The sequence below is a fragment of the Pimelobacter simplex genome (assembly GCF_900114845.1).
Lineage (GTDB): Bacteria > Actinomycetota > Actinomycetes > Propionibacteriales > Nocardioidaceae > Nocardioides > Nocardioides simplex.
Genome location: NZ_FOUK01000005.1, coordinates 66,339 through 178,902, shown reverse-complemented (window position 1 = coordinate 178,902; position 112,564 = coordinate 66,339). Strand labels below are relative to the sequence as shown.

The following is a 112,564-nucleotide window of genomic DNA, read 5'->3' as shown; positions in this document are numbered from 1 at the left end:
CGGCTGCTCAGCCGGCCAGCGCCTGGGTGCACCACGCGACGTTGGCCTGCAGCCGCTCGTCGTCCGGTCGTACGGCGAGGGCGCGGCGCGCGGCGGCCAGCCCCTCGTCGTACCGGCCGGTCCAGTAGGCGCTGACGGCGACCTCGTCCCAGGCCCGCCAGGTGTAGGTCGACGTCTGCACGAACAGCGCCTCGCCCCCGGGCATCGGCAGCGCGGCGGCCGCGCGGGCGTAGAGCAGCGCGACCTCGTGGCGCTGGCGGGAGCGCTCCAGCCGGGCCGCCTCGACGAGGGGCTCGGCGCGCCACGGGCAGGCCTGGTAGGCCGCCAGGTAGGCGTCGACGACCTGGTCGACCGGCTCGCCGAGCCGCTCGCGCAGGCGTGCGGACTGGAACCGCGCCTGCCAGCGCTCCTGGTCCCAGCCCGCCGGGTTGGCGATCCGCACGGCGTACGCCGCGAGGGCCCGGGCGGGCTCGCCCGCGTCGCGCCAGGACTGGGCGAGGTAGAACTGCAGCCGCGGGTCGTCGGGGCGCTCGCGCAGCGCCTGCTCGATGAGGGCGGCGTCCTTGCGGTAGGTGTCCGGGTCACCGGCCCGGGCGCCGTCGTGGCGGACCAGGACGCCGGGAGCGTCGAGCGAGTCGAGGGTGGCGCCCGGCAGGTCGAGGTGCTCGTGGATGGGGCCGGACCAGCGCCACGGGTCGGCGAGCCGGACCAGGCAGAGCCGGGCGTAGCGGGCGTCGCCGTAGGAGACCGGCAGGTGGTAGCCCGACGCGGTGAGGTCGGGGCGGCGGGGCGGGAGGTCGCGCAGCTGCTCGTCGGCGTCGATCCAGAGCGCGTAGTCGCCGGCGCCGCGGTGGGGGCTGGCCCGGGCGAGGTCGAGGACCTCCTGGCGGTTGTGGCCGAAGTCGACCCACGGCCGCTCGACCAGCTCACCGGGCACACCGGCCAGGGCCGCGCGCACGAGGTCCTGGGTGCCGTCGGACGACCCGGTGTCGGCGATCACCCACCAGTCCACGAAGGGACGCACGCTGTCCAGGCAGCGCCGGATCACGTGCGCCTCGTCCTTGACGATCATCATCAGGCCGATGCCGGGCACGCGTGCTCCCTCCGTGGACTCAGGTGGACGTCGGTCGACCGGTCGGGTCAGCCGACCTTGACGATCGACAGGCTCGCGCCGGTGCCGTTGTCCAGGACGAGCGCACCGAGCAGGCCGTACGCGTCGAGCGAGAGGACGTCGCCCGCGTTGAGCGAGATCACGGCGGAGCCCTGCCAGGTGTTGGTCGACGTCGTCGTCGCGTCGTTGAGCGACCCCACACCCGCGCCGTTGAGCCGCACCTCGACGCTCGCCAGCAGCGCCGCGGTGCTCTGCATCCGGAACGACACCTGGTAGTCACCCGCGGTCGTCACCGTGAACTGGGTGTTCGTGCCGTCGGCCACCACGCCGTTCGCCGCGGTGGTGCTCGGGAACGGGATCGGCGTGCCGCCGAGGACGACCGCGATGACGCTGGACGTGTTGTTCGCGTACGAGCCGTACGACGGCGCGATCCCCGCCCCGTCGAGTCCGTCGGCGCCCGCGGGCCCGGTCGCACCCGTGGGACCGGTCGCGCCCGTCGCACCCGTGGCACCCGTCGCGCCGTCGAAGCCGTCGGTGCCGGCCGCCCCCGTGGCGCCGTCGAGACCGTCGAGACCGTCGAGACCGTCGGCACCGGTCGCCCCGGTGGCGCCCGTCGGGCCGACCGGGCCGGCCGGGCCGATCGCACCGGTCGCGCCCTGCACGCCGTCGACGCCGTCGACGCCGTCGACGCCGTCCTTCCCGGCCACGCCCTGCGGACCCTGGGCGCCGGGCTTGCCGATCCGCCACTGGATCTTCCGCTCACCGGGCTGGCAGCGGCGCTCGGTGCCCTTGACCAGCCAGCGGCCGTTCTTCTGGACCAACCGCAGCTCGCCGGTCTGGCGGTCGTAGCAGCCGACGACCTTCTTCACCGCGGGTGCGGCCGCCGTCGCGTCGGCCGAGGCCGGGACGTGCGGGAGCAGCGTGGCCGCGGTGGTGGCCATGACGGAGACGGAGTAGAGGCCTACCTGGCGCCATTTCTTGTTCATCAGCATGAATTCCTCGGCGAAACGGACCCGGAAGCCTGGCCCTGGGGGGAGAGAACAGCAGGCAGCACCGTCGCTGCCCGAGCGCCCCATCGGCGCCGGCCCGGCCGATCCGAGAACTTTTGGAGAACCCTTCTCAGGCAGGACCCGGTCCCGCCGATGGGGACGACGTGCCCGCTCTCGCCGCTCTCGCGCCCCGTCCGTCCCGTGCCCGCGCCGCGCTGGTCGCCCTCGCGCTCGCCGGCCTCGTCCTGCTCGCCGGCTGCGGCGGCGGGGACGACGACGGCGACCGCGCCGAGCGCCCCGCCGCGAGCGCCGACGCCGCGTCCGCGGACTCGCTGGTCGCGGCCGGCCTCCAGCAGCTCACCGACGGGGACACCGAGGCCGCCCGCCGCTCCTTCACCGCGGCGATCGCCCTCGACCCCGAGCACGCCCGGGCGCACTACAACCTGGGCTACCTCGCCCACACCCAGGACGACGACGTCGCCACCGCGATCGACGAGTACCAGCAGGCCATCGCCGCCGACCCCGAGCTCGCCCCCGCGCTCTACAACCTCGCGATCCTCACCGAGAACGCCGACCTCGAGGCCTCCGTCGACCTCTACCGCCGGGTCCTCGCCGTCAAGCCGGACGACGCCCCGGCCTACGTCCGGCTCGGCTACGCGCTGCGTCACCTCGGCCACGAGGAGGCGGCCGAGGAGGCGCTCGCCAAGGGGATCGAGCTCGATCCGGCGATGAAGGACGTGCCCGCGCCGTCGTACGGCAGCTGAGCCCCGCCAGCGCCGGCGCCCGGCGACAGCGAGGTCCCCCTCCCCTAGGGTGGTCGCGACGAGTCGGCTGGGGGCCAGATCTCAGGGAGAGTTCCATGTCGCTGCACGTGCAGGAACGCAGGTCCCGGGTACCGGTCGAGCACCGGTTCCTCGGCCTGGACAAGAGATCGTTCCCCGTCGCGTTCTTCGTGATCGCGGTGTTCCTCCTCCTCACGGTCGCGATCCCGCTCGTCGACAAGGCCATCGACTGGGACGACCCGGCCCGACCCGGCGACGAGCTGGCGCTCTCCGACGCGATCACCTTCACGCCCACCACCGGCTGGGAGGTCACGACGGGCTTCCGCGCCCCCGCGAGCGGCGCCCCCGACCGGAGCGGGCCGGCCACCGTCACCAGCGGCGGGGTGACGGTCAGCGTCGTGCCCGGCAAGTTCGACGGCACGCCCGCCGCGCTCCTCGAGCAGGTCCAGAAGGTCACCAGCGCGACCGACGACCCGACCTTCCGGATCGCCGACGACCCCACCACGCTGACGACGGCCTCGGGCGAGGTCGGTGTCCTGCAGACCTACCGCAGCGTCCGGGGCGACGGCCTGGTCGCCGCCTTCGTCATCGGCGAGACCGGTGTCGAGATCACCGCCTACGGGCCACCCGAGGCGATGACGACCCTCGCTCCCGACGTCCGCGCCATGATCACCAGCATCCGCTCCACCGGCACCGAGGGGAGCGGCTCATGAGCAGCGACGCCACCGTCCGCCAGTCCGAGGCCCTCGAGGTCTCCGCCTGGGGCGAGCGGTTCACGTTCGTCCAGCCCCAGAACCTCTGCTTCTGGGTCTACCTCGTCCTCACCGGCATCGGCGCCGTCCACGCCTGGTCGTACTTCAGCCCCAAGGCGGGCTTCTACTCCGAGGCCTTCGTCGTCGCTGCGCTCCTGTGCGGTCTGTGCGGGGCCGTGTGGGCCTGGTGGTTCCACCACATCGACCGCTGGGAGCGCCAGCCGCGCGGGCTCGTCGTCGCGGCCCTGCTGTGGGGCGCGGTCCCCGCGACCTTCGGCTTCGCGATGACCGTCAACAACGCCATGCTCAGCATCTACGCCAAGCTCTTCGGGCAGCCCTGGAGCGCCGACTGGGCCGCCGGACTCACGGCGCCCTTCACCGAGGAGGCCGCCAAGCTGTGCGGCTTCCTGCTCATCCTGGGCCTCGCTCCCCGTCTGGTCCGGACGGCCAACGACGGACTCATCATCGGCGCCTTCGTCGGGCTCGGGTTCGCCGCGTTCGAGAACTTCCTCTACGCGGTCAACGGCACTGCCGGCGCCTTCGGCACCGACCCGGTCGGCAACGCGGTCCAGGTCTCCTTCACCCGGATCGGCGTCAGCTTCGTGTCGCACCCGCTCTTCAGCGCCCTGGTCTGCAGCGGCGCGATCTACCTGCTGGGCACCGCGGCCCAGCCGCGTCGGGTCGGTCGCGGCATCGCCCTCGTCGTCGCCGGGATGTTCCTGCACTTCACCTGGGACGACGCCTCGGGTCTCGGCAACGGCAACGGGCTGCAGGTGATCGCCGTCATGGCGGCCTCGATCATCCTGGCCATGGTGCTGCTGCGCTGGGCCTTCCGCGCCGCCGCACCGCGCGAGCACCAGCTGATCCGCGACATCCTCGCCCCCGAGGTCGCCTCCGGCGTGGTCAGCGACGAGGAGGTCGAGGCCGTCGTCGACCGGCGCCGGCGCAAGGCCTACCTCAAGGCTGCGCCGGACCACCGCTCCCGCCGGGCGCGCAAGCACCTGCGCCACACCCTCCTCGACCTCACCCACGACATCGCCGCCGCCCAGCGCACCACGGGCGACACCGACACCGTGGCGCAGACCCGCGCCGACGTCGCCCGGCTGCGGGCGCTCGCGGAGCCGGGAGCGTGAGGCACAATCCGGTGCTGTGCTGCTCCGTGAGGTGACCGGGTCGATCGCCGACTTCCATGCCCGTCCGGTCCCCGACGACCTGGCCGAGGCCGAGGTCTGGTCGTTCCGGCCCGACCACCCGGCGCTCGTGCTCGGCAGCGCGCAGGACCACACCGTCGCCGACGCCGCGGCGACGGCGGCGGCCGGCATCGACGTCGTACGACGGCGCAGCGGTGGCGGCGCCGTCCACGTCGACCCCGCCCGGTCCGTGTGGCTCGACGTGGTGGTGCCGCGCGGCGACCCGCGGTGGAGCGACGACGTGCGCGCGTCGGCGTACTGGCTCGGCGAGGTGTGGCAGCGCGCCCTGGTCACGCTGGGCCTGGACGCCGAGCTCTACCGCGGCGGCCTCGAGCAGACGCCATGGGGGCGGCTGGTGTGCTTCGCGGCACTCGGTCCCGGCGAGGTGCTCGTCGGGGGGCGCAAGGCCGTCGGCATCTCGCAGCGCCGGACCCGCGCCGGCGCGCGCTTCCAGTGCATCGCCTACGACCGCTGGGACCCGTACGACGTCCTCGACCTCGTGACGATGACCGACGACGACCGGCGCCGCGCGGGCGCCGACCTCGTCGACCGCGCCACCGGGGTCGGCCCGCGCCTGGGCGAGCTCCGTGCTGCCGTCGAGAGCGCCCTGCGGGCTGCCTGATCCATACACTGAGAACATGGGCTCATGGAGCTCGACACGATCCGTGCATTCCTCGCGGTGGCCGACGGCAGCACGGTCACCGAGACCGCCGAGCGCGTCCACCGCACCCAGCCGGCCGTCTCGCGGGCCCTCGCCCGGCTCGAGCGCGACGTCGGCACCGCGCTCTTCCAGCGCGTCGGCCGCGGGCTGACGCTCACCCCGGCCGGGCGCGAGCTCGCCCGGCACGCCCGGGAGGCGGTCGACGCCTACGAGCGCGGGGTCCGGTCGGTGCGCGACCTCACCGGGCCGGACGCCGGCCTGGTCCCGGTCGCCTTCCTGCACACCCTCGGCACCTGGCTCGTGCCCGAGCTGATCCGCAGCTTCCACGTCGAGCGCCCGCAGGTGCGCTTCGACCTGCGCCAGCACGGTGACGCCGGACTCGTCGACGACCTGCTCGGCGGCCTCGTCGACCTCGCGGTCACCGGCGACCGGCCGCAGCACCCGCAGCTCGACAGCCGGCGGCTCTTCCTCGAGCCGCTGCGCCTGGTCGTCCCGCCCGACCACCGGCTCGCCGGACGCCGTACCGCCCGGCTCTCCGAGGTCGCCGACGAGCAGTTCATCGTGCTGCGGCAGGGCTTCAGCCTCCGGGCGGTCACCGAGGACCTCTGCGCGCGGGCGGGCTTCGCACCCCGGATCGGGTTCGAGGGCGAGGAGGTCGAGACCCTGCGCGGGCTCGTCTCGGCCGGTCTCGGCGTCGCCCTGCTGCCCGAGCCGCGGAGCACGGCGGCGCCCACCGCGCCGTACCTGCGGGTCAGCGACGTCAGCGCCGCGCGCGAGATCGGCCTCGCCTGGGTCAAGGGCCGCAGCCTCCCCGAGGCGTCGGCCGACTTCCGCAGCCACACGTTGCGGACGAGCCGGAGGATCCATGCCTCCTAGGCATCGTTCAGTGCTGATCTAGGCATTGGACGCATGAAGGATCCCGGCTGAGGATGGTGCCTCCAGCACCGTCGACCGACAGGACCCGGGATGACCGACATCGACCCCGCCGAGACGCAGGAGTGGCGCGACGCGCTCGCGGCCGTCCTCGAGTTCGAGGGCGAGGCACGGACGAAGTACCTGCTCGACCAGGTCCTGGAGGAGGCGCAGCGGCTCGGCACGCGCGTGCCCTTCGTCGCCACCACCCCCTACGTCAACACCGTCGCCCCTGCCGACGAGCCGCAGCATCCCGGCGACCGCGAGATCGAGCACCGGATCCGCTCCGCGATCCGCTGGAACGCCCTCGCCATGGTGCTGCGCGCCAACAAGGAGTCCAGCGAGCTCGGCGGCCACCTCGCGAGCTTCCAGTCCGCGGCGACTCTCTACGACGTGGGCTTCCAGCACTTCTGGCACGCGCCCACCGACGAGCACGGCGGCGACCTGGTCTACGTCCAGGGTCACCTCTCCCCCGGCATCTACGCGCGCGCCTTCCTCGAGGGCCGGCTCACCGAGGCCCAGCTCGACAGCTTCCGCCAGGAGACCGGCGGCAACGGGCTGTCGTCGTACCCGCACCCGTGGCTGATGCCCGACTTCTGGCAGTTCCCGACGGTCTCGATGGGCCTGGGACCGCTGATGTCGATCTACCAGGCGCGCTTCCTCAAGTACCTCCACGCGCGCGGTCTCGCCGACACGGCCGGCCGCAAGGTGTGGGTGTTCGTGGGCGACGGCGAGACCGACGAGCCCGAGACGCTCGGCGCGATCTCGATGGCGGCCCGCGAGAAGCTCGACAACCTCGTCTTCGTCATCAACTGCAACCTGCAGCGCCTCGACGGACCCGTGCGCGGCAACGGCAAGATCATCCAGGAGCTCGAGGGCGTCTTCCGCGGCGCCGGCTGGAACGTCATCAAGCTCGTCTGGGGCTCCGGCTGGGACCAGCTCCTCGCCCAGGACGCCAGCGGCGCCCTCAAGCGCCGGATGATGGAGTGCGTCGACGGCGAGTACCAGACGTTCAAGTCCAAGGACGGCGCCTACGTCCGCGAGCACTTCTTCGGCGTCGACCCCGAGCTCGCCGCGATGGTCGCGGACTGGAGCGACGACGACATCTGGCGGCTCACCCGCGGCGGGCACGACCCCCAGAAGGTCTACGCCGCCTACGCGGCCGCCGCCGCCCACACCGGGCGCCCGAGCGTCATCCTCGCCAAGACGGTCAAGGGCTACGGCCTCGGCGCCGCGGGCGAGGCGATGAACATCAGCCACCAGGCCAAGAAGGTCGCCGAGCCGGCGCTGCGCGCGTTCCGCGACCGGTTCGCGATCCCGATCGACGACGAGCACCTCACCGACCTCCCCTACCTCTCGTTCGCCGAGGGCTCGCCCGAGCACACTTACCTGCACGCGCGGCGCAAGGAGCTGGGCGGCTACCTGCCCGCCCGCCGTCGTACGTCGGCCGCGCTCGCGGTGCCCGGTGTCGAGGCCTTCGCCGGACAGGTCGCGGGCTCCAACGGCCGCGCGATCTCGACGACCATGGCGTTCGTCCAGATCCTCACGAAGCTCCTGCGCGACAAGGAGATCGGCAACCGGGTCGTCCCGATCGTCCCCGACGAGGCCCGCACCTTCGGCATGGAGGGGCTGTTCCGCCAGATCGGCATCTTCTCGCAGAGCGGCCAGCTCTACACGCCCGAGGACGCCGAGCAGCTCATGTTCTACAAGGAGGACGCCAGCGGGCAGATCCTCCAGGAGGGCATCAACGAGCCCGGCGCGATCTCGTCGTGGATCGCCGCCGCCACGTCGTACTCGAGCAGCGACACCCCGATGATCCCGTTCTACGTCTACTACTCGATGTTCGGCTTCCAGCGGGTCGGCGACCTCGCCTGGGCCGCCGGCGACATCCGGGCCCGCGGCTTCCTCGTCGGCGGCACCGCCGGCCGGACGACGCTCAACGGCGAGGGCCTCCAGCACGAGGACGGCCAGAGCCACCTGCACGCCGCGATGATCCCCAACTGCGTGTCCTACGACCCGACGTACGCCTACGAGCTGGCGGTCATCATCGCCGACGGCCTGCGCCGGATGTACGCCGAGCAGGAGGACGTCTTCTACTACCTCACGCTCATGAACGAGAACTACGAGCACCCGCCGATGCCCGAGGGCGTCACCGACGGCATCCTCAAGGGCCTCTACGAGCTGCGCCCCGCCGAGGGAGCCGCGCAGGTGCAGCTGATCGGCTCCGGCACGATCCTGCGCGAGGTGCTCGCCGCCGCCGACCTGCTCGCCGCGGACTTCGGCATCCAGGCCGACGTCTGGAGCGCCCCCAGCCTCACCGAGCTGCGCCGCGACGGCCTCGCCACCGAGCGCTGGAACACGCTGCACCCGCTCGAGGAGCCGCGCACGTCGTACGTCGCCGCGTGCCTGGCGGACCGTCAGGGCCCGGTCGTCGCCGCCACCGACTACATGAAGGCGTACGCCGACCAGATCCGCGCCTTCGTGCCCGGCAGCTACACCGCGCTCGGCACCGACGGCTTCGGCCGCTCGGACTACCGCCGCAACCTGCGCCGCCACTTCGAGGTGGACCGCCACTTCATCGCCGTCACCGCCCTGCGTCGCCTCGCCGACGAGGGCACCGTCACCCCTGCCGTGGTCGCCCAGGCGATCGAGAAGTACGGCATCGACCCCGACCGGGCCGACCCGGCCCACGCGTGAGGACTGCAACGATGGAGATCAAGGTCCCGGACATCGGCGACTTCACCGACGTACCCGTCATCGAGCTGCTCGTCAGCCCCGGCACCGTCGTCCGGGCGGAGGACCCGCTCGTCACGCTGGAGACCGACAAGGCCACGATGGAGGTGCCCTCGCCCGTCGACGGGACCATCGTGTCGCTGTCGGTGGCGGTGGGCGACACGGTCAGCCAGGGCAGCGTGATCGCGATCGCCGAGGTGGCCGAGGCCGCCGAGGAGACACCGGCCGCCGCGGCACCGCCGGCCCCCGAGCCTGCGGCGCCCGCCGCCGAGCCGGTACCGGCGCCCGTCGTACCCGAGGCGGTCGAGCCGGACGGCGGTCTCCGCGCCACCCCCCTCGTCCGCCGCCTCGCCCGCGAGCTCGAGGTCGACCTCGCCGCCGTCACCGGCAGCGGCGCCAAGGGCCGGGTCACCAAGCAGGACCTGCTCGCCCACTACGAGCGCTCGGTCGCACCCGCAGCCGACACCTCCGCGACCGGCGGCGCCGGCATCCCCGCCGTCCCCGAGGTCGACTTCAGCAGGTTCGGCCCGGTCCGCACGGTGCCGCTGTCCCGGATCAAGAAGCTCTCCGGCCCCCACCTGCACCGCTCCTGGCTCAACGTCCCCCACGTCACGCACGCCGACGAGGCCGACATCACCGACCTCGACGCCTACCGCCGCGAGCTCGACGACGCCGCCCGCCCCGACGGCTACCGCGTGACCCTCCTGAGCTTCCTCCTCAAGGCCACCGCCGCCGCCCTCCGCCAGTACCCGGAGGTCAACAGCTCCCTGGCCGGCGAGAGCCTCGTCCTCAAGGACTACGTCCACATCGGCGTCGCCGTCGACACCCCCGACGGACTCGTCGTGCCCGTCGTCCGCGACGTCGACCGCAAGGGCATCCTCGAGCTCAGTCACGACCTCGCCGACCTCTCCGCCCGCGCCCGCGACGGCAAGCTCACCGCCACCGACATGCAGGGCGCCACCTTCACCATCAGCAGCCTCGGCGGCATCGGCGGCACCCACTTCACCCCCATCGTCAACGCCCCCGAGGTCGCCATCCTCGGCGTCGTCCGCTCGAAGATGGCACCGGTCTGGGACGGCGAGACCTTCGTCCCCCGCCTGATGCTCCCGCTCTGCCTGTCCTACGACCACCGGGTCGTCGACGGGGCGCTCGCGGCGCGGTTCACGGCGCACGTCGCGCACCTGGTGGGGGATGTGCGGCGGCTGGTGCTCTGAGAATCGTCGTACCGGACAATTCGGCTGCGGATCGCTCCGAAACACAGCAGAAATGTCCGGTACGACGGACAACCCCTCGCCGGTCAGGCCGAGCTCGTCGCTGGCGCACCACGTCCGCTGTCCCTCAGCCGATCGCACCCACCGACGCCGCGCTGGTCTCGTCCAGCACGCGGAGGACGTTGCCGCCCATCAGCTTCGCCAGGTCGGGTGCCGACCAGCCCCGCGTCGCCAGCTCGTCGAGCAGCGGAGCGAAGCCGACCACGTCGGCCATGTCGACCGGGAAGTCGTCGCACCCGTCGTAGTCGGAGCCAAACCCGATGTGCTCCAGTCCCGCGACCTCGCGCGCGTGGTCGACGTGGTCGGCGACGTGCTGGACGGTGACCCGCGGCTTGGTCCCGACGCCGCCGCCGTCGAACCAGGCGTGGTAGTCGGCATCGACGAACTGGGGCACGAATGCGACCATGACGACGCCGCCGTTGCCGGACAGCGACGCGAGTACGTCGTCTGGGACGTTCCGCGGGTGCGCGCAGACGCTGAAGCACGAGGAGTGGCTGAAGATGACCGGCTCCTGGGAGACGCTGATGGCGTCGCGCATGGTGTCGGCGGAGACGTGCGAGAGGTCGACGAGGACGCCGAGCCGGTTCATCTCCCGGACGACGTCGCGCCCGAAGTCGCTCAACCCGTGGTGGACGGGCTCGTCGGTCGCCGAGTCGGCCCAGTCCACGTTGTAGTTGCGGGTGAGGGTCATGTAGCGGAGGCCGAGCCGGGCGAGGACGCGGAGGACCGCGAGGGAGCCGCCGATGCTGTTGCCGCCCTCGGCGCCGATGAGGGAGGCGACCTTGCCGTCGTCCCAGCTGCGTCGTACGTCGTCACCGGTGCGGGCGAACCGGAACGTCTCCGGGTAGCGCGCGATGAGCCGGTAGACGAAGTCGATCTGCTCGAGCGTGTACTGGACCGTGTCGACGGGCGGCAGCTCGCTCGGCGCGAACACCGACCAGAACTGCCCCCCGACGCCGCCCTGGCGGAGTCGATCGATGTCGGTCTGCAGCGGGGATCCACGGTCGAGGCCCTCGACGGAGTACCCCAGACGCTCCCGCGCGGCGAAGGCGAGGTCGTTGGGGGGCATGGGTCGTTGAACGACTTGAACTGCTCTGCGGGCCCCTCCACGATCAAGTACTTGAGGTGCACACAGGCAAGACCACCTCGACCCTATGCGCGGACCACTCGCATCCAAGGGCGCCACGATCACGGAACCCTTGGCTGGCCTCTCGATGGGGCAGCGGCTGGCCTGGTACCCAAAGGTCGTAGCCATCGCTGATCGGACCGGTGCGCACTCGGCCACGAGCACTGGCCACACCTCCACACACGAGTTCTGTCGCCTGCTCACTGATGCCGAGAACTCGGTCCCAGCCTCTGAGTTCGTCTCCCCGGGGACCCGACGGACTGAGGACGCCAGGGTTGTACAGCTGGTGGGTCGATGACGTCGGCGTCGCCGACCTGTCCCTCGGACTGCGCATCCCGATACGTGCGGCATGGTAGGCAGGACTCGCCGGCGCCACCCGATGGCCGAGCGGACGACGTTCTACGAACACTCGGTGGTCCCGCATCACCGGGATGCACCTAGGCGGACGGCACGAGTTCTCTACATTCCGCCGATCATTGGGGTCCGCCTTGGCCGCTGCACGCGGCGAACCACAGATCGACCAAGGCGCACTCAGTACATGGATGCACACCCACCTCAGTGTGATCGGCGTGGCCGGTTGACGATGCCGACACTCTCGGGCACCTCGAAGGCGACGTGCTGGGTCGACTTGACCCGCGGTTGAATCTGCAGGGTATGACCCCTACTCCAACGCGACGCCGACTGAAGGAACTCAGACGTCCGCATGCGCGTAAGACCAAGTCCCCAACATAACGTACGGACCCGGAGCAGCCCTGAGGCCACGAGTATCAATCCGCGACCCTCCGAGGAGACGCCGCGAGGCGCGACCGTAACGGTGGAATGGGACGGGTGTGTCGCACTGATCTCGCGCACAATTGGCGAGTAGTCCCCGCTGTTCCACGGCGTGGGATCCTGTGTTCTTTAGATGGAGAGGTTTTTGCGCTCATGGCAACCGCACCCGAACGCGCCGCGTTGCGCGAGGTCCTGCTCAGCAGCGGCTTTGACCTAGTCGAGAAGACGCGCGACCGCGGCGATGGAAGTTATTCTGAAACCTTCCAGAACGGCACCAACGAGGTTGAAATCCGGTGGGGACCCAGGACCGATGACCGCTTGGAGTTCTTCCAAGCCTCAGAAACGCTGCGTCACAAGAAGTGCGGCGACTGTGGACAGCAGACAGGCTCTATTCACAGCGAAGGGTGCTTCCGCCAAGGTGAATGGGTGGGCGCGGGACTGATCTCGCATCTCCTTCTCTAGGCTCCCTAAACGGGACCCAGCGCCTGCTCCGAGACTCGGAGAATCAGAGAGGTGGGCACAACTGGTCGCGCGAAAGTGGTAGCTGGCATGCGGCGGGCAGACGCATACAGATCTCATGGCCCGAGCGTCCGCCTTCCTGGAGGCTTCGGTCTGCGCCGGACTGAACATCCTCGTCGCCGGCGGGACCCAAAACGGCATGGGTCAGGTGCTTTTCCGGGCGCGTGACGCGGGCCACCATCGGCGCCAAGATGCCGGAGTGTCGGTGCTCGGTGACATACCTTATTGCCATGGCGGACGGCAGCAGCATCGAGTGGACGGAAGCCACGTGGAACCCCACGACCGGCTGTGACCGGATCAGCCCAGGCTGCGACAACTGCTACGCGCTGACGCTGGCCAAGCGGTTGAAGGCGATGGGCAACCCGAAGTATCAGGAGGACGGCGACCCGCGTACGAGCGGGCCGGGCTTCGCGATCACAGAACATCCCTCTGCGCTGGACATCCCGCGCCGGTGGTCGTCGCCCCGCGTCATTTTCGTTAACAGCATGTCCGACCTGTTCCATGCGCGGGTGTCTTCGGACTACATCCGGGACGTCTTCCAGGTGATGGAAGAGACGCCCCGGCACACCTATCAGTTGCTGACCAAGCGGCCACGGCGTGCGGCTCGTATGGCGGAGGAACTGCCGTGGCCCAGCAACGTGTGGCTCGGCGTGAGCGTGGAGACGCAAGACCAGTTGTGGCGGCTGGACGAGTTGCGGAAGGTCCCGGCCGCGACCCGCTTCGTCTCCGCCGAGCCGCTGCTCGGGTCGCTCGCCGGACTCGATTTGGCTGGGTTGCACTGGCTGATAGCTGGAGGCGAGAGCGGGCCGAACCACCGTCCTCTCGACCCCGAGTGGGTGCGCGAACTCCGGGACGAGTGCCGCGAGCAGAAGGTGGCGTTCTTCTTCAAGCAGTGGGGCGGACGCACGCCGAAGAGCAACGGGCGCGAACTGGACGGTCGGCTGTGGGACGAGATGCCGGAGCCGGTCGCTACGCGGGCATGAGCGTCAGCTGAAGCAGGTTGTTCTCGCCCACGGGGCTAGTGGTAGTCAGGCCCGCTGCGAGCACCTTCTTCATCGCTGCCCGTAGGTGCATACCTCGGGCGACCCCCGCCAGGTCACCGAAGACTTCGCCGTAGCGGTCGAGTACGCGGAACGGCTGACCCGTCACCAATTCTGTCTCCAGGTTCTCGGCCAGGGTGTCGATCCACTCCTGTTTGAGTTTCGCCTCGCTGGCCTTGAACTCGTCCTCCCAGGAGTCGTCGTCCCCGAACAGGGTGCCCTCGGCCTCCTGCTGGGCCGAGTACCGGCGCCACTTCTCCAGGCCGAGGGAGGACGCCTCGCCGAAGTACTCGAGCCCTGCGATGTGGCGGGAAGCGAACACCAGGTAATACAGCGGCTTAAGCCCTACACGGGGCCGGACGTCAATCACCCAGTGGCCCGCGTGTCCGGCCCCCTTCGACAGACGCTCGGCGTACCCGTTGACGACGGCCTGCTCGGCGGCGTCCTTGTCCGGCAGTGCGTTGAGCCAGGCGTCCCGCCACCATTCGCCGCCGCAGACCTCGTCCATCCGCGCCAGCGTCGCCTCGGTGGGTGTTGGACTCGTCAGGTGCCCGGCGATGCGCCGGAGGCTGACGGCGGAAAAGTTGATCAGGACCTCGGTCGCCGGTGCACCGAGGCCTCCTGGGCGCTCGAAGATCGCGACGACCTCGTCGAACGGGATCACCAGACCGCACGGGTCAAGGTAAACGAACAGCGGAATCCCGTCGCACTGCTCCAGCAGGTCGGGCAGGTGGGTCGAGATGTCGCCGTCGCTGACCGTGACGGTGACGCCTTCGCCCTCCTCCTCGACTACCTCGCGCAACTTCTCGACGGTCTCGGGGTCCTCCTCCACGAAGTGGCACTCAACTTTACGGGGGAGGGGCGCGTACTGCTTGGCATGCCGGAGCAGCATCGCTCCGGAACCTTCCTCGTCGGTGCCGTACCGGCCCGGTCCGGCGTATCCGTCGATGAAGGCCACTCGGTTGTCGAGGGAGCGGCTGCCCGTCTTGCCGATGAACGGTGGGGCGTACGAGTCGATGATGCCGTGCTTCAGTACCGCCGCCGACTTCTTGGTCTTGTGGAACTTGTGCACGTCGTGCCCCCGAAGCGATTGGTCAGGACGCTCAGGCTATGCGAGGCCGGGGCCAACTCGGTGCACATCTGCAGGAAGCCCTCTCCCACCAGGTTAGGGATGCCCGGCAAGGGAGTCCGTAGACACTGGTCATGTGCCGTGTCGTCGCAGGCCTTGCAGTCCAGCCGAAGGTGGTTGTGGCCAGCCACGAGGCACGGGAGGTCGTGTCTCAGCGGCCCGGCTACGAAAGTAGGTGCCCGGCTTCACCAGGACGGCGTCGATGGGTCGGCGAGAGTCTGGTAGCTGGCGGACCCAAACGGTCGTCTGGTCTTTCCGTCGGCGAGGTGCGGCTCCTTCAAGCACCACCCCGGCGCGATTGATCGAGGCACCGACAGTCAAGCCTGCCGATCGCGGTCGCCCTAATCTCGACGATGTCGCGAGCAGTCTTCACTTGCGGGCCGCCTGCGTACCGGTAAGGGTCCTTAGCCATCTGAACTGCGGAAACAGGCCGATTCAGTAGTACCAGGGGTACGGCGACCAGTCCGGCTCCCGCTTCTCCAGGAACTGGTCGCGCCCCTCCTGCGCCTCGTCGGTCATGTACGCCAGCCGCGTCGTCTCCCCCGCGAACAGCTGCTGCCCCACGAGCCCGTCGTCGAGCAGGTTGAACGAGTACTTCAGCATCCGCTGCGCGGTGGGGCTCTTGCCGTTGATCAGCCGGCCCCACTCGAGCGCGGTGGCCTCGAGCTCGGCGTGGGGGACGGCGCGGTTGGCGGCGCCCATGCGGACGGCGTCCTCGGCGGAGTACTCCTGGCCGAGGAAGAAGATCTCGCGGGCGAACTTCTGGCCCACCTGGCGGGCGAGGTAGGCCGAGCCGTAGCCGCCGTCGAAGGAGCCCACGTCGGCGTCGGTCTGCTTGAACTGCGCGTGCTCGAGGGAGGCGAGGGCGAGGTCGCAGGTGACGAAGAGGCTGTGGCCGCCGCCGGCCGCCCAGCCGGGGACGACGCAGATGACGACCTTCGGCATGAACCGGATGAGGCGCTGGCACTCGAGGATGTGCAGGCGGGCGAGCTTGGCCTTGTCGATGGCGCTGGGCTCCTCGGCGCCGGTGTCGGTGGCGCCGGCGGCGACGTCCTCGTACTGGTAGCCGGCGCGGCCGCGGATGCGCTGGTCGCCGCCGGTGCAGAAGGAGCGCTTGCCGTTCTTGGCGCTCGGGCCGTTGCCGGTGAGCAGGACGCAGCCGACGTCGGCCGACTGGCGGGCGTGCTCGAGGGTGCGGAGCAGCTCGTCGACGGTGTGCGGCCGGAAGGCGTTGAGGACGTCGGGGCGGTCGAAGGCGATCCGGACGGTGCCGTGCGCCTTGGCGCGGTGGTAGGTCAGGTCGGTCAGGTCCTCGAACCCGGGGACGACGTCCCACTGGCTCGCGTCGAACGTCTCGCTCACGCCCTCGATCGCACTCATGGGCGGAACGCTAGTCCCTGGCGCCGGCGCCCCGGCACACGCCTCAGCCGAGCTGGCGGCGGACCTCGGCGGCGACGGCGGCACCGTCGGCGCGGCCCTTGACCTGCGGCTGCACGATGCCCATCACCTGGCCCATCGCCTTGGGGCCGGCGCCGGCGGCGCCGAGCTTCTCGACGGCGGCGCTGACGATGGCGGCGATCTCGTCGGGGCCGAGCTGCTCGGGGAGGTAGTCCTGGAGGACCGCCGTCTCGGCGCGCTCCTTGGCGGCCATCTCGGGGCGGTCGCCCTCCTCGAAGGCGACGGCGGCCTCGCGGCGCTTCTTGGCCTCGCTGGCGAGGACGGTGAGCACCTCGTCGTCGGTGAGCTCCTTGGCGACCTTGCCGGCGACCTCGGCGTTGGTGACGGCGGTGAGGACCATCCGCAGCGTGGACGAGCGGACGTCGTCCCGCGCCTTGATGGCGGTGGTGAGGTCGGCGCGGAGGCGGTCCTTGAGGGTGCTCATGCCTAGATTCTGCCTGCCGTGTGTGAGGCTTGCCGAATGGGATTCGCGCGAGGCCTGCTGCGCGCCGCCGGCCTCGGCGGGGCGCTCGGCACCGCGGTGACGTCGTACGCCCTCTGGGAGGCGCGCCAGTACACCCTGCGGCGGTACGACCTCCGCGTGCTCCCCGCCGGGATGCGGCCCCTGCGCGTCCTGCACCTGAGCGACATCCACATGACGCCGGGACAGGCCCGCAAGCAGGAGTGGATCCGCTCGCTCGCGGCGCTCGAGCCCGACCTGGTCGTCGACACCGGCGACAACCTGGCCCACCGGCGCGCCGTCCCGTCGGTCCTCGACAGCCTCGGCAGGCTGCTCGACCGGCCGGGCGTGTTCGTGCACGGGTCCAACGACTACTTCGAGCCGCGGCTGCGCAACCCGCTGGCCTACCTGCTACCGGACAACGGCAAGCGGCACACCCACGTCCCCCAGCTGCCCTGGCGCGACCTGTCGGCCGGGCTGACGAACGCCGGCTGGCTCGACCTGACCAACCGCCGCTCGACGCTCACCGTGGGCGAGACGGTCCTCGCGTTCGCGGGGGTCGACGACCCGCACCTGGAGTACGACGACCTGGCGGCCGTCGCCGGAGCCGCCGACCCCGGCGCCGACGTCCGGCTGGGGATCGCGCACGCGCCGTACCTGCGGGTGCTGGACCAGTTCGCCGCCGACGGCTACGACGCGATCATCGCCGGGCACACCCACGGCGGCCAGATCTGCCTGCCGTGGCCCGGCGGTCCGCGCACGCTGGCGACCAACTGCGACCTGGACGCCGCGCGCGCCCGCGGCCTGCACCGTCATCCCGCGGACTCCCGGCCGGGCGACCCCGGCTCGTCGTGGCTGCACGTGTCGGCCGGGATCGGCAGCAACCCCTACCTGCGCATCCGCATCGCGTGCCGTCCCGAGGCGACGCTGCTGACGCTCCTGCCCCGCGGCTGAGGGTCCCCGATTGCAGGTCGGGCCGCGCGCTCCGCTATGCTCCCAGGCTTGTGAGACGACCCGGCAACGGGACGGACTCATGGCGGGCTGTGGCGCAGCTTGGTAGCGCGCCTCGTTCGGGACGAGGAGGCCGCAGGTTCAAATCCTGTCAGCCCGACCGCCACCGGTGGACCCACGTTCGCGTGGGTCCATCGGTCGTTTTGGGGCCGCTAGACCGCCGCGCCCTGGTCGGCGTAGTACGCGCGCTGCGCCGGGAAGTAGTCGCCGAAGTCCGGCAGGTCCGCGCCGGTCAGCGCGGCGAGGAGCTGGTCGAGGTAGTACTCCCAGCCGGGGCCGACCTCCCCCACCGCCGCCGGGTCGACGCGGTGCATGACGAAGCGCAGCTCGGTGCGGTCGGGGCCCTTCTCGCTGGGCGCGAGGTCGATCGCGAGGTCCCAGGAGCCCGCGTCGTCCACGGTGACGACGCGGAGCCGGTGCGGGGCCGCGCACTCGGCGATCTGCGCCTCGGTCCAGGGCGTGCCCTCCTCGAAGTCGAGCTGGATCCGGATCGTCTCGCCGACCGCGCCCACCCCCTCCCACCGGCCGAACCAGCGCGCGGTGCGGTCGGGCTCGGTGACGCTGGCCCAGGCATCCGCCAGGGAGCCGGGCAGGGTCCGGGTCAGGACGAGGTCGTAGGCCGGGCCGTCGTGGTTGTGGTTGTGGTTGTCGTCGGCGTCCGGGGCGGGCACGAGGCGGCCGGTGGGCTCGGGAGGCGAGGTGGTGGTCATGCGGTCTTCTCCTTGACGTCGGGGGTGGTGGCACGCCGCTCGCGGCGGGTCCGCGCGACCTCGGTGGCCAGCGCGTCGAGCCGGTCGGGGAGCGCCGGCGCCAGCAGGCGCTCGAGGTAGCCGGCGAGCTCGGCGAGCGGCTCGCGGCGCAGGGCGTAGATCCGCTGCCGGCCGACCACCATCACCTCGATCACGCCGCACTCGGCGAGGACCCGCAGGTGCTTGCTCACCGCGGGACGGCTGATCGAGAAGTGCTCGGCGATCCGCCCGGCGGGCAGCGGCGCGGCGTGCAGCAGCTCGAGGATCTCCCGGCGGACCGGGTCCGCGACGGCTCGGGCTCCCTGCATGCCTGAAAACGTAACCGATTGGTTACGCAATGACCAGAGCGACCACGGGATTTCGCCCATCGGCCTCCCGGTCGTGGGAGGTACGTTCGTGACACACTGCATGCCATGTCTGACGAGCAGGACAAGCTGAAGCTCAGCTTGGAGCCGCCCAAGCTGTTCGGGCGGAAGAAGAAGCCGGCCGACGAGCCGGTCGCGGAGGCGCCCGCGCGCCCCGCTGCTCGTCCGACCCCGGAGCCGGAGCCGGAGCCGACGCCTGAGCCGGAGCCGATTCCTGAGCCGGAGCCTGAGGTCGAGCCCGAGCCCGAGGTCGAGGTCGAGGAGACCGCGGTCCTCGAGGAGGTCACGCCCGAGCCGGAGCCCGAGCCGCAGCCGGAGCCCGAGCCGGTCGCCGCCGCCCCGGCACCCCAGCCGAAGCCCAAGCCCAAGCCCAAGCCGCAGCCCAAGCCGCAGCCCGTCCCCGCCGTCACCCCCGACATCGAGCCCGAGCCGGTCGCCCAGCTCGAGACCGAGCGCGAGGACGCCGAGATCGCCGCGCTGGCGACGTCCGGCCCCCTGCTGAGCATCTACCGCGCGGCGGCCCTGACCGGGCTCGTGGTGGGCGCGGCGATGGTGGTCCTGACCTGGCTGTCACTGCGCGGCTGCGAGGCGATCCGCGGGACGGCGTCCTGTGGTGGCGGACCGGGCTTCCTGCTGCTGGTCGCAACGTTCGCGCTGTGCGTCCTGCTGGGCGCGCAGCTGCTCAAGGCGTTCGCGATCCCGGACCCGGGCAGCAGCAGCTTCCTGGCGGTCGGCCTGGTCGCGGTGGTGGCGCTGCTGTTCCTGATCGACTTCCTCGACCACTGGTCGACGCTGATCCTGGTCCCGCTGCTGAGCATCGTGGCCCACCTGGCGTCGGTGTGGGTCACCAAGACGTTCGTCGATCCCGACGGCACCTGACGACTGACGCCTGAGGCCCGCGGTTCAGCGGGTACTGGGCCGACGAAACTGGACGTGGGCACAGGGAGTTCCCTGCGCCCACGTCCGGATTCACCGCCTAGGCGGTGAAACTGCCTCAGCCGCGCGCAGCGGCGATGAGCTCCGCGATCTGCACCGTGTTGAGCGCGGCACCCTTGCGGAGGTTGTCGTTCGAGACGAACAGCGCGAGGCCGCGGTCGCCGTCGACGCCCGGGTCCTGGCGGATCCGGCCGACGTACGACGGGTCCTTGCCCGCCGCGGCGAGCGGGTTCGGGATGTCGGCGACCTCGACGCCGGGCGCGGTCGCGAGCAGCTCCAGCGCCCGGGCCGCGGTCAGCGGCGAGGCGAACTCGGCGTTGATCGCCAGCGAGTGACCCGTGAAGACGGGCACCCGCACGCACAGGCCCGAGACGCGCAGGTCCGGGATGCCGAGGATCTTGCGCGACTCGTTGCGGAGCTTCTGCTCCTCGTCGGTCTCGTTGAGGCCGTCGTCGACGAGGTTGCCGGCGAACGGCAGCACGTTGTAGGCGATCGTCTTCTTGTAGACGCCCGGCTCGGGGAAGGCGACGGCCTCGCCGTCGTAGGCCAGCTCGCGCGCCTTGTCGCCGGCCGCGGCGACGCCGGTGGCGAGCTCCTCGACGCCGGCGATGCCGGAGCCCGACACGGCCTGGTACGTCGACGCGATGAGCCGGACCAGGCCGGCCTCCTCGTGCAGCGGCTTGAGCACCGGCATGGCGGCCATGGTGGTGCAGTTGGGGTTGGCGATGATGCCGCGCCCCGCCTCGATCACCGCGGCCGCGGCCTCCGGGTTGACCTCGGAGACGACGAGCGGGATGTCGGGGTCCTTGCGGAAGGCCGACGAGTTGTCGACGACGATCACGCCGGCCTCGACGAACCGGGGCACCAGCGCGCGCGAGGCGGTGGCACCGGCCGAGAAGAGCGCGATGTCGAGCCCGGTCGGGTCGGCGGTCTCGGCGTCCTCGACGGTGACCTCGCGGTCACCGAACTGGAGGATCTTGCCGGCCGAGCGGGCCGAGGAGAAGAAGCGGATCTGGTCGACCGGGAAGTCCCGCTCGAGCAGGATCTGGCGCATGGCGACGCCGACCTGGCCGGTCGCGCCGACGACTCCGATGTTGACGCCCATGGGTCAGCGCCCCGTTCCGCCGTACACGACGGCCTCGATCTCGTCCGAACCCAGGTCGAAGGCGGCGTGCGCGGCGTTGACCGCGTCCTGCACCTGCGACTCGGCGACGACCACCGACACCCGGATCTCCGAGGTCGAGATCATCTCGATGTTGACGCCGGCCTCGGAGAGCGCCTCGAAGAAGCGCGCGGAGATGCCCGGCGAGGAGCTCATCCCGGCACCGACGATGGAGACCTTGCCGATGCTGTCGTCGTACTGCAGGCCGTCGAAGCCGACCTCGGCCTTGAGCCGGTCGAGCGCCGTCATCGCGGTCTGGCCCTCGCCGCTGGGCAGCGTGAAGGAGATGTCGGTCAGGCTCGTCGCAGCGGCCGAGACGTTCTGCACGATCATGTCGATGTTGATCTGCGCGTCGGCGACGGCGCGGAAGATCGCGGCCGCCTCGCCCGGCTTGTCGGGGACGCCGACGACGGTGATCTTGGCCTGGCTGCGGTCATGGGCGACGCCGGTGATGATCGCGGCTTCCATGGATTCCTCCTGAGCAACATCCTCGGCCTTGACGACCCAGGTGCCCTCCTTCTCGGAGAAGGACGAGCGGACGTGGATGGGCATGTCGTAGCGGCGGGCGTACTCGACGCACCGCAGGTGCAGGATCTTGGCGCCCTGCGCGGCCATCTCGAGGGTCTCCTCGTAGGAGATCCGCGGGACCTTGCGGGCGTGCGGCTCGATCCGCGGGTCGGCGGTGAAGATGCCGTCGACGTCGGAGTAGATCTCGCAGACGTCGGCCCGCAGCGCGACGGCGAGCGCGACCGCGGTCGTGTCGGAGCCGCCGCGGCCGAGCGTGGTGATGTCCTTGGTCGTCTGGGAGACGCCCTGGAAGCCGGCGACGATGGCGATCGCGCCCTCGTCGATCGCGGTCTGGATCCGGCCCGGCGTGACGTCGATGATCTTCGCCTTGCCGTGCTCGGCGTCGGTGATGACGCCGGCCTGGGAGCCGGTGAACGAGCGCGCCTCGTGGCCGAGGTCGTGGATCGCCATGGCCAGCACCGCCATCGACATCCGCTCACCCGCGGTGAGCAGCATGTCGAGCTCGCGGGCCGGCGGCAGCGGCGAGACCTCGTTGGCGAGGTCGATCAGCTCGTCCGTCGTGTCCCCCATCGCCGAGACGACGACGACGACCTGGTGGCCGGCCTTCTTGGTGTTGACGATGCGCTGCGCGACGCGCTTGATGCCGGCGGCATCGGCGACCGACGAGCCGCCGTACTTCTGCACGACAATGCCCACTCGGGACTCACTCCTGGCGATTGGGGAAGGAACGAGCCCGATTCTACGAGAGGCCGCTAGCCCTTTTCGCCGCTGTCCAGCGCGGCGGCCGCGACCTGGACCAGCTCGAGCTCCTGGGTGGTGTCGAGGTCGACGTCGAGACGGTCGTGGGCGACCACCGAGAGCAGCGCCTTCATCGCCGAGCCGGCCAGCGCGCCCCACGACGAGACGTAGGAGAACTGCCACCACCACAGCGCCTCCTCGACGTCACCGGCGTCGTGGTGGCGGACGCCGACGGCGAGGTCGGCCGCGATGCTGGTCAGGTCGTCGGAGAGCAGGCCCTCGACGATCTCGGGGTCGTAGGGGTCGAAGACGTAGCTGTAGGTGTCGAGGTCGCCCAGCAGCGTGGCCAGCTGCAGGCGCAGGCCGTCGAGGTCCGGGTCGGGACCGTCGTCGGGCTGGTACTCGTCGCGCGGCGCGAAGTCGCGGTGCACGCCCAGCCGGGCGCCCGTCATCGCGATCTGGCCGATCTGGAGGAGCAGGAGGGACACCGCCTGGCCGCCCGTCGCCTCGGCGGCCACGACCCGCAGCCCGTCGAGGAAGGAGCGCACCGACGCGGAGATCTCGTCGGCCAGGCGCACGGTCTCGGTCTCGAGCGCGATGAGCGCCTCGAGCGCGGCCAGGCCCGGCGGGAGCTGGCCTCCCTGCGGTGTCGTCGTCTCGCTCATGTCGCTGCCTGCCTTCCTACGAATGCCCGGCCCAGGGTGACCTCGTCGGCGTACTCCAGGTCACCTCCCACCGGAAGTCCACTTGCCAAACGTGTCACGCGCAACCCCAGCGGTCCCAGCATCCGGGTGAGGTACGTCGCCGTCGCCTCGCCCTCGAGGTTGGGATCGGTGGCGAGGATGACCTCGGTGACCGCGCCGTCGCCCAGCCGGGTGAGCAGCTCGCGGATGTGGAGCTGCTCGGGCCCGATGCCGTCGATCGGCGAGATCGCCCCGCCCAGGACGTGGTAGCGGCCGCGGAACTCACGGGTCCGCTCGATCGCCACGACGTCCTTGTACTCCTCGACCACGCACAGCACCGACGGGTCGCGGCGCGGGTCGCGGCAGATCCGGCACTGGTCGTCCTCGGCGACGTTGAAGCAGATCGAGCAGAACTTCACCTTGTCCTTGACCTCGATCAGGACGTCGGCGAGGCGTCGTACGTCGACCGGGTCGGCCTGGAGGAGGTGGAACGCGATCCGCTGGGCGCTCTTCGGACCGACCCCGGGAAGTCGCCCGAGCTCGTCGATGAGGTCCTGGACGACGCCTTCGTACATCGCGCGGACGCCGTACTAGAAGCCGAGCTGGCCGGGCTGACCCGGCTGGCCCGGCAGACCCGGCATGCCGCCGAGGTCCGGCATCCCGCCGGCCAGGGGGCCGAGGAGCTGCTCGGCGAGCTCGTCGACCTTGGCCCGGGCGTCGCGGAAGGCCGCGACGACGAGGTCGCCGAGGTCGGCGAGCGCCTCGGCGTCGGTGCCGTCGAGGGCCTCGGGGGTGATGGTGACCGCGGTCAGCTCACCGGAGCCGGTGACGGTGACCGTGACGGCGCCACCGGCGACGGTGCCGTCGACGGTCGCCTCGGCGAGGCGCTGCTGCGCCTCCTGGAGCTGGTCCTGCATCTGCTGGGCCTGCTGGAGCAGCGCGCCCAGGTCGAGGCCGCCGGGGCCGCCGGCCCCGCCGAGTCCACCGGCGAGGGCGTCGAACGGGTTCTGGCTCATGGGATTCGTCTCTTCTCTGGGTGCGGTGCGTGCGGTGCGTGCGGTGCGGTGGCGTGGTGCGAGCGATGGGGCCGGGGGACGGCGGGCTCAGCCGCCGCGGGGGATCTCCTCGATCACCTGGGCGCCGAGCTCGCGGGCGAGGAGCTCGGCACTGGACTCGGCGTCGACCTCGGTGTCGGCGTCGAGGTCGACGTGGGCGTCGGGATCCTCGGGCGGGGCCTCGGCGTGGGCCTCGGCCTGGGCCTGGTAGTCGGCCAGGCGGGCCCGCCGCGAGCTCTGCTCCGGCGCGGGCCCGGACCCGGCCTCGGGAGCCGGCCCGGGCTCGTAGCCGTCGTCGGGGGGCGGCTCGGTGGCCCACGGCGGCGGGTCGCTGTCGGGGCCCGGCGCGGGGCGCTGCTGGGACGGCGCGGAGGTGGGCGCGGCTGCGGCGGCGGGCGCGGCCGACGTGGCGGGACCGGTGGCGGCGACCTCGGGCCAGCCGGCGCCGGGCTCCGGGGCGGCCGGGGCGGCGGGCGCTGCCGGAGCAGCCGCGGGCGGCGGCGGCCCGGCGGACGGGTCGGCGCCGGGGTCGATGATCGCCTCGATCCGGACGTTGGCGCCGATCTCGTCGATCACCGCCTGCTGGACGATGTCGGCGTGCCCGCCGGTCTCGAACGAGCGCCGCGGACCGTCGTTCTGGAAGCCCAGGCTCAGCACGGCTCCGTTGAAGCCGACCACCTGGGCGTTCTGGGTGAGGTGGATCCAGGTGACCCGCTTGACCGTCTTGACCCGGTCGATCACCGACGGCCACAGCCGGCGGACGTCGACCAGGGTCAGGCCGCTGCTCGGGGCCGCGGGGGCGGCGGGGGCTGCGGCGACCGGCGCGGGCTCGGGCGTCGGCTCAGGGACCGGCGTCGGCGCGGGCGCCGGGGTCGGCTCCGCGGCAGGCGCGGGCACAGGCGCGGGAGCGGGAGCGGGGTCCTCGGCGAGCTCCGGCGCGGCCCGCTCGGAGCGGGAGGGTGCCGGCCGGTCCTGGGCCGGGAGGGCGACGGGGGCCGGCGCGGGCGCCGCCTCGGCGGACGTCGTCCCGCTGATCGCGGCGCGGCGCTCGAGCCGGTCGAGGCGGGCGAGGACGCCCTCGGTGGTGTGGTCGGCGGCGGGGAGCAGGATCCGGGCGCAGATCAGCTCGAGCAGCAGCCGCGGCGCGGTCGCGCCGCGCATGTCGGTGAGCCCGGTGGCGACGAGGTCGGCGGCCCGGGTCAGCTCGGCGCGGCCGAAGGCGTTGACCTGGGCGACGAGGCGGTCGGCCTGGTCGCCGGAGACGTCGAGCAGACCGGAGGCGGCCGCGTCGGGCACCGCGGAGATGATCACCAGGTCGCGCAGCCGGCGCAGGAGGTCCTCGGTGAACCGGCGCGGGTCCTGGCCGGTCTCGATCACCTTGTCGACCACGCCGAACACCGCGGAGCCGTCGCCGGCCGCGAACGCCGAGACGACGTCGTCGAGGAGGGTGTCGGGGGTGTAGCCGAGCAGGCCGCTGGCGAGGTCGTAGGTCACGCCCTGCGCGCCCGCGCCGCCGAGCAGCTGGTCGAGCACCGACAGCGTGTCACGGGCCGACCCCGCGCCCGCCCGGACGACGAGCGGCAGCGCCGCCGGCTCGATGGCGACGCCCTCGCGGTCGCACAGCTCGGTCAGGTACGACGTGAGGAGCCGCGGCGGGATCAGCCGGAACGGGTAGTGGTGGGTGCGCGAGCGGATGGTCGGGATGACCTTCTCGGGCTCGGTCGTGGCGAAGATGAACCGCAGGTGCGGCGGCGGCTCCTCGACGAGCTTGAGCAGGGCGTTGAAGCCCTGCGTGGTGACCATGTGGGCCTCGTCGATGATGTAGACCTTGTAGCGGCTCTTGACCGGCGCGAAGAACGCCTTCTCGCGCAGGTCGCGCGCGTCGTCGACACCACCGTGGGACGCCGCGTCGATCTCGATCACGTCGATCGACCCCGGCCCGTTGCGGGCCAGGTCGCGGCAGCTCTCGCACTCGCCGCACGGGTCGGCGATGGGGGCCCGCTCGCAGTTGAGGGCGCGCGCCAGGATGCGCGCGCTCGTGGTCTTGCCGCAGCCACGGGGACCGGAGAAGAGGTAGGCGTGGTTGACCCGGTTGCCGGCGAGGGCGGCGCGCAGCGGCTCGGTGACGTGCTCCTGCCCGATCACCTCGGCGAAGGTCTCGGGCCGGTAGCGGCGGTAGAGCGCGAGCGGGGAGTCCACGTCAGAACACTAACCACCCGGTCCGACACGGGACAGGCAGCGGTCCCCGGAAACGCGAAGGCCCCCCGTGCACCCGATAGAGCTCACTTACCCTTGCTGCCTTCCGGCCCTGGGGGAGTTGGGTGAGATACCGCCGCACGGGGGGTTGCGATCACTTTAGAGGATGGGGTCGCCGGGACTCACATCCGCCTCGCACCGACGCCGCGGACCGGCCCCGGGGACCGGTCGCCAGTCCCGATTCCACCCCGTCGTCCATCTGCCGGTAACCTCCTCCGCGGAGGTATCGCCTAGTGGCCTATGGCGCTCGCTTGGAAAGCGGGTTGGGTTAACAGCCCTCGGGGGTTCGAATCCCCCTACCTCCGCCGCCACGAACGGCGCCGGCCCACGGGTCGGCGCCGTTCGTCGTTCCTGGGGGGCGTCGCTCAGCGGCGCCGCGACAGCAGCGGCCGCAGCACGATCAGGACGACGAGCGCCGCGCCGCCGCCCAGCCCCCACCACACCGCGTCCTTGCGGGTGCCGGCGAGGAGGTCGGCCTGCTCGCGCGGGGGCGGGGCCGGGGTCATCGGGTCGGCGGGCGGTGGGGATGCCCCGTCGACGCGGCGCTGGAGGGCCTCGACGGGCTGGACGATGCCGTAGCCGGTGACCGCGCTGGCGGGGCCGCCGCTGCCGCTGGCGGTCTGCTCGAGGCGGGTGGCGAGGGCGGTGGCGTCCTCGCGGGGGTACGCCGACCAGACGAGGGCCGCGACGGCGGCGACCTGGGCGGCGGCCCAGTGGGTCGAGGGCGTGGGGAGGGTGCACCAGCCGCCGTTGCGGCCGCGGGAGACGGCGTCGGCGCCGGGGGCGGCGAGGTCGATGCGCGAGCTGCGGAGGATGGTGCCGGTACCGGGGGTGGAGACGCCGACGGCCAGGACGCCGGGGGCCGCCGCCGGCCAGACGACGTCGGCGGCGTCCTCACCCGGCTTGTCCTCGAAGAGCTGCTCGGGGAACTCCCCCTCGGCCGGGCGGTCGCCGGACGCCGCGACGACGAGCGCACCGGCGCTGATCAGCCGGGCGACCTGCTTCTCGAGAGCGGCCGAGCGGGGCACCTGGGTGGGAACGAGCACGATCACCCGGGACCCGTAGGTGCCGCTGCGCACGTCGGCGGCCACCGTGCCGAGCCGCGCGGCCAGGCCCGAGGCCATCGGGACCACGCCGCCGTCGGTCCGCTCGGACTCCGGCGTCGTGTAGAACGGCGCGGACACCACCCGGGCGTCCGGGGCGATGCCGACGTCGACCCGGACCGGGTCGGTCTGGTCGCGGCCACCGATGATGCCCGCCGCGACGAGCCCGTGCCCGCTCGCGGCACCGGGGGCGCGGTCGGGGTCGTCGAACGGCGTGTCGACGACGACCACGGTGACGCCGGTGCCCGCGGGCTTGCCGCTCAGCTCGCGCGCGAGCTCCTGGGCGCGCGGCACCTGCAGCCGCTCGTTGGCCTCGTTGGTGCCGCCGACCGTTCGCTGGTCGACGAAGTCGGCCGTGACGGACGGGCAGTCCGGGCCGGTCGGGGCGACGGCAGGGGCGGCGGCCGCGACGGGCAGGGGAAGCGCGAGCGCCAGGGCGGCGAGCGCCACCCCGGCCGCCGTACGGCGTCGGGCTAGGTGCCGCACGTCCGGGTCCTCGACGGCGGGCAGAGCGCGGCGTCGATCGAGAGCTCCGGCCCGCTCTCGAAGAGCTTGTTCCACACGTCCGGGACGACGACCGCCGGCACCTTCTCGTAGCCCAGCTTGGTCAGCTCGGCCGGCCCCGCGATCTGGTAGCTGTAGCCGCGGTCGTCGACGAGGTGGAGGGTGCCGCCGTCGGAGGTGTTCCAGTCGGCGGAGCGGACCAGGGCGCCGAAGCCGGACTCGACATCGGCCTCCTGCGCCCCGGCCGCCACGCCCTCGGCGCTGGCGGCACCCTGCGGGTCGGTGGCGAGGACGACGGCGGGCTGCTCGCCCTCGGCCGTGACGAGCTCGGCGCAGACCTGCTCGGTGGAGCCCGGCGATCCGGAGATGATGTCGTCCGGCCAGGACGACGCGGCGTAGGGCGGCTCGGGGACGACTCGGTAGTCGGAGCTCGCCGGCGTGGCCTTCTGCGGCGTGCGGAGCCCGGCCAGCACGCCGCCCGCGAAGGGCGTCAGCTCGGCGGGACCGTCCTGGGTGATCATGTAGGAGACGCCGGCGCTCTCGAAGACGTCGCCGACCTCGGCGCCCGGGAAGCTCGCCAGGCCCGCGTCGCTGCCGAGGCCGCTGACGCCGAGGCCCTCGGCGGTGAGCGGACCACCCGGCGGGAACAGCTCGAGCCAGGCGTCGGGGACCTCGATCTCGTTGCCGGGCTGGGTGTTGAGCGCCGTCGTCAGCCCGCCGTCGGACAGGTCGGGCAGCAGGTAGCGGTAGGCCCGGCGCGGGTGCCCGGGCACCTCGGCCTCGGCGATGAGGTAGGTCTTCTTGCTGGTCGTGCCGGTGACCACGAAGCCCTCGTCGGGCTGCTCGGTGACGCGCGGGGTGGCGCGGACCGCGGAGCGGATGCCGAGCCCCGTGCCGGTGCACGACGTCCACCGCGAGTTGACCAGCTGCCCGGTGGTCGGGACGGTCGCCGGCGCGTCGAGGATGCCGATCGGCGGCCCCTTGCGCTGGGAGGCGATCTCGTCGTCGGGGACCTTGCGGGCCTCGATGTCGGCGCCGAGGATCAGCTGGGCCGAGGTCACGTTGATGACCGGGCGGATGCTCGGCTGGCCGGGCACGGCGTCCTTGTCGAGGATGACGTAGAGGGCGCCGCGGTCGTCGCTGACGAGTCCGGGCTTGTCCCAGTCGACCTCGGCGCGCTGGGAGAGCGTGCCCGCGATGGCGGCGCCCGCGACGAGCAGGATCGCCAGCGCGACGCCGCCGACGATCATCCGGCCGGGGCGGGCCGGCTCGACCTCGCGCCCGCCCGGCGCGCCGGACACGAACGCGGTGACCAGCCGGCGCCGGCTGAACGAGTACGCCTCGACGAGGTCCTTCTTGGTCGCCATCGGTCCCGCTCAGCCGACCCAGTCGCGGACCTGCGCGAACAGCCCGGTCGCGACGACCAGGAGCGGCAGGAGGGTCAGCAGCGCGACGGACTCGAGGACGTCGCCGAGCCGGCCCCGTCGTACGGAGGGGGCGGCGGGGCTCAGCGTCGCGACCAGCAGGACCGCCCCGATCACGGCCAGGACGACCGCGAGCGTGGGCCGCCAGTCGGGGTGGAGCGCGAGGACGGCGAGCGCGGTCGCCGCGATCCCGGCGATGCCCGAGCAGAGCCCGACGAGGACCTCGCTGCCCGTGCGGTACTGCCGGGTGCGGAGCATGACGATGAGGCAGGCGTCGACGGCGAGGAGGGTCCCGGTGACGCCGAGGCTGACCGCCAGCGGCGAGACCAGGACGAGCAGCAGGCCGACGGTGCCGGAGATCGCGAGCAGGATCTCGTGGGCGATCCGGGCGTCGGCGGCGACCCGGTCGGGCTCGATGTCGTCGGGGTCGGAGGTGATGTCGGCGGCGGTGAAGAGCTGGTCGACCCGGGTCGAGGTCGCGCCGAGCGCCAGCCAGGGGAAGACGCTGCCCGCGAGCACCACGAACGCCAGCACGGTGGTGAGCAGCGGCGCCGGCGCGATGCCGTCGGTGGCCGAGCGCAGGTAGAGGCCGACGCCGAGCGCCAGCGCGCCCACCACGACGGGAGGGAAGACGAGGGTGCGGCCCGGGCCGAGGCCGATCAGGCAGACCACGCCGGCCACCAGCGCGCCCGCGCCGGCGGCGGCGAGCGGGTCGGCGAACCAGCTGGCGGTGCCGGAGGTGAGCATGATGCCGGCGATCGCGGCGTACCCGGCGCCCAGCCAGGCCACCCCGACGCCCGCCTCGGGCTCGCGCTGGGCCCGGGAGAGCACGATGGCACCCGCGCACAGCACGAGCGCGACCAGGGCGGAGGCCGCCGCGGCCAGGTCGGAGCCGCGCTGCACCAGCAGCGCCGCCGCGCCGAGCGCGAGGAACAGCCCCGCCGCCACGAGCGCCGTACGGCGTCCGGTGGCCGGGCGCCACGGCTGGAGGTCGTGCTCGACGACGTCGGTCATCGCCTCGACCACGTCGTCGTAGACCCGGGGCGCGGGGTCGTCGACGCCGGCGGTCACGGTGAGCAGGCCGCCGTCCTCGATGCCCTGGAGGGTGAGACCGGTGTCGAGGGCGAGCCGCCGGCCGTCGGACGTGCCGACCCGGTAGCCGCCGTGCACGGTGGCCGGGTCGAGCAGGCCGACGCTGCGGGCGAGCTCGGGCAGCAGCTCGGCGACCGGGACGGCGCCGGGGAGCACGAGGTCCACACGCCGGGTGCCGGACGTGACGGTCACCCGGACCAGTCCGGACGCGACCGTGCCGGTCGTCCGCGGCGTCTGTGTCATCTGCTCAACCCTTCCCGAGAGCCCGGTTCCGCATCGTACGAGAACAGCACGTGAGGGACCGACACACGGTGTGTCGATCCCTCAGGTGGCGGTCAGCCGGGCGAGCGCCCGGCCCCGGCGACTCAGAAGTCGAAACGGGCTGCGCCGCGCTTGTCGGCGGACATGTACTCGGCGTTGGACGAGTAGACCGTCTTGTGGCTGTCGTCGAGCAGGTCGCGCATCTCCTGCATCGCCCAGTCCCAGGCGGCCTTGGCCTGGCGGTAGGCCTCCTGCTGGTTGCCGCTCCACGTGGCGAGGTGGGGGGCGATGTCGGACTCGAGGCTGTTGAGGCTCTCGTCCATCTTCTTGACCGTGGCGTACATGTTCTGCGCGGCGGTGTCGAGCTCTGCATGGTTGACGCGAAGTCCGTCGAGGCTCATGTCGTGATCTCCTGGTTCGGTGGTGTCGAGAAGTTGAGGGGGCCGCGACTACTGCTGGCCGAGGCGGTTGAGGAGGTTGTTCATGCCGGCGCCGGCCTGCTCGTCGACGGCCTTGTTGTCGGCCTCGGTCTCGGTGAGCGACGCGTGGAACTTGTCGAGGGCGGTCGTGACCACCTTGTGCTTCTCGGTCCAGGCAACGTGGAGGGTGTGGAACGCCTGGCCACCGGCGCCCTCCCACTTCCCCTTGAGGGCCTGGATCTGGCCGTCGAGGGTGTTGGAGTGGTTGCCGAACTCCTCCTTGGCCTGGACGACCCGCTCGGCGATCTGCTTGAGAGCGCCTTCTGCGTGGCCGAACTCGATGTTCGATCCAGTCATGTCTCTGCTCCTTGGTCGTGGTGGCGGCCACGCCGCCGTACGGATCTCTCTCGTTGACGGGCTCCCGAGCACTGCCAAAGAGCCGACGCGAGGGTGCTACCCCGAGCGCGACGGGGGCTAAACCTCAGCCCGTGACTTCCCACAGGAAACGGAAGAAGCCGACGGCCACGACGAGCGAGCCGACGGTGCACGCGCCGCACAGCGCCTCGGCGATCTCGGCACGGCGCGACCACCACGCGGAGCGCCAGCCCCGGCCCACCAGGACGGCGACCAGGACGAGCACCACGGCGAGCGCGATCGAGGCGAGGGCGATGAAGGTGGTGGGGCCGGTGGACCCCGGCCCGGCGATGCCGAGGACGACGACGGCGAGCGTGACGAGCGAGAAGACGCCGGCGATCCGCAGCATCCGCCCGGCCACGACGTGGCGGTAGCTGCGGGCCGCGAGGAGCAGGGTCGCGCCACCGAAGCCCACCAGGCAGCGGGCGCCGGTGCGGTCGAGCGGGAGGCTCGCCGTCGCGAGGAGCAGCGGCGCGGCGAGCAGGACGACGACGAGGATGGCGACCGACGCGGCGGTCACCGTCCGGGTGCCGCGGGCGGCGACCGCCTGCACGGCCTGGGGCGGGACGACGATCCGCCCGCGCCGTCCGACGGGCCGCTCCCGCGCGGACCACGCGGTGACGGCGAGCCGCTCGAGGTCGAGGAGGTACTGGTCGGGGACGTCGACCGCGAGCTCGGGCACGAACCGCGCGGCGAGCACGGCGGCGAGGAAGAGCACCGCCCACACCACCTGCGGGGACACCCCGGCCAGCGCGCCGAGAGCGGCGAGCACGAAGCTGCCGGCTCCCACGATCATCCAGACCCGCAGCCCGTCGACGGCGGTGTCGCCGGGATCGGCGAGGGCCCGGCCGACGGCGGCGGCGACCGCCGCGCCGAGCGCGGCCGCGCCGAGGACGGTGGGCAGGCGCTCGGGCAGCGGGTCCCAGACGAGAGCGAGGACGCCCGCCGCGGCGAAGGCCGGCGCCGCGAGCACCCGCTGGGGCGCCAGCGCACCGACCGGGACGCAGCCGACCACGGCCGCGAGCAGCAGCACGGCGGCCACCGGCCAGCGCTGGTCGTCGGGCAGCTGGGCGGCGCACCAGCCCGCGGCGAGCGCGACCACGACGGCCACGCTGAGCCAGGCCGCCGAGGCCCCGCCCGGGACGATGCCGCGCTCGCCGGCCTCGCCGGAGCCCGCGCGACGGCGGGGCGGCGCGGGGCGGGCGGCCGGGTCGACGGCGACGAGCACCGCGCCCGCGACCAGCCCGGCGCCGGCCACGGTGGTGGTGAGCTGGAGGGGGTCGCCGGAGCGGCTGACGAGCGGCAGCGCGACCGGGAGGCCGGCCTCGACGGCATACGCGCGGGCGACGTCGCCGAGGGTCGCGTCGGTGGGCACGGTGAGGTCGAGGACGCCGCGCGGACCGTGCACCGTCAGGGCGGTGACGGAGCCGGTCGCCGGCGGCCGGGACGTCGTACCCGACATCGGACCTCCCGAGAGATGGATGGCCGGCCGAGGTTCACGGCCGTCGTCGGCAGGGTAACCCTGTTCCGTGCCATCCATGCGCGTCGGACCCTCCACCTATCATCGTGCCCGTCGCATGACCGGGCATCGACGACAGGGGACACGGTGACAGTGGGCATCCAGCAGGGCGGCGCGCAGGGGCGACGAGCGGCTCCGGTCGCGCCCGACCCGACGGCAGTGCCGGGCAGCCTGACCCAGCGCGGCAGCCGGGGCGAGCGTCCCGACCTGCCCAGCGGGCAGCTCCAGATCCAGCCGCCGCCGCAGGTCCAGCCCAACGAGGGCGCCGCCGGGGTCGCGATGAACGCGATCCCGATGCTCGGCAGCCTCGGCTCGATCGTCCTCGTCGCCGGGCTCGGCAACAGCGGCGGCAACCAGGGCCTGCGGTTCATCGCGGCCGGCATGTTCCTGTTCGCCACGCTCGGCTTCATCGTGGTCCAGATCGACCGGCAGCGGAAGCAGCGCCAGCAGCAGGTGAGCGGCTCGCGCACCGAGTACCTGCGCTACCTCGCCACGGTCCGCAAGGTGGCCCGTGACGCCGCCGACCAGCAGCGCCGGGCGCTCACCTGGTTCCACCCGGCGCCGGCCGCGCTGCCGTCGATCGCCGAGGACCGCTCCCGGGTGTGGGAGCGCTCGTCGTCCGACCCCGCGTTCCTGCAGGTGCGCTACGGCGTGTGCGCCCAGCCGCTCGCGCTCGAGCTGGTCCCGCCCGAGAGCGCCCCCATCGACGACGTCGACCCGGCCGCCGCCTCCGCGCTGCACCGCCTGCTCGTCGTCCACCGGCTCCAGCCCGACCTGCCCGCCTCGCTCGACCTGCGCGCCTTCGACCGGGTCGAGGTGTGCGGCGACGAAGAAGAGGCGCGCTCCCTGGCCCGGGCACTGCTCTGCTCGGCGGCGACCTTCCAGTCGCCCGAGAACCTCCAGATCGCGGTGCTCGCCAACGACCACACGCTGGCCCACTGGGACTGGGTCAAGTGGCTGCCGCACGCCCACAGCCAGCACCACAACGACGCCGTCGGACCGGCCCGCATGGTCACCACGTCGCTGCACGACCTCGCCGCGATGCTGCCGCCCGACCTCACCGAGCGCCCGCGCTTCGGGGCCGACGAGCGGGCCGCGATCCCCCACATCATCCTGGTCACCGACGGCGGCGAGCTGCCGCCGGGCAACCACCTCATCCCGTCCGACGGCCTGCACGGCGTGACCGTCGTCGACCTGCCGGCACGCTGGGGCGAGCTCGACAGCCCGACCGCGCTGCGCCTCGAGATCGAGGGCCGGGTGGCCGGCGCCGCCGAGACCGCTCCTGACGAGGTGCCGCTGGTCGCCGTCCGGCTGCGCACCGAGCCGGTCCGCGCCAAGGGCGACCAGTGCGGTCCGGCCACGGCCGAGGCGCTGGCCCGCCGGCTGACGCCGCTCTTCACGCCGAGCGCCGGTGCGGCGGTCGGCGAGGACGCGGTCGACATCACCGCGCCCACCGACTTCATGGACCTGCTCGGCCTCGGCGACGTCCGCACGTTCGACCCCGCCGCCGCCTGGCGGCCGCGACCCGCGCGCGACCGGCTGCGGGTGCCGATCGGCGTCGGCGACGGCGCGGGACCGATCCACCTCGACATCAAGGAGTCCGCCCAGCAGGGCATGGGCCCGCACGGCCTGGTGATCGGCGCGACCGGCTCCGGCAAGTCCGAGTTCCTGCGCACGCTCGTGCTCGGCCTCGCGATGACCCACTCCCCCGAGCAGCTCAACATGGTGCTCGTCGACTTCAAGGGCGGCGCGACGTTCGCCGGCATGTCCGAGATGCCCCACGTCTCGGCGGTCATCACCAACCTGTCCCAGGAGCTCACCCTCGTCGACCGCATGCAGGACGCACTCTCCGGCGAGATGGTCCGGCGCCAGGAGCTGCTCCGCGAGGCCGGCAACTTCGCCTCGATCCGCGACTACGAGAAGGCCCGGACGTCGGGCGACCCGGCCGCCGCGGGCCTCGCGCCGCTGCCGTCCCTCTTCCTCGTCGTCGACGAGTTCTCCGAGATGCTCTCGGCCAAGCCCGAGTTCATCGACCTCTTCGTCGCCATCGGCCGGCTCGGCCGCTCGCTGGGCCTGCACCTGCTGCTCGCCTCGCAGCGCCTCGAGGAGGGCCGGCTGCGCGGGCTCGAGTCGCACCTCTCCTACCGGATCGGCCTGCGCACGTTCAGCGCCCAGGAGTCGCGCGCCGTGCTCGGCGTGCCCGACGCCTACGAGCTGCCGGCCGTGCCCGGTCTCGGCTACCTCAAGCCCGACCCCACCACGATGACCCGGTTCAAGGCGGCCTACGTGTCCGGCCCGCCCGAGGTCGGGCGGCGCCGGGTCGACCGCGACAGCGGCGGCAAGCTGCGCGGCATCCTGCCGTTCACCATCTCCGAGGTGCAGACCTTCGACGAGCCCGAGCCCGACGAGGGCGCCGCGGCGGCGCCCGCCGCGGCCAGCGAGAGCGGCGAGACGCTGCTCGGCGTCGCCGTGCGCCGCATGGAGGGCCAGGGCCCGGCCGCGCACCAGGTGTGGCTCCCGCCGCTCGACCAGCCCGACACCCTCGACCAGCTCATGCCCGACCTCGCCGCGCACCCCGACCTCGGCCTGGTCTCGCTGCAGTGGCGCAACGCCGGCACGCTCGTCGTCCCGCTGGGCACGGTCGACCGCCCGCGCGAGCAGCGCCGCGACACGCTCACCGTCAGCCTCAGCGGCGCGGCCGGCCACGTCGCCGTCGTCGGCGGTCCGCGCAGCGGCAAGAGCACGCTCCTGCGCACCATCGTGACGAGCCTGTCGCTGACCACGACGCCGCTCGAGTCGCAGTTCTACGTCCTCGACTTCGGCGGCGGCACGTTCGCGCCGCTGACCGCGCTCCCCCACGTCGCCGGCGTCGGCACCCGCTCCGAGCCCGAGGTCGTGCGCCGGATCGTGGCCGAGGTCAAGGGCATCGTCGACCGCCGCGAGCGCTACTTCCGCAGCCAGGGCATCGACTCCATCGAGACCTACCGCAGCCGGCGCTCGCAGGGCCGGGCCGACGACGGGTACGGCGACGTCTTCCTCGTCATCGACGGCTGGGGCACGCTGCGCTCCGACTTCGACGACCTCGAGCTCGAGATCCAGCAGCTCGCCGGGCGCGGCCTGACCTTCGGGCTCCACGTGGTCACCGCGGCCGCGCGCTGGCCCGACTTCCGGGCCGCGATGCGCGACCTGATCGGCACCCGTCTCGAGCTCCGGCTGGGCGACCCGATCGACTCCGAGATCGACCGCAAGATCGCGGCGCTCGTCCCCAACAACCGGCCCGGCCGCGGTCTCGTCCCCGGCAAGCTGCACTTCCTCGGCGGCCTGCCCCGCATCGACGGCGACGGCTCCGCGACCAGCCTCGGCGACGGCGTCGACGCGCTCATCTCCGCCGTCGCCGGCGCCTGGCGCGGTCCGGCCGGCCCCAAGCTGCGCCTGCTGCCCGACCGGATCACGCTCGACGAGGTCCGCTCGCTCGCCGGCCAGCCGCCGGCCCGCCAGCTGCTCCTCGCCATCAACGAGAAGGAGCTCGCCCCGGTCGCCCTCGACGTCGACGCCGAGCCGCACCTGCTGCTCTTCGGCGACGGCAAGTCGGGCAAGTCGGGGCTGCTGCGCACCTACGTCCAGGAGGTCATGCGCACCCGGACGCCGGCCGAGGCGCAGATCGTCGTCGTCGACTACCGCCGCTCGCTGCTCGGCGAGGTGCCCGAGGACTACCTCCTCAACTACCTCACCTCCGCCACCCAGGCGCAGCCGGCGCTCAACGACCTGGCGACGTACCTGCAGAACCGGATCCCCGGGCCCGACGTCACCCCCGACCAGCTCCGCAACCGCTCCTGGTGGTCGGGCGCCGAGGTGTTCGTCGTCGTCGACGACTACGACCTCGTCGCGACCCAGCAGAGCTCGCCGGTGGCGCTGCTCCAGCCGCTCCTCGCCCAGGCCCGCGACGTCGGCCTGCACCTCGTCGTCGCCCGCCGCTCCGGCGGCGCCTCGCGGGCGCTCTACGAGCCGGTCATCCAGAGCATGCGCGACCTCGCCATGCCCGGCATCCTGCTCTCCGGCAACCGCGACGAGGGCGTCCTGCTCGGCAACCTCCGCCCCGGCCCGGCCCAGGCCGGCCGCGGCCGCCTGGTCACCCGCGACCGCGGCGCCGAGGTCGTCCAGCTCGCCTGGACCGACCCCTCAGTCTGACGTTCCCCCACCGTCGTACCGGACAAAATGGTCGTCAGATCGCCGGATCCACAGCCATTTCGTCCGGTACGACGGGGGCGGCGATCAGGGCTGCGATGGCGGTCGTCACCGGGACGGCGAGCACCAGGCCGATCGAGGTGACCAGGGTGCGGATGACCTCCTCGGCGAGCTGCTCGGTGTTGAGCAGCTCGAGCAGCGGCCGGTCGTAGACGCGCAGCAGCATGAGCAGGATGACGCCGGTGCCGGCATAGGCGAAGACGATCGTGTAGATCGTCGAGGCGATGTGGTCGCGGCCGATCCGCATGGCGCTGGCGAAGATCTCGGCCCGCGAGGCCTGCGGGCTCACCGCGCGCAGCTCCCAGACCGCGGAGGCCTGGGTGATCGTCACGTCGTTGAGGACGCCGAGCCCCGCGATGACGAGCGCGCAGCCCAGCAGCGCCTGGAAGTCGAGGGACCCGAAGGTCGCGAGGATGGCGCCGCCCTCGTCGCTGATCCCGGTCAGCCGGGCGTTGCCGATGGCGAGCACGCCGATGCCGGCGGTGAGGACGATGCCGAGGATGGTCCCGGCCAGCGCGGTGCTCGTGCGCAGCGAGAAGCCGTGGGTCGTGTAGAGGACGACGAACATGATCGCCGCCGCGCCCGTCAGCGCGACGCCCACCCCGGGCGATCCGTTCAGCAGCGCCGGGAGCATCCACCACCAGACCACCGCGCCGCCGAAGCCGAGCCCGATCAGCCCGAACAGCCCGCGCCAGCGGGCGATCGCGAGCACCACCACGACGAAGAAGAGCACCAGCCACAGCAGCGTGCCGTTGCGCTCGGTCGCGAAGTAGGAGTAGGACGCGCTCGCGCCCTCGCCCGCCTCGGGCGGCGCCGGCGTGCGGAGCAGCTCGACCTCGTCGCCCGCGCCCAGCCCGGAGTCGATGACCTCCGGTGGCACCTGGACCTGGATCGGCCCCGCCTCGCCGGCCACCTTCAGGGTCAGCGTGCTGCAGCCCGAGCCGTCCGGGAGGCCGGTGCCGGGGCAGCGCTCGGAGACCTCGGTGATGGTCCCGGTCGGGAAGGTGACGCCCGGCGCCGCGAACTGCGCGGCCGGGCCGCCGGCCTCGGCGCTGCGCTCGATCGTGTCGCCCGGCGGCCACCACACGACGATGCCGACCAGCGTGGCGACCAGCACCAGTCCGAGCCCGGAGAGCAGGGCGGTGCGGGCCGTCGTACCGATGCGGATCTGGTGGTCGGGTCCGCTGCCGGCACGGTGGGAGTGGCTCACGCGCACCACCCTGTCACGGCGTGCGGCGCGCCCGGGACAATGGTTTCCGTGAGTGCTCGCGTCCCCGTCACCGCCCTCACCGGCCACCTCGGGGCCGGCAAGACGACGCTGCTCAACCACCTGCTGCAGCGCCCCGGCGCGCGGATCGGGGTGATCGTCAACGACTTCGGCGACATCAACATCGACGCCGGCCTGGTCACCGGGCAGGTCGACGAGCCCGCGTCGATCGCCGGCGGCTGCCTGTGCTGCCTCGAGGACGTCTCCGGGCTCGACGCCGCGCTCGAGAAGCTGAGCCACCCGCGGCTGGCGCTCGACGCGATCGTGGTCGAGGCGAGCGGGCTGGCCGAGCCCGGGGCGCTCGCGCAGATGATCGCGGCGAGCCCGGTGGCGCGGATCCGGCCCGGAGGCGTGATCGACGTGGTCGACACCGTCGAGTACTTCGCGACGCTGGACGACGGCGGCATGCCGCCCGCCCGGTTCGCGGTGGCCACGCTCGTGGTGCTCAACAAGTGCGACCTGCTGCCCGAGGACGCGCGGGAGGAGACCCTCGCGGCCATCGAGACGCGGGTGCGCGAGGTGAACCCGGCCGTGCACGTCGTGCGGACGTCGGGCGCGCGGATCGACCCGGCGCTCGTCCACGACGTCGCGATGAGCGAGGACCCGCCGGACCAGCTGCCGCTCGGGGCCCTGCTGCGCGCCGAGCGGGCGCACGACCACCACCACGACCACGTGCCTGCCGCCTCGGCGTCGCACCGGGTCGAGGGGCCGGTCGACCCCGGCCGGGTGGTGGACCTGCTGGAGGACCTGCCGGCGGCGGCGTACCGGGTGAAGGGGACGCTCGCTGTGGCGTCCGGGTCCGGCTCCGCCAAGGGGTATGTCGTCAACGTGGTCGGCCGCCAGCTCCACGTCGCCGCGCTGCCCACCGCACCGGCGGGCAGCGAGCTGGTCGCGATCGGGATGGGCCTGGACGCCGACGCCGCACGCGCCCGGCTCGCGGCGGCGCTGGCGCCGGCGACCGACGTCGATCCGGCCGGTCGCCGGCGGTGGGAGCGGCTGCGCCGGCTCAGCGGCTAGCGACCCGCGCCCGGAAGGCGCTCGCCGCACGGAACGCCGGGGCCGTGGTCGCCGCGATCTCGATCGGCTCCCCGGTCTGCGGGTTGCGGCCGGTCCGCGCGGCGCGCCCGCGGGCCTCGAAGGTCCCGAAGCCGGCGAGCGTGACCTGCTCGCCGGCGGCGACCGCCCCGGCGATGCCGTCGAGGACGGCGACGACCGCCTCCGTCGCGGACGTGACCTCGAGGCCGGTGGTCCGGGCGACGTGGTCGATGAGCTGGTTGCGGTTCATGGTTCTCTCCTGAGGATGGGACGAGGGAGCGGGTGGCTCACCAGCTGGACTTCGTGATGCCGGGCAGCTCGCCGCGGTGGGCGAGCTCCCGGAACCGGATCCGGGACAGCCCGGCCTTGCGCAGGTAGCCCCGCGGGCGGCCGTCGACCTGGTCGCGGTTGCGAAGCCGGGTCGGTGACGCGTCCCGCGGGAGGCGCCCGAGCGCGGCGACCGCCGCGGCCAGCTCGGCCGAGCCGGGCTCGGCCGAGCGGACCTGGTCCTTGAGCGCGGCGCGGCGCCTGGCGTACCGCGCGACCGTGGCGCGACGCCGGGCCTCCGCGGCGATCTTGCTCTCCTTGGCCACGGCGCTCAGCGCTCCTCGCGGAAGTCGACGTGCCGCCGGACGACGGGGTCGTACTTGCGCAGGGTGAGCCGGTCCGGGTCGTTGCGGCGGTTCTTGCGGGTGACGTAGGTGTGGCCGGTGCCGGCGGTGGACCGCAGCTTCACGATCGGCCGGACGTCGGATCCCCTCTTCGCCATGGTGCTCACAGCTCCTTCCGGGCGCGGAGGTCGGCCACGACGGCCTCGATCCCCCGCTGGTCGATGGTCTTGATGCCGCGGGCCGAGACCCGCAGCGTCACGTGCCGTCCGAGCGACGGCACCCAGTAGCGCTTGCGCTGGATGTTGACGTCGAAGCGACGCCGGGTCCGGCGGTGCGAGTGCGAGACGCGGTTGCCGAAGGCGGGCCGCGCGCCCGTCACCTGGCACAGCTGTGACATCGGTTTCCTTCCTGTCGTACTATTGAGAACGATTCTCATTCTAATCGAAGGAGCAAGCGATGAAGCAGGGCATCCACCCCGCGTACGGACCGGTCGTGTTCCGGGACCGGGCCACCGGCGACCTGGTGCTCACCCGCTCGACCCTCGTCGCCGCCGCACCGGCGGCCACCGTCGAGCTGGACGGCGCCACGTACCCGGTCGTCGACGTCGACGTCAGCGTGCACAGCCACCCGTTCTGGACCGGGCGCGGGCGGGTCCTCGACAGCGAGGGCCGGGTCGAGGCGTTCGAGCGGCGGTACGGGCGGGCGGCGGACCGGTGAGGGTCCCCGTCGTCCTGCTCGCGGGGGTCGACCCGGACGCGATGGCCGCGACGATGGTCGGGCTGCAGTTCGACCTGCCCGGCACCGTCGCCTGCCGGCACGCTATCGACGTCGAGCGCGGCGTGCTCACCCGCACGGTCAGCGACCTCGGCGGCGTGATCGAGACCCACGAGACGCTGCTGGAGCACGCGTGCGTCAGCTGCGCGATCCGCGAGGACATCCTGCCCACGCTGGAGCGGCTGGCGCGCGACGGCCGCTGGCACAGCATCGTCGCCCACCTGCCCGTCGGGGCGGAGGCGGCGCACCTGTGCGCGGCGCTCACCTGGGACACCCGGCTGGCCCGGTTCCTGCGCGTCTCGGCCGTCGTCACCGCGGTCGCCGGCCAGCACCCGGTCCGCGACCTGCTCGGGGACGACCTGCTCGCCGACCGCGGCCACCACTGCGCGCACGACGACCGGCGCGGGGTCGGCGAGGTCCTCGCCGCGATGATCGAGCACGCCGACGTGGTGGCGCTCGACGACACCGCCGCGCCCGTCGCCCGGGACCTGGTCCGCACGCTCGCCCGCCCCGACGCCGCGGTCGTGGACGGCGTCCACCAGCTCGGAGGCGAGACGCTGCTCGGCCGGCTGCACCAGCACACCCGGACCGAGGCCTGGACCAGCCCGGCGCGCACCGACGCGCTGCCCGTCGTCCCGGCCGAGGGGGTGTGGCGCCTCGACCTGCAGTCGCTGCAGCCCTTCCACCCCGAGCGGCTCCTCGAGTCGCTGGAGCGCCTCGGCGCGGGCCCGCACCGCTCGCGCGGCTGCTTCTGGCTGCCCACCCGTCCCGGCCGGGTCCTCGAGTGGGACGGCGCCGGCGGACAGCTCAGCATCGGCGACCACGGCGCCTGGGGCAGCCGGCGCCCGTTCACCCGGATCGTGATGACCGGCGTCGGCGCCGCTCCCGCACACCTGCGCCCCGCGTTCGCCGAGCTGCTCCTGGGCGCGGACGAGAGCGCCGGCCGCACGGACGCCGAGGACGGCTTCGAGCCCTGGCTCGGCCCGATCCGGAAGGTGGCGTGATGGCCGTCCCGAAGCGGCGCACGTCGCGCAGCAACACCCGGCACCGCCGGGCGCAGTGGAAGGCGGCGGCTCCCGACCTGGTGCCGGTCGTCGTCGACGGGCGCACCCACCGGGTGCCGCGCCGCCTGGCGGCGGCCGTCCACGCCGGGCTGGTCGACCCGAGCACGGGAAGGAGGATCCCCCGATGAAGGTGCGCAACTCGCTGCGCTCGCTGAAGAAGCAGCCCGGCGCCCAGGTCGTGCGCCGGCGCGGCCGGACGTACGTGATCAACAAGCAGAACCCGCGGATGAAGGCCCGGCAGGGCTGAACGGTCCTCGGGTACCACGCGTCGGCACCCGAGACCGATGGGTGAGCCCGCGGGCCTGCCTAGCGTCGGGAGCATGATCCGCCGTCCCGTCGCCGCCGTCCTGCTCGCCTGCTACTCGGTGGTCGTCGCCCGGCTGACCCTGGCCGATCCGTCGGCCGGGCGCTGGGCCTTCGACCTGGGGTGGCACGCGGCGGACGTCGCGAGCGACGGGCGGCTGAGCTGGGACCAGACCGAGGCGCTGGCCAATGTCGCGCTGTTCGTGCCGGCCGGTTTCCTGCTCTCCGTCGTGCTCGGGCGCCCGCTGCTCGCGGCGGCGCTGACCGTGCTGGCCTCCGCCGGCATCGAGCTGGCGCAGCAGCAGTTCTTCCCGAGCCGGGTGCCGACGCTCGCGGACGTGTGGCACAACGGGCTGGGCGGCCTGATCGGCGCCGTCCTCGCCGCGCCGCTCAGCCGGGTCCGCCGCCCCGGTGGGCGGACCGCCGTCCGGACAAACTAGAACGCGTTATCGTTTCGCCATGAGCGAGAGCCTCCTCCAGGAGTACGACGTCGTGGTGGTCGGGTCGGGCGGCGGGGCGCTGACCGGCGCGGCCCTGGCCGCGAAGGCCGGGCTGAGCACGCTGGTGCTCGAGCGGACGCCGCTGATCGGCGGGACCTCGGCGTACTCGGGCGGCGCCTGCTGGCTGCCCGGGACCCAGGTCCAGCAGCGGGCCGGGCTGCCGGACTCGACCGAGGGGGCGCGCGCCTACCTCGCCGCCGTCCTCGACGACCCGGACACCGACCGGGTCGAGGCGCTGCTCGCGCAGGCGCCCCGGTTGGTCGAGCAGCTCGAGGCGGACCCGCTCATGGACTTCGAGTGGATCCCGTTCTCGGAGTACTACGACGCCCCGGGCCGGGTCCCGATGGGCCGCTCGATCCAGCCGGTGAGCATCCGCCGCGACGAGCTCGACCCCGCCGTCACCGCGCTGCTGCGACCGCCGGTCGAGCGCGACCGGGCCGGCCGGCCGGGGCGCTCGACGCTCTCGGGCGGCCAGGCGCTCATCGCCCGGCTCGCGGCGATCACCGTCCGCGAGGGCGGCACGATCGCGACCGAGTGCTCCGTCACCGGCTTCGGGCGCGACGCCGGCGGCCGCCTCACCACCGTCCGGTACGACGGCCCGCAGGGCCCGGCCGAGGTGCGCGCCCGGCGCGGCGTCCTCGTCGCGGCCGGCGGCTTCGAGGGCAGCCCGGAGCGGCGCGCCGCGCACGGGACCCCCGGCCGCACGGAGTGGTCGATGGCCCCGCGCGGCACCAACACCGGCGAGGTGATCGACGCGGCGGCCGCGGCCGGCGCGGCGACGGACTGGTCCGGCGAGGGCTGGTTCTGCCCGGGCCTGCTGCAGCCCGACGGCAGCGGTGCGTTCACGCTCGGCTTCCGCGGCGGCCTGATCGTCGACCAGAGCGGGCAGCGCTACGGCAACGAGTGCCTGCCCTACGACAGGTTCGGCCGGGTGATGGCGCAGGCGCCCGAGCGGACGCCGTCGTGGTTCGTCTTCGACAGCCGCGAGGAGGGCCGGCTGCCGGCGATCGCGATGCCCGAGGGCGAGCGGGCCGAGCACCTCGCGGCGGGCACCTGGGTCGAGGCGGAGACCCTCGACGAGCTGGCCGCCCGCGCCGGCCTCGACCCGGCGGCGCTGACCGCGACCGTGGCCCGGTTCAACGAGCTCGCTGCCAACGGCAAGGACGAGGACTTCGGCCGCGGCGAGGACGAGTACGACACCTTCTTCGCCTCCGCAGGCTCCCCCAACAAGGCACTGGTGCCGCTCGACCGGGCGCCGTACACGGCGGCCCGGATCGTGCTCTCCGACCTCGGCACCAAGGGCGGCCTGGTCACCGACGCGAGCGCCCGCGTGCTCGACGGCGACGGCGTGCCGATCCCGGGGCTCTACGCGGCGAGCAACTCGACGGCGTCGGTGTTCGGGTCGGCGTACCCGGGGCCGGGCGCACCACTCGGCGCGGCGATGACGTTCGCCTCGCTCGCCGTCGAGGACCTGCTCGGCTGAGCCGGCGCGGCCGGCTCAGCTCTCGGCGGCGAGCCGCTCGAGCACGGTGGTCGCGAACCGGCCGAGGCTGCGCACCTGCTCGCCGCTGAGCCCCTCGAAGAACAGCTCGCGGACGAGCGCGACGTGCCCGGGCGCGGCCGCCGAGATGGCGGCGAGCCCGGCGTCGGTGAGGTCGACGAAGGCGCCGCGGCGGTCGTCCGCGCAGTGCCGGCGCTCGACGAGCCCCCGGGCCTCCATGCGCGAGACCTGCTTGGAGACGCGGCTCTTCTCCCACTGCAGCCGCTCGCCGAGCTCGAACATGCGCAGCGAGCGGTCGGGGACGTCCTTGTCGGTCAGCGCGACGAGGATCTCGTAGTCGGAGAGCGACAGCCCGCTGGCCGCCTGGAGCTCGCGGTTGAGGCGGGCGGACAGCTGTGCATTGAGGTCGATCCAGGCCCGCCAGGCCAGGTGCTCCTCGTCGTCGAGCCAGCGCGTCGTCGTACTCATCGGGGTCAGTCTAGCCGAGAATGTTGACATATCCACGATCTCGGAGGATGGTAGTTGACATGGCAACAATCGACCTCGACGCGATCACCCGGGACCGCGAGCGCATCAAGAAGGAGTACCTCGCCCCCGAGGGCGAGCGGCCCGAGAGCAGCGCCCGCGGCATCCACCACGCCGCCCTGCTCTCGTCCGACGTCCGGCGGACGATCGACTTCTACCAGGGGCTCCTCGAGTTCCCGCTGACCGAGATCTTCGAGAACCGCGACTACGCCGGCTCCGACCACTTCTTCTTCGACGTGGGCGCCGGCAACCTGCTCGCCTTCTTCACCCTGCCCGGCCTCGACCTGGGCCCGTACGCCGAGGTGCTCGGCGGGCACCACCACCTCGCCATCTCGGTGACCCGCGAGAAGTGGGACTACCTGCGCGCCAAGCTCGACGACGCCGGTGTCGCCTACCACCTGGAGTCGAAGGTCTCGCTCTACTTCCCCGGCCCCGACGGCGAGCGGCTCGAGCTGCTCGCCGACCCGCTCGGCGAGATGTACGGCACCAAGGTGCTGTGAGGGCTCAGCTCGTCATGTGCGTCGCGACGTAGCCGACCAGAGCGACGACGGCGGCCGCGCCGACGACGCCGCCCACCAGGACCGCTCGCCCGATCGGCCGGCCCCACCGGGCGCGGACCGGCACGGCGACGAGCGCCGTCAGCACCAGGGGCACGAACGGCACCACCAGGCCGAGCGCGTCCTCCAGGAAGCTCACCGACGAGATCCCGAGCCACACGCCCGCCCTTGTAACTACGTGTTACGTCCACTACCCGGGCGCTGTTGCCACTACCCGGGTGGTCGACTGCCCTGGTAGAGGACGTAACACGTAGTTACAAGTCAGATCCAGCCGCGCCGCCGGAAAACCATGTAGAGCCCGGCACTCACCATCGCCATCAGGACGACGGCGAACGGGTAGCCGAGCTGCCAGTGCAGCTCGGGCATCTGGTCGAAGTTCATGCCGTAGACGGTGCCGATGAGCGTCGGCGCGAACAGGATGGCGGCCCAGGCGGAGATCCGCTTGACCTCCTCGTTCTGGTCGAGGCTGGCCTCGGTGAGCGCCTTCATCTCCTCGTTCTGCTGCTGGGCGACGAGCGTGGCGTTGACCGTCATGATGTCGCGCAGCAGCTGGCGGAAGCCGTCGACCTGCTCGATCACCTGGGTGAGGTGGTCGTCGACGTCGCGCAGGTAGCGCTGCAGCTCGTCGTCGGTGCCGTACTTGGCGAAGCCGGCCGTGAGCCGGCGCAGCACGGTGGCGAGCGGGCGGGTGGCGCGCTGGAACTCGATCACCTCGCGGGTCAGCTCGTAGATGCGGCGCGAGACGGCGGGGTCACCGCGGAAGACCTCGGTCTCGATCTCGTCGATGTCGTTCTCGAGACCGGCGACGACGGGGAGGTAGCCGTCGACCACGCGGTCCAGGACGGCGTACAGGACGGCCTCGGGGCCGAGCCGGAGCAGGTCCGGGTTGCTCTCGAGGCGGCGCCGGACCGCGGCGATGTCGGGCGCCTCGGCGTGCCGGAGGGTGACCACGAAGTCCCGGCCGACGAAGACGTGGACCTCGCCGAACTCGACCTCCTCGCGGTCGTCGACGTAGCGCGCCGCCCGCAGGACGACGAACAAGGTGTCGTCGTAGCGCTCGATCTTGGGCCGCTGGTGGGCCACGATCGCGTCCTCGACGGCGAGCTCGTGCAGGCCGAACTCGTCGGCGAGCGAGGCCAGGTCGCGCTGGTCGGGGCGGTAGAGCCCGATCCAGGCGATGGCGTCGTCGTTCTCGCGCAGCGCGCGGAAGCTGTCGGCGAGCGTGGCCGGCGAGGCGACCCGGTCGCCGTCGACGTACACCGCGCTGTCGACCAGCGTGGCCGGGTCGAGCGACGCCTCGGCGCCGGCCGGTGCGGCGGCCGGGCGGATCGGCTCGGCGGGGGGCTGCGGGCGTCGTACCCGACCCGTCAGGGTGCGGATCGGCTTGAAGGACCGGTTCTCGGACATGCGTCATCCTCAGGGTGCGGAGGGCACGCCTGGACGCCGACGTGACACGTCGTCACAGGAGCGGCGCGGACCGAGCGAGAACCCTCAGGGAAGGTCGAGCAGAGCGGGGGTACGACTGGGAGGTTGGCCTTCCATCGCCGACCACCTCCTCGCTCCGGACTCCTGAGGTCGGGGTCAGCATAGGCCCGCGGGTCCGGCCCGGCGAACTCCTCGGCACCCGGGCCGGGCGTCCTCCCGCGGGCGCTGTGACCGAGGGCACGACGTCCACGGCTCGGCCCGATTAGCCCCTGCCCCGGGCCGCTGGCCTACCATCAAGCGGCTTTTGTCGACAGTTCATAGGGGAAGCGTTGAGCACCACCGAAGACAAGTTCACTCGCTGGAAGCACCACGAAGAGCTCGCGGAGGCGATGATCCCGATCGTCGGCAAGCTGCACCGCGAGAAGGACGTGACGATCCTTCTGCACAGCCGCTCGCTGGTGAACAAGTCGGTGATCAGCATCCTCAAGACGCACCGCTACGCGCGCCAGATCGACGGCGTCGAGCTGTCGGTCGTCGACACCTTCCCCTTCCTCGAGGCGATCGCCGCGCTCGACCTCGGCGCCGCCAAGGTCGACCTCGCGCTGCTGATCCGGGCCTACCGCGCCACCGACGGCGCCCAGTCGATCCCCGACTTCACCGCCGCGGCGCTCGCCGAGGCCACCGGTGACAACAAGAGCCCGGCGCCCTGCCCGCAGGACGTCGTCCTCTACGGCTTCGGCCGGATCGGCCGCCTCGTCGCGCGCCTCCTGGTCGAGAAGTCCGGCTCCGGCAACGGCCTGCGGCTGCGCGCCGTCGTCGTCCGCAAGGCCAAGGGCGACGACCTCAAGAAGCGCGCCTCGCTGCTGCGCCGCGACTCGATCCACGGTGCCTTCAACGGCTCGATCACCGTGGACGAGGAGAAGAACCAGATCATCGCCAACGGCAACGTGATCCAGGTGATCTACTCGAACTCCCCCGACGAGATCGACTACACCGAGTACGGCATCGACGACGCCATCCTCATCGACAACACCGGCATCTGGCGCGACCGCGAGGGTCTCTCGCTGCACCTGCGCCCCGGCATCGCCAAGGTGCTGCTGACCGCGCCGGGCAAGGGCGACGTCCCGAACATCGTGCACGGCGTCAACCACCTCGACGTCGACCTCGACGAGAAGATCCTGTCGTGCGCCTCCTGCACGACCAACGCCATCGTCCCGCCGCTGAAGGCGATGGAGGACGAGTTCGGCATCACCCGCGGCCACGTCGAGACGGTGCACTCGTTCACCAACGACCAGAACCTGCTCGACAACTTCCACAAGGCCGACCGCCGCGGCCGCTCCGCGCCGCTCAACCTGGTCATCACCGAGACCGGTGCCGCCTCCGCCGTCGCCAAGGTCCTCCCGGACCTCGACGCGAAGATCACCGGCAACTCGATCCGGGTCCCCACCCCCGACGTCTCGATCGCGATCCTCTCGCTGCAGCTCAAGCGCGAGACCACCCGCGACGAGGTCAACGCCCACCTGCGCAACGCGTCGCTGACCGGACCGCTGGCCCGCAACCTCGACTACACGACCGCGTCGGACGCCGTCTCGACCGACTTCATCGGCGCCCGCGCGGCCTCGATCGTCGACGGCGGCGCCTCGATCGTCGACGGCGACTCGGCCATCCTCTACGTCTGGTACGACAACGAATTCGGCTACTCCTGCCAGGTGCTGCGCACCGTGCAGTACATCTGCGGCGTGGAGTACACGACGCTGCCGCGGGTCTGAGCGCTCCGCCCGGCTGAACCTTCCGGTGCGCCGGTCCGTGTCCTTGTACGAGGGCCCGGACCGGCGCACACTGGGTTTTGAGGGGCCCTCTCACCGAGGCGCCACCGAAGGGACCGGAACCATGAACGAACGCCACGAACCAGGCGTCGACACCTTGGCCGACACCGTCACCCAGACCCACGCGGTCCTCTACGCGCGGATGCACAGCGCGTCCTCCTGCCGCCCGACCCGGGACCGCCCCCGTGCCCGGCAGAGCGCCACCGACCCGTTCCTGGCCAGCACCAGCCGGCACCTCTCCGCGGCCAACGCCGTCCTCGGACCGGCCGCGCGCCGCCACCTCGACCAGGGCGGCGCGCGGGCCCACGACTTCGCCCAGCAGTGCCGGCGGCTCGAGGTCGCGCTGGCCCAGGTGAAGGCCAAGCTCTACGGCTCCACGTTCGTCGTGCGGCGTCCGTGGGACTCGATCTGGGAGGAGGTCGGCCGCGAGCTCACCGAGACCCGCCGGATGGAGGCGCAGCTCGTGGCCGACCTGGGCGCGGTCGCCGCGGCGCACTGCGACGAGCTGGCCGAGCGGCTCTACCGGACCGAGCGGCGGGTCCCCACCCGCCCGCACCCCTACCTGCCCCACCAGGGCCTGTCGGGGCGCCTCGCGCGCCGGGTGGCGCTCCGCGTCGACCGCTTCTGGGACACCGCCGAGGGCCGCATGGTGCCCGAGCCGGTCCGCCCGGTGCGCGGTCGCGACGGGCGGCTCGTGCAGTACCTCCTCGCCGACCCGCACGTGTCCTGACGACCGTCCCGCCCGGGTGTTACACCGGACCGGCGTGAGCATGCCCACGTCCGTTACGTGACGTCCGCCACTGCGCTCGCTCTTGCCAGCAGGGTGGAATCGTCCGTCCCTTCCGTCCGGGAGGGCCGCCCGCGTCGCGCCGAGGCCCGCGCACGACCAGGGTGACATCGACACCGATGAAGAGAGCGCGGGCACGGGGGACCCAAGCAGTACGCCGGACGCACGTCCGGCTGGGGGCGAAGGATTCGTTCCGGGGCACCAGCAGCCCAAGCCCGACAGGTCATCTTCCGCAGGCGTCGCTGCCGAAAGACCCTGATGTCCTTCACCCTGCCGCGCGCTGCCGCGCGCCTGCTCGTCGTCCCGGTCGCGCTGTCGGCGTTCCTCGTCGCCACGCCGTCCGCCCACGCGAACGACACCTTCGAGACCGCCTCCGGCGTCGCCACCGACGCCGGCACCCAGCACCAGGTCGAGGCCGGCCAGCGCGCCGCCAAGGCCGCGGCCACCCGCGGCGAGCGGGTCATCGCCAAGGTCCGCACCCGGGCCGGCGACCCGTACCGCTACGGCGCCGCGGGCCCCGGTGCCTTCGACTGCTCGGGCCTGGTCCAGTGGACCTACCGCCAGGTCGGCAAGCGCCTGCCCCGCACCTCCGGCGCCCAGGCCGGCGCCACCCGCCGCATCGCGCACCCGCGCCGCGGCGACCTGGTGTTCTTCACCAGCGGCGGCCACGTCTACCACGTCGGCATCTACGCCGGGAACCACTCGATCTGGCACGCCTCGCGCCCGGGCGTCCCGGTCCGCAAGGAGCGGATCTGGACCGGCTCGGTCTTCTACGGCCGGGTGCGCTGATCCGGGTAGGGTCCGCTGGGTGACCGTGTACGTCGACGACATGCAGCTCGAGGCCGTGGTCGGCCCGGTCGACGGCGTCTGGTCCCACCTGCTCTCGGACCTGCCCGGCGCGGCGGGTCACCGCGAGCTGCTCGACTTCGCCGACCTGCTCGGCATCGAGGCGCGCTGGATCCAGAAGCCCGGCACGGCCCGCGAGCACTTCGACGTCACCGAGCCGACCCGGCAGCGCGCGCTCGCGCTGGGGGCCGTGCCGATCCGCTACGGCCGGGCGGTCGCGGCGATCACCCGGGCCAAGCGGGACGCCCTCAGCGGCCGGTGAACTCCGGCGGACGGCGCTCGACGAACGCGGTCATCGCCTCGTCCAGGTCGTCGCTGAGCAGGAACGCCGAGTTCCACACCGCCGTGTAGCGCAGCCCGGCCTCGACCCGGGGCGCGCGCTCGGCGTCGAGCACGTCCTTGATGCCGCGCAGCACGAGCGGCGAGTTGGCGGCCATCCGTGCGGCGAGGGTGGCCGCGGCCGCGCGGGCGTCGTCGGCGGTCGGGTGGACGTGGTTGACGAGCCCGATCCCGGCGGCGCGGACGGCGTCCACGTCGTCGCCGGTCAGGGCGAGCTCGCGCAGGTGGCCGTCGCCGATCACGCCGACCAGGCGCTGCAGGCTGCCGAGGTCGGCGACGATCCCTACCTTGGCCTCGCGGACGCTGAAGACGGCGTCGGCCGAGGCGATCCGGACGTCGCACGCGACCGCGAGGTCGACCCCGCCCCCGATGCACCAGCCGGTGACGGCGGCGACGGTCGGCTTGCGCAGACCGGCGACCACGTCGAGCGCCCCCTGCCAGCGCCGGATCAGGGCGAGCAGCTCGGTCCGGGCGCCGGCGTGGGTCGCGCTGCGCAGGGGCGCGAAGGTGCCGGCCGCGGCGCCCAGGTCGAGGCCGAACGAGAAGTGCGGGCCGGCGCCCGTCAGCACGACCGCGCGGACGTCGTCGTCGGTGTCGAGCGCGGCGAAGGTGGTGGCCAGCTCGGCGAAGAAGGCGTCGTCCATGACGGCCTTGCCGCCGGGACCGGCCAGCTCGACGGTCGCGACGGCGCCGTCGCGGGTGATCGTGAAGCGGTTCTCGGTGCTCATGCGGGCACCGCCTCCTTGACGATCTCGGAGAGCCGGCGCACCTGGGCGACCCGCTCGTCGTCGCTCGCGGCGAGCGGGTTGAGCAGGAAGGTCCGCACCCCGGCCGCGTGGAACTCGCCGACCTGGCGCCGGACCGACTCCTCGTCGCCCATCAGGGTGACCGCCTCGACCAGCTCGTCCGGGACGGCGGCCGCCGCCTCGGCCTTCTGGCCCGACAGGTAGAGGTCCTGGATCTCCTTGGCCTCGGCCTCGTAGCCGTAGCGGCAGGCGAGCTGGTTGTAGAAGTTCTTGTCGCGCGCGCCCATGCCACCGACGTAGAGCGCGAGCTGGTTGCGCACCGCCTGCACGGCCTCGGCCGGCGGCTCGCCCAGGTGGTAGTGGATCTGCAGCTGGATGTCGAGCTCGCCCAGCGCGGGGTCGCGCTTCGCGAAGCCCTCCGCGAGCGGCTCGCCCCAGGCCAGGTCGCGCTTGCCGGGGTGGAAGAACAGCGGCTGCCAGCCGTTGGCGAGCTCGGCGACGAGCGCGACGTTCTTGGGGCCGAGCGCGGCCACCGAGATCGGGATCTCCGAGCGGACCGGGTGGTTGATCAGCTTGAGCGGCTTGCCGAGGCCCGAGCCACCCTTGTCCTTGGTGAGCGGGACGTCGTAGTACCGGCCGTCGTACTCGACCGGCTGGCGCTTCCAGACCTGGCGGCAGATCTCGATGACCTCGCGCGTGCGGCCGAGCGGGGCGTCGTACTTGACGCCGTGGAAGCCCTCGATGACCTGCGGGCCGCTGGCGCCCAGGCCCAGCGTGAACCGCCCGTCGGAGACGAAGTCGAGGCCCGCGGCGGTCATCGCGGTGAGCGACGGCGTGCGCGTGTAGATCTGGAAGATCGCCGACATCAGCTCGAGGCGCTCGGTCTTGGCGGCGATGTAGCCGAGCTGGCTGACCGCGTCGAACGAGTAGGCCTCGGGCATCGCGATCAGGTCGAGGCCGTTGCGCTCGTACTCCTGGAGCAGCTCCACGGTCTCGGCGAAACCGCCGGAGTAGTCGATGATCATGCCGAGTCTCATGGGTCTCCTCAGTGCTCCGGATCCGTCTTCCGACGGGTGCTGGGATCGATCATGGTCCACCGGCCAAGGGCGGCGCGAGGCTCACGCCGCGTCGGCGTCGACCACGAGCACGATCTTCATCGCCTCGCCGGACGACATGAGCTGGAACGCCCGGTCGTAGTCCTGGAGAGGGATCCGGTGGCTGATGACGGGGTCGAGGCGCAACCGGCCGCCCAGCAGGAAGTTCTCGACCTGGTACCAGGTCTCGAACATGCGCCGGCCGAACACCCCGTGGATGGTGAGGCCCTTGAACACCACGTCGTTGAGCAGGTCGATCTCGACCGGCCGGGTGGGGACGCCGAGGAGCGCGGCGGTCCCCCCGCAGCGGAGGGACGACAGTCCCTGTCCGATCGCCGTGGGATTGCCGCTCATCTCCAGCAGCACGTCGGGGCCGCCGTCGACCAGGCGGCGTGCCTGCTCGGGCCACTCCGGATCCGCACCCGGCAGGACGTGGTCGGCGCCCATCTCGAGCGCGAGGTCGAGGCGCCGCGGACTGACGTCGGTGGCGATGATGGTCCCGGCCCCCGCGGCGCGGGCGATGGCGATGGCGATCGCGCCGATCACGCCGGCCCCGGTCACCACGACGCTGCGGCCGGCGACGCCCGCGGTCATCACCGTGTGCATCGCGTTGCCGATCGGGTCGAGGATCGCCGCGACGTCGTCGGGGATGGCGTCGTGGACCGGCCACACGTTCGCCTCCGGCAGGACGACGTAGTCCGCGAAGCAGCCGTCGACGCCGGCGCCGAGGATGCGCACCTCCTGGCACACGTGGCTGTGGCCGGTGCGGCAGGCCTGGCACGACCCGCAGGCGAAGTGACCCTCGCCGCTGACCCGCTCCCCCACGCGCACCCGGGTGACGGCGTCCCCGACGGCGGCGACCCGGCCGACGAACTCGTGGCCGACCGTCGTCCCCAGCGTGACGTGGCCGGCGGTCCACGGCGCCCACTCGTAGATCCCCTTGTCGGTGCCGCAGACACCGGCGCGGGTGACCGCGACGAGCACCTCGCCGGCACCGGGCTCGGGGACGGGGGCGTCGTGGGTCGGCGTGAATCCTGGCGCGGGGGCGGTCTTCTGCAAGGCGAACATCGGTCGGGTCAGCTCCTGTGGTCGGGTTCGAGTCGGGCAGCCTCGGCGAAGGCGTCGATCGCCGCGTCGAGGTGGTGGTCGGTGTGCGCCGCCGAGATCTGCACCCGGATGCGGGCGGTCCCGCGCGGGACGACCGGGTAGCTGAACGCGGCGGTGAAGATCCCGCGGTCCCGCAGGACAGCGGCGACGCGCCGGGCGCGCTCGTCGTCGCGCAGCATCACGGGGACGATGGGACCGGGGTTGTCGAGAAGCTCCCAGCCGGTCTCCTGCATGCCCCGGCGGAACCGCGCGACGTTCGCGCGGAGGCGCTCGAGCCGGCTCTGGTCGTCGCGGATCAGCCGGATCGCGGCGACGGCGGCTCCGGCGGAGGCCGGCGGCATCGGGCTGGTGAAGATGAAGAAGCGGCCGCGGCTCCGGACCTCGTCCACGACCGCGGCCGGCCCCGCGAGGAAGCCTCCGAGGCCCGCGCCGAGCGCCTTGGCGAACGTGCCGGTGCGGAGGGTGGCGGCGGCCGTCCCGTGGTGCTCGACCGACCCCCGTCCGGTGGCGCCGATGACGCCGATGCCGTGGGAGTCGTCCACGACGAGGTCGGCGCCGAGGCGAGCGGCGAGCGGCTGCAGCTCGTCGAGGCGCGCCACCGAGCCCTCCATGCTGAAGACCCCGTCGGTGACGACGATCGTGCGGTCGGCGCTCGTCAGGTCCGCGCTCTGCTCCTCCAGGGAGCCGAGGTCGTCGTGCCGGTACACCTTGGTCCGGCCCCGGGCCAGGCGGCAGCCGTCGACGATGCTCGCGTGGTTGTACTCGTCGCTGATGATCGTCGACCCCGGCGTGTCCGCGAGCGTCTGGAGGGTGGCGCAGTTCGCGGCCGCGCACGAGTTGAACAGCAGCACCGACTCGCAGCCGAGGTAGCCGGCGAGCTCGTCCGCGAGCTCGCGGTGGACCCGGGTCAGGACGATGCTGGGGTTCAGCCCGAGGCCGGTGCCGTGGGCGTCGAGCGCCCGGCGCGCGCCGGCGAGCACCCGTTCGTCGCCGGCCAGCCCGAGGTAGTCGTTGGACGAGAGCATGATCATCTCGCGGCCGTCCAGGTCGACTCCTCCGGAGAGGCGTCCTTCGGCTGTCGGCCAGTACGCGTCGGTCATTTCCTGCTCCTCTGGTGGGCCCGGAAGGTGGGTCGGCTGGTCTCCAGGCGTGAGCACGGCGGCCCGAGGGCCCGCCGGTCAGCCCATGACGTTGAAGGTGCTGTCCTGGTTCACCGGGCGCTTCCTGCTGTAGTGGGCCAGGTCGATCGTGTGACCGGTGGTCGGCAGCCTCATCTGCACCGGGGCCGCGTCGTGATCGCGCCCCGCCTCGCACGCGCCGATGATCTCCGCGAGCACGTCCCCCACGATCGGGGCGTTCTTGAACTGGTTGCCGCTCGTGCCGATCGCGACGTAGTAGCCGCGGAGCGCGGTCTTGTCGTAGACCGGGATCCAGTCGTCGGAGACGTCGTACACGCCGGCGATGCCTCGGGGCACGTTCGGCACCGCGAGGGACGGAACCCGCCGGGCGGCGCGGAACACCTGGGCATCGAACACCTTCTTGGTCGGCGCGTGGTTGTAGTCGTCCGGGTCGTCGAGCCACTCCATCGGGTCGCAGGCCGGCTCCGTGCCGCCGATGAGGAGGTCACCGTTCGGGGTGCCGCGGAAGTAGGTGCCCAGGTCGAGGTCGCCGACGAGGGGGATCAGCCGGTCCGCACCGGCTCCCGCGGGCGCGGCCACCTGGTGGACCTCCTGGCGCATCGGCCGGGTGCCCACGTTGAAGTCGTCGGCCACGCCGGCGAGCGCGTTGACGACCGACGAGTGCGGGCCGGCGGCGTTGACGACGACCCGGGCCGGGACCGTCACCCCGTCCGCGAGCTCGACGCCGGTGACGGCACCGTCGACGCGCCGGATGCCGGTCACGGAGGTGCGGAGCCGCAGCTCCGCGCCGTGACGACGCGCGGCGCTCATCAGGTTGTGGGCGGCGAGGGCCGGGTCGTCGACGAAGCCGTTGTCGGGCATCCAGTACCCTCCGACCTCACCGTCGGGGTCCGACCAGAAGTCCGGGTCCTCGACCCGCTTGGGCGGGTAGTGGTGGGCGGGGTCGAGCATCGGCAGCCGCGATCGGAGGGTGGCCGCGTCCCACCGCTCGTAGGGGATCCCCGCCCGGTCGAACAGGGCGAGCACGCGCCCGGTGTCCTGGTCGGGCGAGTCCAGGACCACTCCACCGGTCTTGACGAAGCGGGCCGTCCCGGCCTCGTCGACCACGCCGAGGTGGTCCGCCCAGCGCTCCCACCGCGTGTACGCCTCCCAGGCCAGGGCGACGCCCTCCCAGGTGGAGTAGTTGAACCGGATGTTGGCCGAGGAGGCGCTGGTGGACCCGCTGCCCACGGCACCGGAGCGGTCGAGCACGCAGACCCGGTAGCCGCGGCGAGCGAGGGCGTGGGCGATCGAGCAGCCGACGACTCCGGCCCCGATGATGGCAGCGTCGTACGCAGTGTGTTCCATGGAAGAGTCCCCGATGGTTCGAGTTGGGATCGGCCGGGAGGCCGGGACGTCGGGAGGTCGCGCCGGGCGCGACGTGGCAGTGGGCTAGGAGCCCGGACCGGCGAGGTCGGGGTCCATGCCGTTGTCCTTCAGCACGTCCGCGACGGTGCCGTTCTCGATCAGCGTCCGGATGTCGTCGTCGACGGCGGCGATCAGGTCGGTCTTGTCCTTCGGCAGGGCGATGACCACGTCGTTCTGCGTCGCCGAGGCGGCGATCTCCGGCGTCGACTGGAAGGCCGTCGTCGTGAGACCGGAGTCCTGCGCCGCCCGGTAGCCGGCCTCGGCGCTCGTGAGCACCGCCGCGTCGACGCGGCCGTTCTTCACGTCGGTGAGGAGGCTCGCGGAGTCCTGGTAGAGCTTGACGTTGTCGGACCCGAGCTCCTTCTGGAAGTCCTCGTTCCACAGGTAGCCCTGGATGACCCCCACGGTCTTCCCCTCCAGGTCGGCGAGCGTCCCGCCGAGCTCGTCCTTCGACAGCAGCGCCATGCCGTCGCGGTACATCGGAGCGCTCAGACCCAGCGTCTGCGCGCGCTCCTCGGTGTAGTAGATCCCGCCGACGACGAGATCGGCCCGGCCGGCGCCGATGCTGGCGAGACCCGCCGCGGCCGAGACGGACTGCTCCTTCAGCTCGAGGCACTCGAGCTTGGCGATCTCCTTCACGATCGCGCCCTCGACGCCGCCGTAGGTGGCGCCCTCCTTGGTCGTGTAGGGCGGCGTGACGTAGACGAGGACGTTCAGCCGGCCCTTCGACAGGGTCGGCACGTCCGGGTGGGCGGGCTTGCACCCCGCGGGCGGGGACGACGTCCCCGACTCGTCGGAGGTGCCGCAGCCGGCGGCTGCTGCGGCCATCAGGCCGCACGCGAGGGCAGCGAGGGGTCGGCGCATCTTCATCGTTCTCTCCGTTCTGAGGTGGTCTCCCACGAGGGATGGGTCCGGGTCGGCGGCTCGGGTGGCCGCGTGGCTCCGGCGGTGATGGTCGGGGTGCGCCGCGGCCAGCGGGCGCGCATCAGTGCGACGGCGGCGAGCGAGATGGCGCCGTACACCAGGCCGGCGAGCGTCAGCGTCGCGGTGAACTGATAGGTGATCGACGCCTGGCTGTAGGCGCGGCTGAGCAGCTCGGGCACGGACACCGCGAACGCGAGCGAGGTGCCCTGGTAGAGCAGGATGCAGAAGCCGACGAGCGGTGGGATCACCACTCGGATCGCCTGGGGCAGCACCACCAGGCGCAGCTCCTTGGCGTGGCTCAGTCCGAGGGCCTGGCAGGCCTCGCGATGTCCCACGGGGATGGAGCTGATCCCCGCGCGGAAGATGTCCGCCGTGTAGGCCGAGGTCGTGAACGCGAGAGCGATCGCCGCGCACGCGAAGCTGCTCCAGGTGAGGCTCAGCTGCGGGAGGCCGTAGTAGACGAAGTACAGGACGACGAGAGCCGGCGCGCCTCGTCCGACCTCCACCAGCAGGGTCGCCGGCCAGCGGATCGCCGGTCGTCGCGCGGTCATCGCCAGCGCCAGGCCCAGCCCCAGAGGCAGGCCCAGGAGGAGACTCACCCCGGTCAGCTGCAGGGTGACGACCAGGCCGTCGAGGAAGTCCGGCAGGTAGTCCTGCCACTCGTTCAGCATCGACATGTCACACCCCCACCAGTCGTCGCGACAGCACCCGGTCGGCGGCGCGTGCCACCAGGGCGAAGGGGACGCCGAGGGCGATGTAGAGCAGCCCCGCGACGGTGAAGTTGCCCAGCCCGTTGAGGTCCTGCTGGGTGAGCTGCACGGCGTGGAAGGTGATGTCGGTGGCACCGATCACCGAGGCGATGGCGCTGTCCTTGAGCAGCGCGATGGCGAAGGTCGCCATCGGCGGCACCACCACGACCAGGGCCTGCGGGAGGATCACCCGCGCATAGGTCTGAGCACGCGGCAGGGCCAGCGCGCGGGTCGCCTCCCACTGCCCGGCGGGCACCGCGTCGAGCCCGGCCCGGTAGGCCTCCGACAGGTGCGCGGCGTAGATGAGTCCCAGGCCGATCACCGCCGCCTGGAAGGTGGTCAGCCGGACCTGGTCGGTGCTGCCCAGGGAGTAGTAGATGAGGAACAGCCAGACGATCGGCGGGACCGCGCGGAGCACCTCGACGACGACCACCGCGGGCAGGCGCACCCACCAGGAGCCGGAGCGGCGCAGGACGGCCAGGGGAAGACCGAGGACCGCGGCCACGACGAACGACGCGAGCGTGATCTCGACGGTCTGGGCGATGCCGGCGGAGAGCTCGCTGAGGATCGTGCCCACGGCTACCGGTTCCGGACCGCGTTGAGGAAGCGCTGGGTGCGCGGGTGCTGGGGATCGCGCATCAGCTTGCCGGCGGCGTTCTCCTCGACGATGCGTCCGTCCGCCATGAAGACCACCCGATCGGCGACGTCCTCCGCGAAGTGCATCTCGTGCGTGACGACGACCATCGTCATCCCCTCGGCGGCGAGGGCGCGCATGGTGGCCAGGACCTCCGCCCCGAGCTCGGGGTCGAGGGCCGAGGTCGGCTCGTCGAACAGCATCACCTTCGGCTCCATCGCGAGCGCCCGGGCGATCGCGATCCGCTGCTGCTGCCCGCCCGAGCACTTCCCGGGCTTCACGTGGGCGTGGTCGGCGAGCCCGACGTGCGTCAGCTGCTGCATCGCCCGCTCCCGCGCCTGCGCCGGCGGGATGCCGAGGGTGTGGACCGGCGCGAGCATGACGTTCTGCAGCGCGGTCAGGTGCGGGAACAGGTTGAAGTTCTGGAAGACCATGCCCACCTCCCGGCGCAGCGCGTCCAGGCTGCGCCGGGAGCCCCCGACCTCGGCACCGTCGAGCACGATCCGCCCCTTGCTGGGCGGCTCGAGGAAGTTGATGGCGCGCAGCAGGCTGCTCTTGCCGGCCCCGCTGGGTCCGATCAGGGCGACGACCTCGCCGCTGGCCACCTCGAGCGAGACGTCGTGGACGACCTCGTGGTGCCGGTAGGCGACGCAGACGCCGTCGAGGGCCAGCAGCGGCCGGACCACCGGGTGGTCGTCGTACTTCATCGTGTCCTACCTCCGCCGCCTTGATCGGTGACTCAGTATGCGGAGGGCGTCGCGCGGGTTGCTATGCGCAAATGCCAACTGCTCGGGGAGCAGCTATGGACAGATGCCGACTCGTCCTAGGTGCCGCGGGGCGCGCTGCCCGCGAGCCTCATCAGCTTCAGGCCCAGGTGGAGGGTGAGACGGTCGCGGCCGTCGTCGAAGTCGAGGCCGGTCAGCTCCTCGATCCGGGCGAGCCGCTGGTAGAGCGTGGCCCGGTGGATGTGCAGCTCCTGCGCCGTGCGCTGGACGTTGCCGGCGAGGTCCAGGAAGGTCTCGGCCGTGGCCAGCAGGGCCTCGCCGTGCCGGGTGGCGGCCATCCCCGCCAGCGGCGCCACGTGCGGTCCCAGCGCCGGGTCCTGGGGGTCGAGCTTCGCGAGCAGCCCGTACACGCCGAGCGAGTCCCACGTCACCACGTCGTCCAGACCGGGCAGGAAGCGCGCGGCCCGGACGGCGATCAGCGCCTGCTGGTAGGAGCGGTGCGCACCGACGACCTCGGCCTGCCGGGCGCCGACGCCGGCGAGCACCCCGGCGCCCACCCGCTCCGTGACGGTCCCGACGAGGGAGCGCACCACGGGCCGGGCCGCGTCGGCGGAGCCGTCCCGGGTGTGCGCGACCAGGACGACGAGGTCGTGCGGCCGCGGCAGGCACAGGATCGCGGGATCGGTGCCCATGCTCGTGGCGTGCTGGGCCGCCTGCGCGAGGGCGGACGCCGACCCGCCGTGCTCCTCCGGCAGGTCCACGGGCCGCACGACGCTCACGCTCACCGCCGCGGTCGGCGTCAGCAGCTCCTCGTCGACGGCCTCGAGCTGGGCGGCGACGCGCGTCGGCTCGTCGGCCGAGATCAGGTCGCGCACGAGCGCGTTGCAGCGCGCCTGCCGGCGCTGCATGAACAGGTCGCGCCGGTACAGGATCATGCCGGCCTGGTCGGCGACGAGCGCGGTCTCGCGGAGGTCGTCGTCCGTGACCCGCCCGTCGTCGATGAGCCACAGGTAGCCGAGGAGCAGGCCCGCGCACCGCACCGGCGCGCAGACGCGGTCCTTCGCACCGATCTCGGCGGGCGTCGCGATGCGGCGCGGTCCGTCGTACTCCGCGATGCCCAGGGAGAGCACCCAGGCCCGCAGCTCCGGGTCGACGCCCCGGCCGAGCACCGACTGCACCCGCACCGGGTCCTCGTCGCCGAAGTGCCGGCTCGCGACGACCAGGCTCAGGGCCGGGTCGTCGAGGGCGACCGAGCGCTGCAGGCGCTCGGCCAGCACGTCGACCAGCTCCTGCAGCTCCTCGGACCTCAGGAGGGACCCGGCACCGGTCGACACCGGGCAACCCTAACCGCCGACGGCCCGGGCCGGGCCGGTAGATTTCAGCCGTGTCCGGCATCGCTCAGCAGCTCCAGCGCCACGGAGCGGGCGACGTCAGCGACGACGCCGCGGTCCTCGGCGCCTACTCCTCCGACGCCTCGCTCTACCGCGTCCCGCCCGTCGCCGTCGCGTTCCCGCGCTCGAGCGACGAGGTGGCCGCGATCCTGGCGGCGGCGCGCGCTGAGGGGCTGACCCTCACCGCCCGCGGCGCCGGTACGTCGGTCGCGGGCAACGCGATCGGGCCGGGCGTGGTCGTCGACTTCAGCCGGTACCTCAACCAGGTCGTCTCGGTCGACGTCGAGGCAGAGACCGCGGTCGTCCAGCCGGGCGTCGTCCAGGCGGCGCTGCAGAAGGCGGTCGCCCCCCACGGGCTGAAGTTCGGGCCCGATCCCTCGACCAGCACCCGCTGCACGATCGGCGGGATGATCGGCAACGACGCGTGCGGCGCACGCTCGCTGGCCTACGGCCGGACCTCGCACAACGTCCGGGGCTTCCGCGGCCTGCTCGCCGACGGCACCGAGCTCGTCACCGGGTACGACGCCGCGGGCAAGCCCGTGTCCAGCGCCGAGGGCTCCGACGTGCTCGACCGGCTGCGCGCGCTGGTCGCCGGCGACCTGGGCACGGTGCGCACCGAGTTCGGCACGTTCGGCCGGCACGTCTCCGGTCTCGCCCTCGACCACCTCGTCCCCGAGCGCGGCTTCGACGTGACCCGCGCGCTGGTCGGCTCCGAGGGCACGCTGGCCGTGCTCACCGAGGCCACCGTGCGGCTGGTCCGGTCGCCGAGGGCGTCGCTGATGATCGTGCTCGGCTTCCCCGACTTCCCGACCGCCGGCTTCGCGACGACCGAGGTGCTCGCGTTCGAGCCGTCGGCCTGCGAGGGCCTCGACCGGCGGATCGTCGACGTGATCCGCGAGCGCCGCGGGCCGGACGCCGTACCGGAGCTGCCGCCGGGTGACGCCTGGATGTTCGTCGAGCTCTCCGGCGACGACCCCGACGACGTACGACGTCGCGCGGACCTGCTCGCCGCAGCGGGACTGGGCGTCTCGGCGCTCGTCGTCGACGACCCGCGCACCGCCGACCGGCTCTGGAAGATCCGCGCCGACGGCGCCGGGCTCGCCGGGCGGGCGCCGTCCGGGCAGCCGGCGTGGGCCGGCTGGGAGGACTCCGCGGTCCCGCCGGAGCGGCTCGGCGAGTACCTCACCGCGTTCGAGGGCCTGCTGGCCGCGCACGAGCTGACCGCGATGCCGTTCGGTCACTTCGGCGAGGGCTGCCTGCACGTCCGGATGGACTTCCCCTTCGCCCGCCCCGACGGCGCCGACCGGTTCCGCGCGTTCCTCGAGGAGGCCGCCGACCTGGTCACCTCGCTCGGCGGCTCGCTGTCGGGCGAGCACGGCGACGGGCGCGCGCGCAGCGACCTGCTGCCGCGGATGTACTCCCCCGCCGCGCGCTCGCTGATGGCCTCGGTCAAGGACCTCTTCGACCCGACCCGCGTGCTCAACCCGGGCATCCTCGTCGACGCCGCATCGAGCACCGACGACCTGCGCTACTCGTCGACCACCCGGCTCACCAAGGGCCTCGCGTTCGCCTACGCCGACGACGGCGGCGACTTCGGCCAGGCCGTGCACCGCTGCACCGGCGTGGGCAAGTGCCGCGCCGACAACAGCGGCTCGGGCGGCGTGATGTGCCCGTCGTACCAGGCGACGAAGGAGGAGATCCACTCCACCCGGGGCCGCGCGCGGCTGCTCCAGGAGATCGTCAACGGCGACAGCGACGTCTCGTGGGGCTCCCCCGCCGTGCACGACGCGCTCGACCTCTGCCTGGCCTGCAAGGGCTGCGCCTCCGACTGCCCGACCGGCACCGACATGGCGTCGTACAAGGCCGAGGTGCTGCACCAGACCTACAAGCGCAAGATCCGGCCGCGCTCGCACTACTCGGTCGGCTGGCTGCCGCGCTGGGCCAAGATCGGCTCCGCGATGCCGCGCTTCGCCAACAGGTCGATGGACGTCGCGCCGCTGCGCAAGGTCGCGCTCAAGGCCGCCGGCGTCGACACCCGGCGCCGGATGCCTGCGTTCGCGCGGCGCACCTTCCGCCGTACTTTCGGGGGTGCTGCGGGCACGGGCACGCCGGTCGTGCTCTTCGTCGACTCGTTCACCAACCACTTCGCACCGCAGGTCGCCGACGCGGCCGTCGAGGTGCTGCGAGCGGCGGGCTACGACCCGCGGATCACCCGGCAGCAGGAGTGCTGCGGGCTGCCGTGGATCAGCACCGGTCAGCTCGACGGCGCGGCGAAGCGGATGCGCGGCATGGTCGACGCGCTCGCCGCCGACGCCAAGGCCGGCGTGCCGATCGTCGGGATCGAGCCGTCGTGCACGGCGGTGCTGCGCCACGAGCTGCGCGAGCTGGTCCCCGGCCCGGACTCCGACGCCGTCGCCGCGGGGACCCTGACCCTGGCCGAGGCCCTCGCGCTGCGCCCGGACTGGACGCCGCCCGACCTCACCGGCGTCCGCGTCGTCGCCCAGCCGCACTGCCACCACCACGCGGTGATGGGCTGGAACGCCGACCGGACGCTGCTCGAGAAGGCCGGCGCCAAGGTCGAGGCCGTGGCGGGTTGCTGCGGCATGGCCGGGAACTTCGGCGTCGAGCAGGGGCACTACGAGGTGTCGGTCGCCGTCGCCGAGCAGAACCTCCTGCCCGCGGTGCGCGCCTCGGCGGGCGAGGCCCGGCGGGTCGTGCTGGCCGACGGCTTCTCGTGCCGCACCCAGCTCGGCGAGCTCGCGCCCGAGGAGGCGCCGGTGCACCTCGCCGAGCTGCTGGCGCGCGGGGTCACCGGGGTCACCGGGCGCTGAGCCACTCCTCGGTGCGCCGGGCCAGCTCGGCGCGGGCCGTCTCGTCGCGGGCCGCCTCGGACGGCTCGACCGGCCGGCTCTTGCGGTAGTAGCCCGACGCGGCGGCCGGGTCGGTCGCGATCCGGACCAGGTGCTCGGCCGACGCCGCCGGGGACATCAGGCTGCGCCGCTCCAGCGGCACCGCGAGCCGGCGCAGGCGGCGCAGCAGCGGGCGGGTCTCCAGGCCGCGGTCGGCGATGTTGGTCGACACCGCGCCGGGGTGCACCGCCAGCGTGCGGAGGCCCTGGTCGCCGTACTGCTGGGCGAGGAGGGCGGCGTGGTGGACGAGGCCGAGCTTCGAGGTGCCGTACGCCTCCCACGAGCCGTAGGGCGCGTCCTCCCCGAGGAGCCGGTCGGTGGTGCCCCGCTCGTGGAGCTGCGAGACGACGTGCAGGACGGTCGGCTGCGGGGCGGCGAGGAGCAGCGGCAGCAGCGCGGTGGTGAGGTCGACGGTGCCGAGGTAGTTGGTCCGCCAGTGCACCTCGTGGCCGTCGAGCAGCTGCGGCTCCTTCCAGCGCGAGCCGAGGTCGAGGTGGATGCCGGCGCTGTTGACGAGCAGGTCGAGGTGGCCGGCCTGCTCGGCGTAGGCGGCGGCGAACGCCGCGACCGACGCCCGGTCGGCGAGGTCGAGGGTCGCCCGGCGGGTGGTGACGACGTCCCAGCCCCCGGCGGCGGTGAGCGCGTCGGCGACGGCGCCGCCGATCGAGCCGGGCGCGGCGCCGGTGACGATCGCTCGCCGTACGCCCGTCACCAGACGACGCCGCGGTCGACGACGAGGTTGGCGCCGGTGACCGACGCAGCGGCGTCCGAGGCGAGGTAGAGGAGCGCCTCCGCGACGTCCTGCGGGGGCATGAAGCCGGGGATCACGGACGTGCTCCGGGCGACGAGGTCCCAGTTGGTGTCGGCCGGCAGGCCGGCGGCCGCGGCCTCGACCATCGGCGTCGCGATGCCGCCCGGCGAGACGCAGTTGACCCGGACCCCCTTGGTCGCGAACTCGACCGCCAGCGCCCGCATGCCCAGCAGCAACGCGGCCTTCGACGCGCAGTAGGGCGCGTTGTAGGGCTGGCCCATCACCGCGGAGATCGACGCGACCGACACGACATTGCCCTTGCTCTCGACGAGCGCGTCGCCGAACGCCTGCGCGAGCATCAGCGGCGCCAGCGCGTTGACGTCGAAGTGCTTGCGCAGGAGGCCGGCGCTCAGCGCGCCCAGCTCGGCGAACTTCTGGATCCCGGCGACGTTGCAGAGGACGTCGAGGCCCCCGAGCTCCTTCAGTGCACCGTTGACGAAGGCGTCGCGCGCGGCGTCGTCCGCCAGGTCGCAGGCGGTGACGCCGTCCGCCGGGACGACGTCCGTGGCCACCACGCGGGCGCCCTCCTGCCGGAACAGGTCGGCCACGACCTGGCCGAGGCCGCCGGCGGCGCCGGTGACGACGACCCGGCGGTCGGTGAAGCGCTGGGCGCGGGGCTGCTCGGACATCGTCGTACCTCCTGGCTCGCGCGCCGGGTGCCGGCACGTCGGGAACAACAGTAGAACGTGTTCTAGGCGGCGCGCACGCGTCGCGCGCCGCGCAGGCGGATCGCGGAGACGAGGAAGAAGACCGCGCCGAGCGTCGCGTAGCCGGCCGCGCCGCCCATGCTGTCGGCGTCCCCGAGCCCCTGGACCAGGAACGCGGCACCTGCCAGCACCGAGATCCCGCCGCTGAGCACCTGCGGCACCTGGCCGCCGGCGTCCCGGTTGCGGAGAGCGGTGACGAGCTGAGGAATGCCGGCCGCGATCGCCCAGATGCCCCACACGGCGAGGGCGGCGCCGATCGAGTGGGTCGAGGCGACGCCCAGGGCGACGGCGACAGCGGCGCTGACGACCACGTTGACCCACTCCGCGGCCCTCGACCTCCCCCTGCCCGGCCCGGCGCGGAGCTGCCAGAGCACCGCGGCGGCGTCGAGCAGCGGGTAGATCACCAGCAGGGTCGTCAGGAACGCTCCTTCGTCCGCCGCGGTCGAGAGCAGGAGCCCCGCCCAGACGACCGCGAGGGCGAAGCGGAGGAAGTAGAGGCGGCGCAGGGCCGCGCCGAAGGCGGTCGGCGACACCGCTTCGGCAGCGGTCGTCTCGGTGATGCTCATGGCGGGTCTCGTTTCTCGTGGGCAATGTAGAGTTACTAGTTCGTCTACATTGCGACGATATGCTCTCCTCGACCTCGGCGCAAGCCAGCCGGGTCAGGACCCGGGAGGACGACGATGCACGCAGAGGCCGCCGAGGCAGCGCCACCGGCGCGGGCCGGCCGGTCAGGGACGGCGACGCGAGCCCGCATCCTCGACGCGGCCAGCGAGCTGTTCTACGCCCAGGGCATCCGCGCCACGAGCGCCGACCGGATCATCGAGGACGTCGGCATCACCAAGGTGACCTTCTACCGGCACTTCCGGACCAAGACGGACCTCGTGGTCGCCTACCTCGGGCAGCAGTCGACTGCCGAGCAGGCGTGGATCGGCAGCGTGCACCGCGACGGCGACCCCCTGGGCACACTGCGTGCGCTGGCCACCGACATCGGTGCGGCGAGCTGCCGGCCAGGCTTCCGGGGCTGCGCGTTCATCAACGCCGCGGCGGAGTTCTCCGATCCCGACGACCCCGTCCGGGCCGCCGTCGACGCCCACCGGCGCTGGATGCTCGACGCCTTCGCCGACGTCGCGGCCGAGGCCGGCGCCGAGGACGACCAGGCCGTCGCGAGGCAGCTGATGGTCCTGCGCGACGGGGCGATGGTGAACGGCTACCTCGGCGATCCCGCCACCGTCGGCAAGACGCTCGCAGCGGCGTTCACCTCGATCCTGGCCGGCTCCGGGCCCGGGCCCGACGCCGGCGAGCGGATCGGGGAGTAGGCCGCTCACCTGCGTCTTAGGGTGCCCTCAGTTTCACCACCTACGGTGGTTGCCATGTCATCCAAGAAGCTCGGTTCGCGGAAGCTCCTCACCATCGGCGGCGCGCTCGTCGCGCTCGTCGTCCTGGCCGTCACGGTGGGCCCGTGGGCCTACGGGAAGTTCGTCGTCGGGGAACAGCCCGACGAGCTCGCGCTGCCGGCCGCGGGGGCGTCCGGGGCCGCCGAGCCCGACACCACGGCCGCCAGCGACGCCCTCGACGGCGCCTGGACGGTCGGCGGCGACTCGGTCGCCGGCTACCGGGTCGACGAGGTGCTGTTCGGCCAGAACGTGACCGTCGTGGGGCGCACCGAGAAGGTCGAGGGCGAGGCCACCGTCGCCGGCGGCACCCTCGACGGCGTCACGATGACCGTCGACATGGCCTCGGTCGCCACCGACGAGGCGCGCCGCGACGCGCAGTACCGCGACCGGATCATGGACACCGCCACCTACCCGACCGCCACCTTCACCCAGACCGCCCCCGTCGAGCTCCCCGCCACCGGCGGCCGGTTCACCGTCACGGTCCCCGGCGACCTGACCGTCCGCGGCGTCACCCGCGCGGTCGAGGTGGAGCTCGACGTCCAGGCCTCGGGGGACGCGCTGGACGTCGCCGGCAGCATCGACGTCGTCTTCGCCGACTTCAAGATCCCCGAGCCGGGCTTCTCCGGCATCTCCGTCGACGACCACGGCAAGATCGAGTTCCTGCTGCGCCTGGCGCGCTGACCTCCACGAAGTGCGCGGGTTGCGGGGGTCAGATCACCAGTCCTGCCAGGGGATGATCGTGCGCAGGGGGGTGCTCAGCAGGATCTCCTCGGAGGCGGCGGCCTCGGCACTGAGGCCGCCGGCCAGCTCGGTCGTGCGGGCGTCGATCGCGGCGGTCGTGGGCAGCGGGTCGGCGTCGAGGTAGACGAGGCGGATCCGCAGGGACTCCGGGGCGTCGGGGGTCTCGGTGGCCAGCGGGAGCGACGGGTGCGACTGGTGGTGGGCGAACGAGAAGGTCCAGGCGCCGGCCACGCCGTCGAGGTCGAGGAGCCCGGGGATCAGGCTGCGGTCCTGCCAGGCGTAGTGCTCGTGGGTCGCGGCGCTGTGCGGCGCCGCGTGCCGCGAGAGGGTCAGGTGCAGGCCGCGGTTGGGCCGGTAGGGCAGGACGTCGGGCGAGACGAGGGCGGAGGGTGCGGCGTACCCCTTGACCGGGCGGAAGAACGACAGCAGCTTGCGGCGCACGCCGGGGATGAGCGGGCCGCGGCCCCACTGGAACGAGTCGGAGCCCAGGTCGGACCACTCCTTCAGGGCGCGCTCGACCGGGTCCTTGAACCAGTACATCGCGACGTAGTCGGTCGCCGCGTGCTCGTCGGAGGCGACGCCGGCCGCGCGGTAGTCCGCCGGCCGCGCCCACCGGTCGCCCCACAGGACGCCGGGCAGCGCGAGGTTCTCGGGGCGGTGGTCGAGCTGGTGCCACTCGTTGTAGGCGCGGTGCTCGGCCGGGCCGGCGTCCTCCAGGGTCACGAACGAGAAGAAGACGAGGGGACTGGTCAACGCTGCCTCCGGGGGATCGGGCTAGGCTCATACCAAGCAAGCACTTGGTCTATCAGAGGACCAGGTCCGAGGGAAGAGGGACTCCCGTTGAAGATCGGCATCAACAGCCCCGTCGTGGTCCAGCTCCCCGGGGCGTTCTCGCCGTGGGAGGCCGAGGCCGGCATCGACGAGCTCGGTGCCGTCGCCGAGACCGCCGACGCGCTCGGCTTCGACTTCCTCACCTGCAGCGAGCACGTGATGGTCCCCGCCGACATCGCCGCCCAGCGCGGCGGCACCTACTGGGACCCGCTCGCCACCTTCGGCTACCTCGCGGCCCGTACCACCCGGATCCGCCTCGCCACCCAGGTCCTCGTCCTCGGCTACCACCACCCCCTCGCCATCGCGAAGCGCTACGGCACCCTCGACCGGGTCAGCGGCGGGCGGCTCGTCCTCGGCCTCGGCGTCGGCTCGCTCGAGGAGGAGTTCGCCCTCCTCGGCGCCACCTTCGAGGGCCGCGGGGCCATCGCGGACGACGCCCTGCGGGCCCTGCGCGCCTCGCTGTCGCAGCCGCGACCGACGTACGACGGCGAGCACTTCGCGTTCCGCGACGTCGTCGTCGAGCCGCACGCCGTCCAGCCGAAGGTGCCGCTGTGGATCGGCGGACGGACGCCGCGCTCCCTGCGCCGCGCCGTCGAGCTGGCCGACGGCTGGGTCCCCTTCGGCCTCTCCCCCACCGAGCTCGCCACCCTGCTCGGGCGCGTCGACCTGCCCGCCGGCTTCGAGGTCGTCCTCTCCCCGGAGCGCGCGCTCGACCCCACCCGCGAGCCCGGCGCGACCGCGGACGCGCTCGGGGTCCTGGCCGAGGCAGGCGCCACGTCCGCGTCGGTGCGAGTCGCTGCCGACTCGGCGCAGCACTACCGGGAGCAGCTGGCCGCGCTCGCGGCCCACCTGCCGGCCGCGGAGTAGCTCACCGGCGCGACAGACTCCCGCTGAGGCCGGCGAGCACGCCGCGCAGGTGGGTCAGGATCTCGATCTCGGCGTCGGGCGCGAGCGCCGCCTGCGCCGCCTCGATCTCGCGCTGCAGGCGCCAGAGCCGGTGCTGCACGAGCGCGTCGAACTCCGTCGTGCGCCGGACCACCGGTCCCAGGCTGCCGTGCATGTGTCCACCTCTGCTCGTCCCGGTCAGCGCTCCGAACCCCGGGGACCACCCTGCCCCGCACCCGAGGCGGAGGCGCGGGAACCGCGCGGGTGTCACCCGCGATATCACCCGGGTCGAGGCGGCTCAGGGCTCCGCGATGGGGGCGACGGAGATCTCGAGCCGGACCCGGTCCGGCGTCTCGTCCTGGCGGCGGACCTCGGCGTCGGCCGCGGCGAGCGCCGCCAGGGCGGTGGGGTACGGCCCGGCGAAGTACGTCGACCCGTCGTCCGGGTCGCGGGCGACGACGATGTAAGGGCCGTCCGTCACGTCGGCCAGGGCGCGCTCCGCCAGCCGCTGCACCCAGCGCCGGAACACCCCCGGGTCCGTCTCCACGTCCCCCACCCCCTCCCGAGTGAAGACCCCGGCGGGGCGCTTTCATGACGCGGGCCCTGCGGGGGCGGTGGCATGATCGAGATCACCCCCCACCTGTCTCGAGAGGGAGACCCATGTCCCGATCCGCTCGCCTCGTCCTCGCCGCCCTGCTGAGCGCGCTGCTCGTCGCACCCGCGGCGGCCGCACACGCCGCGCCGGCCCCGAGCCCGGACGCCGAGCCGGCCGCGCGCGCCGTCCCGGTCAAGGCCGGCAAGTACGTCGGCCGGATCATCTCCGCCGGCTCCGCGCAGGAGAAGCTCACCCTGACGGTGAAGAACCGGAAGCTGACCAAGTTCCGGGTGAACCTGGCCGTCTACTGCTGGAACTACGACCACTACGAGGTGCAGGTGCACCCGGTCGCGTTCCCGAGCACGAAGATCAACGCGAAGGGGAAGGTCAACCGGACCTGGAAGCCCAACTCGAGCTCGACGATCACGCTGCGGGCCACCTTCAAGAAGGGCAAGGCCAAGGCGGGCTACCTCAAGTACAACGTCGCCAGCTGCTCGCGCGAGGCCGGCTGGACCGCCCGGCGCGGCTGAGGCTCAGAGCAGCCAGCGCTCGAACTCCGACGCCGCGCGGGCGCCGCGGGGGCCGACGAAGATCCGGCGGACGTCGGCCGGCGCCTGCGGGTCGCACAGGACGGCGACCTCGGCGCCCACGAACGGCAGCTCGTCGGCGGAGATCCGGCACACCGGCCGGACCCAGCGCTCGGTGCCCTGGGGGTCGGTGAAGCGGACCGTCATCCGGCCGGCCGCCCCGGCCGAGCCGGGGCTCGGGACGGGGAGCGCCTCGGTGACCTCGCCGGGGACGATCCGGCCGGCCTCGAGCAGGTGGGCGATCCGGGCGGAGCGCGCGCGGTGCCGCTGCCGGACGACGACCGCGACGACGAGCGCGGCCACCGCCAGCGCCCAGGCCAGCACCGGCCACCAGATGTCGGCGCGGTACCAGATCCACTGCGTCGTGCCCCAGGTCTCGTCGTTGCCGAACGACGGATCGGTGCGGACGCCGACCTCGACCGGCGCCGTGAGCCGGCTGCACATCCAGGTGACGCCGGCGGCGATGCCGACCATCGCGACCGGGAGCGGCCCCACCACGGGATAGCGCAGCCGGCCGGCGGACGGCGCCCGGGCCAGGAGCGTGCTGAGCAGGACCAGGGCGATCGTCGCGCACAGCCCGACCGGGAACAGCCAGAACAGGTGGTCGAGCCGGGACTCCCACGTGGCGAAGACGCCGTTGAGCTTGCTGATCCGCATGCTGTCGAGCATCGCGACGACGCCGGCACCGAGGGCCGCGGCGGCCAGGCCGGTCGCGACGAGGATCGCGGTGAGGGCAGCGGGCCGGAGCGGGTTGCTGCGGAGGCGCTCGACACGCTCCGCACGGGCCTGGGCAGGATCGATCGTGCTCATCGGCGCCTCCGAGTCGTCGGGCGAGGAGCCTAACCCAACCGGGCCGTTCTCAGCCGTGGACGGTGCGGTGGAGCTCGGCCATCCGGGCGTCGAGCTCGTGGGCCACCCGGGCGGCCGCGGACAGCTCGTCCATCAGCTCGGCGGGGACGTCCTTGTCGTACTTGTAGTAGATCTTGTGCTCGACGCTGGCCCAGAAGTCCATCGCGACGGTCCGGATCTGCAGCTCGACCGGCACCGTGCGGGCGGCGTCGGAGAGGAAGACCGGGATCTCGACGATCGCGTGGAGGCTGCGGTAGCCGTTGGGCTTGGGGTGCGCGATGTAGTCCTTGATGGTGCGCACGGTGACGTCCGGCTGCGTGGTCAGCATGTCGAGCACGTGGTAGGCGTCGGAGATGAAGCTGCACACGATCCGGACGCCGGCGATGTCGGTGATCTGGGCCCCGATCACGTCGGGGTCGAGCGGCTCGAGCGGGACACCGAGCCGGGTGGCCTTGGCGCGCAGGCTGGAGACCGACTTGAGGCGTGAGCTGACGTGCTCGATGGGGCTGCCTGTGCCCCGGAACGCGAGCTCCTCACGCAGGATGTTGATCTTTGTCAGCATCTCGTCGAGGCCGAACTTGTAGTGCAGGAGGAACTGCCCGAGCGCGCGGTCGAAGCCCGACGGCTCGTCCGCGGACTCCTCGCGTGACGGAGCGCTGGCAGTGGTCACGAGACGAGTGTGCCCGGTGGCCGGTGACCGCCCCGAGGCGGCCACCGGCCAGGAGGATCAGCTGACCGCGTCCAGGGCGTCGAGCACGCCCTCGCCGTAGTAGCTGTTGTCGGTCTCCGGGCCCACGCACGGCGCGCCGGCCGTGGTGGTGCCGCAGGCGTGGTCGTCGGCCTGCGCGCGGAGCTTGGCGACCATCTGGGCCGGGGTCCAGCCCGGGTGCACCGACTTCATCAGGGCGAGCACGCCCGCGACGTGCGGCGAGGCCATCGACGTGCCGGACTTGAGGCCGTACCCGTTGCCGTTGACGATCGTCGACAGGATCCGCGAGCCGGGCGCCGCGACGTCGATGACCCCGAGACCGCGGTTGCTGAAGCCGGAGAGCCGGTTCTCCAGGCCCGTGGTCGGGAACCGCTCCAGCGACGACACGGTGACGACGCCGGGCAGCTCGGTCGGGATGTCCTGGCAGCCGTTGTTGAGCGTCCGCTCGACGGGGGTGCCGTCGTCCGGGCTGCCAGTGTCGGTGGTCTTGTTCGCCAGGTCGTACGACGAGTTGCCGGCCGCCGCCGCGTGCACGACGCCCTGGTCCGTGGACCAGGCCACCGCGCGGCGGACCGCCTCCTTGGCGGCGTACTGGTCGGGCTGGTCCTCGCAGTAGAACTCGAACGGGTCGACGTAGTAGCTGTTGTTGGTCACGTCCATGCCGTGCTCACCGGCCCACATGAACCCGCACACGGCGTACTCGGGGTAGATGAAGCCGGCGTCGTTGACGACCTTGACCGACGCCATCCGGACGCCGGGCGCGACGCCGACGATGCCCGTGCCGTTGCGGGCGGCACCGATCGTGCCGGCGACGTGGGTGCCGTGGTCGCTCGTGGTCGGGTACCAGCCGGTCGGCGAGGTGTCGGGGCGGCCGGCGTTGCTGCAGTTGACCGAGTCCGCGACGTCGATGTTGGCGGCGAGGTCCGGGTGGTCCGGGTCGATGCCGCTGTCGAGGACGCCGACGACGACCTTGCGGGAGCCGTCGGTGATCGCGTGGGCCTGGTCGGCCTTGATCATCTGCATGTCCCACTGCTCCGACTCGCGCGGGTCGGGCGCGACGGCCACGGTCTGCTCGCTGCCGGCGCTGTCGGTGTCGCGGCGCGGGGCCTCCTTGCGGAGCTGCCCCTTGCCGGGACCCCAGGGGGCCGCGACCCCGGCCGGGGTGCCCTCGGTGACCGGGACGGTGCGGGTCGCACCGACCGACTCGACGGCGTTGCCACCGAGCTGGCGGACCCGGTCGCGGAACGAGGCGCGGTCGCTGTGCGCGACGACGACCCCGATCTCGGGCCAGGTCTGGACGATCACGCCGCCCGCCTGGCGCACCGCGCGCTCGACGAGGCGGGTCTGGCCCGGGTTGGCGTGCTTGGCGTTGAGGACGTACGCCGACACGACCCCGTCAGGAGTGCTGATCGGCACAGGAGTCGACGGCGGACCGTCGGCGGAGACGCCGCCGGGAGCGGCGGTGGCTCCGGGGGTGGACACGGCGAGACCGGCCAGGGTGAGGCCGGTGGCTGCCGCGAGGACGACGGCGCGGAGCCGTCGGTTGCTGCGCAAGGACATGAGTGTTCCCTTTCCGAGAGGGCGCTGATGTGCGCCTGCGCATCTTCACACCTGACTGTGGCCTGCGTCACGCGGGGTGGGCACTCCCGCGCAGGACGACGGACGCGCCGCGGTAGGTCGGCCCCCACGTCCGCGCGTCGTGCGCCGCCCGGGCGGCGCGGCCGATCCGCGGGTCGTGCGGCGGGGAGGTGTCGGCAGAGCCGGTGTCCGCGGTGGCGTGCGCGAGCGTGGAGACCTCGCGCAGCGCCCGCCAGACGAGGTCGGCGTCGGCCCGGACCTGCGGGTCGTCGTACCCACCGACGGCGAGGCGGCCCGGCTCCCGGTCGACGCCCCGGAGCACCTGCAGCTGGGCGGTCGCCGCCTCCGGCGGCACGGCGACCGGCAGCGGGAGCAGCGCCTGGAGGCCGCCGCACGCCAGTGCCTCGGGCAGGCTCGCGTGCCGGTGCCGCTCACCGGCGGCCGGCGGCCCTGAGGGCACGCACCACCACCCGGCCTCGGGCAGGACCCGCGCGACGGCGTCGCCGAGGGCCTCCTCGTCTGCCGGGAGCAGCCACGTCGTCGTCTGCCTGCTGCGCCGGGTGCCGCCTGCCATGGCCCGACCCTACGAGGAGCCCTACCGGCCCCCTGCCCTAGCGTGTCAGCCGTGTTCCTCTACGAGTTCGAGGGGCGTCGTCCCCAGGTCCACCCCGAGGCGTTCGTCGCCCCCACCGCGACGCTGATCGGCGACGTGCGGGTCGAGAAGGGCGCGAGCATCTGGTACGGCGCCGTGCTCCGCGCCGACATCTGCACGATCATCGTCCGCGAGGGCTCGAACGTGCAGGACAACTCCGTGGTCCACGGTGCCCCCGACGTCACCGTCGAGATCGGGCCCCACGCCACCATCGCCCACGCGTGCGTGTTCCACGGCGACGCGATCGGCGAGAAGTCGCTGCTCGGCAACGCGAGCACGATCCTCGACGGCGCGACCATCGGCAAGGGCAGCCTCGTGGCCGCCGGCGCGGTGATCACGCCCGGCAAGGAGATCCCGGACGGCGTCCTCGCCGCGGGCGCGCCGGCCGAGGCGAAGAAGCCGATCGAGGGCACGGGTGCGCAGTTCTGGGTCGAGACCAACGCGCCGTACTACGCCGAGCTCGCGCAGCGGCACCGTGCGGGCGTCGTCGCCGTGCCGGACGAGCGCACCGAGCCTTCCTAGGAGCCGTGGGAGGGCGCTATAAGGTGCCTGGGTGTCGCGCGACAACAGCAATTCGTCGATCGGCGCGCTCTACCGGACCCTGACCGAGGGCCTCCAGAAGCGGATCCCCCCTTATGCCGCGACGCTCCTCGGCACGTGGGCGGTCGTGTGCGCCGTCACCGCACTCATCCCTCCCCTGCGGCACGCCGTGCGGCCCGAGCTGTTCTGGATCAACGAGAACATCCTGCTGCTGCGCCCGAACCTCGCGTACGCGACGTTCCTGGGGCTGCTCGCGGCGGCACTGAGCACGCGCAAGCGGGCCGGGTGGCGGGTGCTCCTCGTCTTCCTCGTCTTCAACCTCGCCGACGCGACCGGCGACCTCACCACGCGCTCGCGCAGCGGGCTCGCGGTGGCGGTGGCGATCGCGCTGCTGGTCGTCGTCCTGCTGGCCCGGCGCGGGTTCACCACGCGGGTGCGCGCGCGGTCGGTGATCAAGGCGGGCGTCGTCCTGGCGTGCACGCTCGCGGTGAGCATCGGGATCGGCTTCCTCCTGATCGAGGTGCTCCACGGCACGCTCCCGTCCGACCAGCGGCTGCTGTGGTCGGTCAACCGGGCCACCGGCGGCATCCTCGGACCGCGCGCGTTCGACGGTCACCCGTCGGAGTGGGTGAGCGACTTCATCGGCTTCCTCGGCGCGGTCTCGCTGCTCAGCGCGTTCGCGGTGGTCTTCCAGTCCCAGGCGCTCGACGCGGTGCTGCGCCGGCCCGAGGAGCGGGCGATCCGCGCGCTGCTCGAGGAGTACGGCCGCGGCGACTCGCTCGGCTACTTCGCGACCCGTCGCGACAAGGCCGCCATGTTCTCCGAGGACGGCCGCGCCGCCGTCCTCTACCGGGTCGAGATCGGCGTCTGCCTGGCCAGCGGCGACCCGATCGGCGACCCCGGCTCCTGGCCGTCGGCGATCTCGCGCTGGCAGCAGTACGCCGACGCGCACGGCTGGTCGCAGGCCGTGCTGGGCGCCAGCGAGCGCGGCGCGCACGCGTACGAGCAGGCCGGGCTGACCGCGCTCCAGCTGGGCGACGAGGCGATCATCGACGTCGCCGCGTTCAACCAGAACCGCAACCGGCTGCGTCCCGTCCGCCAGGCCGTACGACGCGTCGAGCGACAGGGCATCACCGTCCGGATCCGGCGCCACCACCAGGTCCCGGACGACGACATGGACCAGATCCGCGAGCTCGCCGAGCGCTGGCGCGGCGACGAGCCCGAGCGCGGCTTCTCGATGGCGCTGGGCCGGCTCGGCGACCCTGAGGACGGCGACTGCCTGCTCGTCGAGGCGCTCGCGCCCGACGGCACCGTGGTCGCCCTGCTGTCGTTCGTGCCCTGGGGCCGCTCGGGCATCTCGCTCGACCTCATGCGGCGCGACCCGGACGCCCCCAACGGTGTCATCGAGTTCCTCGTCAGCACCCTGGCCGAGCACGGCGGCGAGCACCGGGTCGCGCAGATCTCGCTCAACTTCGCCGTGCTGCGCTCGGTCTTCCAGGAAGGTGCCCGGATCGGCGCCGGGCCGGTGCTGCGGGTGCTGCGCAAGGTGCTCCTCGTGCTCTCCCGCTACTGGCAGCTCGAGGCGCTCTACCGCTCCAACGTGAAGTTCGAGCCGATCTGGCTGCCCCGCTTCCTCTGCTACGACGACGCCCGGATGCTCGTCCGGATCGGCGTCGCGTCCGGCATCGCCGAGGGCTTCGTCAACGTGCCCGGGTGGACCCGGACCCGCCGCAAGCTGGTCCCCGAGGCGCTGCCCGCCGCGCGGGCCGACCAGATCGTGGCGGCCGTCTGCGAGCAGCAGGCGCTGCGCGCCCGCGGCCGCCGTCCTCCCGAGCAGGTCCGGGTGCGCCTCGAGCGGCTCGCCGAGATGTCCGAGGCCGGCCTGCAGGCCTATCCGGCGGCGGTCGGGCGGCCCTCGGCGGTGGTCGACGCCCTCGCCTCCCCCGACGGGACGACGATCACGGTGGCCGGGCGGCTCGTGGGGGTCCGCAACCACGGCGGCGTCCTGTTCGCGGAGGTCCGCGACTGGACCGGCATGGTGCAGGGGGTCCTGCAGTGCCGGAGCGAGGCCGCCGCCGTGCCCGACCTGCGCGCGTTCGTCGCCCGCTGCGACCTCGGCGACCTGGTCGAGCTGACCGGCGAGCTCCGGCGCACCCGGACCGGCGAGCGCTCGGTGTTCGTCGCGTCGTGGCGGATGCTCGCCAAGTGCCTGCACCCGCTGCCCAGCCGGGTCAACGGGACGCTCGCGCCCGAGGTCCGGGTCCGGCACCGGCACCTCGACCTGGCGCTCAACGACGACGCGCGCGAGCTGCTGCGCCGGCGCGCGACCGTCATCCGGCAGCTCCGCGAGACGCTGCACGAGCAGGGCTACCTCGAGGTCGAGACGCCGGTCCTGCACACGGTGCACGGCGGCGCCAACGCGCGCCCGTTCACGACGTACAGCAATGCCTACGACCTGCCGCTGTCGCTGCGGATCGCGCCGGAGCTCTACCTCAAGCGGCTCTGCGTCGGGGGCGTCGACAAGGTCTACGAGCTCGGGCGCGTGTTCCGCAACGAGGGTGCCGACCGCACGCACAACCCCGAGTTCACCGCGCTCGAGGCGTACGACGCGTTCGGCGACTACACGACGATGAGGCACCTGTGCCGCGAGCTGATCGTGGCGACGGCGGTCGCCGCGCACGGCGAGCCGGTGCTGGTGCGGCACGTCGAGGACGGCGTCGAGGAGCGCTTCCCCATCGGCGGCGAGTGGCCCGTGGTGACCGTGCACGACGCCGTGGCGGCGGCGGTCGGGACCGACGTCGACTGGCAGACGCCGCTCGCCACGTGGCGCGAGCTCGCGCTGCGGCACGGCGTACCGTCGGGAGAGGACCGCACCGCGGACCAGATCGTGCTCGACCTCTACGAGAAGCTCGTCGAGCCGAACACCGTCCACCCCACCTTCTACGCCGACTTCCCCACCTCCGTGTGCCCCCTGACCCGCTCCCGCGACGACGTGCCCGCGCTCGCCGAGCGCTGGGACCTGGTCGCCTTCGGCATGGAGATCGCGACGGCCTACAGCGAGCTGACCGACCCGGTCGAGCAGCGCCGCCGGCTCGAGGAGCAGTCCCTGCTGGCCGCCGGCGGCGACCCGGAGGCGATGATCGTCGACGAGCAGTTCCTGCAGGCGCTGGAGTTCGGACTGCCGCCGACCGGCGGCATCGGCATCGGCGTCGACCGGCTGCTCATGCTGCTCTCGGGCGAGTCGATCCGGGCGACGCTGGCGTTCCCGCTCGTCCGCCCCGGTGCGACGGCGGAGGCGCCGTGAGCGCCTTCCGGCGCCGGCTCGCCCGGCGCCTGTCGATGGCCCTGCTCGTGACCGGTGGGCTCGTGTACGCCTCGTGGGTGCTGCAGTTCGTGCTGCCGGTCCACATCGACCCGGTGACGAGCTTCATCAGCGAGCTGTCCGCGGTCGGGCAGCCGTTCCGCCGGGTGTTCCGGACCCTCGACCTGATCGGCGGGGCGCTGCTGCTCGTCGGCGGCGCGACCGCGTGGTGGCAGAGCCGCCGCTGGCCCGGGGTGTGGGCGCCGCTCGTCGTCCTGGGCGTCTGCATCGTGCTCGAGGCGCTGCTGCCGCTGGACGCGTCGTTCACCGACGACCTGCCCGACCCCGGCACCGGCTCGTGGTGGGCGCGGATCACCGAGCCGCACGGCGTCATCAGCTTCGTCGAGACCAACGCCTTCCTGGTCCTGCTCGTCACCTGCTCGCTGGCGCTGCGCCGGATCGACGCGCCACTGCTGCGGCGCCGCGCACTGGCGACCGTCGGCGTGCTCGCCGCCCTGAGCGGACTGGTCGACGCCGCCCTGACCGCCGCCCTCCTCGTCAACGGCGACGCCGTCGGGCTCGGCCTGGTGCAGCGCCTCGGCGTCACGCTCACCGCCACCTGGCTCGCACTGGCCCCCACCTGGCTGCTCTGGGTCACGCTGCACCGGCGCCGGCACGGCGAGGCCGCCTCCCCGGCCGCGAGCGACGCCGGGAGCCAGGCACCTCCCTCCGACCAGCGGCGGAAGGCGTCCTGAGGACGCTCAGCGCGGACGCGGCCGGCTCACCACCGCCGGAGGCAGGCCCCACTCGTCGCCGCCGAGCCGCGACAGCGGCGCGAGCCGGTCGAGCGCCGGCACGCCGTCGACCAGGACCTCCGGGTCGACCGTCACCGCGACCAGGTCGCCGAGGACGATCGTCGAGTCACCGACCGCCAGCGTGTCGCGCAGCCGGCACTCCAGCGAGGCCGGGGACGCCGCCACCCGCGGCGGGGCGACGACCGCGCTGGGCGCCATCGCGATGGCGAGCTCGTCCGCCTCGTCCACCCCGGCCGCGAACGACGCGCTCGACGCGTTGACCTGGTCGATGAGCGGCTCGCTGGCGAGGCTGACGGTGAACTCGCCGGTCTCGAGGACGTTGCGCAGCGTGTCCTTGGCACCGACCGACGTGAACTGCACGACCGGCGGATCGGCGCTGGCCACGGTGAAGAACGAGTGCGGCGCCAGGTTGCCGACCCCCGCCGCCGACACGCTCGCCACCCAGGCGATCGGGCGCGGCACGATCAGCGCCGTCATCAGCCGGTAGCCGCTGACGCCCGGGTCGCCGGGACGGAGGACGAGGTGGTCGTGGGCCATGGCACCAGTCTCTCGCGGGGTCCGGCACGAGGTGCAGGAGGACCGGGCGCGCAACGGTCAGGCGCCAGCCGCAACACAGGGCGGCCGATCGTTACCCCCGGGAAATCGGGGACGTGCGGGACCGACACACGCAGCCCCTAGAAACGGGGGGCAGCTCTCTCCCCCCATGGAAAGGCACTACCCCCGCATGCAATTCTCCCCCCTCGGGCGCCGCCGCCTCACGCGCGCGGCCGCCCTCCCCGTGGCCGTCGGACTGGGCATCGGGGCCCTGTCCGTCACGGTCGCTCCCCCGGCCTCGGCCCTGTCCAGCGTCACCACCGCCAACGGCGCCACGATCAACGTGAACGACGCCCGTCGTCCCGGCCTCGACACCGGCTCGATCCGCAACGTCAGCGGGTCCCGGATGGAGGGCTTCGGCAACGTCTTCCTCCACGTCGACGCCCCGGCGGGCAGCGCGCCGCGGATGAACGACCAGATGATGCGGGGCTTCGGGCTCACCGCGTCCTCCCCCGGCTCGTACCGCTCGACGGCGTCGGTCCGGCTCGGCGACGTCCTGATGACCCGCAAGGTCCAGGTCGCCACCGGCACCAGCACGACGAGCTTCTACGACACGTACACGAACGCGGCAACGGAGCCGGTCACCGTGCGGGTCTCGTTCGGCGGCTCGCTCGGCTCGGGCCTGACCGCGAACGGCTCCCCCAACAAGGCGACGATCAGCGCCACGAGCAGCGGCGACGCCGCCGTGGACACCGCCGACACCTGGGTCACCGCCACCACGCCGGGCAACACCCGCCCGACGGGCGTGGTCGTCGGCGCCGGGATCGACGCCCTCGCCGACCAGCAGTCCGACCCGTTCACGACGCCGTACGTGCCGACGGGCAGCCGGTCCAACGACCTCGGCTTCGTCCGCGAGCTCACCATCGCCCCGGGCACGACCGCCTCGCTGATGCAGTACGTCGTGGTGGGCGCGCTGTCCGACACCACCCAGATCGCCACCGACACCGCGGCCCTCGCGACCACCCCGGACTTCTCGAACCTCACCGTGGACGAGATCTGCACCCTGCGGAACTGGGACCTCACCGCCTACCAGGCGGCCTGCGCCGGCGCCGAGCCGCTGCGCCTGCCCGCGGCCGCGGCCGAGCCGGTCCCCTCCACCGACGTCGCGTACGACGTCACGGGCAAGACGATCGCCGACCTGCAGGCCGCGATGGAGTCCGGCGCGACCACCTCCGTCGCGATCACCAAGGCCTACCTCGACCGGATCGAGGCGTACGACGACGGCCCGTTCGGCTTCCACGCGTTCATCACCGTCGCGAAGACCGCGGTGGCCCAGGCGATGGCGGCCGACGAGGCCCGGGCGAACGGACGGACCGGCGACCTGCTCGGCGTGCCGATCGCGCTCAAGGACCTCTACGACACCAAGGACATGCCGACCTCCGGCGGCACGCTGGCCCTCGAGGACTGGGAGACCGGGGCGGACGCCTGGCAGGTCGCCCGGCTGCGCGAGGCCGGCGCGGTGATCATCGGCAAGACGAACCTCTCCGAGTTCGCCAACTCGGGCTCGTGGAGCGAGAGCGGCTTCGAGCAGACCTGGAACGCCCTCTACCCGTCGAAGTCGTCGTTCGGGTCGAGCGGCGGGTCGGCGACCGCCGTCCGCGCCGAGCTCGCGGCGGCCGCGATGGGCACCCAGACCGGCGTCTCGCTGTACGCCCCCTCGACGGGCGCCAGCCTGGCGACCTTCCGCGGCACCGACGGGCTCACCAGCACCAACGGCGTCATGCCGCTGACCTGGGCGACCGACTACGCCGGGCCGATGGCCAAGACCATCACCGACCTGGCCTCGCTGCTCGACGCCACCGCGACCCGCACCACCGGCAACAACCCCGACGACCTGCTCACCGCGCGGGTCGACAACGACCTGCGCCCCGCCGAGTGGAAGAGCGCACTGCGCCCGGACGCCCTGCAGGGCAAGGTGATCGGGTACGTGCCGAGCGCCTTCCAGTCGACCGCCATCACCGACGACGGCGCCGGTCAGGTCGCGCTCGCGCAGGCCCGGGCCGCGATCGAGGCCTCCGGCGGCACGCTCGTCCCGCTCGCCACCGCGCAGACGGCGCCGCCCGCGCCGTCCGGCAGCTTCCCGACGTCCGGCAGCGCCGGTGCGGAGGGCTGGGAGCGCTACCTCGCCGAGGAGCGGCCGGGCACCTTCCCCTACACGACGAAGGAGCTGATGGAGAACCCGGCGAACCTGCCCTACAACGTGTCGGGCAACTACACCGCGCAGCCGATGGACGACACGAGCGTCGAGAACCTGCTGGCCCGGCGTGACGCCTACAAGCAGACGGCCGCCACCTGGATGGACACCGCCTTCGGCAGCGAGCCGGTCGACGCGGTGATCTACCCGGGCTTCCTCACCAGCATCGGCAACAACGACGCCACGTCGGCGATCTTCTCGTCCGACCGCGCGTCGGGCGTGATCACGCAGACGGTCGGCCTGCCCACCGCCATCCTCCCGATCGGGAAGAACGACGAGGGTCAGTCCAACAACATCCAGGTCGTCGGCCGGGCCTGGGACGACGCCGCGGTCCTCGGCATGGGCTACGCGCTGGAGCAGCGGACCAAGGCCGCGACGCCGACGACGTTCGCTCCCGCCCTGCCGTGGCGCGGTCCGGCCGACTCGGTGACGGGGCTGACGCTCGCCAGCACCGCCACGACGTACGGGAAGGCGACCACGGCGACCGTCACGGTCACCGCCGACCCGGCCGCCACCGGCGCAGTGGAGGTCGAGGTCGCCGGCCAGACGGTGCGCGGGACGCTCGCCGCCGGCACCGCCCGGCTCACCCTGCCCGCCACGCTGCCCGTCGGCACCCACCTGGTCACCGCCCGGTACGCCGGCTCGGCCGAGGTCGCCGCGAGTGCCGCCACCGCGACGCTCAAGGTCGCCCGGGCGGCACCGAAGGTGGTCGCGAAGCTCAAGAAGAAGAAGAAGGTCACCCCGCGCCAGCGGGGCCGGCTCCAGGTGACCGTCACCGGCGTGCCGGCGACCGGTGCGACCGTCCTGGTGCAGGACCGCGGCCGGATCATCCGCACCGCCCAGGTCACGGCGAACGGCAAGGTCACCGTGAAGCTGCCCCGGCTCGACCGCGGCCGGCACCCGCTGCGGGTCTACGTCGTGGCCGGTGAGGGCTACCGCGCGGCGTGGAGCGGGAAGGTGACGCTCGTCGTGCGCCGCTGACCCGGCGCGCGCACGTCCCGTCCGGGCCCGGTCCCTCCACCCGAGGGGCCGGGCCCGGCTGCTGGCTACGGTGGCGGCGTGGACGACTCGGACTCCTCCGCTGTGGTGGCCGCGCACCGGGCGGCGCGGGCGCGCGGCGAGGAGCGCGTCCTGCGCCGTACCCGCGACGGCGAGCTGCACAGCTATGCGCCCGACGAGATCGGCCTCGGTCCGGTCGTCTCCGGGACCCAGACGACCAGCTGGTGGGGGCTCGCGGTCGTCGCCGCCGTCCTGTGGGCGTGCTTCGCCGCGGCGTGGCTGATCATCCTCGCCCCCACCTCCGGCGGCGGCAGCCCGGCCTGGGGCGGACTCGCCGTCACCGCGCTCGGCGGCGGCCTGGGCGGCTACGCCTCATTGCTCGCCCGCCGCCAGTACCGGGCCCGCGCCGTCCGCCGGCGGCGCGGCGTCCCCGAGCCGAGCGACGTCCCCGTCCCGGACCGCTGGGCCGACCCCTCCCCGCCCCGCCCCGCTCCTGCGCGGGCCGGGCGCTGGCGGCTGCGGCCGTGGTGGTGGGTCCTGCCTCGCGGCCTGCTCTCGGCGGCGCTCGTCCTCGCCGTCGTCGGTGCGACGACCGAGCCGGGCCCCACGTCGCCGGGTGTGCTCGCGGTGGCGGGCGTCGGGCTCGGGCTCAGCGTCGCCGTCCCGGTCGCGCTCGCCGTGCGGCGGGTGCGGCTCAGCAGTCGTACTGGAAGTAGGGCCTCTCGCCACCAGTCACCGCGATCGCGGTGACCTTCGTGCGCTCGGTGACCTCGGCCGCGGGCGCTCCGAGCAGGAAGCCCAGGTAGGTCCGGCCGTCCTCCTCGCCCGGCGGGTACGTCGACGCGCCGTCCCAGCCGTCGTCCACGGGCGGGGTGGTGGTCGGGAAAGCGGCCCGCAGCTCGCCGTACGTCGAGCCGACGTGGATGCCGCCGTGCGCGGTGCGCGGACCGCGCGCGAACACCGAGATCTGCGTGATGGTGGCGTCGGGGGTGCCGTCGCTGAGCACCACGAAGCCCTCCGGGTTGCCGGCCCAGCGGACCTGCTCGGCGCAGAGGGCCGCGCCGTCCTCGATCTGGCCGGTCGGCTCCCACGCGGCGCGGGTCATCCCGACCTCGACGTCGCCGACCACACCGGGGGCGATGAGCAGCGGCGGCGGGGCGGTGCGGACGGGCGGGCGCGGGTCGTCCCCGCAGCCGGTCAGCCCGGCGGTGAGGGCGAGGGCCAGGACGAGCGGGGCGAGGGACCGGTGCATGAGGACCTCCGAGGTCGGTTGTCCTGGTAGATGCTCCGCCCGCGCCTTTGGTTGCCGGACGCCGGCAGCGGGCCGCCTCAGCCCAGCCGCGCCCGCCGCACGTCGCCCTGGGCCTTCGCGAAGTCGGTGACGGCATTGGTCCGCCGGGCGCCGATGAACAGGTCCGCTCCCTTGCCGCCGGTCAGCCGGTTGCGGCCCGGCCCGCCGACGAGGACGTCGTCGCCGCTCTTGCCGAGGATCCGGTCGTTGCCGCCCCGCCCGAAGATCAGGTCGGTGCCGGGGGTCCCGACCAGACGGTCGGCGCGGGCGGTGCCGACGATGACCCAGAAGGTCAGCCGGGCGGTGCGGCCGTCGACGCGGGCGGTCACCGTGACCTGGGCGCGGCCCGCCACCCCGGGACGCGGAGCGACGGCGAGGCGTAGCTCGGCACCGGAGCCCCGCACGGCTGGGGCGGCCAGCAGGCGGTGCCGGGACGACGTGGTGCTGATCGTGGCGCGGTCGGCGCCGGTGCCGCGCAGCCTGAGGCCGAGGGTGACTCGGTGGTCGTCGGCGGCGACGGGCGCGGCGGTGAGGGTGAGCGGGACGACCTGGGGGGTGACGACGACCGGCGGGCGGGTCCAGCTGATGACGACCCGGCCGTCACCGTCGTTGACGCTGCCGTCGTTGACCGCGGCGAGGAGCTCGGCGTCCGTGACGGCGGGGGCCGCATAGGCGCTGCCGCCGCCACCGCCTCCGCCGGCCCCACCGCCGCCCCCGTTCGGGCTGCCGCCGCCGGCCCCGCCGCCTCCGCCGTGCCAGCCACCGCCGGCCCCGCCACCGGCGCCGCCGCCGACCGCCAGTCCGCCGGTGGTGACTCCGTTGCCGTCACCGCCGGCGCCACCGGCGCCCGGGCTGCCGACCGTGCCGGGGGCACCGCCCTGCTGGGCGGGCGGGTAGGCGTTGACGCCGGGGGCGCCGCCGGCGCTCGCGGTCGCCCCGGCGCCGCCCGGCGCTCCGCCACCGCCGCCGCCCGGGCCGCCGTCCGTGCCCGTCGTACCGCCGGCCGCGCCGCCGGTGCCGCCGAGGGCGTTGCCCCGTCCGCCGTTGCCGCCCGCGCCTCCGCCACCCGGCCCGACCAGGACGCGCGTGGTCAGGTCGCAGGTGAGCGCGGCGCAGCCGCCGGGTGCGGAGCGGACGTCGGAGGAGCCCCCTCCGCCCGCGCCGTTGCCGCCGTTGCCCGGGTTCGAGCCGCCGGCGCCGCCGGCCGAGCCACCGAGGCCGCCGGGAGCACCGGAGCCGCCGGACGGGCCGTTGCTGGGCCCTCCGGTCGCGCTGGTGGCGGTGGCGTCCCCGCCCGCGCCGGCCACGCTCACCTGGAGCACCGCGCCGGGGGTCGCGGCCACCGTCCCGCGAGCCTGGCCGCCCGCGCCCCCGGGGTTGCTGGCCAGCGCCTGGAACGACCAGCGGCCACCGCGCGCGCCGGTCACCTCGACCTCGAGCGCGCTCACGCCGGCGGGCACCGTGAAGGCGTCCGTGCCGACCACGTCGTAGGTGCACGACGAGATGGCGTCGTCGACCAGGACGCCGGTGCTGCCGCACGGGCTGGTCGGGGCGGCCGGCGCGGCAGAGACCGGGGCGGCGGCGAGGCCGGAGAGGACGAGCGCGGCGGCGGTGACCGCGGCGCTCCGGGTGGTTCGGGGCATGCGTGATTCCTTCGAAAGTACGACGGACCGGGCTGGAGGTGGTGCGGTCAGGGCGCCGAGGGGGGCCGGCCCAGCAGCCTCCGGCCGCCCAGCCCGAGCGTCATCCCGACGACGCCGGCGGCAGCACCCCACAGCAGGTGTCCCTGGACGTAGAAGCCCATGCCGCCCAGCACCGTGCCCAGACCGGCTCCACCGCCGACGTGGTGCAGGAAGGGCGACAGCACGCCGACCAGGTGGATGACGGGCGCGAGGACCAGCATCAGCCAGGGGTGCCGGCGCACCAGCGGGACCTCCGCGAGCCGGTCGACCAGCATCGCGGCGGCGAGGTAGGGCAGCACGTGCGTGCCTATCGTCGGGTCGACGAACAGGATCACGCAGCTGCCGCCGGCGGCGACGCGCAGCGCCGTACCGGGACGGTCGAGGCACCACCGGCTCGCGATGAGGACGCTGAGCCAGAAGATCCCGCGGTGCCCGGGCAGCCCCCACGGGGTGCGGTGCAGCTGCTGGACGGCGAGCGCCGCGATCGCGGTCGCCATGACCGCCGTCGCGGCCAGGCGATGGGCCCACCGACCGTGCGGGAGGAGCGCTGCGGGCAGCGCCCGCCCGCCACGGAACGGGTCGTCGATCAGCACGGACACGATCATCACCCTAGTGCAGTGATGTCGCATCTGCGCCTGTAATCAATTGCCAATCTCGCATCTGCAACCGATATGCGACGATTCTGCTTCAGCTGCGAGAAGTGACGAAGGATGGGAGGGGTGGACGATGAGCGCGGACGGCCGGGCGAGCGCCACCGACGCGGTGCTCCTGGGCATCGACGACACCGACAACGAGTCCAGCCCGGGCACCGGCTACCTGGCCCAGCAGCTGCTCCAGGAGCTCGCCGCGCTCGACCTCGCGAGCCCGCTCGGCGCGACCCGGCACCAGCTGCTGGTCGACCCGCGCATCCCCTACACCTCGCACAACTCCAGCGCCTGCCTGCTCGTCGCTCCGGGCGCCGGCGTGGACGTCGTCGCCCTGCACGACGCCGCGGCCGGATTCCTCCGCCGGCACAGCGCGCCCGGCTCCGACCCCGGCCTCGCCGTGGCCCGCAAGGCGGACGTCGCCGACGACGTCGTCGCGTTCGGGCGCCGCGCCAAGGTCGACGTCCTCGACCAGGAGCTCGCCCACGCGACCGCCCGCCGCACGGGCACGCTGCTGTCGGGTCTCGGCGGCACCGAGGACGGCGTCATCGGCGCGCTCTCGGCCGTCGGGCTGCACCGCTCCGGCGCAGACGGCTTCTACCTGTGGCTCGACGGCATCCGCGGTTTCCGCGCGGGCCGGTACCGGGTCGAGGAGCTCTACCGCCTCCTCCACCTGAGCGACGCGCGGACCCTCGACGGCGCGCGTCCCGACGGCGGGACGCTCGTCGACGTCGACCCGTGGGTCCGCCCGCTGCACCTCGAGGACGGGCCGGTGCTGCTGCTCGAGCAGGGGCCCGGCTGGCGGACCGCACCCAAGGCCGAGGTGCGGCGGCATTGACCGCCGCGCGGACGCCGGTCCACGTCGTGGCCGCCGGCGCGGCCCTGGCCGTCCTGCTGAGCGGTTGCGGCGGGCACGACGACGCGCAGACCGCGCGGGACCCGGTCACCGCGGGGTCGCCGCGCACCGCGTCGCCGACGCCCACGCCGACGCCGACGCGGACACCGACGCCGCCGGGACCCACCCGGACGCCCGCAGCACCTGCCGCGCCGACCGTGACGGTCACCGGTGCGGCCGCCACGACGGCGCACGGCACTCCTCACGCGGGCCTCGTCCCGGCGACCACCCGCGCGACGCCGCCGCCGCCCCCGTCTCCGACCCCGCCGCCGACCCCGTCTCCGCCAGCGCCGGTCACCTGCACGAGCCGCACGTTCACCACCCCGGGCAGCCACGCCGTACGGATCACGTTCCGGCCCGGCGCCCGCGCCGCCACCACCGTCGAGGCCGAGCTGCACGGAGCCGGGGGAGGCGGTGGGCGGGGTCCGGGACCGGGCGGCACCGGCACCGCACCACCCCCGGACGGTCCCGGGGGCGGAGGAGGTGGCGGCGGGGGCGCGGGGGCATCCGTCGACACCCGCGCCGTGCTCATCCCGTCGGCATGGGCGGCTCCCGTGCTGACCGTCGTCGTCGGCGACGGCGGCCGGGGCGGCTACGGCGGCGGCGGTCCCGCGATGCCCAACGCCGACGGCGTCCGCGGCGGCGACACCACGCTCACCGGACCGGGCATCGACCTGAGCGCGGGCGGAGGCTCCGGCGGCACGACCGGCAAGGGCGGGATGGCCGGTTCGGCCGGCGGCGCGGGCGGGAGCGGCGGGACCGCCGCCGCGGCCGGAGGCGTCCCCGGTGCGTCCGGCACCGACGGCGGCGCCGGCGGGCAGGGCTTCGGCGGCACCGCCGGCACAGGTGGAGCGGCCAGCTACGGAGCGGGCGGCGACGGCGGGACCGGTGGCACCCGCGCCGGCGGCTCGTACGACGGCCGCCCGGGCGGCACCGGCTGGGCCACGGTCCGCATCTGCGGCCAGGTGGTCGTCTCGTGAGCGGCCGCGCGCTGCTGCTCCCCGCCCTCGCGCTGGTCCTCGCGGCTCCCGGCCTGGCCGCGTGCTCCGGCGACCGGGCCGGCTCCGCCGCCGCCGAGGCCGCGGCCACGCGCACCCCGGAGCTCCGCAGCTGCGGCACCGACTGCACCATCGTCACGCTCGACGAGGCCGGCACGGCCCGGGTCGAGATCGACCCGACGGGCACCGGCACCGGCGCCGGCATCTCGCTCGACTGGGCCCTCACCGGCGGCGGAGGTGGCGGCGGCCGCGGCCCCGGTCCGGGCGGGACCGGCTCCGGTGGCGGGGGTGGCTCGACGGGCGGCGGCGGGGGCGGCGGCGGTGGGGCCGGCGAGCTCGCGACCGGCACGACGGAGGTGACGGGCGCGGCGTCGTACGTCCTGACGATCCGGGTGGGTCCCGGCGGCGCGGGCGGCGTCGGGGGCGGCGGGCCGTCCTCCCCCCAGGCGGACGGCACCGACGGCACCGCGACGAGCGTGCGCGGCGGCGGCCTCGACGTGACGGCACGCGGCGGGGGCGGCGGGGCCTCCGGCCAGGGCGGCCAGGCGGGTGCGGGCGGCGGCGCGGCCGGCGCCGGCCATCCGGCCGGCGGCGCCGGAGAGCCCGGCGGGCACCTGGCCGGCGGACGCGGTGGGGCCGGCGGCCGGGCCGGTCACGGCCACGGCAGCGGTGGCGACGGGGGCGAGGGCGGCGCCTTCCCGGGTGGCGCCCACGACGGCGCGGCCGGCGGGACCGGCCACGCGGAAATCACCGTCCGCGGCGCGCGCGTCGCCGTGGCGCCGGCTCAGGCGAGCGGCGTGCCGAGCACCAGGTCGACGTCGTACGCCGTGTCGAGGAGCGTGACCGCCCGCGCGCCCATCTGCCCCTCGCGCGCGGCGACGGACAGCACGTAGCGCCCGTTGGCCGGCCGGGTCATGACGTAGCGGCCCTCGTGGTCGGTGCGGATCGACGAGACCACCTCGCCGGACTGCCGGGTGAGCACGACGAGCGCGTCGACGAACGGCACGCCGTCGGCGTCCACCACGTTGCCGGTGAGCGTGAGCCGGTCGCGCAGCGCGATGGGCGGCAGCGGGGCGCTGTTGTCGAGGTGCATGATCCGCGAGCGCGGCTGCCAGCCGTCGGCCGTGGTGACGACGAGGTAGTCGCCGGCCCGCGGGATCGCCACCGTGAAGCGGCCCTCGGTGTCCGCCTGCCCCCAGTCGACGGCCTGGCCGTCGCGGGTGAGGACGGTGACGACGCCGTTGCGGATCGCCCGCGCCCGGGCGTCGACGACCTGGCCCTTGACCACCTGCGTGTCGGCGCCGGTGTGCTCGGAGCCGGAGCGGTCGGCCTCCTCGGAGTACTCCCGCATCCGCAGCATCGGGACGCCGAGCGCGACGGTCACCGTCGCGGAGCCCGCCGCCAGCCAGAAGATCAGCGTGAACGCGGACTGCGTCGGCAGCGCGTGGCCGCCGATCGTCATCACGGACGCCGTCGTGATCGCCGCGGTGGCGGCGCTGGCGGTCGACGTCCCGAGCGAGCGGAGGAGGACGTTGAGGCCGTTGGCCGAGGCGGTCTCCGTGACCGGGACGGCGCGCATGATCAGCGTCGGCATGGCGCTGTAGACCAGGGCGGTGCCGATGCCGACGAGCACCGATCCGGTGATCACCTGGGTGAGGCTGTCGCTCCAGAAGACGCGGCCGAGGTACGTGACGGCCATGATGGCGGCGCCCGAGATCAGCGTCACCTGCGGGCCGAGCCGGCGCGTGACCGAGGCGGACAGCGGTGCCATCAGGCCGAAGGCCGCGGCGTTGGGCACCATCCAGAGGCCCGCGTGGAGGATGTCGAGGCCGAGGCCGTAGCCGGTCTCCTTCGGCATCTGCAGGAACTGCATCGACACCAGCATGTTGGCGTACATCGCGAACCCGGCGAAGATCGACGCGACGTTGACGAGCAGCACCGCGCGCCGCGACGCCACCCGCACGTCGACCAGCGGGCGCGGCGTCCGCAGCTCGAGCGGCACCCAGGCGACCAGGGTGGCGAGTCCGCCGGCGCACAGGCCGAGGGTGGTCGGCGACGTCCAGCCCCACTGGCTGCCCTTGGTGAGCGCGACCAGGATCGCGGTCAGCGCCACCGACAGCAGGATCGCGCCCCGGACGTCGAACGCGCCGCCGGTGCGCACCGGCGACTCGGGGATGATCGCCCGCGCCCCGATCATCAGCGCCACGCCCACGGCGCCGGTCAGCCAGAAGACGGCGTGCCAGTCCATGTGCTCGCTGATCAGGCCCGAGAGCGGGAGGCCCGCCCCGGCGCCGATCGCGAGCGTCGCGCTCATCATCGCCACGCCGAGCGGCACCCGGTCGCGCGGCAGCTCGTCGCGCATGATCGCGATGCCCACCGGCACCAGCGCCATCCCGACGCCCTGCAGAGCCCGCGCCGCGATGAGCAGCGGCAGCACCTGGCTCAGCCCACCGATCAGCGAGCCCGCCACCGACACCGCCAGCGCGAGCAGCACCATCCGCCGCTTGCCGTACATGTCGGCGAGGCGCGAGACCGTCGGCGTCGCGATCGCACCGGTCAGCAGCGTCGCCGTCACCAGCCAGGACGCGCCGCTGGCCGACGTGTCGAGCAGCCGCGGCAGCTCGGCCAGCAGCGGCAGCAGGATCGTCTGCTGGAGCGACACGACGACGCCGCACAGCGACAGCATGACGACGATGAGGGTGGGATTGCCGCGAGTCGGCGCGACGCCGGTGGCCGGTTCGGCGGAAGCCGTGGCGATGCGGGGCGGCACGCTGACCTGTCTCTCGAGTTCGTGGTGCGGTGCTGGCCATCGTAGTGACAACCGACCGGCGCGGGTGCGCGTCGTCCTCTCCATGAGCCCGCACCCGCGCCCGGTGACCCGCCGCCGGTTGCTGATCGGCGGCGGCACGGCCGCGCTCGCGGGCGCGGCCGCGCTCGGTGGCGTCGAGGCCGAGGTGCTGCCCGGCAAGGCCTGGCTCTACCACCACCTCGGCCGCGACGGCGCCGACGGCGTCCTCCCCGACGTCGAGCCCGCCCCCGTCACCGCCGGCGCCTTCGACTCCGCCGCCCGCGGCCGCCAGGTCGGCTGGGCCCTCGCCCGCCCCACCGGCGTCCCCACCGCCGGCCTGCCCCTCGTCCTCGCCCTCCACGGCCGCGGCCAGGACCACACCAGCGCCTTCCGCCCCGACCGGATGGGACTCGACCGCTACCTCGCCGACGCCGTCCGCCGCGGCGTGCCGCCGTTCGCCATCGCCAGCGTCGACGGCGACGCGACCTACTGGCACGACCGCGCGGACGGCGACCGCGCCGAGACCATGCTCGTCGACGAGTTTCTCCCCCTCCTCGCCGCCGGTCACGGGCTCGCCACCGACCGGATCGCCCTCGTGGGCTGGTCGATGGGCGGCGTCGGCGTCCTCCACCTCGCGACCGCCCTCGGCCCCGACCGCGTCGCCGCCGTCGCCGCCCTCTCCCCCGCCCTCTGGCACCGCTACGACGAGACCGCGCCCGGCGCCTACGACGACGCCGCCGACTTCCGCCGGGTCGGCGTGATGGGGCGCCAGGACGAGCTCGACCGGATCGCCGTCCGCGTGGACTGCGGGAAGGGCGACCCCTTCTACGCCACCACCCGCGACTACGTCGCGGGCTTCGCCGCGGGGCGGGAGCCGGCCGGCGGGTTCGGGCTCGGCGACCACGACAGCGGGTACTGGCGGCGGATGGTGCCGGGGGTGCTGCGGTTCCTGGGTGAGGGGCTGGCGTCGCAGTGACCGGGCGGCCGCCCGCGGCCCCGGCCGACGGCTAGGGCTACGGCAGACCCTCGCACGCCTCCCCGTCGCCGTCGAGGTCGAGCCGGTGCGGGTCGGACCTGTCCGCCTCCAGCAGACGCTGCGCCTCCGCGTGGGTGGTGAAGTCGGAGCAGTCGCGGTCGGCGAAGATCCGGTCGTTGACCCCGGTCACCTGGCCGGCGCCCCACACCGTCATCGCGATCAGCAGGCCGCTCAGCACGTTCGTGCCGACCGACCACGCCGCGTCGACGGACCGCTCCCGGACGGTCGGGCGCGGCTCACCGCTCCGCTTCCTGGTCGTGCTCATCGCGTCATCGTCGCGAGGGCGCGGTCGGGGCGGGCGGCTTCGGGAGAAGTCCGGACGCCCGTCCGGGCTGTCCCACCCGCGTCAGGACGCGTCCCCGTCGTCGCTGCCCAACCCCGCCTCCCGGGCCCGCACGATCAACGCCCCCCGGTCCGGCACGGCGAGCTTGGTGACGACCCCGGACAGGTAGTTGCGCACGGTCTTGGGTGAGAGGACGAGCCGGCGGGCGATGGCGTAGTTGTCGTAGCCGCGGGCGACCAGGTCGAGGACCTCGCGCTCGCGGTGGGTGAGCTCCGGGAAGACGAGGGGGCCCGTCGTCCGGGCGCCGGAGAGGAGGTCGATGGCGCGGCGGCCGATCTCGGCGGCGAGGAGGACGTCGCCCGAGGCGACGGCGCGGAGGCCGCGCTCGATCTCGTGCGGGAGCGCGCTCTTGAGCAGGTAGCCGCGGGCGCCGGCGCGGAGGGCGGCGAAGAGGGAGTCGTCGTCGCCGAGCATGGTGACGACGAGGACGCCGATGTCCGGGGCCTCGCGGGCGATCCGGCGGGTGGCCTCGATGCCGGTGCCCTCGCCCAGGTCGAGGTCCATCAGGACGACGTCCGGGCGGGCGGCGAGCACGCCGGCGACGGCCTCGTCCTCGGTGCCGGCGGTGCCGGTGACCTCGAAGTCGTCGATCGACGCGAGGAAGTTGAGCATGCCGTGCGCGAAGACGGGGTGATCGTCGACGACGAAGACCCGGACGGTGCCCATCTGGACGACGCTACGAGGCGCCGCGACCCGGCTTCCAGGGCCGGTCGTCCCGGTCGTTCGGGCCGTGGCGTCCCGGGCGTGGGCGGCGCTGGATCGGGGGTCCGGACTGGGGCACACTGCCGCTCACCGCCACCGCAGGACCAGCGCTCAGGGAGGGCAGATGGCCGACGCGACGACCGTCCGCGCCGCTCTGGTCCTGCTCCTGTCGTGGGGCCCGGCCGTGCCGGGGCTGGCGCTGTCGTTCGGTGCCCCGGAGAGCCTGGAGGCGGTCGGCACGTTCAGCGTCGCGCTGGCGTTCGGGGGTGCCGCGGCGCTGCTGGTGGCGGTGCGGGGAGCGGCGGTCCGGGGCGGACTGCTCGTCGTGCCGACGTTCGTGGTGGCGGCCGTGGGGGCAGGTGCGTCGACGCTCGCTGCCGGGCTGCGGAGCCGCGGCGCCGGGGACGGCGTGGGGCTCGACCTCCTCGAGGTCGCCTGGATGCCGGGCGGGCTGACCATCGCGAGCGTGCTGAGCGCCGCCGTGCTCACCGGGTCCCGGGCACTGCTGGGTGTGGGCGCGGTGGTCGCCGGTGGGGTGGCGGCGACGACGGTCGCCGAGATGCGGCTGCAGCGCGACGTCCCGCTCGACCTCGCGCTCTGGGCGGTGTGGCTGGGCCTCGGGTTCGCGTCCGGCGTGGTCGTCGCGGTGGTCGCGCGCCGCCGCCGGCCGCCCGAGCGGCAGATCGCGGTGTGGCTCGCGCTCGCCCATGCCGCGGTGCTGCTGTGCGCGGCCGGCGCCTATGTCGTCGACGATGCGAGCGGGACGTCGTCCACGAGCGCGACGTTCGCGGCGACATTCCTGCCGGCGGCGGTCACCTTCGCCGCCGCGGCGTTCCTGCTCACCGCGCTGACCGGCGACAGCGCGGCGGTCGCGCCCGCGCTCGCCCGGGTCACCGTGTGGGTCCTGCTCATCGCCGCCCTCCTCGTGGCGTACGGCGCCGTGGCGGCCCTCGCCGCCAAGGTGGCGCCGCTGACCCCGACGAGCGGCGGCATGATCGCGGTCGTCGTCCTCGCGGTCGGAGTCGGCCCGACCCGGCGGTGGGTGCAGCGCGCCGTCGACCAGCTCCTGTACGGCGGGTCGGCCGACCCGAGCGCACTGCTGCGCAAGGTGAGCGAGGAGGTCGCCGCCGGAGCCGAGGGCGCCGGCTCGCTGGACGCGCTGGCCGAGGCGCTGCGCCGCTCGCTGCGGCTCGGTGGCGTCGCGATCCGCTCGGCGGCGCCCGGAGGTCCGGCGGTGGTCGCCGGCACCGTCGACCCGGCCTCGTCGGTGTCGCTCGAGCTGGTCGCCGCCAACGGACCCTGCGGCGTGGTCGAGATGTCCGCCGAGTGGGGTCGCGACGTCGAGATGCGCACGCTGGCGGCGCTGCGCCGGATCGGCGGGGTGCTCACGGTCGCCGTCCGGCTCGCTGAGGTCAACGACGACCTGCTCGAGGCCCGCCGCCGGGCGAGCGAGATCGCCGCCAGCGAGCGGAACCTCGCCCGCACCGAGATCGAGGCGACCGTCGAGCCGATGCTCGTCCGGATCCGCGACGACCTCGGCGGCGTCGCCCACGGCGACGACCCGGCCGACCAGCTCGACCGGGCCGGGACGGCGCTCCGCGCGGCGACCAACCACGTGCGCGACCTCGCCCGGACGCTGCTGCCCGGCTCCCTCGACGCCGGCGACCTGCCCGGCGCGCTGGGCGAGCTGGCGGCGCGGTTCGACGTCCCGGTGCTGCGGGCCGACGTCGCGCACGCCCCCGAGCGTCCCGAGGTCGTCTACCACCTCGTCGCGGAGGCCGTCCTGCGCGCGCGGCGCGACGGCGGCATCGAGCGGGTCGAGGTCGCCGTCGGCCCACCGGACCGCTGGACGCTGCGCCTGGTCGGCGACCCCGTGCGCACCACGCCCCTGCGCGCCGCCCTGCTCGAACGTGCCGCGGACGCCGGCTACGGCCACCACGGACCTGACGGCACCGACGGACCCGACGACAGCACCGCGCTCCACCTGGTGCGGAGCGAGTCCCGGTGAGCCGTCCGCCCGCCTGGCGCTGGATCACCGCCGGGCTCGTCGTCGTGACGTCGTGGGGGCTCGCCGGTGCGTCCGTGGTGATCGCGTGGGCCTTCCAGCTCCCGGCCGCGCCGGTGCCCGGCACCTTCCTCGCGTCGTCCCCGCCCGAGGCGCAGGCCCACTTCGACGACATCGGCGTGACCGTCGCCTTCGTCTACGCGCCGCTGGCCGCCGTCCTGCTGCTGCGCCGCCCGCACCCGGTCGCGGTGGTGATGGCCGTGCACGCCGTCGGCTCGGGGCTCGCCGCGTTCGGCGTCCAGTACGGGCTGCTCGCCGCGGAGCGTCCCGGGCTGCCCGGCGGCGGCTTCCTCGCCTACGCGGGCGGGTGGGGCTTCGTGCCCGGCACGTTCCTCACCGCGATCGTGCCGGTGCTCCTGCTGCCGGACCCAGCCCGGCTGCTGCGCCGGGTGCTCGTGCCCGTCGTCGCGGTGGCGACCGCCATCGCGGCGCTGACCTCGCTCACCCACCAGAGCCCGGGGATGCTCCGCAACCCCCTCGCTCCGGACTGGCCGGCGTACCAGGCCGCGGCGCAGGACATCTACGCCGTCGCGGCAGGGGTCACGCTGATGTCCTCGGTGGGCGTCGTCGCCGTGCTGGTGCGGCGGCTGCGCGCGGCGTCGCCGGACCTGCGCTCGCCCCTGCGCTGGCTGCTCGTCGGGCACGTCTTCCTCACCGCGTCGTACCTGGTCACGGTGCTGCCCGCCTCGCTCCAGCTCGCCGCTCCGGTGTGGGCGTTCGCGACGATCGCGCCGATCGTCGGGCAGATCTTCTACCCCTCCGCGATCCTCGTGATGGGCCTGCAGCACCGGCTGCGCGGCGTCGACGTGGCGGTGAGCACGGTGCTGACGACGAGCATCGTCGCCGTCCTGGCGGCGAGCGGCTACTACGTCACCGTCACCGTCCTCGAGTACGCCGGCGAGGCCAGCGCCGCGGCCGGGTTCACCACGGCGGCGGTCATCGCCGTCGCGCTGCTGCCCGCCCACAACGTCATCCAGCACCGGGTCGACCGGCTCGTCTACGGCGAGGCCGGCGCGCCGGAGCGGCTCGTCGCCGACCTCGGCGCCCAGGTCGGCGAGATCGCGACCGGCGACGACGGCGTCCGCGCGCTCGCCGCCGCGCTCCGCACCACGCTGCAGCTCGGCTCGGTCCACATCGGCCCCGCCCCGGACGCCGACCTCCCGGGGCCCGTCGTCTCCTTCTCCCTCGACCAGCGCGACGACGCGCTGCTCGTCGTGACCGGGCCGGCGGGCGGGCTGCCCATCGGGCGCCGTACCCGCGAGGCGATCGGCGACCTCACGCCCGTCATCGGCGCCGTGGTCCGGCTCGCCGCCGCGGCCACCGCCCGCGACGCCGCCCGCGCCCTCGCCGCCGACGCCCGCCATGCCGAGCGGCGGGCGCTGCGCCGGGAGCTGCACGACGGCCTGGGACCGGCGCTCTCCGGCGCCGCCTTCTCGGTCGCGGCCGCCGCGAACCTGCTCTCCCGGGGCGACCGGCCGGGCGCCGTCGCCGCCGTCGCGCGCGTCCAGGAGCTCCTCGAGACCCAGGCCGCCACGCTGGCCAACCTCGCCGTCGGCGGACCCGCTCCCGTGCGCGACCTCGGCCGCGCCCTCGACCAGCTCGTGACCTCGTTCGCCGGCGCCGGGCCCCGGCTGCACCTCGACGCGACCGGCGAGATCTTCCTCGACCCGCACCGGGCCGGCATCGTGCACCGGATCGCGTCCGAGGCCGTGCACAACGCCGTCCGGCACGCCGAGGCCGCCACGGTGACCGTGACCCTGGGCGCCGTCCCGGGCGAGGTGCTGCGGGTCCGGGACGACGGCCGCGGGATCAGCGGGACCGTCGGGAGCAGCGGGGCGGGGGTCGGGCTCTCGTCGATGCACGAGTGGGCCGCCGAGGCCGGTCTCGAGTGCCGGGTGAGCGCGCCCGAGGACGGCGGCACGCTCGTCGTCGTCCGGCTCACCAGGAAGGAGTCACCCATGCCCTGGGCGCATGAGAGGGCACCGTTCTGAACATTGGACGCATGGTCGGGCGACGCCGAGGATAGTGATCCAGGCAACACCACTCGACTGCCCCACAGGGAGTTCCGTTGTTCTCGAAAGTACTCGTCGCCAACCGTGGCGAGATCGCGATCCGAGCCTTCCGCGCCGCATACGAGCTGGGCGCCACGACCGTGGCCGTCTTCCCGTTCGAGGACCGGGGCTCCGAGCACCGCCTGAAGGCCGACGAGGCCTACGAGATCGGCGAGCGCGGCCACCCGGTGCGCAGCTACCTCGACCCCGACGCCATCGTGGCCGCGGCGGTGGCCTGCGGTGCGGACGCGGTCTACCCCGGCTACGGCTTCCTCTCCGAGAACCCCGCGCTGGCCGAGGCGTGCGCGGCGGCGGGGATCACCTTCATCGGTCCGTCCGCCGACGTGCTGACGCTGACCGGCAACAAGGCCCGCGCGATCGCGGCCGCGAAGGCGGCCGGCGTGCCGACGCTGCGCAGCGTGGCGCCCTCGACCGACGTCGACGCGCTGGTCGCGGCCGCCGAGGAGATCCCGGTCCCGCTGTTCGTCAAGGCCGTCGCCGGTGGTGGCGGGCGCGGGATGCGGCGGGTCGACGACCGGGCAGGGCTGCGCGAGGCGGTCGAGACGTGCATGCGCGAGGCCGAGGGCGCGTTCGGCGACCCGACGGTGTTCATCGAGCAGGCGGTGGTGGACCCGCGGCACATCGAGGTCCAGATCCTCGCCGACGCCGCGGGCGACGTCATCCACCTGTTCGAGCGGGACTGCTCGGTGCAGCGCCGGCACCAGAAGGTCGTCGAGATCGCCCCGGCCCCCAACCTCGATCCCGCGCTGCGCGAGCGGATGTGCGCCGACGCGGTGCGGTTCGCCCGCGAGATCGGCTACTCCTGCGCGGGCACGGTGGAGTTCCTGGTCGACCCCGACGGCAACTACGTGTTCATCGAGATGAACCCGCGGATCCAGGTCGAGCACACGGTGACCGAGGAGGTCACCGACGTCGACCTCGTGCAGTCGCAGATGCGGATCGCGTCCGGTGAGACGCTGGCCGACCTCGGCCTCACCCAGGACAGCATCCGGCTGCGGGGCGCGGCCCTGCAGTGCCGGATCACGACCGAGGACCCCGCCAACGGCTTCCGTCCCGACACGGGCACCATCACGGCGTACCGCTCGCCGGGCGGCGCCGGCGTCCGCGTCGACGCCGGCACCGTGCACGCGGGCGCGGAGGTCTCGCCCCACTTCGACTCGCTGCTGGCCAAGCTGACCTGCCGCGGGCGCACCTTCGACGACGCCGTACGACGGGCACGGCGCGCCGTGGCCGAGTTCCGGATCCGCGGTGTCGCCACCAACATCCCCTTCGTGGCCGCCCTCCTGGACGAGCCGGAGTTCCTCGCCGGCCGGGTCACCACGTCGTTCATCGAGACCCACCCCGAGCTGCTGACCGCCCGCTCCCACGGCGACCGCGCCACCAAGCTGCTCGACTACCTCGCCGACGTCACCGTCAACCGGCCCCACGGCGAGCTCCCCGTGCACGTGCGGCCGGTCGACAAGCTCCCGGCCCTCGACCTCACCGCCCCCGTCCCCGACGGCTCTCGGCAGCGGCTGCTGACCCTCGGGCCGGAGGCGTTCGCCGCCGAGCTGCGGGCCCAGTCAGCGGTCGCGGTCACCGACACCACGTTCCGCGACGCGCACCAGTCGCTGCTGGCCACCCGGGTCCGCACTCACGACCTGCTCGCCGTGGCCGGGCACGTCGCCCGGACCACGCCGCAGCTGTGGTCGCTGGAGTGCTGGGGCGGCGCGACCTACGACGTCGCCCTGCGGTTCCTCGCCGAGGACCCGTGGGACCGCCTCGCCCGGCTGCGGGAGGCCGTGCCGAACGTCTGCCTGCAGATGCTGCTGCGCGGGCGCAACACCGTCGGCTACACGCCCTACCCGACCGCGGTCACCGACGCCTTCGTCGACGAGGCCGCCGCCACCGGGATCGACGTCTTCCGGATCTTCGACGCCCTCAACGACGTCGAGCAGATGCGTCCCGCCATCGAGGCCGTCCGCGGCACCGGCACCGCCGTCGCCGAGGTCGCGCTCTGCTACACCGGCGACCTCTCCTCGCCCGGCGAGGACCTCTACACCCTCGACTACTACCTGCGCCTGGCCGAGCGGATCGTCGACGCCGGGGCGCACGTGCTCGCCATCAAGGACATGGCCGGCCTGCTGCGCGCGCCCGCCGCGCACACCCTCGTGACCGCGCTGCGCGACCGCTTCGACCTCCCGGTGCACCTGCACACCCACGACACCCCCGGCGGCCAGCTCGCCACCCTCACCGCGGCGATCGACGCCGGCGTCGACGCGGTCGACGCCGCGTGCGCCGCGATGGCCGGGACGACGTCGCAGCCGCCGCTGTCGTCGCTCGTCGCGGCGACCGACCACGGGACCCGCTCCACCGGGCTCGACCTGGGCGCCGTCAACGCGCTCGAGCCCTACTGGGAGGCGGTCCGCCGCGTCTACGCCCCGTTCGAGTCCGGGCTGCCGGCCCCGACCGGGCGGGTGTACCGCCACGAGATCCCCGGCGGCCAGCTGTCCAACCTGCGCCAGCAGGCGATCGCGCTGGGGCTGGGCGAGAAGTTCGAGCAGGTCGAGGACATGTACGCCGCGGCCAACGACATCCTCGGCCGGGTCCCCAAGGTGACCCCGTCCTCCAAGGTCATCGGCGACCTCGCGCTCGCGCTCGTCGCCGCCGGCGCGGACCCGGAGGCGTTCGCGGCGGACCCGTCGTCGTACGACATCCCGGCGTCGGTCATCGGCTTCCTCCACGGCGAGCTCGGCGACCCGCCCGGCGGCTGGCCGGAGCCCTTCCGGTCCAAGGCCATCGCGGGCCGGCCGTGGAGCCCGCCCGAGGCGGAGCTGACGGCCGAGCAGGAGACCGCGCTCCGCGACGACCCCCGCCCGACGCTCAACCGGCTCCTCTTCCCCGGCCCGACCCGCGAGTACGAGGAGGCGCGCGCCCGCTGGGGCGACCTGTCCGTCGTCCCGACGGTCGAGTACCTCTACGGCCTCCAGCACGAGACCGAGCACGCGATCGACCTCGAGGAGGGCAAGCGCCTGCTGGTCGAGCTCGAGGCGACCGGCGCCCCCGACGAGCGCGGCTACCGCACCGTCCTGGCCCGGGCGAACGGCCACCTGCGACCCGTCAGCGTCCGGGACCGCTCGGTCGCGGCCGAGGTCACCGCCGCCGAGAAGGCCGACCCGGCACAGCGCGGGCACGTCGCCGCGCCCTTCCAGGGCGTCGTCACCATCACCGTCGCCGAGGGCGACCAGGTCACGGCCGGCGACACCGTCGCCACCATCGAGGCCATGAAGATGGAGGCCGCCATCACCGCCCCCGTCGACGGCACGGTCCAGCGCATCGCGCTCGCCGGGCCGCAGGCCGTCGAGGGCGGCGACCTCGTGGTGGTCGTCGGCTAGCCGGCGGCCCGCGGCGGGCCGGGTCAGCCGATCGTCGCCGCGTCGATGACGAACCGGTAGCGCACGTCGGAGGCGAGCACCCGCTCGTACGCCTCGTTGACCCGGTCGGCGTCGATGACCTCGATGTCGGCGCCGAGGCGGTGCTCGGCGCAGAAGTCGAGCATCTCCTGGGTCTCGGCGATGCCGCCGATCATCGAGCCGGCGAACGAGTGCCGCCCGTAGATGAGGGCCATCGCCTCGACGCTGAACGGCTGCGGGGGCGCGCCGACGTTGACGTAGGCGCCGTCGACGGCGAGCAGCCGCAGGTAGGCGTTGACGTCGAGGCTGGCACTCACGGTGCTGAGGATCAGGTCGAACTGCCCGGCGAGGGCCTGGAAGGTCGTCGGGTCGGACGTCGCGTGGTAGTGGTCGGCGCCCAGGCGCAGCGCGTCCTCCTGCTTCTTGAGCGACTGCGACAGCACGGTCACCTCGGCGCCCATCGCGTGGGCGATCTTGACGCCCATGTGCCCGAGCCCGCCGAGGCCGACGATCGCGACCTTCTTGCCGGGGCCGGCGCCCCACCGCTTCAGCGGCGAGTACGTCGTGATGCCCGCGCAGAGCAGCGGCGCGGCCGCGGCGGGGTCGATCCCGGAGGGCACGGAGAGCACGAAGTGCGCGTCGACGACGACGTGGGTGGAGTAGCCGCCCTGGGTCGTGGTGCCGTCACGGTCGGTGGCCGCGTAGGTGCCGACGCCGCCGTTGAGGCAGAACTGCTCGTCGCCCTTGCGGCAGTTGACGCACTCGCGGCACGAGCTGACGAAGCAGCCCACGCCGACCCGGTCGCCGACCTGGTGCGTGGTGACGTCCGCGCCGACCTCGGCGACGATGCCGACGATCTCGTGCCCCGGGACGACGGGGAACGGCTGCGGCCCCCAGTCACCGCGGACGGTGTGGATGTCGGAGTGGCAGATGCCGGCGTACTCGATGGCGATGAGCACGTCGTTCGCGCCGACCTCGCGGCGCTCGATCGTGAGCGGCGCGAGCGGCGCACCGCTCGCGGGCGCGGCCCAGGCGGCAACGCGGGTGCGGTCGTAGGTCATGGGAGTTCTCCTCGTCACTTGGTTCGCTTGAGCTCGTCGGCGAGTGCGCGGGCGCCCTCCGACAACGACGTCGCACGCGCGTCGTCGCCGTCGGCCACGGCCTGCCAGTAGTCGACCTTCAGCTGCACGTAGCGCCGCCGGACGGCGAGCCGCTCGGCCTCGCGGGCCAACCGCTCCCGCTGCGCGCTGAGCAGCTCGATCTGCTGCTCGGCCGCGGCGGCACCGGCGGCTCCGTTGGCGACGTACTGGCGCATGTCGCTGACGGACATCCCCGTCGCGCTCAGGCACGCCACCCAGGTCAGCAGGTCGAGGTCGTCCTCGTCGTAGACCCGGTGCCCGCTGCTCGCGGACCGGCTCACGGGGGCGACCACGCCGATCGACTCGTAGTAGCGCAACGTGCTGGCCGGGAGGCCGGTCAGCGCGGCCGCCTCCTTGATGGAGAAGGTCCGGGTCCGGGTCTGCGCACTCACTTCGTCGAGGCTAGGAACTTCAAGTACTTGAAGTCAAAGGGCGCGCGCGGATCTACGACCGCAGGTACGCCAGGACGGCGAGCACCCGCCGGTGCCCGCTGTCGGACGCGGCGAGCCCGAGCTTGGCGAAGATGTTGCCGATGTGCTTGCTCACCGCGGTCTCGGTGACGACGAGCCGCTCCGCGATCGACCCGTTGTCGAGCCCCTCGGCCATCAGGCCGAGCACCTCGCGCTCGCGCGGCGTGAGCGACTGGACCGGGTCGTCGGCGCGGCGCCGGCTCATCAGCTGCGAGATGACCTCGGGGTCCATCACCGTGCCGCCCGCCGCGACCCGGCGCAGCGCGTCGACGAAGGCGGCGACCTTGCCCACGCGCTCCTTGAGCAGGTAGCCCAGGCCGTCGGCGCCACGGGCGAGGAGCTCGCCGGCGTAGCGGTCCTCGACGTAGGCCGACAGCACCAGGACCGGGAAGCCGGGACGGCGGGCGCGCGCCTCCGCCGCGGCCTTCAGCCCCTCGCTGGTGTGGGTCGGCGGCATCCGGACGTCGAGCACGGCGGCGTCCGCCTCGTCCAGGTGGGCGAGGAAGTCGTCGCCGTTGTCGACCGCCGCCACCACGTCGAAGCCCTCGCTGCGCAGCAGCAGCGCCAGGCCCTCACGCAGCAGCGTGTCGTCCTCGGCGATCACGATCCGCATGCCAGCTCCGCTCTCACGTTCGTCGGTCCGCCCTCGGGGCTCACCACGGTCATCCGTCCCTCGAAAGCCTCCACCCGGCGCCGCATCCCGGCGAGGCCGCCCCCCGGTCGCTCGACGGCGCCGCCGCGGCCGTCGTCCTCGACCTCGACGACGAGCTGCGGGCCGTCGACGGCGACCCGGACCCGCACGGCGCTCGCCGCGCTGTACTTGTTCACGTTGTTGAGCGCCTCGGCGACGAGGAAGTAGGTGGCCGACTCGAGGGCGGCGGGCACCCGGCCGATGCCGTCGACGGCCAGGGTGCACGGCACCACGCTGCGGCCGGCCAGCGAGGCGAGGGCGCCCTCGAGGCCGAGCTCGTCGAGGATCGGCGGGTAGATGTCGTGCACCGTGCGGCGCAGCCCGGCGAGCGCCTCGGTCGCCGCCGCCTGCGCGCTCCGCAGCTGCGGGAGCCCGTCGCCGCCCGTCTCGAACGCGCGCTCGGCGAGGCCCATCATCATGACCACGCTCACCAGCCGGTTCTGCGCGCCGTCGTGCAGGTCGCGCTCGATCCGGCGCAGCTCGGCACCGTGCGCGTCGAGCGCGGCGGCCCGGCTGAGCGTCAGCGAGTCGACCCGGGCCCGCAGCTCGGAGCGCCGGTCCGGCGTCAGCAGCCGGGCCGAGACGCCGGTCACCGCGCGCGCCGCGGCGGGGATCAGGAACCACGCCAGCACCGCGTAGGCCACCGCGACCAGCGGCATGGTGGCGGCGAGCCCCCACGACGTCACCGGGTACGGCGCGCCGATCGGGTCGTCCTCCGGCACCAGGAACCAGTAGCCCGGCACGAGCAGCGAGTTCAGGGCGCCCAGCGGCAGCACGATGCAGACCAGCGTCACCAGCAGCGTCGGCAGTGCGTGGAGGGTGAGCCAGCCGAGCTCGCGGCCGGTCTGGCGCGAGAACGCGAAGCGGAGCCGCGCGTCGATCGTGCGATCGGCCGGCTCCTGGCTGCGCGGCCCGGGGATCGTCGTCCCGCGGAACGATCCGATCCGCACCCGAGCGCGCTCGGCCCAGCGGCGGAGCAGCCGCGCCGCCTCCGGCAGGACGAAGATGCCACCCGTCAGCAGCATGAGGGGGACGAGCAGGAGGAACCCCATGAAGAAGCCGGTCGAGACGGCGGACGCCCCCGCCTCGGCGGCGAGGAAGCGCCAGCTGCGGGCCCACGCGCGCAGCCGGTCGGACGTCATGGGCCCAGTCTGCCGGGCCGCGTCGGCCGGCGCGGTATAGCCAGCACCACCATCAGGACGGCAGCCTGCAGGATTCTGGCGGGAGCCCGGAATTCCTAGCGTGGACGCATGATCCGACGACACCGCGCAACCACGGTTGCCGCACCCCCTCGGCCCGCCGCCGGCGAGGCGCTCCGCCTCGACGGCGTCGTGAAGAAGTACGGCTCGGGGGCGTCCGCGACCGTCGCCCTGCGCGGGGTCGACCTCGCCCTGGCGCCCGGCTCCTTCACCGCGATCATGGGCCCATCCGGCTCCGGCAAGAGCACGCTGCTGCACGCCGCCGCGGGCCTCGACAGCCCGACCAGCGGCAGCGTCCGCCTGGGCGGCACGGAGATCTCCGGCCTGCGCTCCGCGCAGCGCACCCGCTTCCGCCGCGACCACGTGGGCTTCGTCTTCCAGGCCTACAACCTGCTGCCCGCGCTGACCGTCGAGCAGAACATCACGCTCCCCCTGCTGCTCGCGCGCAGCACCATCGACGCCGGGTGGCTCGACTTCCTCATCACGTCGGTCGGTCTCACCGAGCTGCGGCACCGGCTGCCCAGCGCGCTGTCCGGCGGCCAGCAGCAGCGCGTCGCCATCGCCCGCGCACTGGTCACCCGCCCCCACGTCGTGTTCGCCGACGAGCCCACCGGCGCCCTGGACTCCCGCACCGGCAAGCAGGTGCTCGACCTGCTCGCCCACACGACCCGCGAGCTCGACCAGACGGTGGTGATGGTGACGCACGACCCCGTCGTGGCCGCGCACGCCGATCGCGTGATCTTCCTGGCGGACGGCGCGTTCGCCGGTCACCTCGACGGCGCGACGCCGGCGCAGATCACCGAGTACCTGACCGGGCTGGGGGAATGGTGACGCGCACGATCACGCCCCGGCCGGGCAGCCTGGTCCGGGCCGACCTGCGCCGCCACCGGGCGAGCTTCGCGGGCGTCGCGCTCGCCATCCTCGTCGCCACCGTGCTGGTGACCGGCCTCGGCGTGCTCGTCGAGTCCGGCATCCGCGGCGGTCTCGCCCCCCAGCGGTACGCCGGCGCCGACCTCGTCGTCACGGGTCAGCAGAAGGTGCCCGTGCCCGAAGACCTCCCGATCAGCCTCGCCGAGCGCGCCCCCGCCCCGGACCCGTCGGTGGTCGCGGCGGTACCGGGCGTCACCAATGTCGTCGCCGACGTCACCGTGCCGCTCGTGGACGACCGCGGCGGCGCCCTCGTCGAGGCGCACCCGTGGCCGGCCGCCCGGCTCACCCCGTTCACCCTCACCGACGGTCGAGCACCCGAAGGGGACGACGAGGTCGTCGTCACCGCGGGGAGCGCCGCCGTCGGCGACGACATCGCGCTGGCCCACGGCGGCGTGCGGTCGTCGTACCGGGTGGTGGGGGTGGCGTCCGCCGCCGCCGGGGTGGAGCGCGCGAGCCACGTCTTCCTGAGCTCGTCGCGGATCGCCGCGCTCGACCCCCACGACGGTGCGGCCCAGACGCTGGGCGTGTTCACCGACGGCGCACCGGACGACGTCGCGGAGCGGATCCGCGACCGGCACCCCGACCTGACGGTGCTCACCGGAGCGGCGCGGGGCGACGCGGAGTTCCTCGACTCCGGCTCCTCGCGCGCGACGCTCGTCGCGATCGGCAGCGCCTTCGCCGGTACCTGCCTCCTCGTGGCGCTCTTCATCGTCTCCGGGACGCTCTCGCTGTCGGTGCAGTCGCGGCGTCGCGACTTCGCCCTGCTGCGCGCGGTCGGTGCGCTGCCGAAGCAGATCCACGCACTCGTCGCTCGCGAGGTGCTCGTCGTGGCCGCGGTCGCCGGACTGCTCGGCGTCGCGCCCGGCTACCTGCTCGCCGGGGTGCTGCGCCGCGCGTTCGTCGCCGGCGACGTGATCCCGGACGACTTCGCCCTCGCCTACAGCCCGGTCCCCGCACTGGGCGCGCTCCTCGTCGTCCTGCTGACGGCGTGGGGCGCGGCCCGGCTCGCCGCTCGCCGGCCGGCCCGGCTCGACCCGGTCGACGCGCTGCGCGAGGGCGCCTTCGGCCCGACCGCGCTCGGCACCGTGCGGATCGTCATCGGCATCGTGCTGCTCGGGGCGGGGATCGCCCTGTCCCTGGTGCCGATCTGGCTCCGCGGCGAGGCCGCCGCCGGGGCCGCGGCCAGCGCCGCGCTCGTGCTCATCATCGGCGCCGCCGTGCTCGGGCCGTGGCTGGTCGCGGTCGCCGTCCGGGGAGCGCAGGTGGTGCTGGGGCGGACGTCGCCGTCCGCCTTCCTCGCCACCGCCAACGGGCAGGCGAACAGCCGCCGCCTCGCCGGAGCCGTCACCCCGATCGCGCTCGGCATCGCGCTCGGCCTGGTCCAGCTCGGCGCCCCCGCGATCGTCGCCGACGAGGCGTCGTCCCAGGCGACCGAGGGCGTCACCGCCGACCTGCGCGTCGTCCCGCCCGCGGGGCTGTCGGCGCCGGCCCTCGCCTCGGTCGCCGACCAGCCCGGGGTCGCCGCCGTGTCGCCGGTGACGGTCAGCCAGACCGTGCTGTCGTACCGGACCTTCGACGGCACCGACGCCCGCACCGAGCAGGTCCTCCAGGGCATCGACCCCGCCACGGCGGACGACGTCCTCGACCTGCGCGTGAGCGAGGGATCGCTCGACGACCTCGGCGGCGACGACCACGTCGCCCTCAGCAGCGACGCCGCCCGCACCCTCCGGGTCGGTCTCGGCGACGAGGTCGCCGGCCGGTTCGGGGACGGCGCCCGCCTGCGCGCCGAGGTGGTCGCGATCTACGAGCGCGGGCTCGGCTTCGGCGGCGTCACCATCGACGAGGCCGCCGTCCGTCCGCACACGACCAGCGGGCTCGCCACCTTCGCGCTCGTCGCCAGTGACGACCCGGACGCCGCCCGCGCCGCCGTCACCGACCTCGGGCTCCCCGTGGCCGACGGCTCCGGCGAGGCCGCCGGCGCCGACGCCGAGCGCCAGCAGGGCTGGGTGAACCTGGTGGCCCTGCTCGTCATCCTCGGCTACATCGCGATCGCCGTCGCCAACACGCTCGCCATGGCCACCTCGGAGCGCTCGCGCGAGCTCGCTCTCCTGCAGCTCGTCGGCGCGGGCCGCCGTCAGGTGCGCGCGATGATGCGCCTCGAGTCGGTCCTCGTCGCCGCCATCGCCGCGACCCTGGGCATCGCCCTCGCCCTGCCCCCGCTGATCGGGATCAGCATCGGCATCTCGGGTCAGCCGCTGCCGACCCTGCCCCTCGCGGGCAGCGCGACCGTCGTCGCGGCCATGTCCGCACTGGCCCTGGTCTCGCTGGCCGTGGCGACCCGGGCCGCCATGCGGACCGAGCCGATCAGCGAGATCGGGTCGCGGCAGTAGCGGCCGGCTTGTGGGCCACGTAGAAGTAGTTGAACGGGTCGCTGCGGATCTCCAGCACGTCGACGTCGGCGAGCCCCGCCTCCTCGAGCATCCGGACGGCGACCTGCCGCCCCCACACCGTCCCGAGCCCGGCGCCGCCGTCGGCCAGCGACACAGTCATGCAGTGCATCAGGCTCAGCGTGTAGAGGTAGGTGAGCCACGGCATCCCGAGGTTGTTCTCGACGCCGGACTGGGCCTTCACGTCGACCATCAGCAGGGTGCCGCCGGGGCGCAGCGCCGTCGCGATGCCGGCGAGGACCCGGTCTGGGAAGGCCTGGTCGTGGATCGCGTCGAACGCGGTGACGACGTCGTAGGCCGACTCCTCGCCGAGCGCGGCGACGTCGCGCACCTCGAACCGCGTGTTGGTCAGCCCCCAGGCGGCCGCCTCGGCCCGGGCCGCCTCGATGGGCTCGGTGCCGAGGTCGAAGCCGACGAAGCTGCTGGCGGGATAGGCGCGGGCGAGGAGGTTGACCGCGTGCCCGGCGCCGCAGCCGACGTCGGCGAGCGCCGCGCCCCGCGTGAGCAGGTCGTGGAGGCCGGGCACCGCCGGCACCACCACGTCGAGCAGACCGGCGTCGTGGACGGCGGCCGCGTCCTCGGCCATCAGCTCGTGGAACCGCGGGAAGCTGTCGTAGCCGAGGCCGCCGCCGTCCCGGAACCGCTCGCGGAGCTCGGGCTCCACGCCCGCGAGCATGGTGAGCATCTTCAGGCTGCGCGCCAGGTTCACCGGCCCACCGGACGGCGTCAGGCAGGCCGCCCGCTCGGCCGGCAGCGCGTAGTGGCCGGTCACGGCGTCGTACGTCGCGACGTCGCCGGCCACGATCCCGTCGAGCCACTCGCGCAGGTAGCGCTCGTCGACGCCGGCCGCCGCGGCCAGGGTCGCGGGGTCGGTGGGGCCGGTGCGGGCCAGGACGTCGAGCAGGCCGAGCTCGTCGCCGATGCCCAGGAGGAGGCCGAGGGCGGCGTCCTCGCGCACCCGGACGATCCGCTTCTGGAAGGCCTTGGCGGCGTCGCGGTCGATCGCGGTCATGGGGCCACCCTAGGGGCGGCTGCAGCGAGCCCGGTGACCTCGTGCGGCGATGCGGCCCCGCCCTTCCGCAGCCCCGCCCGCTCCGCCGTCCTGGCCCCGTGCCCGCACTCGCCCCGCTCGACGAACGCCTCCTCCTCGCCGCCATCGACCTCGCCCAGCAGGCCCGGGACCACGGCAACCACCCCTTCGGAGCGCTGCTCGCCACGGCCTCCGGCGAGGTGCTGTGCGAGGCGGAGAACACCGTCCTCACCGACCGCGACGTCACCCGGCACGCCGAGCTGAACCTGGTGAGCACCGCGTCCCGGACCCTCGACGCCGACCAGCTCGCCGCCGCCACGCTCTACACCAGCACCGAGCCCTGTGCCATGTGCGCCGGCGCCGTCTACTGGAGCCGCATCCCCCGCGTCGTCTACGCCCTCGGCTCGGACGAGCTCACCCGGCTCGCGGGCGACGGCACCGAGCCCACGTTGCACCTCGGGAGCCGCGCGGTCTTCGCTGCCGGGACGCCCGGGGTGGAGGTGTCCGGCCCCCACCTGCCCGACCGGGCGCGCGCGGTGCACGAGGGCTTCTGGGCCTAGACACCCGCACCGCGCCGGGAGAATCCCGCGACCCCCTCTTGCCGACACCGGCCGGAACCCTGTCACCCCTTCGGGTGTCATTTGGCCCGAGAGCCACTTCTTCCGGCCCTGCACCGTAATAACCGTCGATATAGGTATCCCTATGTCCGCACTCAAATCCCCCTCCCACCGCGTGAGGCTGGCCGGCGTCGCCGCGCTCGCCACCGCGACCGCGACGATCAGCATGTTCGGCAGCACGCCGACCGCGCACGCCGACCCGGCACCGGCTCCCGAGGCGACCGTCCTCGGCGTCGGCGCGTTCGACGTGACCCCCGCTCCCGGCTCCTGCGCCGCAGTGGTCACCCTCGAGGGTGGCAACGGCGGCACGGCCGTGTCCGGCGGCGACGACGACCCGGAGACGCCCGACGACGACCCGCTGCAGGTCGGCGGCGGCCAGGGCGCCCGGATCCAGTTCCGCATCCCGGTCTCGCCCACCGACGTCCTCACCGGCGTGGTCGGTGCCGGCGGCTCCGGCGGCGGACTCGGCGGCGCCTCGGGTGACGACAAGGGCGGCAACGGCGGCCCCGGCGGTCACTCCGGTGGCGGCGGTGGCGGCTACACCAGCTTCATCCTCAACGGCACCACGATCGCCCTCGCCGGCGGTGGCGGCGGCTCCGGCGGTGGCCACAACCCCGACGCGGGCGGCGGCGGCCACGCCGGCGTCGTCGAGGGCACGGGCATCTGGGCCGGCCAGGAGGGCGCGAACGGCAACGACGCCACCGCCCAGGCCGGCGCGCCCGGCGGCGGTGCCGCCGGTGGCACCAACGCGCCCGGCGCCGGCGGCGTCCACGCGACCGACACGGCCAACAACGGCTTGGCCGGCGACGGCCGCAACGGCGGCACCGGCGGCGGCCCGAACGGCGCCGACCAGGGCGGCGGCGGCGGCGCCGGCTACTTCGGCGGCGGCGGTGGCGCGACCACCATCGGCGACGTGAGCGGCCCGAACGGCCTGATCATCGGTGGCGGCGGCGGTGGCGGCTCCAGCTTCCTCGCCAACGCCCAGAACGTCACCTACATCAACCTGCCCGAGGGCCAGGGGCTCAACGACAACACCCCGAGCCGCAACGGCGCCGCCGAGCTGGCCTGGGAGCCCTGCAACTACGACCTGGGCATCACCAAGACGGCTGCGGCCGAGGTGTTCGAGTCCGGCACGCCGGTCAGCTACACCATCAAGGTGACCAACCACGGTCCCGACCTGATGGGCATCGACGACACCGTCACCGTCACCGACCTCAAGGCGGCCGGCGGCACCCTCGTGTCCGTCGTGGCCAGCGGCAGCGGTACGCCGTTCACCTGTGACACCGCGATCGGCGCGACGATCCCCGCCGACGGCATCATCGACTGCTCGCGTCCCGTGGGCGACGACGTCCGTGGCCTCGACAACAACGAGACCCTGACCCTCGTCTACAGCCAGGTCCTCAGCGGCAACGCGCCGGTGCTGAACACCGTGAGCGTCACCGACCGGGCCAACCCGGCGAACAACTCGGCGGCGGCCACCGTGGCGCCGGCGGCGCCGCGCGTCAAGCTGGTCAAGAAGGGGACGCCGAAGCGCGTCGCCCGCCTCGGCCAGAAGATCAAGTACACCTTCAAGGTCACCAACACCGGCAACATCGCCCTGAAGACGATCGCGATCTCCGAGCAGAAGTTCACCGGCAAGGGCCACCTCGTCCCGAAGTGCCCGTCGCTCCCCTCGACCGGTCTCGCCCCGGGCGCGAGCGTGACCTGCAAGGCCACCTACAAGGTCCACAAGCGTGACCTGGTCCTCGGCAAGGTCGTCAACGTCGCCAAGGCCACGGCCACGACCCCGGCCGGCAACCCGGTCGAGTCGCTGCCGTCCAAGGCCAAGGTGAAGACGCCGAAGCTGAAGGAGCCCCGGAAGCACCTGCCCGGCACGCCGAACACCGGCGCGCGGGCCCAGTCCGGACGCTGATCGAGGCCTCCGCCAGGAGGACGACACAAGAGGGCCGCACCCGACGGGTGCGGCCCTCTTGCTGTGCGTCCGGTGCGTCCGGCAGCCACCCGGACCACGACAAAGGGGGCCGCACCCCCGGGTGCGGCCCCCTTGCCGTACGACGTCAGACCACCGGCGTGGCGTACCAGATCGTCCGGTGCGTCCACCGGCCCGGCCCGAGCCGCTTGCCGGAGCACACGACGATGACCAGCTGCTCGGGCCCCCAGTAGCGGAACGCCTTCTTGCGCGGAACCTGGGCGGCCCGGTAGCTCGCGCGCTTCGTCACGCGGTAGCAGGCCGTCGCGCCGCCCTTGCCGGACACGACGATCATGGCGCCCTTGCGCGTGCTCCGCAGGAGGGCGTTGCCCAGGGCGCTGCCGTCGGGCCAGGTGTGCGCGACGGTGATGACGCTGCCCTCGCCCGAGCCCGGGCGCGTCTCCGGGTCCCAGCCCAGCTGGAACTTGCCGGCCGCCTTGGTCGTGGGTGCGCCGATGGCGCCGTTCTTCGTGCGCCGCACGGTGACCATGCGCAGGTTCCGGTCGACCGTCGCGATGCGGGCGCCCGTCGGCTTGAAGGCGGACGTCGGCCGCACGCAGTCGGCGGCCAGGGCGGCGCGCGGTGCCGTGTCGGGTGCCGCGACCGCCTCGCCGCTGAGCGAGCCGGGCACCAGCAGGAGCGCGGCCACGGAGGCAGCGACGACCCGGGCGGCACGGCCGGTGCGGGGGGTGGACGGTGGGGGGTTGGTCATGGTCATTTCCTCAGGGACGGCGGAGCAGGAAACCGACCAGCCGGCCGCCGAGAAGTCGGCGGCCGGCGGTCGGTGATGGGTGAATCCGTTTCGGTGAGCAGGTCAGGCGTCAGCCACCGATCGGCGTCGCGGTGACGACGACGTTGTTGCGGTAGTGGAAGCCCCCACCGGAGGTCCGCACCCGGTCGGCGCAGCTGATCAGGACCAGCCGGTGCGCGCCCGTGGTGGAGAAGAACCGGGCGGGGAGCTTCTTGGTCCGGGTGAACTGCTGGACCGAGGTGATCCGGTAGCGCAGCGGCTTGCCGGCCTGCCACACCGTCACGACCTGTCCGGGACGGGCCTTGGACAGCTTCCAGAACGCGCCGGGCCGGTCGTGCCGGTCCGAGACGTGCCCGGCGATCACGGTGGTGCCGATCAGGTCACCGGCCGCGGCCGACCGGTCGAGCTGACCGGTGCGGGCCACCTTGCCGGGCACGTTCATCGCACCCTTGCGGATCCCGACCAGCGACGTGCCGGCGTTGACCTTGAGCGCCGGGATGCTGATCCGGCTGACCGTGCCCCGGCCCGCGAACGGCAGGCCTGCCGAGCTGAAGCCGGTGCTGACCACCGGCGTCTTGTACGGCGACTTGCGCACCAGCGTCGTCTCCGAGGCCAGCCCACAGGCGTGGGTGGCCGCGGTGTTGCGGCTGTCCGCGGTCGTCGAGGCGACCCAGGTGTAGTAGCCGGTCCGGTTGACCCGCACGGACGGCGTCCGCACGACGCCGTTGGCCGGCTTGAACGCCACCTTGCCGGCCGCGTGCGCCGGCGTGCACCTCATCGCGGCACGCGAGGCGAAGGGCCCGTACAGCGTGGCCGATCCGGTCGCGCCGTGACCGGGCACCAGGCCCTTGATGGTCACCACGTCGGAGACCGACGTGCCCGGGGTGACGGTCTTGCTCGACGTCTCGGTGGTCAGCGTGACCGTCGAGACCGGACCACCCGGCGTCGTCGCCTCGACCGAGACGGTCTGCGCGGCGTCGTTGATGTCCTTGTGCTCGGCCACCACCGTCGGCGAGCCAGCAACGCGCAGCTCCTCGAACGCCACCAGCTGCTCACCGGCGAACCCGGCCGGGACCGTGAACGTCACGTCCACCGTGCC

Annotated in this window: 107 protein-coding genes, 2 tRNA genes and 1 other RNA gene; 47 read left to right on the top strand and 63 right to left on the bottom strand. The window is 73.6% G+C overall.

Translation table 11 applies throughout. The annotated features are described in order from the left end of the window. Window positions 1–7: 7 nt before the first annotated feature. Window positions 8–1,093 (bottom strand): tetratricopeptide repeat-containing glycosyltransferase, encoded by a 1,086-nt coding sequence (locus BM223_RS21000; RefSeq protein WP_200887057.1) that lies wholly within the window; start codon window positions 1,091–1,093, stop codon window positions 8–10. Between the two features lie 47 nt (window positions 1,094–1,140). Then, a complete protein-coding gene (locus BM223_RS20995; protein WP_141267166.1) occupies window positions 1,141–2,097 on the bottom strand; it encodes a BclA C-terminal domain-containing protein in 957 nt (318 codons plus the stop codon). A gap of 167 nt (window positions 2,098–2,264) precedes the next feature. On the opposite strand from BM223_RS20995, the gene BM223_RS20990 reads away from it, so the two are divergent. From BM223_RS20990 to BM223_RS20960, 7 genes are all read left to right on the top strand, one after another. Continuing rightward, a complete protein-coding gene (locus BM223_RS20990) occupies window positions 2,265–2,864 on the top strand; it encodes a tetratricopeptide repeat protein (RefSeq protein WP_038676484.1) in 600 nt (199 codons plus the stop codon). 95 nt (window positions 2,865–2,959) lie between these two features. Further along, a complete protein-coding gene (locus tag BM223_RS20985; RefSeq protein ID WP_038676482.1) occupies window positions 2,960–3,595 on the top strand; it encodes a hypothetical protein in 636 nt (211 codons plus the stop codon). Then, window positions 3,592–4,767, top strand: a complete 1,176-nt coding sequence (locus tag BM223_RS20980) for a PrsW family intramembrane metalloprotease (protein ID WP_038676481.1) — start codon at window positions 3,592–3,594, stop codon at window positions 4,765–4,767. The genes BM223_RS20985 and BM223_RS20980 overlap by 4 nt, the downstream gene beginning before the upstream one ends. Before the next feature lie 16 nt (window positions 4,768–4,783). Then, window positions 4,784–5,446, top strand: coding sequence for a lipoyl protein ligase domain-containing protein (locus tag BM223_RS20975; protein ID WP_052138173.1), 663 nt, complete (start codon window positions 4,784–4,786; stop codon window positions 5,444–5,446). Between the two features lie 24 nt (window positions 5,447–5,470). Then, complete coding sequence (locus tag BM223_RS20970; protein ID WP_038676479.1) at window positions 5,471–6,361, top strand: LysR family transcriptional regulator; 891 nt, start codon at window positions 5,471–5,473, stop codon at window positions 6,359–6,361. 90 nt (window positions 6,362–6,451) lie between these two features. Continuing rightward, window positions 6,452–9,094, top strand: coding sequence for a pyruvate dehydrogenase (acetyl-transferring), homodimeric type (gene aceE, locus BM223_RS20965; protein WP_038676478.1), 2,643 nt, complete (start codon window positions 6,452–6,454; stop codon window positions 9,092–9,094). Between the two features lie 11 nt (window positions 9,095–9,105). Further along, window positions 9,106–10,344 carry a 2-oxo acid dehydrogenase subunit E2 gene (locus tag BM223_RS20960; protein WP_038676476.1) on the top strand — a complete coding sequence of 413 codons (1,239 nt, stop codon included), beginning with the start codon at window positions 9,106–9,108 and terminating at the stop codon, window positions 10,342–10,344. Window positions 10,345–10,468: 124 nt separating this feature from the next. Here BM223_RS20960 and BM223_RS20955 read toward each other — a convergent pair whose 3' ends face one another. After that, window positions 10,469–11,470, bottom strand: a complete 1,002-nt coding sequence (locus BM223_RS20955; RefSeq protein ID WP_038676474.1) for a dipeptidase — start codon at window positions 11,468–11,470, stop codon at window positions 10,469–10,471. 981 nt (window positions 11,471–12,451) lie between these two features. Here BM223_RS20955 and BM223_RS28625 point away from each other — a divergent pair. Continuing rightward, complete coding sequence (locus BM223_RS28625) at window positions 12,452–12,760, top strand: hypothetical protein (RefSeq protein ID WP_141267167.1); 309 nt, start codon at window positions 12,452–12,454, stop codon at window positions 12,758–12,760. A 287-nt stretch (window positions 12,761–13,047) separates the two neighbouring features. Continuing rightward, window positions 13,048–13,800 (top strand): DUF5131 family protein, encoded by a 753-nt coding sequence (locus BM223_RS20950; RefSeq protein WP_038683310.1) that lies wholly within the window; start codon window positions 13,048–13,050, stop codon window positions 13,798–13,800. Here the strand turns inward: BM223_RS20950 and tcmP are convergent. The 3 genes from tcmP to BM223_RS20935 form a co-directional block, all read right to left on the bottom strand. After that, window positions 13,787–14,929 carry a three-Cys-motif partner protein TcmP gene (gene tcmP / locus BM223_RS20945; protein ID WP_038676471.1) on the bottom strand — a complete coding sequence of 381 codons (1,143 nt, stop codon included), beginning with the start codon at window positions 14,927–14,929 and terminating at the stop codon, window positions 13,787–13,789. The two genes, BM223_RS20950 and tcmP, sit on opposite strands and share 14 nt — an antisense overlap. Before the next feature lie 492 nt (window positions 14,930–15,421). After that, window positions 15,422–16,366: a 1,4-dihydroxy-2-naphthoyl-CoA synthase gene (locus tag BM223_RS20940; protein WP_038676469.1), complete on the bottom strand. Its 945-nt coding sequence runs from the start codon at window positions 16,364–16,366 to the stop codon at window positions 15,422–15,424. 43 nt (window positions 16,367–16,409) lie between these two features. After that, window positions 16,410–16,868 (bottom strand): GatB/YqeY domain-containing protein, encoded by a 459-nt coding sequence (locus BM223_RS20935; RefSeq protein WP_038676467.1) that lies wholly within the window; start codon window positions 16,866–16,868, stop codon window positions 16,410–16,412. A gap of 36 nt (window positions 16,869–16,904) precedes the next feature. Between BM223_RS20935 and BM223_RS20930 the strand changes: the two genes are divergently transcribed. Then, complete coding sequence (locus BM223_RS20930; RefSeq protein WP_052138172.1) at window positions 16,905–17,837, top strand: metallophosphoesterase; 933 nt, start codon at window positions 16,905–16,907, stop codon at window positions 17,835–17,837. A gap of 83 nt (window positions 17,838–17,920) precedes the next feature. Further along, a tRNA-Pro gene (locus BM223_RS20925) sits at window positions 17,921–17,994 on the top strand. A gap of 52 nt (window positions 17,995–18,046) precedes the next feature. On the opposite strand, the gene BM223_RS20920 is transcribed toward BM223_RS20925, so the two are convergent. Together BM223_RS20920 and BM223_RS20915 are read right to left on the bottom strand one after the other, a co-directional pair. Continuing rightward, window positions 18,047–18,604 (bottom strand): SRPBCC domain-containing protein, encoded by a 558-nt coding sequence (locus BM223_RS20920; RefSeq protein ID WP_038676465.1) that lies wholly within the window; start codon window positions 18,602–18,604, stop codon window positions 18,047–18,049. Beyond that, window positions 18,601–18,951 carry an ArsR/SmtB family transcription factor gene (locus BM223_RS20915; RefSeq protein WP_038676463.1) on the bottom strand — a complete coding sequence of 117 codons (351 nt, stop codon included), beginning with the start codon at window positions 18,949–18,951 and terminating at the stop codon, window positions 18,601–18,603. Before BM223_RS20915 ends, BM223_RS20920 begins: the two co-directional genes overlap by 4 nt. A 105-nt stretch (window positions 18,952–19,056) precedes the next feature. Here BM223_RS20915 and BM223_RS28615 point away from each other — a divergent pair, with 105 nt between their 5' ends. After that, window positions 19,057–19,887, top strand: coding sequence for a hypothetical protein (locus tag BM223_RS28615; protein WP_052138171.1), 831 nt, complete (start codon window positions 19,057–19,059; stop codon window positions 19,885–19,887). A gap of 115 nt (window positions 19,888–20,002) precedes the next feature. Here the strand turns inward: BM223_RS28615 and BM223_RS20905 are convergent, their stop codons facing one another. The 7 genes from BM223_RS20905 to ffs all read right to left on the bottom strand — a co-directional run bounded on the left by BM223_RS20905 (window position 20,003) and on the right by ffs (window position 26,456). Beyond that, entirely contained in the window at window positions 20,003–21,049 is a 1,047-nt protein-coding gene (locus BM223_RS20905; protein WP_038676461.1) for an aspartate-semialdehyde dehydrogenase, read from the bottom strand. A gap of 3 nt (window positions 21,050–21,052) precedes the next feature. Continuing rightward, window positions 21,053–22,330, bottom strand: a complete 1,278-nt coding sequence (locus BM223_RS20900; protein ID WP_174823530.1) for an aspartate kinase — start codon at window positions 22,328–22,330, stop codon at window positions 21,053–21,055. A gap of 56 nt (window positions 22,331–22,386) precedes the next feature. Further along, window positions 22,387–23,037, bottom strand: coding sequence for a DUF5063 domain-containing protein (locus tag BM223_RS20895; protein WP_082003516.1), 651 nt, complete (start codon window positions 23,035–23,037; stop codon window positions 22,387–22,389). Next, entirely contained in the window at window positions 23,034–23,630 is a 597-nt protein-coding gene (recR, locus tag BM223_RS20890; protein ID WP_038676457.1) for a recombination mediator RecR, read from the bottom strand. The genes BM223_RS20895 and recR overlap by 4 nt, the downstream gene beginning before the upstream one ends. Before the next feature lie 15 nt (window positions 23,631–23,645). Then, window positions 23,646–24,071: a YbaB/EbfC family nucleoid-associated protein gene (locus BM223_RS20885; RefSeq protein WP_038676455.1), complete on the bottom strand. Its 426-nt coding sequence runs from the start codon at window positions 24,069–24,071 to the stop codon at window positions 23,646–23,648. A gap of 87 nt (window positions 24,072–24,158) precedes the next feature. Next, a complete protein-coding gene (locus BM223_RS20880; RefSeq protein WP_038676454.1) occupies window positions 24,159–26,309 on the bottom strand; it encodes a DNA polymerase III subunit gamma and tau in 2,151 nt (716 codons plus the stop codon). 56 nt (window positions 26,310–26,365) lie between these two features. Further along, window positions 26,366–26,456, bottom strand: an RNA gene (gene ffs, locus BM223_RS20875) — signal recognition particle sRNA small type. 129 nt (window positions 26,457–26,585) lie between these two features. On the opposite strand from ffs, the gene BM223_RS20870 reads away from it, so the two are divergent. After that, window positions 26,586–26,671: transfer RNA gene (locus BM223_RS20870), tRNA-Ser, on the top strand. 60 nt (window positions 26,672–26,731) lie between these two features. Here the strand turns inward: BM223_RS20870 and BM223_RS20865 are convergent. The 6 genes from BM223_RS20865 to BM223_RS20840 form a co-directional block, all read right to left on the bottom strand. After that, the gene (locus BM223_RS20865; RefSeq protein WP_158510164.1) at window positions 26,732–27,955 is read right to left on the bottom strand and encodes a S8 family serine peptidase; all 1,224 of its coding nucleotides are present in this window, start codon (window positions 27,953–27,955) and stop codon (window positions 26,732–26,734) included. Next, window positions 27,943–29,340 carry a type VII secretion protein EccB gene (gene eccB / locus BM223_RS20860; protein ID WP_038676450.1) on the bottom strand — a complete coding sequence of 466 codons (1,398 nt, stop codon included), beginning with the start codon at window positions 29,338–29,340 and terminating at the stop codon, window positions 27,943–27,945. The genes BM223_RS20865 and eccB overlap by 13 nt, the downstream gene beginning before the upstream one ends. A 9-nt stretch (window positions 29,341–29,349) precedes the next feature. Next, the gene (eccD, locus tag BM223_RS20855; RefSeq protein WP_052138170.1) at window positions 29,350–30,732 is read right to left on the bottom strand and encodes a type VII secretion integral membrane protein EccD; all 1,383 of its coding nucleotides are present in this window, start codon (window positions 30,730–30,732) and stop codon (window positions 29,350–29,352) included. A gap of 122 nt (window positions 30,733–30,854) precedes the next feature. Next, entirely contained in the window at window positions 30,855–31,151 is a 297-nt protein-coding gene (locus tag BM223_RS20850) for a WXG100 family type VII secretion target (RefSeq protein WP_052138169.1), read from the bottom strand. Between the two features lie 48 nt (window positions 31,152–31,199). Continuing rightward, window positions 31,200–31,526, bottom strand: coding sequence for a WXG100 family type VII secretion target (locus BM223_RS20845; RefSeq protein WP_038676448.1), 327 nt, complete (start codon window positions 31,524–31,526; stop codon window positions 31,200–31,202). A 124-nt stretch (window positions 31,527–31,650) separates the two neighbouring features. Continuing rightward, on the bottom strand, window positions 31,651–33,045 hold the full coding sequence (locus BM223_RS20840; RefSeq protein ID WP_038676447.1) for a hypothetical protein: 1,395 nt from the start codon (window positions 33,043–33,045) through the stop codon (window positions 31,651–31,653). Between the two features lie 144 nt (window positions 33,046–33,189). Here BM223_RS20840 and eccCa point away from each other — a divergent pair, with 144 nt between their 5' ends. Next, window positions 33,190–37,290: a type VII secretion protein EccCa gene (gene eccCa / locus BM223_RS20835; RefSeq protein ID WP_235319101.1), complete on the top strand. Its 4,101-nt coding sequence runs from the start codon at window positions 33,190–33,192 to the stop codon at window positions 37,288–37,290. A gap of 34 nt (window positions 37,291–37,324) precedes the next feature. Here the strand turns inward: eccCa and BM223_RS20830 are convergent, their stop codons facing one another. After that, entirely contained in the window at window positions 37,325–38,557 is a 1,233-nt protein-coding gene (locus tag BM223_RS20830) for a YibE/F family protein (RefSeq protein ID WP_235319100.1), read from the bottom strand. 39 nt (window positions 38,558–38,596) lie between these two features. Between BM223_RS20830 and BM223_RS20825 the strand changes: the two genes are divergently transcribed. Continuing rightward, window positions 38,597–39,631: a CobW family GTP-binding protein gene (locus BM223_RS20825; protein ID WP_038676443.1), complete on the top strand. Its 1,035-nt coding sequence runs from the start codon at window positions 38,597–38,599 to the stop codon at window positions 39,629–39,631. Here the strand turns inward: BM223_RS20825 and BM223_RS20820 are convergent. Genes BM223_RS20820 through rpmB form a run of 4 tightly spaced genes read right to left on the bottom strand, consistent with a single transcriptional unit; the run spans window position 39,621 to window position 40,657 of the window. Then, complete coding sequence (locus BM223_RS20820) at window positions 39,621–39,899, bottom strand: HU family DNA-binding protein (RefSeq protein WP_038676441.1); 279 nt, start codon at window positions 39,897–39,899, stop codon at window positions 39,621–39,623. The two genes, BM223_RS20825 and BM223_RS20820, sit on opposite strands and share 11 nt — an antisense overlap. Window positions 39,900–39,936: 37 nt before the next feature. Next, window positions 39,937–40,242 carry a 30S ribosomal protein S14 gene (gene rpsN, locus BM223_RS20815; RefSeq protein ID WP_038676439.1) on the bottom strand — a complete coding sequence of 102 codons (306 nt, stop codon included), beginning with the start codon at window positions 40,240–40,242 and terminating at the stop codon, window positions 39,937–39,939. Window positions 40,243–40,247: 5 nt separating this feature from the next. After that, a complete protein-coding gene (gene rpmG, locus BM223_RS20810; RefSeq protein ID WP_038683296.1) occupies window positions 40,248–40,418 on the bottom strand; it encodes a 50S ribosomal protein L33 in 171 nt (56 codons plus the stop codon). 5 nt (window positions 40,419–40,423) lie between these two features. Continuing rightward, on the bottom strand, window positions 40,424–40,657 hold the full coding sequence (gene rpmB, locus BM223_RS20805) for a 50S ribosomal protein L28 (protein WP_038676437.1): 234 nt from the start codon (window positions 40,655–40,657) through the stop codon (window positions 40,424–40,426). A gap of 59 nt (window positions 40,658–40,716) precedes the next feature. Here rpmB and BM223_RS20800 point away from each other — a divergent pair, with 59 nt between their 5' ends. The 6 genes from BM223_RS20800 to BM223_RS20775 all read left to right on the top strand — a co-directional run bounded on the left by BM223_RS20800 (window position 40,717) and on the right by BM223_RS20775 (window position 44,384). Beyond that, window positions 40,717–40,977 carry a type B 50S ribosomal protein L31 gene (locus tag BM223_RS20800; RefSeq protein WP_038676435.1) on the top strand — a complete coding sequence of 87 codons (261 nt, stop codon included), beginning with the start codon at window positions 40,717–40,719 and terminating at the stop codon, window positions 40,975–40,977. Further along, complete coding sequence (locus BM223_RS20795; RefSeq protein ID WP_038676433.1) at window positions 40,974–42,038, top strand: GTP-binding protein; 1,065 nt, start codon at window positions 40,974–40,976, stop codon at window positions 42,036–42,038. The genes BM223_RS20800 and BM223_RS20795 overlap by 4 nt, the downstream gene beginning before the upstream one ends. Next, on the top strand, window positions 42,038–42,226 hold the full coding sequence (gene rpmF / locus BM223_RS20790; protein WP_038676431.1) for a 50S ribosomal protein L32: 189 nt from the start codon (window positions 42,038–42,040) through the stop codon (window positions 42,224–42,226). The genes BM223_RS20795 and rpmF overlap by 1 nt, the downstream gene beginning before the upstream one ends. Then, the gene (gene ykgO / locus BM223_RS20785) at window positions 42,223–42,345 is read left to right on the top strand and encodes a type B 50S ribosomal protein L36 (RefSeq protein ID WP_038676430.1); all 123 of its coding nucleotides are present in this window, start codon (window positions 42,223–42,225) and stop codon (window positions 42,343–42,345) included. Before rpmF ends, ykgO begins: the two co-directional genes overlap by 4 nt. 73 nt (window positions 42,346–42,418) lie before the next feature. Next, the gene (locus BM223_RS20780; protein WP_052138168.1) at window positions 42,419–42,841 is read left to right on the top strand and encodes a VanZ family protein; all 423 of its coding nucleotides are present in this window, start codon (window positions 42,419–42,421) and stop codon (window positions 42,839–42,841) included. Between the two features lie 19 nt (window positions 42,842–42,860). Beyond that, a complete protein-coding gene (locus BM223_RS20775) occupies window positions 42,861–44,384 on the top strand; it encodes an FAD-dependent oxidoreductase (RefSeq protein ID WP_038676428.1) in 1,524 nt (507 codons plus the stop codon). Window positions 44,385–44,399: 15 nt separating this feature from the next. Here BM223_RS20775 and BM223_RS20770 read toward each other — a convergent pair whose 3' ends face one another. Beyond that, entirely contained in the window at window positions 44,400–44,870 is a 471-nt protein-coding gene (locus BM223_RS20770) for a MarR family winged helix-turn-helix transcriptional regulator (protein WP_038676427.1), read from the bottom strand. A 59-nt stretch (window positions 44,871–44,929) separates the two neighbouring features. Here BM223_RS20770 and BM223_RS20765 point away from each other — a divergent pair, with 59 nt between their 5' ends. Further along, a complete protein-coding gene (locus tag BM223_RS20765) occupies window positions 44,930–45,427 on the top strand; it encodes a VOC family protein (protein ID WP_038676425.1) in 498 nt (165 codons plus the stop codon). Between the two features lie 4 nt (window positions 45,428–45,431). On the opposite strand, the gene BM223_RS20760 is transcribed toward BM223_RS20765, so the two are convergent. Beyond that, complete coding sequence (locus tag BM223_RS20760; protein ID WP_038676423.1) at window positions 45,432–45,644, bottom strand: hypothetical protein; 213 nt, start codon at window positions 45,642–45,644, stop codon at window positions 45,432–45,434. Between the two features lie 101 nt (window positions 45,645–45,745). Then, entirely contained in the window at window positions 45,746–46,891 is a 1,146-nt protein-coding gene (gene corA / locus BM223_RS20755) for a magnesium/cobalt transporter CorA (protein ID WP_052138167.1), read from the bottom strand. 347 nt (window positions 46,892–47,238) lie between these two features. Between corA and BM223_RS20750 the strand changes: the two genes are divergently transcribed. The 4 genes from BM223_RS20750 to BM223_RS20735 all read left to right on the top strand — a co-directional run bounded on the left by BM223_RS20750 (window position 47,239) and on the right by BM223_RS20735 (window position 50,630). Continuing rightward, the gene (locus tag BM223_RS20750; protein ID WP_038676422.1) at window positions 47,239–48,678 is read left to right on the top strand and encodes a glyceraldehyde-3-phosphate dehydrogenase; all 1,440 of its coding nucleotides are present in this window, start codon (window positions 47,239–47,241) and stop codon (window positions 48,676–48,678) included. A 121-nt stretch (window positions 48,679–48,799) separates the two neighbouring features. Then, a complete protein-coding gene (locus BM223_RS20745; protein ID WP_141267169.1) occupies window positions 48,800–49,465 on the top strand; it encodes a hypothetical protein in 666 nt (221 codons plus the stop codon). 315 nt (window positions 49,466–49,780) lie between these two features. After that, window positions 49,781–50,311, top strand: a complete 531-nt coding sequence (locus BM223_RS20740) for a C40 family peptidase (protein ID WP_075018701.1) — start codon at window positions 49,781–49,783, stop codon at window positions 50,309–50,311. 19 nt (window positions 50,312–50,330) lie between these two features. Next, the gene (locus BM223_RS20735) at window positions 50,331–50,630 is read left to right on the top strand and encodes a DUF4031 domain-containing protein (protein ID WP_038676418.1); all 300 of its coding nucleotides are present in this window, start codon (window positions 50,331–50,333) and stop codon (window positions 50,628–50,630) included. Here the strand turns inward: BM223_RS20735 and BM223_RS20730 are convergent. The 10 genes from BM223_RS20730 to BM223_RS20685 form a co-directional block, all read right to left on the bottom strand. Beyond that, the gene (locus BM223_RS20730) at window positions 50,617–51,435 is read right to left on the bottom strand and encodes a crotonase/enoyl-CoA hydratase family protein (protein WP_038676416.1); all 819 of its coding nucleotides are present in this window, start codon (window positions 51,433–51,435) and stop codon (window positions 50,617–50,619) included. The two genes, BM223_RS20735 and BM223_RS20730, sit on opposite strands and share 14 nt — an antisense overlap. Beyond that, window positions 51,432–52,490 carry an LLM class F420-dependent oxidoreductase gene (locus tag BM223_RS20725; RefSeq protein ID WP_038676413.1) on the bottom strand — a complete coding sequence of 353 codons (1,059 nt, stop codon included), beginning with the start codon at window positions 52,488–52,490 and terminating at the stop codon, window positions 51,432–51,434. Before BM223_RS20725 ends, BM223_RS20730 begins: the two co-directional genes overlap by 4 nt. Window positions 52,491–52,571: 81 nt before the next feature. Further along, window positions 52,572–53,615, bottom strand: a complete 1,044-nt coding sequence (gene tdh, locus BM223_RS20720) for an L-threonine 3-dehydrogenase (RefSeq protein WP_038676412.1) — start codon at window positions 53,613–53,615, stop codon at window positions 52,572–52,574. A gap of 8 nt (window positions 53,616–53,623) precedes the next feature. Then, window positions 53,624–54,754, bottom strand: coding sequence for an aminotransferase class I/II-fold pyridoxal phosphate-dependent enzyme (locus BM223_RS20715; RefSeq protein WP_052138166.1), 1,131 nt, complete (start codon window positions 54,752–54,754; stop codon window positions 53,624–53,626). Between the two features lie 78 nt (window positions 54,755–54,832). Further along, window positions 54,833–56,140 carry an NAD(P)/FAD-dependent oxidoreductase gene (locus BM223_RS20710; protein WP_038676409.1) on the bottom strand — a complete coding sequence of 436 codons (1,308 nt, stop codon included), beginning with the start codon at window positions 56,138–56,140 and terminating at the stop codon, window positions 54,833–54,835. Between the two features lie 84 nt (window positions 56,141–56,224). Further along, on the bottom strand, window positions 56,225–57,070 hold the full coding sequence (locus BM223_RS20705; RefSeq protein ID WP_052138165.1) for a substrate-binding periplasmic protein: 846 nt from the start codon (window positions 57,068–57,070) through the stop codon (window positions 56,225–56,227). Next, window positions 57,067–57,801, bottom strand: coding sequence for an amino acid ABC transporter permease (locus tag BM223_RS20700; RefSeq protein ID WP_075018700.1), 735 nt, complete (start codon window positions 57,799–57,801; stop codon window positions 57,067–57,069). The genes BM223_RS20705 and BM223_RS20700 overlap by 4 nt, the downstream gene beginning before the upstream one ends. Before the next feature lies 1 nt (window position 57,802). Continuing rightward, complete coding sequence (locus tag BM223_RS20695) at window positions 57,803–58,450, bottom strand: amino acid ABC transporter permease (RefSeq protein ID WP_038676407.1); 648 nt, start codon at window positions 58,448–58,450, stop codon at window positions 57,803–57,805. Between the two features lie 2 nt (window positions 58,451–58,452). Continuing rightward, the gene (locus BM223_RS20690; RefSeq protein WP_038676405.1) at window positions 58,453–59,214 is read right to left on the bottom strand and encodes an amino acid ABC transporter ATP-binding protein; all 762 of its coding nucleotides are present in this window, start codon (window positions 59,212–59,214) and stop codon (window positions 58,453–58,455) included. A 116-nt stretch (window positions 59,215–59,330) separates the two neighbouring features. Continuing rightward, window positions 59,331–60,566: a PucR family transcriptional regulator gene (locus BM223_RS20685; RefSeq protein ID WP_052138164.1), complete on the bottom strand. Its 1,236-nt coding sequence runs from the start codon at window positions 60,564–60,566 to the stop codon at window positions 59,331–59,333. 50 nt (window positions 60,567–60,616) lie between these two features. Here BM223_RS20685 and BM223_RS20680 point away from each other — a divergent pair, with 50 nt between their 5' ends. Then, window positions 60,617–63,454 carry an FAD-binding and (Fe-S)-binding domain-containing protein gene (locus BM223_RS20680; protein WP_235319099.1) on the top strand — a complete coding sequence of 946 codons (2,838 nt, stop codon included), beginning with the start codon at window positions 60,617–60,619 and terminating at the stop codon, window positions 63,452–63,454. Here the strand turns inward: BM223_RS20680 and BM223_RS20675 are convergent. The 3 genes from BM223_RS20675 to BM223_RS20665 all read right to left on the bottom strand — a co-directional run bounded on the left by BM223_RS20675 (window position 63,441) and on the right by BM223_RS20665 (window position 65,616). Continuing rightward, complete coding sequence (locus BM223_RS20675) at window positions 63,441–64,244, bottom strand: SDR family NAD(P)-dependent oxidoreductase (protein ID WP_052138163.1); 804 nt, start codon at window positions 64,242–64,244, stop codon at window positions 63,441–63,443. The two genes, BM223_RS20680 and BM223_RS20675, sit on opposite strands and share 14 nt — an antisense overlap. Next, window positions 64,241–64,972: an SDR family NAD(P)-dependent oxidoreductase gene (locus BM223_RS20670; RefSeq protein ID WP_038676401.1), complete on the bottom strand. Its 732-nt coding sequence runs from the start codon at window positions 64,970–64,972 to the stop codon at window positions 64,241–64,243. The genes BM223_RS20675 and BM223_RS20670 overlap by 4 nt, the downstream gene beginning before the upstream one ends. 62 nt (window positions 64,973–65,034) lie before the next feature. Further along, window positions 65,035–65,616, bottom strand: a complete 582-nt coding sequence (locus BM223_RS20665; RefSeq protein ID WP_052138162.1) for a hypothetical protein — start codon at window positions 65,614–65,616, stop codon at window positions 65,035–65,037. Between the two features lie 114 nt (window positions 65,617–65,730). On the opposite strand from BM223_RS20665, the gene BM223_RS20660 reads away from it, so the two are divergent. Both BM223_RS20660 and BM223_RS20655 read left to right on the top strand, forming a co-directional pair. Further along, window positions 65,731–66,366 (top strand): TetR/AcrR family transcriptional regulator, encoded by a 636-nt coding sequence (locus BM223_RS20660; protein ID WP_052138161.1) that lies wholly within the window; start codon window positions 65,731–65,733, stop codon window positions 66,364–66,366. Window positions 66,367–66,420: 54 nt separating this feature from the next. Then, window positions 66,421–67,125, top strand: coding sequence for a YceI family protein (locus tag BM223_RS20655; protein ID WP_038676399.1), 705 nt, complete (start codon window positions 66,421–66,423; stop codon window positions 67,123–67,125). A 33-nt stretch (window positions 67,126–67,158) separates the two neighbouring features. Here BM223_RS20655 and BM223_RS20650 read toward each other — a convergent pair whose 3' ends face one another. Then, window positions 67,159–67,938: a hypothetical protein gene (locus BM223_RS20650; protein WP_038676397.1), complete on the bottom strand. Its 780-nt coding sequence runs from the start codon at window positions 67,936–67,938 to the stop codon at window positions 67,159–67,161. A gap of 87 nt (window positions 67,939–68,025) precedes the next feature. Between BM223_RS20650 and BM223_RS20645 the strand changes: the two genes are divergently transcribed. Continuing rightward, window positions 68,026–68,883 carry an LLM class F420-dependent oxidoreductase gene (locus tag BM223_RS20645; protein WP_038676395.1) on the top strand — a complete coding sequence of 286 codons (858 nt, stop codon included), beginning with the start codon at window positions 68,026–68,028 and terminating at the stop codon, window positions 68,881–68,883. A 1-nt stretch (window position 68,884) separates the two neighbouring features. Here BM223_RS20645 and BM223_RS20640 read toward each other — a convergent pair whose 3' ends face one another. Both BM223_RS20640 and BM223_RS20635 read right to left on the bottom strand, forming a co-directional pair. After that, window positions 68,885–69,076 carry a hypothetical protein gene (locus tag BM223_RS20640; protein WP_038676393.1) on the bottom strand — a complete coding sequence of 64 codons (192 nt, stop codon included), beginning with the start codon at window positions 69,074–69,076 and terminating at the stop codon, window positions 68,885–68,887. A 123-nt stretch (window positions 69,077–69,199) separates the two neighbouring features. After that, window positions 69,200–69,448 carry a hypothetical protein gene (locus BM223_RS20635; RefSeq protein ID WP_141267171.1) on the bottom strand — a complete coding sequence of 83 codons (249 nt, stop codon included), beginning with the start codon at window positions 69,446–69,448 and terminating at the stop codon, window positions 69,200–69,202. A 113-nt stretch (window positions 69,449–69,561) separates the two neighbouring features. On the opposite strand from BM223_RS20635, the gene BM223_RS20630 reads away from it, so the two are divergent. After that, window positions 69,562–70,026 carry a hypothetical protein gene (locus BM223_RS20630; protein ID WP_038676389.1) on the top strand — a complete coding sequence of 155 codons (465 nt, stop codon included), beginning with the start codon at window positions 69,562–69,564 and terminating at the stop codon, window positions 70,024–70,026. 3 nt (window positions 70,027–70,029) lie between these two features. On the opposite strand, the gene BM223_RS20625 is transcribed toward BM223_RS20630, so the two are convergent. The 4 genes from BM223_RS20625 to BM223_RS20610 form a co-directional block, all read right to left on the bottom strand. Continuing rightward, window positions 70,030–70,893: a hypothetical protein gene (locus tag BM223_RS20625; protein WP_052138160.1), complete on the bottom strand. Its 864-nt coding sequence runs from the start codon at window positions 70,891–70,893 to the stop codon at window positions 70,030–70,032. Window positions 70,894–70,942: 49 nt separating this feature from the next. Next, window positions 70,943–71,602: a GTP pyrophosphokinase gene (locus tag BM223_RS20620; protein WP_052138159.1), complete on the bottom strand. Its 660-nt coding sequence runs from the start codon at window positions 71,600–71,602 to the stop codon at window positions 70,943–70,945. Between the two features lie 57 nt (window positions 71,603–71,659). Beyond that, window positions 71,660–73,201, bottom strand: coding sequence for a S8 family peptidase (locus BM223_RS20615; protein WP_038676387.1), 1,542 nt, complete (start codon window positions 73,199–73,201; stop codon window positions 71,660–71,662). Between the two features lie 67 nt (window positions 73,202–73,268). Next, window positions 73,269–73,793: a hypothetical protein gene (locus BM223_RS20610; RefSeq protein WP_038676385.1), complete on the bottom strand. Its 525-nt coding sequence runs from the start codon at window positions 73,791–73,793 to the stop codon at window positions 73,269–73,271. 51 nt (window positions 73,794–73,844) lie between these two features. On the opposite strand from BM223_RS20610, the gene BM223_RS20605 reads away from it, so the two are divergent. The 3 genes from BM223_RS20605 to BM223_RS20595 are packed head-to-tail and all read left to right on the top strand — an operon-like array spanning window position 73,845 to window position 78,467. After that, window positions 73,845–74,393: a gamma carbonic anhydrase family protein gene (locus BM223_RS20605; protein WP_038676383.1), complete on the top strand. Its 549-nt coding sequence runs from the start codon at window positions 73,845–73,847 to the stop codon at window positions 74,391–74,393. 31 nt (window positions 74,394–74,424) lie between these two features. Beyond that, window positions 74,425–77,715, top strand: coding sequence for a bifunctional lysylphosphatidylglycerol synthetase/lysine--tRNA ligase LysX (gene lysX / locus BM223_RS20600; protein WP_200887056.1), 3,291 nt, complete (start codon window positions 74,425–74,427; stop codon window positions 77,713–77,715). Next, entirely contained in the window at window positions 77,712–78,467 is a 756-nt protein-coding gene (locus tag BM223_RS20595; protein WP_052138158.1) for a DUF998 domain-containing protein, read from the top strand. Before lysX ends, BM223_RS20595 begins: the two co-directional genes overlap by 4 nt. 6 nt (window positions 78,468–78,473) lie before the next feature. Here BM223_RS20595 and BM223_RS20590 read toward each other — a convergent pair whose 3' ends face one another. Then, entirely contained in the window at window positions 78,474–79,064 is a 591-nt protein-coding gene (locus BM223_RS20590) for a flavin reductase family protein (protein ID WP_038676381.1), read from the bottom strand. A gap of 187 nt (window positions 79,065–79,251) precedes the next feature. Between BM223_RS20590 and BM223_RS20585 the strand changes: the two genes are divergently transcribed. Together BM223_RS20585 and BM223_RS20580 are read left to right on the top strand one after the other, a co-directional pair. After that, window positions 79,252–82,296, top strand: a complete 3,045-nt coding sequence (locus BM223_RS20585) for an amidase (RefSeq protein WP_052138157.1) — start codon at window positions 79,252–79,254, stop codon at window positions 82,294–82,296. A gap of 78 nt (window positions 82,297–82,374) precedes the next feature. Beyond that, the gene (locus BM223_RS20580; protein WP_052138156.1) at window positions 82,375–83,064 is read left to right on the top strand and encodes a hypothetical protein; all 690 of its coding nucleotides are present in this window, start codon (window positions 82,375–82,377) and stop codon (window positions 83,062–83,064) included. Here the strand turns inward: BM223_RS20580 and BM223_RS20575 are convergent. From BM223_RS20575 to BM223_RS20565, 3 genes are all read right to left on the bottom strand, one after another. After that, window positions 83,009–83,566: a hypothetical protein gene (locus BM223_RS20575; protein ID WP_038676379.1), complete on the bottom strand. Its 558-nt coding sequence runs from the start codon at window positions 83,564–83,566 to the stop codon at window positions 83,009–83,011. The genes BM223_RS20580 and BM223_RS20575 overlap by 56 nt on opposite strands. 77 nt (window positions 83,567–83,643) lie before the next feature. After that, a complete protein-coding gene (locus BM223_RS29265; RefSeq protein ID WP_052138155.1) occupies window positions 83,644–85,248 on the bottom strand; it encodes a calcium-binding protein in 1,605 nt (534 codons plus the stop codon). Between the two features lie 47 nt (window positions 85,249–85,295). Next, complete coding sequence (locus tag BM223_RS20565; RefSeq protein WP_143128561.1) at window positions 85,296–85,886, bottom strand: hypothetical protein; 591 nt, start codon at window positions 85,884–85,886, stop codon at window positions 85,296–85,298. 127 nt (window positions 85,887–86,013) lie between these two features. Here BM223_RS20565 and BM223_RS20560 point away from each other — a divergent pair, with 127 nt between their 5' ends. From BM223_RS20560 to BM223_RS29255, 3 genes are read left to right on the top strand one after another with little or no spacing between them, the layout of a single operon-like run. Beyond that, window positions 86,014–86,769, top strand: a complete 756-nt coding sequence (locus BM223_RS20560) for a hypothetical protein (protein WP_052138154.1) — start codon at window positions 86,014–86,016, stop codon at window positions 86,767–86,769. Next, window positions 86,766–87,806: a hypothetical protein gene (locus BM223_RS29260; RefSeq protein ID WP_052138153.1), complete on the top strand. Its 1,041-nt coding sequence runs from the start codon at window positions 86,766–86,768 to the stop codon at window positions 87,804–87,806. The genes BM223_RS20560 and BM223_RS29260 overlap by 4 nt, the downstream gene beginning before the upstream one ends. Beyond that, on the top strand, window positions 87,803–88,717 hold the full coding sequence (locus tag BM223_RS29255) for a hypothetical protein (protein ID WP_158510163.1): 915 nt from the start codon (window positions 87,803–87,805) through the stop codon (window positions 88,715–88,717). Before BM223_RS29260 ends, BM223_RS29255 begins: the two co-directional genes overlap by 4 nt. Here BM223_RS29255 and BM223_RS20550 read toward each other — a convergent pair. Next, window positions 88,609–90,594, bottom strand: a complete 1,986-nt coding sequence (locus BM223_RS20550; RefSeq protein ID WP_038676374.1) for an MFS transporter — start codon at window positions 90,592–90,594, stop codon at window positions 88,609–88,611. The two genes, BM223_RS29255 and BM223_RS20550, sit on opposite strands and share 109 nt — an antisense overlap. A gap of 82 nt (window positions 90,595–90,676) precedes the next feature. On the opposite strand from BM223_RS20550, the gene BM223_RS20545 reads away from it, so the two are divergent. Next, the gene (locus tag BM223_RS20545; protein ID WP_038683252.1) at window positions 90,677–91,588 is read left to right on the top strand and encodes an alpha/beta hydrolase; all 912 of its coding nucleotides are present in this window, start codon (window positions 90,677–90,679) and stop codon (window positions 91,586–91,588) included. Between the two features lie 37 nt (window positions 91,589–91,625). Here the strand turns inward: BM223_RS20545 and BM223_RS28075 are convergent, their stop codons facing one another. Beyond that, the gene (locus BM223_RS28075; RefSeq protein WP_038676373.1) at window positions 91,626–91,913 is read right to left on the bottom strand and encodes an excalibur calcium-binding domain-containing protein; all 288 of its coding nucleotides are present in this window, start codon (window positions 91,911–91,913) and stop codon (window positions 91,626–91,628) included. A gap of 81 nt (window positions 91,914–91,994) precedes the next feature. Beyond that, window positions 91,995–92,657, bottom strand: coding sequence for a response regulator transcription factor (locus tag BM223_RS20535; RefSeq protein ID WP_038676372.1), 663 nt, complete (start codon window positions 92,655–92,657; stop codon window positions 91,995–91,997). Window positions 92,658–92,817: 160 nt separating this feature from the next. On the opposite strand from BM223_RS20535, the gene BM223_RS20530 reads away from it, so the two are divergent. From BM223_RS20530 to BM223_RS20520, 3 genes are all read left to right on the top strand, one after another. Beyond that, window positions 92,818–94,701 carry a hypothetical protein gene (locus tag BM223_RS20530; RefSeq protein ID WP_038676370.1) on the top strand — a complete coding sequence of 628 codons (1,884 nt, stop codon included), beginning with the start codon at window positions 92,818–92,820 and terminating at the stop codon, window positions 94,699–94,701. Continuing rightward, window positions 94,698–96,749 carry a sensor histidine kinase gene (locus BM223_RS20525; protein ID WP_052138152.1) on the top strand — a complete coding sequence of 684 codons (2,052 nt, stop codon included), beginning with the start codon at window positions 94,698–94,700 and terminating at the stop codon, window positions 96,747–96,749. Before BM223_RS20530 ends, BM223_RS20525 begins: the two co-directional genes overlap by 4 nt. 77 nt (window positions 96,750–96,826) lie before the next feature. Further along, entirely contained in the window at window positions 96,827–100,204 is a 3,378-nt protein-coding gene (locus BM223_RS20520; RefSeq protein WP_038676368.1) for a pyruvate carboxylase, read from the top strand. A gap of 23 nt (window positions 100,205–100,227) precedes the next feature. On the opposite strand, the gene BM223_RS20515 is transcribed toward BM223_RS20520, so the two are convergent. From BM223_RS20515 to BM223_RS20500, 4 genes are read right to left on the bottom strand one after another with little or no spacing between them, the layout of a single operon-like run. Continuing rightward, window positions 100,228–101,283: an NAD(P)-dependent alcohol dehydrogenase gene (locus BM223_RS20515; RefSeq protein ID WP_038676366.1), complete on the bottom strand. Its 1,056-nt coding sequence runs from the start codon at window positions 101,281–101,283 to the stop codon at window positions 100,228–100,230. A 14-nt stretch (window positions 101,284–101,297) separates the two neighbouring features. Next, on the bottom strand, window positions 101,298–101,753 hold the full coding sequence (locus BM223_RS20510; protein ID WP_038676365.1) for a MerR family transcriptional regulator: 456 nt from the start codon (window positions 101,751–101,753) through the stop codon (window positions 101,298–101,300). 52 nt (window positions 101,754–101,805) lie between these two features. Further along, window positions 101,806–102,444, bottom strand: a complete 639-nt coding sequence (locus tag BM223_RS20505) for a response regulator (protein ID WP_038676363.1) — start codon at window positions 102,442–102,444, stop codon at window positions 101,806–101,808. Next, the gene (locus BM223_RS20500) at window positions 102,432–103,664 is read right to left on the bottom strand and encodes a sensor histidine kinase (protein ID WP_038676361.1); all 1,233 of its coding nucleotides are present in this window, start codon (window positions 103,662–103,664) and stop codon (window positions 102,432–102,434) included. The genes BM223_RS20505 and BM223_RS20500 overlap by 13 nt, the downstream gene beginning before the upstream one ends. A 108-nt stretch (window positions 103,665–103,772) precedes the next feature. On the opposite strand from BM223_RS20500, the gene BM223_RS20495 reads away from it, so the two are divergent. Together BM223_RS20495 and BM223_RS20490 are read left to right on the top strand one after the other, a co-directional pair. Continuing rightward, entirely contained in the window at window positions 103,773–104,552 is a 780-nt protein-coding gene (locus BM223_RS20495) for an ABC transporter ATP-binding protein (RefSeq protein WP_038676359.1), read from the top strand. After that, the gene (locus BM223_RS20490) at window positions 104,546–107,041 is read left to right on the top strand and encodes an FtsX-like permease family protein (RefSeq protein WP_038676358.1); all 2,496 of its coding nucleotides are present in this window, start codon (window positions 104,546–104,548) and stop codon (window positions 107,039–107,041) included. Before BM223_RS20495 ends, BM223_RS20490 begins: the two co-directional genes overlap by 7 nt. On the opposite strand, the gene BM223_RS20485 is transcribed toward BM223_RS20490, so the two are convergent. Further along, the gene (locus BM223_RS20485) at window positions 107,016–108,110 is read right to left on the bottom strand and encodes a class I SAM-dependent methyltransferase (RefSeq protein WP_038676356.1); all 1,095 of its coding nucleotides are present in this window, start codon (window positions 108,108–108,110) and stop codon (window positions 107,016–107,018) included. The genes BM223_RS20490 and BM223_RS20485 overlap by 26 nt on opposite strands. Window positions 108,111–108,208: 98 nt before the next feature. On the opposite strand from BM223_RS20485, the gene BM223_RS20480 reads away from it, so the two are divergent. Together BM223_RS20480 and BM223_RS30115 are read left to right on the top strand one after the other, a co-directional pair. Next, window positions 108,209–108,688: a nucleoside deaminase gene (locus tag BM223_RS20480; protein ID WP_038676353.1), complete on the top strand. Its 480-nt coding sequence runs from the start codon at window positions 108,209–108,211 to the stop codon at window positions 108,686–108,688. Window positions 108,689–108,830: 142 nt separating this feature from the next. Further along, window positions 108,831–110,657, top strand: coding sequence for a DUF7507 domain-containing protein (locus tag BM223_RS30115; protein WP_141267177.1), 1,827 nt, complete (start codon window positions 108,831–108,833; stop codon window positions 110,655–110,657). A 145-nt stretch (window positions 110,658–110,802) separates the two neighbouring features. On the opposite strand, the gene BM223_RS20470 is transcribed toward BM223_RS30115, so the two are convergent. Next, window positions 110,803–111,426, bottom strand: a complete 624-nt coding sequence (locus tag BM223_RS20470) for a class F sortase (RefSeq protein ID WP_038676351.1) — start codon at window positions 111,424–111,426, stop codon at window positions 110,803–110,805. A gap of 109 nt (window positions 111,427–111,535) precedes the next feature. Further along, a partial coding sequence (locus tag BM223_RS29560; protein WP_075018698.1) for a sortase domain-containing protein occupies window positions 111,536–112,564 on the bottom strand: 1,029 nt, incomplete at its 5' end.

Coding starts and splice junctions, on each gene's coding strand:
- BM223_RS20930 (WP_052138172.1), top strand. CDS start 16,905: ATGGGATTCGCGCGAGGCCTGCTGCGCGCCGCCGGCCTCGGCGGGGCG.
- BM223_RS20765 (WP_038676425.1), top strand. CDS start 44,930: ATGGCAACAATCGACCTCGACGCGATCACCCGGGACCGCGAGCGCATC.
- BM223_RS20610 (WP_038676385.1), bottom strand. CDS start 73,793: ATGGCAGGCGGCACCCGGCGCAGCAGGCAGACGACGACGTGGCTGCTC.
- BM223_RS28615 (WP_052138171.1), top strand. CDS start 19,057: ATGTCTGACGAGCAGGACAAGCTGAAGCTCAGCTTGGAGCCGCCCAAG.
- BM223_RS20575 (WP_038676379.1), bottom strand. CDS start 83,566: ATGCACCGGTCCCTCGCCCCGCTCGTCCTGGCCCTCGCCCTCACCGCC.
- BM223_RS20700 (WP_075018700.1), bottom strand. CDS start 57,801: ATGTCGATGCTGAACGAGTGGCAGGACTACCTGCCGGACTTCCTCGAC.
- tdh (WP_038676412.1), bottom strand. CDS start 53,615: ATGTTCGCCTTGCAGAAGACCGCCCCCGCGCCAGGATTCACGCCGACC.
- rpmF (WP_038676431.1), top strand. CDS start 42,038: ATGGCCGTCCCGAAGCGGCGCACGTCGCGCAGCAACACCCGGCACCGC.
- BM223_RS20530 (WP_038676370.1), top strand. CDS start 92,818: ATGGCCGACGCGACGACCGTCCGCGCCGCTCTGGTCCTGCTCCTGTCG.
- BM223_RS20665 (WP_052138162.1), bottom strand. CDS start 65,616: ATGAGCATCACCGAGACGACCGCTGCCGAAGCGGTGTCGCCGACCGCC.
- BM223_RS20740 (WP_075018701.1), top strand. CDS start 49,781: ATGTCCTTCACCCTGCCGCGCGCTGCCGCGCGCCTGCTCGTCGTCCCG.
- rpmG (WP_038683296.1), bottom strand. CDS start 40,418: ATGGCGAAGAGGGGATCCGACGTCCGGCCGATCGTGAAGCTGCGGTCC.
- recR (WP_038676457.1), bottom strand. CDS start 23,630: ATGTACGAAGGCGTCGTCCAGGACCTCATCGACGAGCTCGGGCGACTT.
- BM223_RS20490 (WP_038676358.1), top strand. CDS start 104,546: ATGGTGACGCGCACGATCACGCCCCGGCCGGGCAGCCTGGTCCGGGCC.
- BM223_RS20820 (WP_038676441.1), bottom strand. CDS start 39,899: ATGAACCGCAACCAGCTCATCGACCACGTCGCCCGGACCACCGGCCTC.
- BM223_RS20535 (WP_038676372.1), bottom strand. CDS start 92,657: ATGGGCACCGTCCGGGTCTTCGTCGTCGACGATCACCCCGTCTTCGCG.
- BM223_RS20585 (WP_052138157.1), top strand. CDS start 79,252: ATGCAATTCTCCCCCCTCGGGCGCCGCCGCCTCACGCGCGCGGCCGCC.
- BM223_RS20730 (WP_038676416.1), bottom strand. CDS start 51,435: ATGAGCACCGAGAACCGCTTCACGATCACCCGCGACGGCGCCGTCGCG.
- BM223_RS20770 (WP_038676427.1), bottom strand. CDS start 44,870: ATGAGTACGACGACGCGCTGGCTCGACGACGAGGAGCACCTGGCCTGG.
- BM223_RS20690 (WP_038676405.1), bottom strand. CDS start 59,214: ATGAAGTACGACGACCACCCGGTGGTCCGGCCGCTGCTGGCCCTCGAC.
- BM223_RS20845 (WP_038676448.1), bottom strand. CDS start 31,526: ATGACTGGATCGAACATCGAGTTCGGCCACGCAGAAGGCGCTCTCAAG.
- BM223_RS20800 (WP_038676435.1), top strand. CDS start 40,717: ATGAAGCAGGGCATCCACCCCGCGTACGGACCGGTCGTGTTCCGGGAC.
- BM223_RS20485 (WP_038676356.1), bottom strand. CDS start 108,110: ATGACCGCGATCGACCGCGACGCCGCCAAGGCCTTCCAGAAGCGGATC.
- BM223_RS20725 (WP_038676413.1), bottom strand. CDS start 52,490: ATGAGACTCGGCATGATCATCGACTACTCCGGCGGTTTCGCCGAGACC.
- BM223_RS20950 (WP_038683310.1), top strand. CDS start 13,048: ATGGCGGACGGCAGCAGCATCGAGTGGACGGAAGCCACGTGGAACCCC.
- BM223_RS28075 (WP_038676373.1), bottom strand. CDS start 91,913: ATGAGCACGACCAGGAAGCGGAGCGGTGAGCCGCGCCCGACCGTCCGG.
- BM223_RS29265 (WP_052138155.1), bottom strand. CDS start 85,248: ATGCCCCGAACCACCCGGAGCGCCGCGGTCACCGCCGCCGCGCTCGTC.
- BM223_RS20515 (WP_038676366.1), bottom strand. CDS start 101,283: ATGACCTACGACCGCACCCGCGTTGCCGCCTGGGCCGCGCCCGCGAGC.
- BM223_RS20705 (WP_052138165.1), bottom strand. CDS start 57,070: ATGAAGATGCGCCGACCCCTCGCTGCCCTCGCGTGCGGCCTGATGGCC.
- BM223_RS20915 (WP_038676463.1), bottom strand. CDS start 18,951: ATGCAGGGAGCCCGAGCCGTCGCGGACCCGGTCCGCCGGGAGATCCTC.
- ykgO (WP_038676430.1), top strand. CDS start 42,223: ATGAAGGTGCGCAACTCGCTGCGCTCGCTGAAGAAGCAGCCCGGCGCC.
- BM223_RS20895 (WP_082003516.1), bottom strand. CDS start 23,037: ATGAGCGAGACGACGACACCGCAGGGAGGCCAGCTCCCGCCGGGCCTG.
- BM223_RS20640 (WP_038676393.1), bottom strand. CDS start 69,076: ATGCACGGCAGCCTGGGACCGGTGGTCCGGCGCACGACGGAGTTCGAC.
- BM223_RS20970 (WP_038676479.1), top strand. CDS start 5,471: ATGGAGCTCGACACGATCCGTGCATTCCTCGCGGTGGCCGACGGCAGC.
- BM223_RS20500 (WP_038676361.1), bottom strand. CDS start 103,664: ATGACGTCCGACCGGCTGCGCGCGTGGGCCCGCAGCTGGCGCTTCCTC.
- BM223_RS20980 (WP_038676481.1), top strand. CDS start 3,592: ATGAGCAGCGACGCCACCGTCCGCCAGTCCGAGGCCCTCGAGGTCTCC.
- BM223_RS30115 (WP_141267177.1), top strand. CDS start 108,831: ATGTCCGCACTCAAATCCCCCTCCCACCGCGTGAGGCTGGCCGGCGTC.
- BM223_RS20850 (WP_052138169.1), bottom strand. CDS start 31,151: ATGAGCCTCGACGGACTTCGCGTCAACCATGCAGAGCTCGACACCGCC.
- BM223_RS20825 (WP_038676443.1), top strand. CDS start 38,597: ATGGTTTCCGTGAGTGCTCGCGTCCCCGTCACCGCCCTCACCGGCCAC.
- BM223_RS20615 (WP_038676387.1), bottom strand. CDS start 73,201: ATGTCCTTGCGCAGCAACCGACGGCTCCGCGCCGTCGTCCTCGCGGCA.
- eccB (WP_038676450.1), bottom strand. CDS start 29,340: ATGGCGACCAAGAAGGACCTCGTCGAGGCGTACTCGTTCAGCCGGCGC.
- BM223_RS20995 (WP_141267166.1), bottom strand. CDS start 2,097: ATGAACAAGAAATGGCGCCAGGTAGGCCTCTACTCCGTCTCCGTCATG.
- BM223_RS20630 (WP_038676389.1), top strand. CDS start 69,562: ATGTCCCGATCCGCTCGCCTCGTCCTCGCCGCCCTGCTGAGCGCGCTG.
- rpmB (WP_038676437.1), bottom strand. CDS start 40,657: ATGTCACAGCTGTGCCAGGTGACGGGCGCGCGGCCCGCCTTCGGCAAC.
- BM223_RS20920 (WP_038676465.1), bottom strand. CDS start 18,604: ATGACCACCACCTCGCCTCCCGAGCCCACCGGCCGCCTCGTGCCCGCC.
- BM223_RS20775 (WP_038676428.1), top strand. CDS start 42,861: ATGAGCGAGAGCCTCCTCCAGGAGTACGACGTCGTGGTGGTCGGGTCG.
- BM223_RS28625 (WP_141267167.1), top strand. CDS start 12,452: ATGGCAACCGCACCCGAACGCGCCGCGTTGCGCGAGGTCCTGCTCAGC.
- BM223_RS20955 (WP_038676474.1), bottom strand. CDS start 11,470: ATGCCCCCCAACGACCTCGCCTTCGCCGCGCGGGAGCGTCTGGGGTAC.
- BM223_RS20660 (WP_052138161.1), top strand. CDS start 65,731: ATGCACGCAGAGGCCGCCGAGGCAGCGCCACCGGCGCGGGCCGGCCGG.
- BM223_RS20960 (WP_038676476.1), top strand. CDS start 9,106: ATGGAGATCAAGGTCCCGGACATCGGCGACTTCACCGACGTACCCGTC.
- BM223_RS20625 (WP_052138160.1), bottom strand. CDS start 70,893: ATGAGCACGATCGATCCTGCCCAGGCCCGTGCGGAGCGTGTCGAGCGC.
- BM223_RS20715 (WP_052138166.1), bottom strand. CDS start 54,754: ATGACCGACGCGTACTGGCCGACAGCCGAAGGACGCCTCTCCGGAGGA.
- BM223_RS20745 (WP_141267169.1), top strand. CDS start 48,800: ATGAACGAACGCCACGAACCAGGCGTCGACACCTTGGCCGACACCGTC.
- BM223_RS20505 (WP_038676363.1), bottom strand. CDS start 102,444: ATGCGGATCGTGATCGCCGAGGACGACACGCTGCTGCGTGAGGGCCTG.
- BM223_RS20840 (WP_038676447.1), bottom strand. CDS start 33,045: ATGTCGGGTACGACGTCCCGGCCGCCGGCGACCGGCTCCGTCACCGCC.
- BM223_RS20495 (WP_038676359.1), top strand. CDS start 103,773: ATGATCCGACGACACCGCGCAACCACGGTTGCCGCACCCCCTCGGCCC.
- BM223_RS20590 (WP_038676381.1), bottom strand. CDS start 79,064: ATGGCCCACGACCACCTCGTCCTCCGTCCCGGCGACCCGGGCGTCAGC.
- BM223_RS20710 (WP_038676409.1), bottom strand. CDS start 56,140: ATGGAACACACTGCGTACGACGCTGCCATCATCGGGGCCGGAGTCGTC.
- BM223_RS20935 (WP_038676467.1), bottom strand. CDS start 16,868: ATGAGCACCCTCAAGGACCGCCTCCGCGCCGACCTCACCACCGCCATC.
- BM223_RS20655 (WP_038676399.1), top strand. CDS start 66,421: ATGTCATCCAAGAAGCTCGGTTCGCGGAAGCTCCTCACCATCGGCGGC.
- BM223_RS20885 (WP_038676455.1), bottom strand. CDS start 24,071: ATGAGCCAGAACCCGTTCGACGCCCTCGCCGGTGGACTCGGCGGGGCC.
- BM223_RS20545 (WP_038683252.1), top strand. CDS start 90,677: ATGAGCCCGCACCCGCGCCCGGTGACCCGCCGCCGGTTGCTGATCGGC.
- BM223_RS20985 (WP_038676482.1), top strand. CDS start 2,960: ATGTCGCTGCACGTGCAGGAACGCAGGTCCCGGGTACCGGTCGAGCAC.
- eccD (WP_052138170.1), bottom strand. CDS start 30,732: ATGACACAGACGCCGCGGACGACCGGCACGGTCGCGTCCGGACTGGTC.
- BM223_RS20940 (WP_038676469.1), bottom strand. CDS start 16,366: ATGAGTGCGATCGAGGGCGTGAGCGAGACGTTCGACGCGAGCCAGTGG.
- BM223_RS20905 (WP_038676461.1), bottom strand. CDS start 21,049: ATGGGCGTCAACATCGGAGTCGTCGGCGCGACCGGCCAGGTCGGCGTC.
- BM223_RS20560 (WP_052138154.1), top strand. CDS start 86,014: ATGAGCGCGGACGGCCGGGCGAGCGCCACCGACGCGGTGCTCCTGGGC.
- BM223_RS20670 (WP_038676401.1), bottom strand. CDS start 64,972: ATGTCCGAGCAGCCCCGCGCCCAGCGCTTCACCGACCGCCGGGTCGTC.
- BM223_RS20470 (WP_038676351.1), bottom strand. CDS start 111,426: ATGACCAACCCCCCACCGTCCACCCCCCGCACCGGCCGTGCCGCCCGG.
- aceE (WP_038676478.1), top strand. CDS start 6,452: ATGACCGACATCGACCCCGCCGAGACGCAGGAGTGGCGCGACGCGCTC.
- BM223_RS20780 (WP_052138168.1), top strand. CDS start 42,419: ATGATCCGCCGTCCCGTCGCCGCCGTCCTGCTCGCCTGCTACTCGGTG.
- corA (WP_052138167.1), bottom strand. CDS start 46,891: ATGTCCGAGAACCGGTCCTTCAAGCCGATCCGCACCCTGACGGGTCGG.